Source organism: Mediterraneibacter hominis (genome assembly GCF_014287475.1).
GTDB lineage: Bacteria > Bacillota > Clostridia > Lachnospirales > Lachnospiraceae > Mediterraneibacter > Mediterraneibacter hominis.
In genome coordinates, this window is record NZ_JACOPF010000004.1 from 173015 (window position 1) to 287425 (window position 114411).

Below are 114411 nucleotides of genomic sequence, written 5' to 3' on the forward strand. Positions count from 1 at the left end.
CCCGAGGCTTGCATCTGGAGGTTGTACGCCGATTCCCAGATAGCTCATCCCCGCTTCTGCCAGAACCGCATTATTAAATCCGATAGTAAGCGACGACAAAAGCGCCGGCAAAATATTGGGAAGTATATGCACAAATAAAATTCGCCAGGCAGGTACACCAATCAATTTCGCACTGATGACATAATCCTCTTTTACGCACCGCATAAACTCTCCCCGTACAACCCTTGCAAAGCTGGGAATAAACGCGATTCCAAGCGCTGCCATCACCTTATATTTTCCAGGGCCTGAAATACTTATGATAACCAATGCCAGAAGAACACTTGGAAACGCCGCCAGTGCATCATTGATTCTCATAAGTCCTTCATCCAGCCAGCCGCCAAAATATCCGGTCAGTGCCCCGATTATAATTCCTGCTGTTCCTCCAATTACAATCGTCCCTGCCGCAACCACAAATGTACTGCCAGCTCCGGTCAGCACGCGGCTTAATACATCCCGCCCAAACTGATCTGTTCCAAACAGGTGCGCAAAGGAAGGCCCCTGTAACTTCAAGGTACCTGCCATTGCTTCCGGATCATAGGGAGCCCAGAAGAATCCCAGCACAATCAATACCGCCATAACACCTGTCACCGCGGCTCCTGCTGTAAAATAAAAAGAATCTGGTTTCTTATGTTTTCTCATATTTCAATCCTCTTGTCTAATTTACGGTACAACAAATCTACTACGGCATTTGTCACCAGAATCACAATCGCAATCAGCACAATCACTGCCTCTACAACAGGATAGTCTCTTTTCGATATAGAAGAGATCAGGGTTCTTCCAAGTCCTGGGATCCCAAACACCTGCTCTATCACAATACTGTTGGCAATCACATCCGCTATCATTACACCTAAAAAAGTAATCACCGGCAAAAATCCGTTTTTAAATACATGGACAAACAGGACTCTCCAAGGGCCATTTCCTCGGCTTTTGGCTGTGCGCACATAATCTTGCCCTAATTGATCTAACATGGAGCTTCTTAACATCTTCATTGTCATTGCCGCCTTTGGGAGCGCAATGGCAAGAGACGGCAATAGTAAGTATCCTAAAAAGCCCGCCAGGTTTTCTGTATAGGAAATATAGCCTCCCGGTGTAAAAAAATGAAAGACCAACCCGAACAAAACGGTCAGAAGCATACCGATAAAAAAAGGCGGCACTGACATGAGCACCTGATTCAGTGCCAGAAAAATTCTGTCCAACATATGGTTTTCATAGTAAACACACAAAACTCCCAACGGAATAGACAATAGGACAATAAACAAAAATGACATCACCGTCATAGTGACTGTGATCGGGATTTTGTCCGCGATCAGTTCCTTAACTGGAATCTGATACGAATAGGATGTTCCCATATCACCTGATACGAAATTTTTTACCCATTCCCCATAACGAACTGTCAGGGGGCGGTTCAGCCCCATCTCGTCACGCAGCGCTTCCACCTTTGCTTCCGTCGCTTCTGTGCCCAGAATCGTCCGAGCCGGATCCCCTGGTATAATCTCAAATGCCAGGAAAGCAAGGATACTGACAATTAATAATGCGATTATAAGACCTGTTATTTTTTTTATAATAAACTTCATGCTTTCCTCCAAAGGCTTTCTGCTTTTGCAGTTTCCTACTCAACCATATAAATCGTAGACATGTCCTGCACATACAAAGGATAAAACTCATATCCATCATATTTGTCACTGACTGCCACTAAGTTTGCAAGATCCTGAATATATACATTTGCGGCTTTCTCTGCAAGAATTCCTTCCAACTCTTTATATAATTCTGTCTGCTTTTCTTCATCCACTGTAGAGATTGCCTCTTTAAATATTTCGTCGTACTTCTCGTCTTTAAAATTGATAAAGTTTCCCTCTGCATCTGACACAAACCGTTCCAACATAGCTCGCGCGGACAGGTTAGAAGCATCCACTCCCACTACAGTAGACTGAAAATTGCGCCCTGCATAGACGTCCTCCAGCCAGGCTTCCCACTCGATCGGTTTAATTGTCACGTTCACTCCGATATTTTTCAGCTCCTCTGCTATCACCTGCGCCGTATCTACATGCGGCTGATCCGCCGAGCTTACCGTAATTTCTAAATCAAATCCATCTGGATACCCTGCTTCTTTTAGCAGTTCTTTCGCCTTCTCGTAGTCCTGCTCATAATAGTTTGTATAGGATTCGTCAAAATATTTCTTCAATCCCGGATACATGCTTGTCCCTACACGCACCCCTTTTCCATCCGCTATCATCGCCATAATCTCATCTGGATTGACGGCATAGCACAACGCCTGGCGCACCTTCTCATTATTTAACGGCTCTGCGTCATTATTCAGGTACAATGCCTGTACCAGGTTCATTGTGCCTTCCTCAATATGAAATCCTTTTGTAAGCTCGGCTGCCTGTGCAGATGTCAGACGCATATACATATCAATTGAGCCACCCTTTAAATTCGTGACTACCATATCTGCGTCTGCCACAATCTTAAATTCGACTTCATCCAGATGTGCCTTCTCTCCCCAATAGCTCTCATTTTTCTTTAAAACAATATTTTCCTGCGGGGAACGGGACTCAAATACAAACGGCCCTGTGCCCACCGGAGCTGTCTCCAGTTCTTCGTAACCTTCAGGAATAATTGCGGTCGTCATATAGGCAAGAAATTCCGTATTCGGCTCTGTCAGACGTATCTCTATTGTTTTCTCATCCAGGATATTGACGCTCTCAATAATAGAATACGCCGATACAAACGGTTCTCCGTCTGACGTATCGGCGCATCTGTCAATTGAATATTTTACATCTTCTGCCGTAACGTCCTTCCCATTATGGAACTGAACCCCATCACGCAAAGTAAAGGTATATACTTTTGCATCTTCTGAAATTTCATAACTGCTCGCTACGGCTTCTACTAAATTTCCATCCTTGTCTGGCTTCACCAGACCTTCATAAATGTTAAACAAAACCTCTTTTGTTCCTGCCGCAACTGCTTTGTGTGGGTCAAGACTGTCCAAATCCTGGGAAATACCAACACGGATACTCCCACCTTCGACCGGTTTTCCTGAAAGTTCATTTTCGGTTGCAGACGCTGTTTGATTCTTATCACCTGAACACCCGTTCAGTGCAACAGACAAAACAACTGTCAACACCAAAAGAATCGCTGTACCTCTTCTTTTCATGTCTGTCTCCTCCTTCAAATAACCTTCATTATTAAATTGTCGAACTCATTGTAAGGGATTTTTCTATATTTTGCAAGTGTTTCCTTTGCAAAAAGCAAAGGGATTGTGTATACTGAAGTCAGAATGAAAGTAACACCAGAAATAGCAAGAAAGGCAGGTTCTCATATGAAGTGTCCATATTGTGGTCATCCAGATACAAGAGTCATTGATTCCAGGCCGGCAGAAGATAAAAATTCTATCCGCAGGAGGCGTTCCTGCGATGAATGTGGCAAACGTTTTACCACATATGAAAAGGTAGAGACGATTCCCTTGATTGTAATAAAAAAGGACAACAATCGGGAACAATATAACCGTTCCAAAATTGAGCATGGTATTTTAAGCGCGTGCTATAAGCGCCCTGTCTCAGCGGTTGAGATCCAGAAGACAATCGACTCCGTTGAACTGGAGATCTTCAACCGAGAAGAAAAAGAAATTCCAAGCAGCCTCATCGGAGAGATTGTAATGGATAAATTAAAAGCGCTGGATCCTGTCGCTTATGTAAGATTTGCTTCTGTTTACCGAGAATTCAAGGACGTCAATACCTTTATGGATGAGCTGAAAAAATTTCTTCAATAGAAAAAATGTACTCTGTTAAAAAAGTGAGAGAAAGCGGAATACATTGTTCCGCTTTCTCTCACCCTATACTCTTTCTTGTATTTTGGACTGGATCCAGTCACAGATCTTGTCCGTATGCTTTACGGCAAGTTTTCTTTGTATTCCCCTGTTTTGCCATTTTGTCTTCAGATCTATATAAGCATAGTTAAAATGATTTTCTATAAATCCATGCAGAGCCTCTCTCTCATAACAGAATTCTACAGATACTCCCGACTTCCTAAGCAATTTTCCATAGCTTTTTCCACCTTGATTCAGATTATCTCTGCCACATAACAGCAAATATGTATCCGGCATACCTTCCAGCATTTCTACCTTCATTAACTCTGGTGATACCATCGGGTTTTTTAAATTCTGCTCTTCCGTATAATAATAGGCAAATGTGTCCATAAGCTTTCCTTTTACGGAGAGACGGATCCTCTGTCTTTCTTTCGACTTCCTATAGACATCCATATATGGATAATCCAGAATCTGACTTCCAATAGCATGTACACCACTTTGTTTGTCCATAAATGCAGCCCCTGCTGCCAGATTTGCCCCCGCACTGTGTCCCCATATAAGCACATGTCCCTGTTTCAGTCCATACTCCTTATATACGTGTTTCACACATGCAAAGACATCCTCTACACCTGTTGGATATTTATATTGCGGAGATCTCCGGTAGTCACACGCAACAACCGGAATTTTCAAGCTCTCATGGATATAGGCACATAAATCATCATCATCTCGGGCCGTATTATACATAAAACCGCCGCCATGTACTTCTACAATCACATAGTCCCTGCGAGTACTCTTCTTATCATAATATAAGGCCTCAAAGCTACACTCTCCTGGAAGTTCCCGGACTTCTCCAAGAAGCTTGCGCTGCCCTCTTTTCTGCATATACTCCTGGCTTTGAACAATCTGCTTCATCGTATAATACTTCATCACATTCTTCCTCTCCTGCCAATCTGCCGCGTAGTCTGCCGGACGATTATCTCTCCTTCGAAAATCTTTTTGGTTTTTTCTTTCGCACCCTTTCTTATCTGATCTATCAGCATTTCCGCTGCTATTTTCCCCATCTCTCTCGTAGGCTGGGCAATGGTAGTCAGCGCCGGACAAGTCAACTCTCCCAATGAAATATTGTCATACCCAATCACACTGATGTCTTCCGGCACATGTATCCCTGTATTGCACAGCGCAGTTACACAGCCAATCGCTAATAAATCTATCGCCGTCATAAGTGCATCCGGCCGTTCCCCTTTAAGAGACGCAAAATACGTTCCCGCCTGAATTCCTGCTTTCATATAATCCGTATTCTGTTCTGCCGGACACTGATAAACAAACTGAGGCAAATAGGGCAGGCCGCACTCTTTCAGCCCATCTTTAAACCCTTCAAAACGTGACTCTGTCGCCTGGATACTATCCATATTACGAATATATCCAATCTTTTTACAGCCCGTCTTTTTCAGAAAATGTACCCCTTGCATCGTAGATAAATATCCGTCCGTATATACGCAGGATACATTTTCTTTTTTCCCTATTACTTCATCCATGAAGATAATAGGAATCTCCTCTGAAATCTGCTTTAAATAACGCATCATAGCAGGTTTCACGCCGTATGTATTATATATAATACCATCTATATTGCGCTTCAGAAGTTCATTTATATATTCCTTTTCCGATATGGCGTTTCCTGTATTGCAGACCATTACCATATAGCCCTCACGCACAGCCGTATCTTCTACTCCGTTGAACATCTCTCCATAAAACATATTCGTATATTCTGGCACGAGAAAAGCAATTGTTTTCGTCTGCCCTGTCCGAATTCCTTTTGCAAAATAACTCGGCGAATACTGAAGCTGGGCGATTGCATCTTCCACCGCCCTTTTTGTCTCCGGCTTCACTCTGGGATCCCCATTTATCACTCTGGAAACTGTTGATTTAGAGACATGTGCTATTTTAGCCACATCAAAAATCGTTGCCATGCCGTTCCTCCGTTTTATTTACTATGGCTCTATTATAGCAGTCCCGCCACTTTTAATGCAATATATTTTACGGTCTATCAAAAGCCATACGTCCTGCCATGACGGATTATAAATATAATCTCCGGTAGACGAATAAACCAGGCTGTCCACTGCTTTTATATAGCTGCATATCTCTCCGTTTGTGGCATACCAAACGTCTGATTTTCCTGACGCTTTCCTTAAAAATTGTTCTATCATTCCCCATTGTTCATATGCGTCAAACTCATAAGCATGCCCCCACAAATAAAACAACATTAATGCATTATAATCCTCATTGCTTACTGGCTGTAAAAATTTCTCCAATAGTTCAAATACACATGTTTCTGTGTGATGACAGGTAGGATTCCATTCCAAGAAATCTTCAGGCAGGAAAAAGGAACCTGTACTTTGTATCGTCCTGGCATATGTGATTCCGCAATTTTTCGCAGCATCTTTTACTCTCTGATTGTATGTTCCAAATGGATATGCCATTCCTGTAACAGGCGTATGCGTTATTTCTTCTAATACCTTTCTGCAATGTGCTATTTCATATGCGGCCATACCCTCTGGAACTCTGGCAAGATCAGGATGGGTCATCGTATGTACGGCAATTTCTTGCCCTTCATATACACTGTGTATCTTTTCTTTTTCCCATTTATAATGACTGACGTCGATTCCTGGCTGTTTTAGCCAATCCCTATCTCCCATCAATCCTGCGTTTATATTGAATGTTCCTTTTACTTTATACTGATTCATCATGTCAATCAGTCTCTCATCCTGCGTTACGCCGTCATCATAACTCAATGTCAGCGCCTTTTTCTTTCCACCTGGAAATAATGGAATGTCCTGTCTCAACCTTAACATAAAATCTTTTTCCTTTACCTGCCAAACTTTTTTAATAAATATCTTTCCATTCATCAATATTAGAAGAATCGAATTTAAACGGAGGCCCAAGAATAACCTCTGTACCGCCATCTTCACATTTTGTAATTGTATAAGGACTATTTTCCATATCCCCAGCTTCAAAGGTCTCACCTTCGGCGCCGGTAATTTCACCTTTTACCAATGCAATAGACACATATGCGGATAATCTGCCTACATCTTCTGGATTCCACAGGAACATATAAGGACAGGAATGTTTATCGTCATCCCCAATATATTCTGACATTTCTGATGGAAGCCCCAGTCCTGTAAGTTTTACAGAAGATTTTTCATCCTGCAGTACCTTTGCCGCAGCACTGATGCCAACTGTCGTAGGAGAACAAATCACTTTCAAGTCAGGATATTTCTGAAGCAAAGCCTGCGTCTGATCTGTTGACTTTTGCGGCTCATCATCTCCATAAGCTACTTCTACCAGTTCCAGCTTTGCATACTTTTCATCTTTCATAATTTCTTCCATAGATGCGATCCATGCATTTTGATTCGCTGCCTGGCTGCTCGCTGATAAAATTGCAAACTGTCCTTCCCCTCCGGAAATATCTAATACGGCGTCTGCAAGGGCCTGTCCGATTTCTTCTGTCCCCGCCTGATTGACAAATGTCTGCCGCACCTCCGGTGCTACGTTAGAATCTAAAGAAGACACTTTAATCCCCGCATCCATCGCTTCTTCCAGAGCCGCTGACAGAGCATTTACATCATTACTTGCAATCGCAATAGAATCTACTTCCTGGGAAATCAAAGATTGAATAAGTGATACCTGTGCATCTGCTGTCGCTGCTTCGGGCGCTTTTACAATACATTCTCCCCCTTCAGCTTCGATCACTTTTTGGAAGCCTTCTGCTTCTTTCTCCGCATAGGGATTTCCTGCATTTCTTATAATAATCGCAAACTTTTTACCTGAGATGTCATCTACAGAAGTTGTCTCCTGGTCTGTTGTTACATCATCTTCTTTCTCTGTGCTGCTTCCGCATCCACCTAATAAAACAGCTGCCATAGACAGAGAAAGAAGCCCTGCCACTAATCTTTTTTTCATACTTTTTCTCCTTTCTTAAGGTAACGTTCCCTCAAATTTTATTATATTTTTCATAGCATATATTATTTTATATATGCTTTTTATGAGAACGTTCCCATTTATGATTCTGTTATATATTATCTTCATACTTTTTTCAAGTCTTTTTTTCTTACTTTTATATTTTTGACATTTTCACCAAATATGTTCTCACTTTTTTATACAATTTAACCGGTCTAAAATTTTTGCAAAAACTTCTCTTCTTGAATCTCCACAAGTATAATATCCGGCCCTATCTTTTTGATGCAGGAAAAAGGAATGACATACTCGCTGTCGGTTCCTAAAAAACCACAGATTTTTCCCGGCCCTGGAATGATAATCGCTTCTACGCAGCCATCACAGATATTCATCTCAATATCCACCACACACCCCAGTCTTTTACAATTACATATATTAATCACTTCTTTTTCCCTTAACTCACAGATTCTCATAGTACAGCATCTCCCCAGCCGGCAGCATATCCTTAATGTTATTGTATGCTACCTTTTTTCATATGGTTACTGTACATCTGATAAATTTCATACCGGATTTTTTATATTTCTTTTGTTTTCATTGTCTTTACATTGATTCCATTTACTTCAATATGATCATCTACGGCTATAACGAGACACTGTCTACCGTCTATCACCCTGGTTTCAATCAGATCCAAACGTTCTGGATTGACTTTAATAATTATATCCGGCGTCTCAATATTGAATTTCCTTGTTTCCGTGATATTTGCCGCCAGAAGCGATGCTTTCTCTCCCACATTCTCTTCAAAATTTCTTTCAAAATGTTCCATCTTTTCATTTGGAACTCCGCTTTTTTCAAAAATCTTCTTCATATCTGTTTTATCCAAGGTAAGCGGCTCTGGCTCTTCTTTGTGTTCCTCTATCATCTCATGCAGAGTCTCGTGAATGCTGCGTACAGTCTCATAGTCTCCGTCCTCCCCCAATGTGTCCTCGATAATCATCTGAAAGGTTTCTTTCTGTGTATCTGCAGACATAGGCATAGAGGCACCCAGAACATGCTCTATCATTTCCGGCTGTAAATCTTCTGATTTTTTCGTATAATACAGTACTCCATGAAGATCTGTGCTGCGGTCTGTAAAAGCGGGGAACAAAAACCCTTTATCCGGCATATCCACGACCCAGTCTCTAACTCTTTCTTCAATACGATTGTCCTGCGCATTATAAGAAAGTCCCGCTTTCGAAAGGGACACTGGGCAAATACTACACATTAAATATTCATATACTTCGTCGGACGCATCAAACATCTCTATTCCGTCTGAAGATTTTCCCGGTATGTCGTACATTGCATGAATCAGTATAATATAATAATTTTCTTCATATACGTAGCTTGCGATGACTTTATCATAAAACTCTTCTAAGAGCATATCATCTTCCAATTTGCTGTTCTTTAGTTTCAGCAAAAATTCCTGTGCCCCTCCCGGCATCTCCGCGTCTAACGGGAACGTCAAATCCAACATATTTTTTCCCATTGTTCCAGACATAGTCTTTTTAAATATGTCAAAATATTTAAAGGCTTCTTCTTCTGGAAGAGACAAAAATGCCTCCTTCGATTCCAGTTTTTTATTTTTTTCATGATCTACATAACATCCGCAGATTCTTGTAATAGCACAGTTTGCCGGTGTAAATTGTTTACGGATTTCCAGTACTTCTTTTTTATTCATATTCGTTTCCTTCCTTCGTAGTCATACTATGTTTCTGCAGTCTTTTCTCCACCTGCATCAACCCTCTCTCATATATTTCAATTTTTTTATCCAGCCTCTCCAGGGATGCCTGCATCTGTGCAATTCTTTCCTGAAGCTGATTCCTCTGTTCTATCAAAAGCTCTTTGCGCGCGTCGATGGTTGCATCTCCTTTCTGGAATAGGGCAACATATTCAATCAAAGCTTCAATCTGCACTCCTGCGGCCCGAAAACATTTCATCATTTCCACCCATCCTAAGGACACCTCATCATAGTCCCGGATCCCACTCTTATTTCGCGGAACCGGAGGAATCAGCCCGATTCTTTCATAGTACCTGAGTGTATCTGGTGATATATCATATTTTCTACTCACTTCCGCAATTGTCATTTTACTCTTCCTTTCTATCTCTGAACTCTATATCCATGCTTCCTGAACGAAATCCTTCCATATCTACTGTAATATAAGCAAATCCCAGCTTTTTTAGATATGTCACAATTTCTGTTCTTTTTTCCCACAGCTCTGACAGACCTGTCTGCTCTGTCTCGATTCTGACAAGACTGCCATGAACGCGCAGTCTTACCGTTTCAAGTCCCAGTGATTCCAAAAAATGTTCTCCTAGTTCTGCCTGCTCAATTTTTTCATATGTCAACCTTGTTCCGTACGGAAAGCGTGTGGCAAGGCAGGGCCTTGCCGGACGTGCTGCCACAGAGATTTCATACTCTTTTGCCAACTGTCTTACTTCTTTCTTCGTCATCCCGCATTCTGCCAAAGGGCTTATAATTCCAAGCTCTCTTATCGCCCGTATTCCTGGTCTGTATACATGCAGGTCATCTTCATTCGTCCCTTCCAAAATCCGTCTGGCTCCTGCCTCGGACGCTGTCTCTATGATTTTTTGAAACAAATACTTCTTACACAGATAGCACCTTTCCTTTGGATTGTTCGAAATTCCTGCCTCTTTAAGCTCATCTGTATAAATAATTTTGTGTACAGCCTTCATTTCCTTTGCTACCTGCACCGCCGTCTCCAAGTCCTCCGCCGGATGCAGTCTGGAATGTGCTGTGACAGCATAGACGGTCTGTCCTGTATCAGATGCAGCCTTACAGGCAAGCTTCAACAAAAGGCTGCTGTCCACGCCGCCGGAAAATGCAATGACCACACTCTCCTGCGCGTACGCATACATTCGCTCATGCAAAATCTTGCATTTTTCACGATAACTTTTCATTATATTCCCTCTCAATCAGCTGATACACTTCCTGATAAGATTTCCCGTGCTCCCTGCTTAAAGCAACCACACTCTCGTATTCCGGGTAAGCGCGGATATATTCTCCTGTATAACACATTTTTATCTTCGCCTTTCCAAGAGAAGTACGGATTGTCTGGATTTCCCTTTTGAGTACGGTACGCTCCATTTTCTGGCGCCGGATACCGATCGTTGTCGTCTCTGCGAAAATAATCTCTTCCATGCATGAAACGGCATCTTCCGTACAGATAACATTCAACTGATATGCCGGTCTGTTTTTCTTCATAAACACCGGAATATAATGTACATCCCTTGCCCCGGCTTCAAACAACCGTTCCATTACATAGCCGAGCGCTTCGCCTGTACAGTCGTCAATGTTTGTCTCCAATTTATAAATTATGTCCTTTTCCTCTTTCCCGTCCTCTTCCTCGATCAGCATAGCGCGCAATAGGCTTGGATGTGTATACTCTCTTTTTCCTGCTCCAATCCCTGTCTTTTTTACAATAAACCTGTCCGGCAGCTTTTCTGCTGTCCTTATAGCCGCCGCTATCGCTGCTCCGGTAGGGGTTACTAATTCCGCAGCCTGTTCCGTAATATGAAGAGGCAGGCTATATGCCTTTACTATCTCCGTCACTGCCGGCACCGGTACTGCCATTCTTCCATGCTGGCAGTGAATAAATCCGGTTCCCTCATAGAGTACAGGAATGATCGTATCCTCGACCCCCAGGTTATCCAGGCAGACTGCCGCCGCCACAACGTCCACAATCGAATCGACTGCTCCCACTTCGTGGAAATGTACATGTTCTTTATCTGTCCCGTGCGCCTTCGCTTCCGCTTCGGCAAGGACATCAAAAATACGCTCTGCCCTTCTCCTTGCCCCTTCTGTCATATCCGCCTGTTCTATAATTTCGAGTACTTCCTTCAAACCTCTATGCGCATGAGTATGCCCTTCCTGTTCATTTCCCGCATGTTTATGAGTATGAACTTTCTGTTCTCCATGTAGAAATCCCATATCATGGTCGTGGTTTTGATATTGTTCCTCCAAAAGCACCGCAAAGTCACAGGCGTCTATTCCTGCTTTCTTCACTCTGCGAATACAGACAGAGAACCCATCTACAGCAAGGCTGGACAGCGCTTTCTTCAAAACCTCTTCATCTGCGCCCAGATCCAAAAGCGCTGCTACTGTCATATCCCCGCTGATTCCTGCATAACATTCCAAATACAATTTTTGCTTCATCTTTTCACCCCCAGCCTGTTAATTTGCGTCGCGATATAGCCTGCTCCATATCCATTGTCAATGTTGACTACTGCAATTCCGTTTGCACAAGAATTAATCATCGTAAGAAGCGCCGAAAGTCCGTTTAAATTCGCGCCATATCCCACTGAAGTCGGCACTGCAATTACCGGCTTGTCCACCAGTCCTCCCAGGACACTTGCAAGCGCTCCCTCCATGCCTGCGACAGCAACTACACAGTTGGCGCTCTGTATAATATCCAACCTGGACATAAGACGGTGGATTCCACTGACACCCACATCATAAATCCGTTCTACATTGCTCCCAAAGTATTCTGCTGTCTGCGCCGCTTCCTCTGCAACCGGAATATCCGCCGTTCCCGCCGTACAGACTGCTATTTTTCCAACCCGTTTTTTCCCTTTTTTTTCTAATTTTAGGATGCGGGAAATCGCATCATACTCAATTTGAGGCAGCACTGTCCTTATCAGTTCATATTGTTCTTTCGAAGCGCGGGTTCCAAAAACCTCCCCCTCCTCCTCATATAATTTCTGATAAATATGCAGCAGGTGTTCATCTGCCTTTCCGCTGCAAAACACCACCTCCGCAAATCCGGATCGCAGCTTTCTGTGTACATCCAGCTTTGCATATCCCATCTCTTCAAAAGGCTCTCTGCGCAGATACTGTTCCGCTTCTTTTACTGACATTTCTCCTGTTTTAACCTGTTTTAAAATTTCCCGTACTTCCATATGCCGTCCTTTCTTTTTTACTATACCACCTGAAGTGGACTCTAAGTCAACCTCTACGGACTCCATTTTCCACTCGCGGCAATAAAAATCGTCACACAAAAGCTTTCCTCATTGTACTGGATACTCATCGTCCCTTTATACCGTTCTACTGCGGCGCGTACGTTTTCCAGCCCATACCCGTGAGACTCCTTCTGTTCCTTCGTTGTAAGAAATTTCCCCTTTCTTTCCTTTGTTTCCCCGATTTTTGTATTTGTTATTTCATAACTGAAATATCCATTCTCTGTACACCTTGCTTTTACAGAAATTTTCCGTTTTTCCTTGTTTTCTATCTTTTGACATGCCTCAACCGCGTTATCTAAAGTATTTGCCAAAATGGTACAGACATCCAAGCTGTCCACAAATAAAAGTGAATCTATATCAACCTGGTATTGACAATCAATACCTAATCTTGCTGCTTCTTCATACTTCGTATTCAAAACCGCATTCACAACACTGTCTTTACAGAAATTCCGTCCTTTCGTCTCAAACTGCCTGGACAGCTTCGCAAAGTATTCTTTTGCTTCTTCTGTTTTTCCTTCCTCTAAAAGTCCGGATACGACAAGAAAATGATTGTTCATATCATGTTTGAATTTACGTAGTTTCAGCTGGTTTTCTTCTAGTTGCCCGTAATAATCTCTCTGCAGCTTCAGATTTTTTCCTTCCATATCCGCACGGATACTCTTCGCCATATAAAATACAAGCCAGATACTGCCGATATTCGTAAGAATGCATGCCGTCATCCCAATCCACACTTTATATGTCTGCGCCGGTGTATAATACACGAAACTTATAACCGCACAAAGGGACGCCAGGCACACCATATCTAGCAGGTACCATGCTTTATTGTACAGCGTCCTTACAATCCCTTCTGCCCTGTTTTTCAAAATTTTCTGGAATCCATACCAAAATCCCAGTGGCAGCAGATTCATTAAGTTGGAAAGAATGATATTCAGTGTTTCATTCCCTGCTGTAACAGGTACAATCACCATATGTCCTATTATATCTACGACCAGAAAATTCACTGCAATGATAATGGGAAAGAACATCAAAATAATAGAAATTCTGACGAGCATCTTCTCTCGAAATCCAAGAACCAGCATAAGAAAAAACAAAGGCAGATTGAGCGTAATGTTCACTGGATCCTGCGGAAAAATCACGATTGTACAAACCATTGAGCCAAATATATAAGCGCTCAGCCTTAAGATTCTGTTCTCCTTCTGTTCTAAAAAACCGCCGATTACGCGGTAGAAAAAGTACCCTTCTATAAAATAAGAAATTGTACCGAATGTATTCCAAACTGTCTCTATCATACGAATCCTCTTGCACTTCTCTTTCTCGCTAACACATGCAAATTCATGCTCCTATTAAGCCTATCATATATAACGTTTATTTTGCAATACTTTACAAAATCTCTTCCAAACTTGACATTTCCCTGCATTTTTTTCTTCCCCTGTATTTTTTATAATAAATCTGACAAAACAAACAAGGAGGATTACTTATGCTTCAAGTCAATCATTTAAACAAAAGCTACCGGACAGGTAACAATATATATCCTGTATTAAAAGATGTTTCCTTTCATGTACAAAGAAAAGAGTTTGTCGCTGTCATGGGACCGTCCGGCAGCGGAAAAACAACACTTTTAAATTGTATTTCCTGCTTTATCCCACATGATGCCGGAGAGATTCTGCTGCATGGGAAGGATTTGTCCGGACTGCGTGAGGAAGCACTTGCTTCTATCCGCAATAAAAAACTAGGATTTGTTTTTCAAGATTTTATGCTGCTCGACGGACTCACTGTATTTGAAAATATCTGTCTTCCGCAGATCATTGCGAAGCTACCTGTCCCGCAGATGGAAGCAAAGGCACGACATCTCTGCAATTCTTTCGGTATAGAAAAAATCATGCAGAAATATCCCGCCGAAATATCTGGTGGAGAAAAGCAACGTACCGCTGTGGCAAGGGCGCTTATGAATCAGCCTTATATCATTCTTGCTGATGAGCCTACCGGAAATCTAGACAGCAAGTCCTGCCGCGCAGTAATCGATGCTTTCTTACAGGCAAAAGAAGAGATGGACGCAACTATCTTTATGGTAACCCATGACAGTTATGCCGCATCTTTCTGTGATCGGGTCATTGTCTTAAAGGACGGACAGGTATACAAAGAACTGCGCCGGACTTCTTCCCGTCAGGAATTTATGGACGAATTATTAAATGTATTGAAACTACTCGGAGGTGACAATGAAGATGACCTTGCATAAATTATTTTCCAAACTTCGCAGGCAGAACAAAGGACAATATCTCATGCTTGGTTTTTGTATTTTTCTGTCCGTACTTCTTCTTACTGCTTTTGCTTTGATGTATTTTAGCCCAACTGTCCAGGATTTCCTCCCAGAAGGCGGAGATACAAGAAAACTTGCTGTACTTCTAATTGGTGTTACAGCGGTAGGCTGTACTATTTTCACCTTATATGCATCCAGTTTATTTTTCCGCTTTAAAAGCCGGGAATATGGAATATTCCTCGCCCTTGGCACTTCTAAAAAACAGTTGAATCCTATTTTGTTTAGAGAGCTAGGGTACATTACTATTTTTTCGGCTATTACGGGGCTTGTACTCGCAATACCTGCTTCTTATTTTATCTGGAAGCTCTTTGAATTTTTCATTGTATCCACAGAGGAAATGCACTACCAGTTTGGTTTCCAGGGATTTTTATTCGGTATCTGCTTTTCTTTGATTCTGGCGCTGCTTCTATTTTTCTATGGAGCCCGCTTTGTCAAAAAAAGTAATATCATGGACATTTTGCGAACGCAGCACAAAACAGAGCTGGTGAAATTAATTCCATCCTGGACAGGGAAGCTTGGTATTTTTCTTACCGCTGCCGGGCTTTTTACTGCCATGGTAATCCCCTTCTTTTCTGCTCGTGTATGGAATCAGAAAATGCCTGCTTTTTTCAATGCCTTTTATCTCCTTGCGCTTGCCGGTATCTATCTTTTGATGCTTAGCATTGTCGCGCAGGGCAAAGCAGGCCGCCGGAAAGAAAAATACTACAAGAATCTGGTTTTTATCAGTATGATGCGGTTTAAAGCCAAATCAACAACCCGGAATATGTGTGTCATCACCTTGCTCTTATTCACCAGCCTGTTTGCTGCTTTTTACGGTATGTTGTACAGTGATACAAGCTCCTTAAAAAATTTAAACAACCAGCGGGCCTTTACCTTACATTTTCCAGCCAGAGAAAAGCAGGTTTCCTCCGACGATATACGTATGCTCGCCGACAAATACCAAATGGATTTGCAAAATTTTTCCAAAGCAGAGGTATCCAATCTGGTTATCTCATGGAAACACCGGGATATGTCGGATGATGGAAAATATTTTATGAAGGATACACCCGAAGGCAAACTTGCTTTATTCTTCCCTGTGTCTTTGTATCAAGAGATAACAGGACAGACTATAGATGTCTCGAAAGGAAGTTACAAAGTGATTATTTCTGGGAACAGCTCGTCTTTCTGGGAACCAGAGGACGGACTTTACGCAGCCTTCAATCCCAGTACAGAAACCTCGTATTCTCTTCAATACGCAGGTACTTTGGAATTTGATTCTCTGGCAAATATTTCTTCTCCATATACGTATGTCATTTCGGATGAAGATTATTCTATAATGACCGCTTCGCTCGACCGCGCATATAAAGAAACACTCTATACTTTTGATGTGGCCGATTATGAAGCCTCCTATCCCTTTGCAGAGGCTTTGGCGAAAGAATATATCTCTCATGCGACAGAGCTGTCAGATTATATGGGGCTTTACGATTTCTGGGAAGACAAGACGGCTTCTGAAAACAATGAAGAATACGGTTATGCAGGAAAGGGCAACATACCAGAACCAGATCGCCTTATGATGGCAGATTGGAAATATGCTCCGTCTTTCAACATACTGACTCAGCAAGATTTCTTACAGGGAATCTCGGTCTATGTCATGCTCTGCCTGTATATTTTTATCATTGCTCTGTCCGCTGTAACAATCATCGCATATGTAAGAAGTATTTCCGCCGCAGAAGATAATAAAGAGTTGTTCCAAAATCTGGAAAAGCTTGGTGGTTCCATAAACTACCGTAAAAGTATTTTGAGAAAACAGCTCGCCCGGCTCTTCCAATATCCGATTGCCGCCGGCTGCCTGCTTGCTATTTTTTATGCCCTTCTTATGTCTATTACCAACGATGGACAGATCGCTGCAAGTGAAATATATAATCTTCTGCGCCTGACTGCACTTTCACTTTTTTTAGCCGCTTTTCTCTATCTTATCTACAGAAAAGCTTTGAAAAAGGCATGCAAAATCGTTCACATTTGAACAGCATATACGAGAATGTGCTTTGCACATTCTCGCGCCAAAGCGCGGCTGTATCAACGAACATTTTTAGTTTTGCATCGCATTTAGTCCTTTTTCATACTTTCACCATATATTTCCCTCTATAATAAATCCACAAAAATCTTACATTTACTTGTTGACATGCTTCTTTTTTACATGCTATTATTAGTCCGTAAACGGACTATATGGAGGTATCTTTATGTATCATGTAAATAATCATGCACAACTCTATACAGAACTTTGGCGTGAAACAAATGCGCTTTATGAAAATTGGGCAAGAAAACACAGTCTGTCTTACTATGAACTCTTAGTTATATTAAGCCTGTCCGAAAAAGATGTGGTACATACACAAAAAAATATCTGCCGGCGCTGGCAGCTTCCAAAACAGACTGTAAATTCTATTTTAAAAAATTTTATTGAAAGAAGCTGGGTTGTTCTTATTTCTTCCGAAGAAGACAAGCGCAATAAAATCATTGTCCCTACAAAAAAAGGCAAGTCTGTCATAACCAAAACTTCCGCGCAACTGGCGCTGGATGAAAAGGCAGTCTGGAAATCTTTGGGGAAAGCACATGCAGATGCGCTGATTACAGGAATCACTTTATATAACCGCTTTTTTCAGGAGGTAGTAGACCGTGAAGATACGTAAAAACTTTTTCCGCTGCGTTATTCCTTCTATGCTTGCCTTTGCCCTATCTGGAGTCTATGCAATCGCAGATGGATTTTTCGTTGGCAACGCATTAGGGGACAATGCACTCGCCGCTCTAAACATGGCATTTCCTCTGACTGCATTTCTACAAGCAGTAGGAACTGGTATTGGAATGGGCGGCGCTATTTTGTATTCTATCTGCATGGGAAGCAGCAATACGGAAGAAAGCAGGCAATACTTTGGGATGTCCTCTCTTGCACTGGTTATTTTGGGCCTTTTATTGACCATATTATTTTTAATCGTTGCTCCTGCTGTACTCTGCATCTTCGGCGCCGCTGGCAAAATTCAAGTGCTCGGAGAAGAGTATCTTAAATACATCGCATTTGGAGCCCTATTTCAGGTTTTAGGTACTGGATTGGTTCCTTTTATCCGGAATATGGGCAGCTCCATCCTTGCAATGGCTGCTATGAGCATTGGCTTTATAACTAATATTTTCCTGGATTATCTCTTTGTATGGGTGCTTCCATGGGGTATGGTGGGAGCGGCTGTTGCAACCGATATTGGACAGGCAATGACCTTTTTCGTCTGCCTTGTCTTCTTTTTTGCAAAGAAAAAAAGGCCCTCTTTACATTTCAGAAAAAATGCCCTTTACATTTTCCTTCGTATCTGTAAAGTCGGACTTTCCCCCTTTGGACTTGCCTACTCCCCAAATATTACCCTGATTCTGGTTAATAAGAGTGCTGCTATATTCGGTGGAGCTGTCGCTGTAACTTGTTATGCACCGATCAGTTATATCTCCGCTGTCGCTATGCTTCTTCTGCAAGGCGTCAGCGATGGAAGCCAGCCTCTGCTAAGCCTTTCCTACGGCCGGAAAGAACTTTCCCAAGTCAAAATATTGAGGGGGCTCGCGTACCGTTTCGCATTTATTGTTTCTGTCATTTGTGTTATTTTCCTCTTCTTTATGCGCGGGCATGTAGCCTCTTTATTTGGCGCATCCACACAGATTACAGAAAAAGTCGCTTCCATTCTTCCTATTTTTATCACAGGGTATATATTTGTCAGTATATCCAAAGTTACAACAGCCTATTTCTATGCGACCGGCCAAAATTTGCCAGCATATATCTTGATTTACGGCGAACCTCTCTTTCTTCTTGCGCTGCTGCTATGTCTACCCCCTTTGTTCAGCATTACAGGAACATGGGCGGCAGTCCCGCTGTCGCAGATACTTGCCATGCTGATTAGCGTTACTTTCCTTATGCGGGAAAAATATGTAGGAAAATTATAAATTTAACGAAGCAACAAGCAGTGCAAAAAGAACAGGCAAACTCTGTGTCATGCTTGCATGTAAACAGAAGTTTGTCTGCTTCTTTTCATTCGGCGACTGCCGATAGCAAAGTGGAGCGTATGCCAAATTGAGCTGGCACTGCGGAAATTGACAAAAGGGACGTGTGAAAGAGAGGCTTTGCATCGTTCGTCAGGGCTTCGCCGAAATTCCTCACTCACGCAAGGCATCTCTTTCACACTCACACTTTCGCAGCTTACGTTTATAGTTCCAGACGGAAAAAATCGGCTTCACGTTGCTATTGCATTTCCAATCAGAAGTAGTATAGATGCTTCTAATTGGAGGGCTATAACAACATGAAGCCGTTCTCTTTTTTATGAATTTCAGTTAGGGCGCCACTTCCCTATAGATGAAGGAAAAACTTCTGACTGGAAATTTGTAGCAACGTGAAACCGGTTCTGTTCTGTCTGAAATTATAAACTTAAGCTGGCAAAAGTGTAAGCGCAAGAGGGCGTGTGTTGCAAAAGTGAGGAATTTCGGCGAAGCCCTGACGAACGTTGCAATACACACTCTCTTGCGCGGTTCATTTTCGTCGATTAAATTTATATTTTTCAGTTTTTAGTATCCTGTTTGCATTTTCAATTCGTTCTTTTGTCGGAGGTTCAATCCCTTTCAAAGGGTATTCCATCCCAAGCTCTTTCCACTTGAAAGCTCCCAATGTATGGTACGGAAGTACTTCTACTCTCTTTACATTGTCTAGTCTTTCGATAAATGCAGACAGTTTTTCCAGATATACGTCATCATCACTGCGCTCCGGTACAAGTACATGGCGTATCCATACTGGTTTCTCAATCTCAGAAAGATATTCTGCCATATCCAGGATATTTTTGTTTGTACAGCCTGTAAGCACTCTATGCTGCACATCGTCAATATGCTTTAGATCCAACAATACCAGATCGGTTACATCCATCAGCTTTTTAAACCTTCCAAAAAACGGTTCTTCTCTTGTAAATGGATTTCCACTTGTATCCAGGGTAGTGTGCACCCCTTCTGCCTTTGCCCTCTGAAATAACTCTGTCAGGAAGTCAATCTGCAGGAGAGGTTCTCCCCCGCTGACTGTAATTCCGCCTTCTTTTCCCCAGTATGTGCGGTATTTCAAGGCAGTTTTTAAAATTGTGTCCACTGTATAGAGCTCCCCATTTTTCATGTTCCATGTATCTGCATTATGACAGAACTGGCACCGCATGGCACAACCTGCGAAGAAGACGACAAAACGTACTCCAGGTCCATCTACCGATCCAAAACTTTCCAGCGAATGTACATATCCCTGTTCCATAATTACATTCTATCGTGGCATGTTCTGGAAATAACATCCAACTGCTGTTCACGTGTCAAATCAATAAACTTCACAGCATATCCTGATACACGGATTGTAAAGTTTGCATATTCTTCTTTCTCTGGGTGTTCCATTGCATCAATCAGTTTCTCTGTACCAAATACATTGACATTTAAGTGATGCGCTCCCTGATCAAAGTATCCATCCAGCACATGGAACAGATTATTCTTGCGTTCATCATCATCGTGTCCCAGCGCTCCAGGGCTTATTGTCTGTGTATTAGAGATTCCATCAAGTGCCTGCTCATACGGCAGCTTTGCAACAGAGTTTAAGGAAGCCAAAAGTCCGTTTTTCTCTGCTCCGTAAGATGGATTTGCCCCTGGTGCAAGAGGTTCTCCTGCTTTTCTTCCATCTGGAAGTGATCCTGTGGCTTTTCCATAAACGACATTGGAGGTAATGGTCAAAATGGATGTTGTAGGTTCAGAATTTCTGTATGTGTGGCATTTTTTCAATTTACTCATAAATGTTCTCAAAAGCCATACTGCGATCTCGTCTGCGCGGTCGTCGTCATTTCCGTATCTTGGGAAATCGCCTTCGGTCTCATAATCCACTGCAATTCCATCCTCATCGCGGATTACTTTTACTTTCGCATACTTGATTGCACTTAAGGAATCAACTACATGCGAGAATCCCGCAATACCTGTTGCAAATGTACGCCTTACGTCTGTATCGATCAACGCCATCTCCGCAGCTTCATAGTAATATTTATCATGCATATAATGAATCATGTTTAAAGTATCTACATACAGCTTTGACAACCATTCCATCATTGCATCATAACGCTCCATTACTTCATCGTAATCCAGATATTCAGAAGTAATTGGTCTGTATGCCGGCCCTACCTGTTCTCTTGTCTTTACATCTATCCCGCCGTTAATCGCATAAAGCAGGCATTTTGCAAGATTTGCACGCGCTCCGAAAAACTGAATCTCTTTTCCGGTCTGTGTCGCAGATACACAGCAGCATATAGAATAGTCATCTCCCCAAACCGGACGCATAACATCATCGTTTTCATACTGGATAGAACTTGTTTTTACAGAAATATACGCCGCATATTTCTTAAAGTTCTCCGGCAGATGGGAAGAATACAGAACTGTCAGGTTCGGCTCGGGAGACGGCCCCATATTTTCCAGTGTATGCAGGAAACGATAGTCATTCTTTGTTACCATATGGCGTCCATCCATTCCGATTCCTGCCATCTCCAGTGTTGCCCATACCGGATCTCCAGAGAACAGCTCATTGTAAGACGGAATTCGTGCAAATTTTACCATTCTGAATTTCATTACAATATGGTCGATCAATTCTTGTGCTTGTGTTTCTGTTAATATTCCTTTTTCCATATCTCTCTGGATATAAATATCAAGGAACGTAGAAATACGCCCAACGCTCATTGCAGCGCCGTTCTGGGTCTTGATTGCAGCAAGGTATCCAAAATACAGCCATTGTACTGCTTCCTTTGCGTTTTTGGCAGGCTGTGAAATATCAAATCCATATACCGCAGCCATCTCTTTCATGCCTTTCAGAGCACGAATCTGATCAGAAATTTCTTCACGAAGCCTGAAATCCGTCCCCTTCATTCCATGTCTTTCTGACTCTACAAAATCTGCTTCTTTCTGCTGAATCAGATAATCAATTCCATACAGAGCCACACGACGGTAGTCGCCTACAATACGGCCTCTTCCATAAGTGTCTGGCAGTCCTGTAATAATTTTATTATGACGCGCTTTTTTCATTTCTGGTGTATAAATATCAAATACACCCTGGTTATGCGTCTTATGATATTTTGTAAAAATGTCATGCAGTTCTTTGCTCGGTGTATATCCGTATGTGGTGCATGCCTGCTCTGCCATTTTGATGCCTCCGTACGGCATAAAAGCCCTTTTCAAAGGTTTGTCTGTCTGAAGTCCTACAACCTGTTCCAGGTCTTTCATCTCTTCATTGATATAACCAGGTCCGTATGCTGTAAGACCGGAAACAACTTCTGTCTCCATATCCAGAACGCCGCCCTTTGCTCTTTCTTCCTTTTGCAGTTTCTGCAATTCTCCCCAGAGCTTATCTGTCGCTTCTGTAGGATCTTCCAGGAATGATTCATCCCCTTCATACTGTGTATAATTATTCTGGATAAAATCTCGTACATTGACTTCTTCTTTCCAGAGTTTTCCACGAAATCCAGTCCACTGTTCAAACTGTGCCATTCTGCTAAAACCTCCTTATATAATCTTTCATTTCTTTCGTTTACGTCGCCTAGTATAACATTATGTTAAAAAAAAGACAACATGTATTTTGATAATCCTTCTCAAAAATGCCCTTGTATCTAATTTTATACAAGGGCATTTATATTTCTTCCTAATTTATATCTCGTCGGGCAAAACCTGCCAGCCTAAATAGACTAAATTACAGGATACGCTTTATTGCATCTCATTTTTGGTAATACTGTTCCCATTCTTCATCTGACAGCCTTGGAACATAATCTGGAATCTGATTTTCACCGGACGGCTCAATCTGGTTAGACAAATATAGAAAGGTGCCGTCCGCCCGGGGACATATCTGCACTTTATGCGTAAATGCCCTGTCTGTATTTTTCTTTTTCCACACTGCATCTACTGTCAGTGTCACTGTACCATCATCGTTTTCTTTACATTCCACTACTTCTGGATATGGAGTATCTGGATTGCCTCCAATGTCGTACTGCCCCCTCTGACGGTATCTATAACATCCATTTTCTATATCGTACCCTTCTTCCATACGAAGAATTTCTGTATCTACAGGAAGAAACGTCTGGATAACAGATTCAAATTCTCCTTCTGGAATGGCATATTCTTTAGTCCCCACTTTTGCGTCAAATATTTTTTCTTCTCCGTTTTTCATTTTATAAAATGGTTCAAACAAATCATATAGACAAAGCTGCCCCCGGTTTTCACTGCTCCAATCTGTAATAAACAGATTATTTCCTGCGTATCCTACTGGAAGCAAGCACTTTTTCGTCCACTGTCTTAAATTTTCATCCAATGGCTTTATCCGTATTGCAGTATGGCCGCTTGGCCCGTCAAAACCGGCGGGACGTTCCAATTCCAGGAACAAATACCCTTTCTCTGTATATTTCCACTCCTTTGCCGTATAAGAATCCACTTGTTCTGCACAGGGATTTCCTTCTTCATTCCAAGTCAGATTACTTCTGTCTACTTCCATTTTCCCTTCTTCACAGCTTAGGTCATAGCGCACAAACCCTCCATTATCTGCCACAATAAGAAGTGGGATCTCTGCCTTTTCTCCTTTTGATGCCTTCTCACAAAATTGCTCTGCACTTTTTTCATTTGTCATATTTATCTGATTTTCAGAATCTACGGCACAGTATCCTTCTGCTCCCAAAACAGAAAGAATGTTTTTCTGTGTTTCTTCTGTTCCCAATGTCTCCATTTGTTCTGCTTCTTCATATACATCTCTGTATTTTTCTGCCAGGCGTTCTGATTCTTTCAGTACATTACTGTCTTTCTCCACTTCTGCACCTTCCATATCGCCTTTCTTTGCAGGCGCACACCCTGTAAAAAAACATAACAGTATAATTGACAGAAACACGATACTTCGTCTTTTGAGCTTCATATTTTATCCTCCTGACTTTGTTTTTATAAACCTTACACTCATAGGTTTTAAATGTCAACTTCCTTTTTTCTTGCTATTTCTCTCTCAGATGTTTTACAATAATATAGTGTTGCTGCTTCTTCACCGACGCTGGCAGCTCTTCTATTTTTAGCTCTTAATTTTAGAAATCCGCCTGCATATTTTGTCGTATGCTATGTATTTTTTGTAGAATTGTGAGGTGTTATGTCGATTATGAAAATCAGAAAATCTACTATGAAGGATTTAGCTTCCATCCAGAAGCTCTATCAAAAAGCCAGACTGTTCATGGCAGAAAACGGGAATCCCTCTCAATGGGGTACTTCCTATCCGGAGCCGGAACTGATCCGGGCAGATATTCAGTCCCGCAGCAGTTTTGTATGCGAATCAGACGGAAAAATAGTCGCTGTCTTTTCTTACAAGATGGGGCCTGATGTTACTTATCAGCATATCTATGAAGGCGAATGGCTGAATTCTTCTCCTTATGGAGTCGTACACCGTATCACCTCCGATGGTACACGTAAGGGCGCCGCTTCCTTTTGTCTGGACTGGGCGTTTAAGCAGTGTGGAAATCTAAAAATAGATACACATAGAGATAACCTTATCATGCAGCACCTTCTGAAAAAAAACGACTTTGTCTACTGTGGAATTATCTATACAGACAATGGCTCCCAACGGCTTGCTTATCAAAAAGCCTAAATTTCTCGTAAAAGAAAAAAGAGAAGCGCGCCGCGATCTGATCTGCTCCCTTCCGGGGAGACAATCTGGCACGTTTCTCTTTTCTTTCACAATATATTAGCGTCGGTGTAATTCTTCCCTGTATATATCCTTGCGCCTTGCATTTAAAAGGGGCAGCTCTCTGCGCACCTTATCTGCATATTTTAAATCAATCTCATGTATCATATACCCTTCTTTTTCATCCATTTCACCGATAATATTCCCCCATGGAGAAACTAAAAGGCTGTGTCCCCACGAAACATATTCTGCACTTTCATCTCTGGCATCTGATGTTCCCACAACAAAACACTGATTATCCAAAGCTCTGCTGCGAAACAGAAGCTCCCAGTGTGCCGGCCCTGTCGTCATATTAAACGCTGCCGGCACAAAAATAACTCTTGCGCCTTGTTCTACCATCATCCTGCTTAATTCCGGGAAACGGAGATCGTAACAAATGCACAGTCCCATCTTTCCAAACTCTGTTTCAAAAACGGTACAGGAATCTCCTGCTGTCAGTGTATCTGATTCTTTAAAATACTGGCCGCCTTCTATGTCTATATCAAAAAGGTGGGCTTTCCTGTGTTTCGCTATCTGCTTTCCTTTCCGGTCAAATATATATGCAGTATTATAGATTCTGCCAGCTTCATCCTTCTCCGGCATAGAGCCCGCAGACAGATATACATGATATTGCTTTGCCAGAGCGCTGCAGATTTCCCAGCTTTCTGTCCCTTCTTTCTCCGCATAGTCTGGAAATTTCTGTGTCACATAGGGACAGTTAAACATTTCTCCCAAAGCAATCATATCCACCTGCTCTTGTTCTATCCGCTTCATGTAATCTTCCAGCTGCCTGAGATTCTTTTTCTTTTCTTCATACACATGCATCTGAAATTGTGCGATTTTCATAGTGGCTCTCCCTTTCCTACATATGTCGCTTTTCCTGCATTTTCCAATACACTTTTTCTGCTGTAATCGGCAGTTCTCGTTCTATTACTCCGACTGCATTCTGAATCGCATTTGAAATCGCCGGCGAGGGAGTGTTGATCACAATTTCTCCAATGGATTTTGCCCCGAACGGGCCTGTCGGCTCATAACTACTTTCAAACTCTACCCGAATGGTTCCGACATCCAGACGGCTTGGAATTTTGTATTGCATAAAGGAATTACTGTAGTTCTTTCCTTTTTCACTGTACACAACATCCTCATACAATGCCATGCCGATTCCCTGGGAAATTCCGCCTTCTACCTGAACGCGTGCCAAGTTTGGATTTACGACCGTTCCACAATCCACAACCGCCACATAATCAATCGGTTCTACAACGCCGGTTTCTTTGTCGATCTCTACCTCTGCCATACCAACCATAAACGGAGGCGGTGAAATAGGAGAAGAAAATGCTTCACTTGCCGACAGCGCCTCCTCATTGCTGCACATGACACGGTTTCCGATTTCTGCGCGTGTAATTGATTCTCCTGTTCCTAAATTTGTCACCTTTTGTCCGTCAAACTCTGCCTCTTCTACGGAACAGCCCAGGTACTGTGCTCCACGCGCACATATCTTCTGACGCAGCATTTCACATGTCTTTACAACCGCCATTCCCGTTACATAGGTTGTACTTGAGGCATAAGAACCACAATCATAGGGGGAAGAATCTGTGTCTACTCCGTGTACTATAATTTCCTGCATGTCACATTCCAGGCACTCTGCTGCCATCTGCGCCAGAATCGTGTCACATCCGGTTCCCATATCTGTCGCACCAATCATCAAGCTGTAAAACCCATCATCATTTACTTTGATTGCCACAGATGCTGTGTCTACCCCAGAGATTCCTGAACCCTGCATCGCCATGGCGACGCCTACGCCCCGCACTTTTCCATTGCCCATATCTCTGCACGGATATTTCTCCTTCCATCCAATCATCTCTTTCGCACGTGCCATGCACCTGTCCAGCGCACAGCTATTCGCTGTCTCTCCATAGTACGCTGGCATTTTCTGTCCTTCCCGCACCATATTCTTCTCACGCAATACAGTAGGATCCATGCCAAGCATCTCCGCCAGCTCATTCACCGCAGATTCCACAGCAAAGATTCCCTGTGTAGCACCATATCCCCTGTATGCCCCCGCAGACATAACATGCGTGTAGACAACATCATAAACGAAACGAAATGCCTCTGCTTTTCCATACAACGGTATAGATTTGTGTCCAGACAAGCCTACTGTCGTCGGTCCATGTTCTCCAAACGCACCTGTATTCGACAGCGTATATAAATCAATTCCCCTGATCGTCCCGTCTTTGTCTGCGCCCAGACGGACATGCATTTCCATCTCATGCCGCGGAGAGGACGCTGTCAGCGATTCTTCTCTTGTATAGACAATCTTCGCAGGTTTTCCCGTCTTCCATGTCACAAGCGCTGGATATACCTCTGATACAGATGTCTGCTTCGCACCGAATCCTCCGCCGATTCGTGGTTTTATCACACGTACTTTGGACTTCGGTATATCCAAAGCATTTGCGAGTATCCTCCGGATATGAAACGGAACCTGCGTAGAAGAGACGATATTGAGTCTTCCATAGGCATCCATATATGTATACGTGCGGAATGTCTCCATCATTGCTTGTTGATTTGCCTTTGTATGATACACCCGATCTACTACATAATCGCAGGATTTTAACACTGCTTCGATATTTCCTTCTGCACTCACCTCATGGGCGCACAGATTACGGGTGTTATCTGCCCCCACCGGACACAGACTCCTCCAGTTTTCTTCAGGATGTACTAGTATCGGGTTATCCTTTGCCTTCCGGAAATCCAAAACAGGCTCAAGCACTTCGTATTTTACCTTTACCAGCTTCATAGCCTTGACAACCGCTTCTTCGCTTGTCCCTGCCACGATAGCCACTGCATCCCCTACAAAGCGGACTCTCTCATCCAGAATCAACCGATCATAAGGGCTTGGCTCCGGATATGTCTGCCCTGCCATCGTAAATCGTTTGTCTGGACAGTCCTTATAAGTTAAAATACATTCAATTCCCTGTACTGCCAATGCCTGGTTTACATTTATCTCTTTGATCAAGGCATGTGCATGAGGACTTCTGATAACTTTTACAACCAGGCAGTCCGACGGTGCCAGATCATTCGTATATACCGCCTTTCCCGTCACCAACGCCTTATAATCTACCTTTCTTACCGGCTGGTTTACTGTTCTCATGCGCTCACCTCCATGCTGCTTTCCTTGTCCTCCAGCGTTTTTGCTGCCTGAGAGCTTTGCATATATTTCTGTATTGCGCGGAGCTGCCCCATATATCCGGTACATCTGCACAGATTGCCGGAAAGGTATTCTTTGATTTCGTCGACAGATGGATTTTTCAATTCCCGAAACATAGCCAGTACATTCATAATAAAGCCTGGCGAACAAAACCCACACTGCTCTGCCCCTTCATCTGCAAGAAAAGCGCCGAATGCGGCGGCCTCTTTTTCCACGCCTTCCAGTGTTGTAATCTCACATCCTTCTACTGACGCTGCAAGAACCGAACAAGAAAGCCGAGATTTTCCGTCTATCCAGACCGTACACAATCCGCAATTTGTCGTCTCACACCCACATTTTACACTGCGGCAGCCCAGATTTCTTAAAACATCCAGGAGAATTGTATCACCGCCCGCTTCCACCGTTACCTGCTTTCCATTCAATCTAAACTGTACTTCCATCTGTTAATCCTCCGATAAAACCGCACGCATTGCGCGCCGGATTAGTACTTCTGCCAAGTGCCTGCGGTAGGCGGCACTTCCCCTCATATTAGAACCATAATCAAATTCTTCCGCCGCCTGTCTGGCAAGCTGTTCCAGCTGTTCATCGTCTGCATCCTTTGGTACTTTCCATTGTTTTTCAAGCAGCGCTGCCTTCATCGGACGCGCCCCAATAGAAAAATACCAGGATTCCTGTCCATTTACGATACCAGTCACTACTGCACAGGCCAGAACTGGAAAATCTGTCTTTGTCTGTCTTACCGATTCATAGTGAAATTTTCTCTTGCTCTTTCTGATAATAATAGAAACCAGAATATCTTTGTCCTTTTTTCGGTTTACGAATTCTGAAAGCCGAATTGTTCCGCCGTCATATAGCTCTACAAAAGTATCCAGAGCAAGCAGCGCTGTCAACACATCTGAAAAGCCATACCTGCCATAAATGCTGCCTCCGACAGTCGCCTGATTGCGAAACTGTACTCCGACAATGTGACGGACAGCCTCCGCAATCCCCTCTCCGTACATTTCCTTTAATCCTTCACATTCTTCTAACTGGCGCAATGTACACATTGCCCCGATTCGAAACACGTGAGCTGTCTCCTCAATCTGATCCAGCCCCAGCCCTGACAAGTCTATAATTGTCTTTACTCTCGCATTTCCAAGACGCAGCCACATCATTCCCCCCATTATACGGCTGTTTCTGGCCTGGTTGAGCTCATATGCCTCCTCCAGAGTTTTCGGTTTTACATAATTACTAATAGTAAGCAAAACACTTCTCCTTTCCTCCTGTGGTCCCACATTATCCTGACAACGTTCCAATTTCATCAAAAAAGGTGCAAATGCAATCTCTGTCATTCGCACCTCGTAAGCGTAGTCATTCTAACACAGTTCTAAAAAAATGTCAAAATATTTCGCCTATTCATCTTTCTATTTCACTTTCAGATTTCCACTTCTTCTTTATAGGGGATAGAAGGAGCCGCGCCTTTCCTGGATACTGCGATTGCCGATGCCTTGGCGCATCGCAGCAGCGTATCCGGGATGGACTTTCCTTCTAAAAGCCCAGCCACAAAATATCCGGTAAAAGTATCTCCTGCGGCAGTCGTATCCACTGCCTTTACTTTGATAATCTCCTGTGCATAACGTTCCTCTTTGTACTGGTAAACAGAGCCGTCGCTCCCCAAAGTAAGGACAACCTGCGCTTCTGGATATGTTTTTTTCATACAGGAGAGAATCTTTTCTGGTTCCCTCTCCCCGGTCATCTGCTCTCCTTCCACCTCATTCATAAGAAAAATGGAAATTTTCGACATATCACAAACAGACAATGCATTGTCAAATGGAGAAGGATTTAAAATAATCGTCATTCCCTTCTCATATGCCCGGTCAATGATGACATCCAGCAGGTTAATTTCATTTTGCAAAAGAAGAATATCCCCTCTGTCAAAATCCGTCAGAACGGTATCGATAAACTCCTCTGTCATTTCCCGGTTTGTCCCGCCGTAGAGAAGGATGCAGTTTTGCGCTGTCTTATCCACCTGGATAATAGTGTGTCCACTCTTTCCCGGCAGCATACGGATATAGGAGGTATCCACATGGTTTTTACGGCACAAATCCAGAAATGCCTCTCCATCTTCTCCGATCTGCCCGGCATGATACACCGGTACCCCGGCCTTTGCCAGGGCAATAGACTGGTTTAATCCTTTTCCTCCAAAGAAACGCTCCATCCCCAGAGAAGCAAGCGTCTCACCGGCGCGCACCATATGCTCCACCTGGTAAACATAATCATAATTCAAAGAGCCAAAATTCAATACTTTCACCGTCTACATTCCTTTCTGTTTTACAAAACTAAACGCCTGCTTTTTGTACCGGTTAAGCTTTCTTATATCTCAAGCGCCACCTTTATCATATCATTAAAAGAGGTCTGTCTCTCCTGAGCAGTACATTTCTCCCCAGTCAACAGGTGGTCACTGACTGTCAGCATCGTCAATGCCTCTACATGATGTTTTGCTGCCAATGTATACAGTTCACATGTTTCCATATCCACCGCCGCAATCCCATAGGAGGCCAGCAGGCTGTTCTTCTGTTGTGCGTTGTCGTCATAAAACTTATCACTTGTGAAAATGTTACTCACAATGGCAGGCACTTTTTTCTCCATGGCGATCTCATATGCCCGCTTTAACAGACTAAAACTCGCTGTGGGAGCAAATGAAATACTTCCGAAGCGGTCTTTATTCATATTAGAGTCTGTGGTAGAGCCCATAGCAATGACAACGTCTTTTAAGTATACATCCTCGCGCAGACTTCCACAAGTCCCAACGCGAATAAATTTTTTTACTTTATATACTTCCATCAGTTCATTTGCATAAATGTGCATGGACGGCATCCCCATCCCTGTTCCCTGAACCGACACTTTTTCTCCCTTGTAAGTCCCCGTATATCCGAACATCCCTCGTACATCATTATAGCAGACTGCATTCTCAAGAAAATTCTCCGCGATAAATTTCGCGCGCAGCGGGTCTCCCGGAAGCAGTATCTTCTCCGCAATATCGCCGATCTCGGCGCGGTTGTGTGGTGTTCCCATCTTCCTTCCTCCTTCTTTAAAACAGTTCCGTCTGTTCTCGCTTATTGGGCAATACTGTCTGAAAGCAAACTTTCTATTTTCCTTCTAAATCTTTCGCTACCTGCTGTATGATTTTCTCAAACTCTCCCTCAAAAATTTTCATAGAACAGGAAAACATCAAATTGCAGGGATAGTTAAAATTCTCTACGTTGCTGCCTGTCTGCTCCCTGAACTCCCCTTCTGCTCCAAAGTTGGGAATCCGTTCAACAAGAGGGGATGTATCTTTCATATATCCATACAGCTTCTTACCAAGCTGGAAGCCCATGCCGCACTCGAATCCAACATCGTTATTGACCTCATATCCACGATAATCATTTAGATCTGCAATAATGACGTCACAGTTTCTCACATGCTGCTGGTAGTTGTCAAAGATATTGGAGGCCCAGGTATAGGGATTGTCCGTCTCTATCTTCTCCACTCCCGGCGCCTGATCCATCGGAGTTACCACATTCAGTCCATATTTTTTGCAGATTTCCTTCCTCTTTGCGAAAACATCTTCTGCATCATCACGATAACGTCCCACACCTGCCAGGTAGATAAGTGGCGCATCTTCTTTCTTTACTGTCCGAGTCTTGGAATAATCTACATAGTAGCCTCTGTCCGCTTTACGCTTGTACTCTTCCTCCACATCACGTACCATCATTTTCAGACAATCGTCAAAATCTCCTTCGATGATCTTCGTAGAACCAATAATGGACGGTGCAAACGGCAAAGCCAGATACATGCCCTTGTTCCCCAGTTCATCCTCCGCTTCTTTTCCATTCAAGAAAGCATTGACATTCTTTGTGGCAAAGCTCCTCTTATCTCTGGTGTATCCATAACACTTTGCTCCCTTGGCATATGCCATCCCAATCTCATAGACAGTGCCGCTGTCCGGCTCTGCACCCCTGTATGCCTCCAGATCAGCAATGATCGCCGTCGTATCCAGCATTACCTTTTCAAGATTTGCAAAGATACTGTCTGCCCGTTTCTGAAGGTCCGGGTTTTCCATATCCAACGGGTCACTGTTCGGCAAAGTCACCGAACAGCCAACTGCCTCTGCTCTTGCCTTCATCGCTCCCAACGCATCATAACCATAGGTGTAAAAGCACTCCGGACCGGCAATATAAATTGCTTCTTTCTCCATCATTTTATGCTGATATCTATACATTATCCACCTCTGTCTTTATTTTAGTACTAAGTCAAGCAACAATTTTAAAAATCTGCCACAGTCTGCTTTCTTCCCTACATTTACAAGCGGAAGCTGCTCCCATACAAAGTGATGTCTTCTGTCAATCACTGTCATACCAAGTGTCAAACCATCTTTCGTCTCCACACCCACATGAGCCTTTATCGTCTCCACAAGGGTCGGATCTATGGCATAGGCAACTGCCATACAGTCAATAACTGTGCAGTACGCACCGAACCCTCTGCCTCTTACAAAGTGGATGGCATTTGCCAGAAACGCCGCCTCTTTTTTGTCACTCTTTTCTAATTTCTGAATCTCTTCCTCTGTAAAATCTACATCAAAATACGTCGCTACATCCAGTCCCAGGGCCGTCAGCTTCACGCCAGATTCATATACTACCTTCGCCGCTTCCGGATCCACATACACGTTCCATTCACTCTGGGGGGTATCTCCTGTCGCATTCATAAATGCATAGTCATTGAGTCCAAACATACCGGAAATCGCGATGATTTCCGGTATCATCTCTTTGATTTCCGGAGCTTTACGCATTGCCATAGCAATATTGCTCATAGGTCCTGTTGCAATGAGGGTCACTTCCCCTGGATGTTGCTTCACCTCTTTAATAATGAAATCCACAGCATCCAAATCAGACAATGCCATCCTTGGCTCTGGGAGGTTTGCTTCCGCCTGCCCGTCCTTTCCATGCGTAAAAGGATCACCTGGTGAATTGCGTATAATAGGATTTGCCATTCCTCTGGCAACCGGTATCTCCGTCTTGTCTAAAAGCTCCAGTACCTTTCTTGCATTCTTCTGTGTCACATCAACCGGATAGTTTCCGTTTACTGCTGTAATTCCAAGTACATCCAACTCCGGAGATTTCACTGCCATGACAATCGCCATAGAGTCATCCATGCCCGGATCGCAGTCTAATATTATTTTCTTCATTTCCTTCGCCTCCTTTAGTCACTTTGTACCTTGACATAAAATTCCCGGTTCCTAGGTCCATCAAATTCCAGGAAGTAAATGTGCTGGGAGCCGCCCAGCAAAAGTTTTCCACCCGTTACGATAAAGCTTAAGGACACGCCAAACATCGCACATTTGATATGTCCTGCCGCATCCTGTGGAGTGTCGTGCTGGTGTTTGAAATCCACTCTAGTTGGCACCAGTCTGCGGATCTCATCATCCAAGTCTAGGAAACCGTCCGGATCCCATGGGGAAAATACCGTCATTCCCGCCGTCGAATGGGTATTGTACACGATACAGGTTCCTTCCTTTACTTTGCTCTCCTCCACAGTCTTAAGGACCTGCTCTGTAATGTCGTACACGTCATTATACCTGGTCTCTATTTTAAAATTCTTCAGCATCCTTCTACTCCTTTATTTCCTTAATCCAAGATAATCTCACTGTTGATGACTCCTGCGCCGCCTTGGGCGAAAGACCAGTCGCCTTCACAGCCTCTGCCATATTTCTCCCCGATAAGTTCTGAAATATAAGCAGCAATGAGGCATACCGGAGCAAAGTGTGTAAGCGGCATGAGAATCTGTGCCTCCGGTTTTGGCACTTTGATGTAAACAGCTTCCTCACTGTCAAAATCTAAAGCTCCCCCATCGGTAATAACCACCAGAGGACGATGCAGGACGTTCGCATATTTCACCAGTTCTTTAGAGCGACTATGAGCCGGGTTAGTAGTATTGGCAACCACAACCGTTCCCATATGCTTTGCATCTCTTGCAAAGAAGTTTAAGTGGAACCACTCTTCTGTGTTAATATGCATAACAAACTTTCCGGTCGCTTCCAAAATTTTCGCCTGTCCGAACCATGCAGTGGCATAGTCGAAGCCTCCGCCCACAAAATCATAACACGGAAAATCTTTCCATTTTTCTGCCACCTTGAAGCACACTTCATCCATCTCAGGAAGTAGTTTTTTTAGTTCTTCTCCCTGGCGTTTCATTTCTTCCCTGTACTGCATCGCTGTGTCCATAGTATAGTTCATCCGTACCTCTCCGAAACGAATGGCAAGCAGCAGAAGTGACATGACACTCACCATGTAACTCCTCGTTCCCGGCGCTCCCTCGAAAGGCGGGATATTCAGCTTCAATATTTTATCGGAGTTTTTCCCCAGTGGGGACTCTTCATTTCCTGTCACACCTAGTACAAAGCAGCCATACTTCCTGGCTCTCTGTACTGCCTCGGCTACCCGCGCCCCGGTTCCCGAGTTGCTGACTGCGATGACAAGAGGATTTCTGCAATCTACCCCCATGTGTCTCTTACAGTAATATCTTCCAAGCTCCAATGCAGTCACAACCTCTGTAGGAATTCCAGTCAGCATCTCAAAGGCATGCTTCGTCGCCATCGTCGCAGCATAGGAATCTCCGCATCCGGTCAGAACGATCCTCTGGATGTTAAAGATTTCTTGAAAGGAAAGAACCGTTCTTGTCTTTGGCTCCAAATCTTCATATTGTTCCTCTATCAGCCTTGGCAGGCTCATCACCTGTCTACTCATGGGATTACTCTTTTTCTCCATACATTTGCTCCTTTTCCATGTCGGGATACCAATAGCGTTTCCCCATATTCTTTTTTTGTTTATCCATTGCATTTAAGACTGCACAGCCTTCCAGTGCAATATCAATGGCAGAGCCATGTCCGCTTCCCGCCTGAAACCTTTCCCCAGTGCATAAGTTGTCTGCCACCGAGCAGACAGAGCCGCCTCTCCTTCCAAAAAGTGCGGAGAGTGTCACAATCGCCGCAGACTCCCTATCGCCGTTTAGGACGCCCGCCCGGTTATAAATACCTGCAAATTCTATATTCCACGGCTGTAAATATCCACCCACGCCAGGACGCCCTCCTCCGATAAAATCACTGTCCACCGACACAGTAAGCCCTACATGGTAAGATGCCTCTAGTTGTTCCGCTGCCTGCACCATAGCGCTCACTACTTCATAGCTGCTCACTGCCGGATACACTGCTGGAACATACGCTTTTGTCATTCCCTCTTCGCGCACCACACCACTAGAGATAACAATATCTCCAGGTTTCACTTCATCCCCGATTCCGCCGGATCCTCCTACCCTTAAAAAGGTATGCGCATCCGTATATTCCATATAATCATAGAGAAGAAGCTCCACCTCCGGAGAGCCACTGCCCCCACTTACCACGCTGATCTTTGCTCCTTTATACATCCCTGTATAGCTGGTAAACATCCCAGACTGCCCGATGAGTTCAGCATTTTCCAGCTTGTCCGCAATCATGCGTGCCGGATCTTTATCGTAGGCACATAAGGGATCCCGCACTGTTACCAATACAAAATCTCCCGCTTTCTCTGGGTCTATCTGTGTCATAGCAGGTTTCCCATCGATCACCAGGCCCCTCTCCGGCACATTCTGATAATATTCATATATTTCGTGCATTTTCTGAATAGATTTTTTTGCACGTATTTTATCACTCAGCATATCTTACACCTCAATTCCTGCTTTTCTACACGCTTCTCTGCGCATTTCTTCGGTTATCTCTTCCGGTACTCCATGCTGGGAGATACACATTGCCGCGGAGATACTTCCCATTTTTCCGCAGGTCTTCGGGCTGTATCCGTTCACTAACCCACACAGAACTCCGCCGGTGGAACTATTGCCTCCGCCTGTAGGATCTTCTACCTTTACATTCGGCATAGACCCTACTTCCACAATCTCATTCCTGGAAATCATAACTGCTCCCTTCGCACCCTGCCGCAGAAAAATCAATTCCAGTCCCCAACCTTTCAAACATTCAATGACTTTCTCGCGAGAATTTGTCCCAAACAGGTTTTTCGCCTCCGTTATATTGATAGAGAATGCATCCATCTGTTTCGCGATTTTTTCCACTTTTTCCAGGTTTTCTGGAAATGCAGCATCTGCTGCAATCTCCCATATCGCTTTGCCTTTATAACCTCTATGGGCTTTCAATGTCTCTGTCCAGAACAATTCATCTGTATTCTTAAAAATGTAGACGCCGTCGAACGCATCGAACACAGACTGCATTTCCTCCCCTGTAGTTTCCAGTTTCTGAAAATGAGCAAGTCCGTAACGAGGTGTTTCCTCTCGTTCGCCGTCCTCAAAATACTGAATCAATGTCCAAGGTGATTTTTCATCTTTTATCTTCATTCTATCCATGGAAATGTGGTTCTTTTCATACCATGCCCCGTGAATGGTGCGGTAGTCCTCTCCTACTCCAGTCACAATCTGCACATCATTCTCCCAGAGCCGAATCCCACACATAGCATAGATTCCAGCACCGCCAGGAACGATTCTTTCTCTGCCGTCTGGGAAATGAATCTCATCTGTCGCCACCGCGGATATTACTGCATACTTCATTATCTATCCTCCCTGCCTGCCACAATAAAGCTGTCGCAGGTCATAGTCCCGCCGGAAATCATAAAGCCTGCCCCGCCTTCTGTATACGTGTCATCTTTGACTTCCAGTATCGTCTCTCCGTTCACGTCCAGCCGCAGAATATTCTGATACGCGGAGAATTTTAGACGGTAGCCTTCGTCCTCCACGTAAGAGTAATCCACTTCGCCGAGCACCTTCTTCTCACGATCCTTCACCAGTATAATCTGTGCTTTCTTCCAGCCACCTAAAAGCGCGGCATAGAAGCGTCTATGTCCCACGCTCCTTAACACCATACCGCCTTCCTTGTGAAGGCTGAAATAGAGCTTCGACTCCACACTGTAATCTTTCCACTCTTTGCTTCCGATAGTGACTACACCATCATCCTCCACATTAGATACGCAGTACGTTCTCTTAAAGTCCGCTGCAAACTGTACTGCAGAGCTGGCAAATCCAGCCAACCACAATGGGTTGGTATTCCAAATGGAATTCATAAGCATTCCACGCTGTGCAAAATCTGTCGGAGCTCCGTTCCAGTCTATCTTATGCAGGATGACCGCGCCGTCAAATCGGGCGTCACTTAAAATCTGATACCCCAGTTTAAAAATAGACATTCCTTTTGTATCCGGTACCTGCCAGATGAACTCCTGTTTTTCCTTTCCTATCTGCCATTCTTCCCCGTATTTTACCTGTACCATATTGTCGATATCATAATATAGAATATACGGACGTACACGGATGTCCTTCCTGTCTTTACTCTTTTCTTCCAGGCTTATCTCGGTATGTACAACCTGTGAAGAATACAGTGTCGGAGATGCCACCGTAGAAAAATTCTGCGCCAGCTTGGAAAAATCGATAAAGACCTGAGTCGCCACATTGCCGGTCACTCCCTTTGCCACATGTACACATTCCACACGTAGTCCATTCTCTCCTGATATTTCATTCTCATTTAAAATCCGCACATCTGCCGCATCCAACGTGTGATATTCACACTTCAAAAAGCCCTGGGTGCTTCCCGGATATTCAAAGGTGTAGCGCTCTTTGGATGGTATATACTCCTCTCCTGCCATCTTCGCCGCTGTGAAAGCAATTTTCTTTGTCTCCAGTACCGCATCAGTTACAACAGAACCGCCATCAGATGTCACTACATACATGGAATCGGAAACCGGACCTCTAAAATCTGCTCCCGCGTTGATTCCCTCGATTCCCAGACGGATTCCATTAAGCGCGCCCACATTGCCTGCATTACAGTCTGTATCCCATGCCGCAGAAGATGCAATGGTAATAGACTTCTGGAAATCATCTCCGCCCAGGATAATAGATGCAATGACCATCACGTGGTTTGGTACCATATGGCAGCACCCCGGATATACTTCATATCCATATTTCGGATCCAGATAAGCGCGTACCTTTCGCCAGTCTTTTTCCTTCGAACAGATGTCCCGTACATCCGCAATAATTGTCTTTAACTCTTCGTTTTCTATGTAAGCAGACGCTTTATCGAGAAGGACATCTATATCTTTTTCTTCAAAAGCAAGTGCCTCCAGAGCTGCCAAATGGCATGCTGCATCCACTGCCAGCCCGTCATGACTGACACTGGCGGCCGCGCGTACTAGCTTCACTGCTGTCTTGGGGTCGTTGGGGCATGCCATCGCAATAGCATCTATGAATATCTGCGCGCCGATCTGCTCTGCCAGAGTCTTTCCATTGACTGCGATAGAACCACTCATAGGAGCCTCAATCCCATTTTTCAGATTCAAAAAAGCGGTATGTTCTGTAGAACGACCCAGACCTCCCCACCAGAGGATCGTCTTGTTCTCTATGATATAGTTAAGCCATGTCCTTCCAAATTCCTCCGCAGTAGTATCTTTCTTAAAGCCATTGTCCGCAATGGCACGGAAAAAGGCGAAAGTACCGGAAATATCATCATCCGCCACGATCAACGGTACTCCCACTTTGTCATGCACATAGTAGGAGACTTCTCCGAAAGTGTCCTGTATCTTCTGATAACTCCACCCCTCCACAGGTCTACCCAAATAGACGCCGAGGATTTTCCCTAGAACTCCCGCATAGATTTGATTTTCATACTGTTTTATACTCATTTCACACTCTCCTGTCAAAAAATCATACCCTAAAGGGCATACCGTAATACATTCCCTTCGGGAGGGCAGGCTTCGCCTGATAAGGTATATATATTCAGAGTCTTGTCACTGAGAATCCGTCACCTAGGATTGCACCGGAATCCACCACATACCCTGCCTGTCCGCACTGGTATGTACTGTCCTTCGCGCGAACAACCGGTACATCATCTACAAGGAGTTCCAGACAGTCCCCTTTTACTTTGAAGGTCAGTCTGTAAGTCTGATCTATCTGATAGTCATAGGGTATCTCTGCCAAAGTCTCCCGTTTCTCATTTTTCTGACGATAGATTCTGGCAACTCCTTCTGTGAATACCGCGCCGTAATACTGACGGTGTCCCTTTGCTCTGGCTACGAGTCCGGCAAGGCTTTGTTGTGAGAAAGTGATGACAGAAGACACCGCATAGTCGTCCCAGTCGCTAGTTCCCGTCGCCGCCACTCCGTTTGCATATTCATGGCAGATAGAGAAAGTTACAGTATAATCCGGATTAAAATGATCTGCCGAGGAGACAAAAGTCTTCAGCCATGCTGTGGTAGTCGTCCACGGAGTCAGAGTCGGTGTCATCTCCATAGAGCGTCCCATCTTATAGCAAATTGGTGCATTGCTCCAATCCAATGTTTTTAAAATAATACTTCCGTCTAAACGTTCTTCACTAGTCAGACAGATTCCCAGACGGTAAATAGCATGTCCCTTTGTGTCCGGCACTTCCCAGATAATTTCGTTCTCTCCGCGTTTCAGCGCCGTCTTTTCTCCATAGCACATGTCCAACTCATCCTTCTCGTCAAAATACTGAATAAAGAATCGGAAAACAGGATTTTTTTCCTCCTGTGCCTTTACAACCGCCTTCACCTCTTGCCCGCTGTAGAGAGTCGGGGAACAAAGCACATCAAAGTAGCTGGTTCCTTCCTTACCCTTGGGCTTTAAGTCGATAAAAGTATCTACACAACAAGAAGCGTGCACGCCCTTTCCTAGACCTGTATAGGAAATCCGGCATCCATATTCGCCGGTTGTCTCATAACTATTCTCAATACCAGAGAGTACCTGCTCCTCCACATTGCCGTCAAAAGGGACTACCCCCTGTACACTGCCTGGGTATTCAAAAGCATACCGTTCCTTAGGAATGGTGATTTCTTCCCCTTTCAGCGCCGCAGCGGCACGGACAATCTTTCTTGTCTCTAAGACCGCATCGGAAATAGTCTCCCCGCTGTCACTAGTCACCACATACAGCCTATCTGCCACAGGTTTCCGGATGTCCGCCCCTTTCTCAAACCCGTCGAGTCCCAGACGGATACCGTTTAAGCAGCCTACATTTCCAGAGTTACAATCCGTATCCCATCCGGCAGAGCAGGCAATCATACAAGATTTTGCAAAATCATCACCGCCCATGATGAATGACATAAGAAGAGTCAGGTGATTCGTCACCATAGGACAGTTTCCAGGATATTTGTCATATCCGTGCTCTTTAGCTATCCATGCTCTTACTTCCTGCCAGTCCTTCGCCTCTCTGCACCTTCTGCGTAGTTCTGCGACCAAATCTTTGAAAAATGTATTGTCTATATATTTCAGCCCCTCGTCCAGCAGACGATCCACGTCTTTTTCCTCAAAGGCTAAAGACTCCATGACTGCCAGATAAACTGCTGCATCGACAGCAAGCCCGTCGTGGCTGACACTGGCTGCCCTTCTCGCCATGTCAGCCGTTCTTTCAGGGTTATTTGGATTTACAAGCGCCCATGTATCAATAAAAATTTCTGAGCCAATCTGCTCTGACATACTTTTTCCATTTAACTTTTCGCTTCCACTTTCCGGCGCTTTGATACCATTTTTCAATCTTATGTATGCTGTATGCTCTGTACTCCTGCATAGACCGCCCCACCAGAGAATCGTCTCATTTTCCACAATATAATTGAGCCAGGCATTTCCAATCTCCTCCGCGGAAATATCCGGATCATATCCTGTGTCTTCCAGAGCACGGAAAAACGCGAAGGTACCAGAAATATCATCGTCCGGTACAATCAAAGGGGCTCCTGTCTTATGGTTCTTATAGTAGTAAATTTCACCGAAGGTATCCCGAATCTTTTCAAAGGTCCAGCCTTCCACCGGCCTTCCCAGATAAACACCAATGATCTTTCCAAGAACTCCGGCATAAATGCTATTTTGATACTGTTTAATACTCATGTCATCCTCCTTTTATTTTTCAGTCTTATTCTATACCTTGTCGGGCGAAGCCCGCCATCCCGAAGGGAATGTATTACGGTATGCCCTTTAGGGTATGCAGGACTCTGGATGTTCACATGACAATACCTGCATGTTGCACAAATCTCTATCCCTTTACCGCGCCGCTGACCATACCGTCTACAAAGTATCTCTGTGTACAGAGGAAGAATACAATAATTGGCCCAATCAAGGTAAACGCTGCCGCCATCATAATTCCCATGTCAGAGCCGTAGGACCCGTTCATGGCAAGGAAGCCTAATGTAGCGGTAAAGTTTTTCGCCCCTTGCAGGAAAGTCGAGGAAATCAGATATTCATTCCAAGATTGCAGTCCCACCAGAATTGCCACCGTAATGAGTCCAGGCGATACCACCGGACGCATAATATGCCAAATAACCTGCCGTGTCCCCGCCCCATCAATACGTGCCGACTCTTCTAACTCCCTCGGTACATTGAGGAAGTAAGTCCGCATAAGGAATACAGACAGGGGCATGTACAGAGCCGCCAAGATAACACTGGTCGCCGGTATATTTCCAATCAAGTTCAAATTCGCATATACGTAGTAGAGTGGGAACAAGAACAACTGAATCGGTACTGTCATCGCCATCATAAAATACATCAGAACTGCTCCACTCCCCTTGATACGTTTGCCGGAGAGTACATATCCCGCCAGACTCGCTGTAATCAGGATAATGATAACCGTACAGCCGGTCAGCTTGATACTGTTGATAAAACCCACAGAGAAGTTGCCGGTCTCCCACGCTGAAATGTAGTTTTCCAGATGGAGTACCACTGGAATAGAGAGGGGATTTGCCACAATCTCTGCGTTTTCTTTAAAGCTGTTGATAAATACCAGTGCAATCGGTGCAAGGCATATTACCGCCAGGATTAAGAGGACAATATGGATAATCAAATTTACACCGATTTTTTTCTTTTTCGAAGCCGCTGCCATTCTTCTTCCCTCCTATCTTCTTTCTTCTCTTCTGCTTATCCGCGCATAGATAAAAGACGCGATCAGTCCAAAGAAACTAATGAACAGTCCACATGCCGCTGCTTTTCCCACTTTCATAGAGCTAAACGCAAATGTATACGCGTAAGTTCCAAGCACTTCCGTCGCATGAGCAGGTCCGCCTCCGGTCATCAGCTTAATGTAATCGAAGGCCAGGAAAGAACCGATGGTAATCATGACAAACATCAGGCTCACCGTAGACATGATATTGGGCAGATAAATGTAACGGAAAAGCTGCCAGCCATTACATCCCTCTACTCTCGCCGCCTCCACCTGGTCTGTAGGAGTTTGCCGTAATGCCGCCAGATAGATGACAGTCAGGTAACTCCAGTAGTGCCATATATCTACCGCCGCACAGCCGTAAATAGCCGTCTTGACATTTGCAAGCGGAGAGCCAATATCCATTCCTAAGTTCCGAAGCACAGAAATCACGCCGGATACCGGACTAAAAATAACATTTAACCAGAGCATTGCGTTGACTGACGGAGCCAGCACATAGGGTATCAAAAATGCCACCTGATAAATACTTCTTGTCCTTCTTCTGGAAAGCAGCAGCATCGCTGCCAACATACCGATACAGACAGGTATCGTCAGAAAAAGGATTGTCCAGATGATATTGTTCGTAATTGCCTTATAAAAAATTTTATCGTGGAACAGTTCAATAAAATTCCGAAATCCAATAAAGTTAATTTCCGGAGATAATCCGTTCCAATCCGTAAACGAATATATAACCGTCATGATGCCCGGTACTAAAATGATGCACACACTGATGATGAGCGCCGGAGCTATCAGGACATAATTCCAATTAAATTTTTTCGTCTTCATTTCTTCTCCCATCTTTTCGTGAGTTCTGCTCTGTACAATAAAGAGGGCTGCTTTTGAGTCTCCTCTACAGCAGCCCTTTTGTGTATCTGGTTTACTTCATTGCAGGCGCCGGGATCGGTGGTACCAGTCCTTTTTCGAACTCTTCTGCAAATGCATCCTCCAGTGACTGTACATAGTCATCAACGGTCGTTGTGTCATACCATACTTCATCAATGTTGACAATTCTAGTCTGTGTATCCGCCGGGAAGAATACATTGTCGTAGTAACCGAAGTTGCCCTGGTTTACAGCGTCAGATACACTCTGGACAACAGATACGAACTCTGAAGACAGATACCCCATCTCGCTTGTATCAACTGCGGAAAGGTCTTTTAACGGAGTGCCCCAGTATCCCGGCCATGCTGCTGTCATCTCCTGCATGAATTCAGCATTCATCATCATGTCGATGATTTTCGCTGCCTCATCCTTATGAGATTGTTCTGCATTGGCATTGATAGAAAGTGTACATGCCGCTCCTAGTGTGTACGTTGTCTCCGGCACCTGCTCTGTGGCCGGGAACGGAATGAATGCAATGTTTTCTTCTTTGTCATCTGTGAAGTAGGAAGCTGCCCACTGGAACGCAATAGATGGTCCAATGAAGAACGGAGCTTTCTCTTCGGACAGAAGCTGCAAGGATTCACTGAAGTTTAAGTTCACATAGTCATCTCCGGCAAGATATCCTTTGTCCCACCAGTCTTTAGATTTCTGAATTGCCGCTTTTACATCGTCATTGACCCAGCTTTCTTCTCCTGTCAAAACTTTGTACATCGTTTCCGGTCCTGCAATGTGGGTCAGAAACAGAGAGCCATAATTTTCATTAACCGGCTGCCAGCCTTTATTTCCTGTAACAGAAGCGTACATCCCCTTTTCCAGAGCCTCATCCATAATAGCTTCCATCTCTTCAATCGTTGTTGGAACTTCCCATCCATTGTCCTCCAGTACCTTTTTGTTATAGAATACACCCATGGTGCTCACACCGTTTACCAAACTGTACAGATTACCATTTACTGTTCCAGATTCATAATACGGTTGTAGGATCTTGTCTTCCCATCCATATTGTTCGGAGTACGCATCTAAGTTCTCCAACTTTCCTGCCTCTACAAGGGGCATTACAAATGCCGGGCCAGATCCGTATACAATATCAGGCCCTTGATCTGCTGCCAGTGCAGTTGTCATGTCAGAGTCTACCGACGGACGGAACTCTACGACAAGTTGGTACTCATCCTGTGAGGCATTGTACTTGTCCACCAGGATTTCCTTCATCGCTTCCTGAGCATAAGGCTCTGCGCCCCAAAACCACATAGTAATCTCTTCTCTGCCTTCTAATTCTTCATCTGTCAGAACCGTGATATCTGCCCCTTCTGTCTCGCCTCCATCTTTTCCATCACTATCCTTGGACGTGGATACTTTGCATCCTGCCAGCATGGTCATTGCCATGGAAGCTACGAGAAACATCGCAATCAGTTTCTTTTTCATAAATTGCATTCCTCCTTTTTAATTTGATAAACATTTATCGTATGTTTATCACTATTCTTATTTATTAACCAAATTATAGTTTAATTTTTACCTTTTGTCAATTTCATTTTTATTTACACTCATTTATGTTTTAGATATTTTTTCTGTTTTTTATTTTATTTACCCTCTATTTTCTGTCAATTATAGTTTTATTTAATATACAATCCAAATTGTTCGTATGATAAAAACAGGTAAATTTTATTTTCTGTACAATCTGCATAAAAATAGCTCGTGCTTTTTTGCTATTTCAACCGTAATGCAATCGCACAAATACGGTATACTCTATACTCTCCACAGGCTAACATGATTTTTTATTTAATAAAAATGCGCATGGCTGCCAGCATTGAAATCTCCGTACAACCATGCGCACTTTCTTATTTTTTAAATATTTTTGTCCTTCACAGACTCTCCTTCTATTAGTGATGGAGTAAAGTAATTTGTTTTGATGCCGTCCCCTTCTCCATTCTCCACCTTCTTTATGAGAACCTCCGCTGCTTTCCTTCCCATCTGTTCTCCCGGCTGACAGATACAAGTAAGCCTCGGATTCAGCTTCTTTGCCTCCTCTTCATTGGCGAAACCGACCAGCGAAATGTCTCTGCCTATCTGTCTCCCCTGCTGCTGTGCAAAAGCGTAGACACCTGCCGCAAGTGTTCTCCCACATGCCACGAAAGCAGATACCCCTTTCTCCATCAGACAGCAGGCTCCCTCAAATCCGCCTTCCTCTGTATATTCACTATAATATACAAGCGATTCCTCAAACGGTACGCCCTTTAGCATCAGTCCCTCTCGGTAGCCCTCCACTCGTTTCCTTGTATTATAGATTCCCCTTTTGCCGGCCAGGATTCCGATTTTCTTATGTCCCATGGCAAACAGGTGATCCACTGCCATAGTTCCTCCCTGCTTATTATCCGCTGTGACAAAATCGCAGAACACATTGTAAATCGCCTTATCCAACAGTACAAAGGAAAGTCCTGAGCTTTTGAGTTTCTCACCCAGGAGGATATTATTATCCCCTGTATTCATATCCAACGGAGGTATAACAATAAGTCCCGCCGCTCCTAATTCTGCGGCAATTCCGATTTGCTCTGCACACTTCTTAGAAAAATTCCGGCAGCACATGTAAAAGGTATAGTACCCATATATAGATGCGTACTCCTCTATCCCTCGTATGCATTCCTCCGTCAGTTCATTGTTTAAATCAGAATAAATAACCCCCAGCACCTTTCCTCCTGCTGCCGCCTGTATTCTGCGTTTCCTCTTTTTCATTTCGTAGCCCAGTTCATCAGCCACATCAAATATCTTCTGCTTTGTCTCATCAGAAATCCTGCACTCTTTATTGTTCAAAACTAATGAGACGCTTGCGGCAGATACGCCGGCCCGTTCTGCCACATCCCGTATCGTTATTCCCACACTGTCACCTCTTTCCCAAAAATGCAAATACTGCCCTGGCATTCTCCTCATGGGGCATGTTTGCTGTCAGCGCTGCTTTTGCTTCTTCTATCCCTGCATCAGCCTCCATGCCCGGGATATCCCCTTCCACACTTTGTATCTCGTCTAAATATCCTGCCGCCTCGTAGAACTCAATCTGATCTTCTCTTCCAATCACAATATCAATAGTCCCTGAGCGCAGCCATGTTGTGGCAATCGCTTCATTTGCCGGCACATCAAAGTCAATAGACTGGATATGAATTTCTTCCCCTTTTCCTACTTCTATCATAGCCGAAAGTTCATGCTCCAATGCCGATGTATCCATGACAGGTTTTAAGACAAGGACAGAAACCGCATCTTTCTTGTTTTTAACAAACATGATATTTACAAAATATCCCACGATTATCAGAGTAATCAAAACACTTACAATCACAGCAATATGACGTCTGATAAACTTTATCACTTTCCAGTCAGACATATCTCTCAAATACCTTTCCCAGCAAAAATGAATTCACATACGCAGTGAGCGCAAAACCGATAATTGCATACACCGGTACTCCATACACTGTAGGCATACCGCCCGCAAACATTACAAAAACAAAAATCAGGTTTGCTGCCGTCACCGGTATCGTGTAGAAGATTCTCGTCATAGAGATGATGAGGGCATTTTTAAAAATATTAGGCAGTGTATTCTCAAACTTTGCCATAAGTGGGAACACATAAGATAATACCATTGCCACGAAAAGCCCCGCCGCCAATACCGCTGTGGTGAGCACAAATCCCATTTCCGATTTCATACTCGCCAGAATGCTGAAATCCATATAAAACAGCAGCACCATTAAAGCACAAAGCCCCCACGCTGCTGTTGCCTTTTTTAAATTTTCTTTAAAATATCGGGCATAACTCCTCACAATGTAGGATTCCTCATTTTTGCACATTTTAAGGGTCACACTGTACAGCGCTGTACACGCCGTTCCTATAGTAAAGATGGGAATACAACTTATGCAAAACAGGACATTTAAGATAATCAAATCCACTGTTTTCGTGAGGACACGATAGACGAATCCGTCCTGTCCCAGAATATTTTTCATGGTCTTGTGCTCCTCCTCTATGCCTCCAAAAAACACATCTTATTTACATCAAACATCCCCGCCTCGGTCAGTCGTATCTCAGGAATGACTGTCAGCGCCATAAATGACAGGGTCGTAAAAGGATCCACTCCTTCACTGATCCCCATTGCACGCGCCTTTTCTACCATCTTTGAGGTTTTTTCCTGAACAACCTTCGCCGGCTCTACACTCATGAGCCCACCCAGTGTCAAAGGCAGCTCATCTACAATCTTCCCGCCGGATGTAATGACATATCCGCCCTGCATCTTTTCCAGTTCACGCACTGCACAGAGAATATCCTCGTCATTGTCCCCTGCTGCTATGATATTGTGAGAATCATGGGAAACCGTAGTCGCCACTGCCCCGCCTCGGATGCCATAGCCTTTCATAGGGCAGACTCCTACTTTTCCATTTCTGCCATGACGTTCCACCACCACCAGTTTACTGTATTTTCCATCAGGCTGAAACACGCCCTCTTTCCCAGGGATTTCCTCTTTTAAATGTCGGGTCAAAAGCTGGTGCGGCACGAGCTCCAGCACATCATTTTTCTCTTTCTTTTCCAGATACAGGGACTTCAGACTCAAATCCCTGATTTTCACCGTTTCTAATAGAGACTTATTTTGTAGTTCATAAGTAAAAGACTCAAGCCACTTATCAGTGACAACATTTCCTCCCTTGATAACAAGGTCTGGCTCTGCCTTCTCCAGATCCTCAAGTACAACCATATCTGCTGCGTATCCAGCAGCCACCGCTCCCATATCCTTCAATCTGTAAGCAACCGCCGCATACCAGGATGCCATTTTATATGCCTGTATGATCGGTGTTCCCACTGCCACTGCTTTGCGAATACAGGCATTGATGTGTCCTTCTTTTTCAATGTCCTCCAGATGCTTATCATCCGTACAAAACATACAGTTTCCCAGAGATACCCCAGCTTCTGCAAACCCCTTCATCAATGTCTCTACATTTCTCGCACCGCTTCCTTCCCGCACCAGTATTTTAAGCCCTGCACGCAGTTTTTCCAATCCTTCCTCTGCGGTCGCGCACTCATGCTCATCCATGACGCCAGAAACGCGGTATGCCTGCACTTCTTTGCCCTGGATGCCAGGTGCATGTCCATCTATCGCCATATCCTCAAAAGCATCCAGCTTTCGCAGCGTCTCCTCATGTCCATTCAGTACATCCACAAATCGCATCATCTCTCCCAAGCCCAGAATTCTCGGGTGCCTTTTATAAGGCAACATATCCTCCGCCAAAATCTTTCCCGCGCCGTTGATATCTACATCTGTCGCAGGAACTGAGGATGGAATCATGACATAGGTATCCACCGGAGAACGTTCGGAAGCGTCCAAAATATACTCAAGCCCACTCATTCCGCAAACATTGACAATCTCATGGGGATCTGCCACGATAGCAGTAGTCCCCTTACGCACAATAAATCTGGCAAATTCCAGTGGTGTTACCATAGAAGATTCAATATGGACGTGGGCATCAATGAACCCCGGTACAATGTATTTCCCTGTGCAGTCTATTTCCCTTACACCCTCATAACTTCCCACTCCGGCTATGACGCCGTCTGCAACCGCCACGTCTCCATCGATAAATTCCTCTGTAAAAACATTGAGTACTTTTGCGTTTTTCAGCACCAGGTCAGCAGGAGTCTCTCCTTTTGCGACCTGTATTCTTCTCTTTCTCATAGCAGTTCCTCCGCCTTCTATTCCACCATCCGATTGATAAACTTTCCATTTTTTTATCATAGTTTATCACATCCGACATCTTCTGTAAAGCATAGATATAACGCAGGCTGTATGAGAAGGTCATTCTTTATATTTCACATGCCGGTAAATCACCATTGCCAGCTTGAATATAATTGCCTGATCAAATATCCTGATATCCAGTCCGGTCAGCCTTTTTATCTTCTCAAGCCTGTACATCAGTGTGTTTCTATGGATAAAAAGCTGTCTCGCTGTTTCTGACACATTCAGATCATTGGAGAAGAAGCATTTTACTGTCTCCAGCGTCTCTTCTTCAAGAGACGCAAAGCTCCCTTTTATAAACACCTCGTTTAAATACCGTTCGCACAAAGGAAGCGGAAGCTGATAAACCAGGCGGTTAATCCCCAGATGATTATAATGGAGAACCGTTGTTCCATCTTCAAACAAATACAAAAGTTCCAGCACATACAGAGATTCTTTATAAGATTCTGTCAACTGCCGTATATCTGTCACAATACTTCCAATACCAACCACAGGTAAAACACCAAAGAGTTCTTCTGCCTTTTTCTGGAAATATACTCCCATATTTTCTAAATCTTCCCTCGAAGTATTAGAACGTACCTCTGCTATAATAATTACATCTGTTTCTGTCATAGATAAAATCTCATACTTTCCAGGTCTGTCCATTGCCATAAACAGATGATTTAGTTCCCACTGCGCATCTACATGTTCAAATCGCAGAAGAAATACTGCTCTTGGCTTCAGCAGATGAATTTTCAGCATATTCGCGCGCACATTCACATCCTCTGACAAAATATTTTCCAGGAATAAGTTTTTATAAAATAAATGCCGGTTATATTTCTCTTCAAAATAGGACTTCATACCGGTAAAACAAACCGACAAAATGGTCGCATAATCTTTTGCCTCTTTGTCAATTCCCTCTACAAAAACCGCAAACTTCACCAAGCTATTCTCATAAAAAATCCGATAGGTATTTTTCCCTGCAATGAACCCGTCGTTTTCTTCATTTGTCCGCGACATAAGATTGAATGTATTTTTCTGTCCAATCAGTTCCTGATTGCTGCATGAAATAATCTCCCTGTTGTCTATTACACCAAAGGTTCTCGAGATACTGTTCTGTAACTGATATACATATCCCTGAAAGAATCTGTCTGCCATTTTCACACCGCCTTTAATTATTTAAATTTTACCTTTTCATAGCATTTGATTTCCCATTTTACCCCCCCCCCGGTATATAGGGCATACTGGAATATTATACCATTTTCCGGGTATAAATCCAATATAAAAAGGAGGAGTTCAAGAGCAAAACAGGCAGGAAGTTCACACTTCCTGCCTGCACTTTACTGCCTATTCAATATATCCTCTCTCTGCAAGATATTCTTCGCTTGCACCGGCTGCCATCCACCATTTTTTCTTATTTTTTCTGAAGGAAAGATAAATCAGAAGGAATACTGCGACTACAAGGATAACACCAATAATACGCATTGCTCCCTCTGCGGAAAATGCTTTGTACACAAGATAGAGCACCGGGTTTGTTCCAACGGTCCATGCTGCGATTCCCAGTCCCTGTGAAAACGCATTTGCCACTGAATCCATCTGAGACGCTACGCCGGCTGATTCTGCCGCTTTTGTAAACGCCGCGCATACATCAGAGTTCAAAACATTGGCGATATTAAACCAGATCGTTCCTGATATAATCGTCATCAAAATATCGCCTCTGAATACACAAATTAAACCTGCTGTCATAAATGCCATCGCCGGAATATCTGCCAGCATAAGGATTTTATTTCCCGGCATAATCAAGGATGTAAAGAATACGATCGGAATCAAAATCAATGCCGCCGCCATATTATCTCCATTTCCAAAGAAAACAGCCGGATCCATTGCTACATGAAAATATTTGCGATTTGACTTTCCAGTCTGTGCCCTTGCCTGCATAGACTGGCTCAGTGGAATTAAGCCTTTTACAAACAATCCAGATACAGACGGATAGATGACCATAACACCCGCGATTGTAATCGCTGTAGTCAGAATTCCCGACCATGTAGAAGCCTCTGTAAGCCCCGTCAAGGAACCTAAAATTGTGATCAGGATTCCGACAATCAGTCCTATAATCAGAGGTTCTCCCCAGAATCCAAATCTGTTTTGCAGACTTTCTGCGCTGACCGGCTTTGTCTTGATTTTTAGTTTCATTACAATCCATCTGACAATCATGGCAAAAGGAGCTCCGCCTGACGGGACACTTGTTAATGTCAGGTTGTCATATCCATTGAATTCCTGAAGAGACGGTGCGATAATATCCGCAATCAAAAGGACAACCAGGTTGCACATCACTGCCGCCGCAACGCCGAGTGCAAAACTTCCTGTCGTGAACTGCACGATCACTGCCCAGAATACAAACTGGTAATAATTCCATATGTCTGTCGGCTGGAACGTATCTACTAATTTCAATCCGAACAAAAGCAGATTCAGACCGAGTCCAAGTACCAGATAAATATAACCTAATGTATTGGAATACACAACGACAGACGCACCCTGCCATCCGATATCAATATACGGAAGGGAAATGCCCACAGTATCGGCCATCGCCGTCACATAAGGCGTAATCGCATTCATCAGTATTCCAAGAACTGCGTTGAAAAGTGTCAGTCCCACCGCCATATAGATAGCACCCTGGAAAGATTTTTTTACCCCAACCCTCATACACATACTGATGATGAAGATGATAATCGGCACAATGATTGTACTGCCGAAAATACCCATCACATTGTTGACGGCATTACCTATATCTATTAATATCTGCATATGCTGCTACCTCCTATCTCATTTCTCTTAACTATTTTCTCTGCTATGTATTTATTCCGCCATAATCCTTTTCACCTCTGCCAACAGTTCCTCTGTAAACTTATCTGCCCCTACCCCTGTGAACAGCGGCAGTCCCAGCATAACCGGAGCGCCGGCCTTATTCTGCGCATTGGTTTTTCCTGTCACAACAATCAAGTCATACCCTTCCAGGTTTGGCACTTCTGTAATTTTATGCGGAGATATAGAAAACGGAATTTTTTCTTTCTTTAAAATTTCCTTTATCTTATCTGTCACCACTGTGGTTGTAAAAATTCCCCCTCCGCACGCCACAGCCATATTAATTTTTGCTTTCATATTCAAGTCCTCCTTCATTTTTATGATTCATTTCGCATCAGTCTGTCACCAGATACTCATCCAGAAGTCCTTTCATCTGGTTCATCAATTCTTCTGCATCTGTCACATTTTTCAGTTTCTCGAGTGTTTCTTCATCCTGGAATATCGTGCTGAATTTTTTCAGCACTGCCGTCTGATAGCTCGGATCCGTAATTCCAAACAGAAATACAAGCAGTGCCTCCACTGTCTCGTCCGGATCGCCCATACAACGGAAAGAAACCGGATTTTTTAATACCGCCATTGAAAAAAAGGATTTCAGACACCCGTCATGTATATGTGGGATCGCTATCGGAACAGCGGTGGGAAGTCCGGTCGGATATTCCTTTTCTCTTGCCAGGACCGCCGTGATAAATTCTTCCTCTATCAAGCCATTCTCCATTGCTTTTCCGGCGAGCAGACGAATCACTTCCTCCGCGTTTCCTGCGGTTACGTCTGTCAGTATCATTGTCTGATTCGTATACAATCCTATCGCTTCCATCTGCTCCTCCTTTAATCTTCTCCAAATTTTGTCTGAATCAGAGCGACAAGATCTTCCACCGCCGCCTGTTCATCCTCGCCCTCTGCGCTGATTTCAACCGTTGTTCCTTTGCACAGCCCCTGTGCAATCAGCATGACAATCGATTTTGCATTTGCCTTACAGCTTCCTTCCTCATCCATATTCTGGATGGTTATTTTACTACTGTAATTTTTCGCCAGATTTACAAAATCTGAAGCCGGACGGGCATGCAGCCCAGTCTCATTTTCTATCATTACTTTTTTTGCATACATAGTTTTTCACTCCTTTTCGTGCCTTACTCCAAAAACTCACTATTCAGATAATTTTCTACCTGAACGGCTGTCGATAACTCCAGCACCGTCCGGGACATCCTCTGTGCTTTGCAGATATTAAGCTGAGAAATCATTTTCTTCACTGACGCTACTGAGGATGCATTCATGCTGAATTTCCGGATGCCAAGCCCTGCCAAAAGCGCAACGGCCTGTGGATTTCCGCCCATCTCACCGCACACGCTCACAGGTTTCCCTTGTTTCTTAAATTCCTCTACAATCTGCTTAATCAGTCGGAACATTGCCGGATGAAAACTCTGGTAATACTTCGCCACGCTGGGATTCAACCGATCTACCGCCATTAGATACTGGCACAGGTCGTTTGTTCCAATACTTGCAAAATCCACTTCAGATGCCGCAATGTCAGCCATCAAAGCGATAGACGGAATCTCCACCATAATTCCTACTTTGACATCTCTGCCATAGGGTACTTTCTCTTCTTCTAATTCACTGCGCACCTCCCGTATGATCTCTTTTGCGAAGCGAATATCTCCGATACTCCCTACCATTGGAAACATAATCCAAATATTTCCGTAGTATCCTGCTCTTAGAATTGCACGAAGCTGTGTTTTAAAAATTGGTTTCATCTCAAAGCAAAGCCTTAGAGCGCGCAATCCAAGAAACGGATTATCCTCCTGCGGCAGCTCTAAATAATCCAGTTTTTTATCTCCGCCGATGTCCAGTGTCCGGATTACAACGGGTCTTTCCTTATACACCTCTGCAATTTTCTTATATACTTGAAACTGTTCCTCCTCTGTCGGCAGCTTTTGTTTGCTCATATAGAGAAATTCTGTGCGAAACAGTCCCACGCCGTCTGTATACTGCTCCAGTTCCAGCTCGCTCTTGTCGGCGGAGCCAATATTTAAGCATACATCTATCTTGGTTCCGTCTACAGTAACCGGATTTACAGCGAGGTATTGCTTCATATCGCTCATTTTTCTCAAGTGTACGTCCCGCATTACCTGATATTGCTTTTCCTGATCCTGCGTCAGATTTGTAAGTACTTTCCCCGCATGTGCATCTACAGCAATTTTTTGTCCATTTTCCGTATTTGCAAGAATATCCGGCACTCCTAATACTGCCGGTATCCCATAATTTCGTGCAAGAATTGCCATGTGTGATGTATAACCGCCTATCTCTGTTACAATGGCAAGTACATGTTCCTTTTTCATTGCCGCCGTATCAGAGGGAAGTAAATCGTGCGCAACCACAATCACATCACCCGGAAGCGACGCTAAGGAATTATCCTCCACGCCTAGCAGCAGTCTGATAATCCTTAGGCTTACATCCTTTAAATCTGCTGCTCTTTCCCGGATCAACGCATCCTTTGCCTTTGAAATAATTTCGATATATCTTTCATAGACTGTCTTGACCGCACACTCCGGCGCAAGCAGATTTTCCCGGATTTCGTCTTCTATTTCCTGCCCCATCTCTTCGTCCCGGACAATGTCGATATGCGCCTGGAAGATTTTTTTCTGTTCCTCGTCCAAGTCCGTATCCTGCGTCAAAGCTTGTAATTCTTCTTCTGCCTTCTTTAGCACATCCTGATATGCACGGATATTCTCTTCTATTTTTTCTTTATTGATGAATGTTTCTTCTACTTTCAGTCCTCCGGGTCTATACTGGAATACACTTCCTATCGCCGCCCCTTCTGAGACTGCCGTTCCCTCGTAAATCATTCCACCACCTCTTTTTCATCAGTGCACTTCCACCTGCACTGTATCCTTACATAAATGTTTCAATCGCAAATGCTACCCCGCTTTTATTATTAGACAATGTCACCTTATCCGCACAGCTTTTTACATTTTCCATCGCGTCCTGCATTGCTACGCCTAAGCCTGCATATAGGAGCATATTTTTGTCATTTTCACCGTCTCCTATTGCCATGATTTCTTCTTTTTTGATTCCGTAATAGTCAGCAATCCATTTCAGCGCTCTGCCTTTATCACTTCCTCCGATTTCAAGGGAAAAATCATACGCCAGTTGTGCGCTGACACTTCCTTTAAAAGATGCTTCCATCCAATCCTTTATCTGACAAATTCTTTCTGGTTCATCCAACACCAGAATTTTTCCCAGAGGTTTTCCATTATAACATTCTTCTATGTCCTCCGTGAAGATTACTTTCTGATTCATGCACCGTTCGAAAATACTTAAGTATCCATTCTGCAGCTTCGAATATACCTTATCCCCCTGGTAGATCAGGGGATCGAAGCCGTACTCTCTGCAATAAGAAAAAATTTTTCTACAATTTTCTTCAGAAATCAATTCTTCTCTCAGAACCTTCTTTCCCGTACAGTCTAAAACCAGACTTCCATTCTGTGTCGCCACAGCGTCCTTTAGTTCGAGCTGCTTTATAATTTCTTCTAGCGCCGGATAGCCTCTGCCGGAAAACAAGATTACTTTTACGCCTTCTTTTTGAACTTTCCTAATCGCTTCTATATTCTTTTTGGATAATCTGTGTTCGTCATCCAGAAGTGTTCCGTCCACATCCACTGCCAACAATTTATACTTCACAGATTTATTCCTCCTGCATACTGCTTTTTTTCTTCCGCATGTGCCGTTTCTATCATCTGTTTCAACCGTAAAAACATTTCCATGTCTGCCGCTTTTATCATGCCCATCACATGACCTGGTTTCTTTTGTTCATCATGGTAATCTGAACCGGCAGTCTGGAATAATCCATATTTCTCTGCAAGCTGTTTAAAATACACTTCTTTTTCTACAGAATGATAAGGTGTGTACACCTCCATTCCTTGAAGGCCACATTCCAGCATACGCGGTATCTTAGGCTCATCTTTCTTGGTAAACCACTCTCCGGGATGTGCAAGCACAGACACTCCTTTTGCTTCTCTTATGGCGCGTATTCCCGTATAAATATCTACAATATATTCTGGAACATAGCACTTTCTTCCTGCCACCAGATAATCCTTTATGAAACGGATATACGGTCTGTCAGATTTACTCCCGCCCTGTCGGTATATAGAAAGCTTTGGATTGCCGGCATTGCGTGTGTCATTGAGTATTGCATTTGCAAAATTCGTAATAACCGGTGGATGCGGATAAGCCAGCCTTTCTACTTCTTCCATGTCTACATAGAATCCCTCTTTTTCCAGATTCTCTTTTATCTTCGGGAGAATATCGATACGGGACTTTTGTATCTTTTCAATTAGTTCCAAAAGGCTATGCTTTCCCTTGGTATCTATTCCATATCCTAGAATATGTACCATCCTGTTTTCATCAATGCAGGAGAGCTCCAGCGCCGGAATTGTCAAAATTCCGGTGCGCCGTGCTTCCTCCTCTGCTTCGCCGGCAGCCTCATATGTATCATGATCTGCAATCACAATTGCCTGCATTTTATTTTCTTTCGCCTGCCTAAAAAGCTCCTGTACACTGAATGTCCCGTCACTGGAATATCCGCTGTGCATATGTAAATCCACCGTTTTTCTTTTCATAGCTTCCTACTTCTTCAAATCAAACAAATCCTGATGAACGCCAATTCCCCAAAGGTCAAGCGCTACCTTCAATGGCTCGCAATCTTTTGCCGCTTCCTCAAGCGGAATTCCCTCCGCAGTAGCATCTGCCGCTTTGATTAAGCTTTCTACTCCTGCCGCTGCTCCCATTGGATGTGCGTGCATTGCCGCACCTGCCGAGATAGAGAAGTCCATTCCAAGATCGTTTGCAACATTTGGAATCAGTCCCTGGTACACGCCTGCTGCCGGCCCTGGGAAGGTACGCTTCATGCCGCGGAAATCCGTCAGCAGAGACTGTGCGATACGGATATAACGCTCTCTTTGAATATTGACTTTTCCGTATGCACATGGATAAATCACAATGTCCGCCCCACTCATACGCATAAATTTTCCAAGTACAAGATGACTGGAAATGCCTGAATAATGTGACTCATACATTGCTCCTGCAAATGCCGGATGCGCCAGAATTGGAAGATCCACCTCGTCATTCTCTGCAATCATCTGCATTGCCGGCCAGCCCACTGTCAGAGTATTGATCATAAGCGCCGGGATTCCAAGCTCTTTACACATTTTTGCCTTGTCTAACATTCTGTCCGGTCTGTCAGTAATATTCGGAGAATACAGCACACGTTTTCCTGTCTTTTCGTATACATCTTTTAGAATCTCTGCTGCAATTTTTGCTCTTGCCTTTACTGTGCAGTAGTCCGTATCACTAAACAGCTCGTCGTCCTTGATCCAATCGATTCCCGCCATTGCAAGCTCACGGATCAGTTTTCCTGCATTTTCCGGTGTCGCCCCTGTACACGGCTTAATCATGCTGACAATAAACGGTCTTTTCGGAACACCTGTAATTTCACGCAGTCCCTCCACACCAAATCTCGGACCTTTAAATCCGTCTGTAAATACTTTCGGGAAATCAATGTCAATCAGTTTTAACTTTCCTGACATAGAAATATTTCCGATTACAGAAGTCAGTACCTGCGGAAGATTTGCTCCCATGTTCTCAAATGGGAATGCAATCTGGAATACTGCCATACGTTCCTTGCCTTCTGCCTCCGGCATACTGAACTCATAGCATGGAATTTCGTGCACCGCAATGACTTTTCCGCCGTGACGTCTTCTTACTTCCGGTGTCTCCAGCGGAACCGGCGCCCATGTTCCCGTTGTCTGTTCAATCGCCATAGAGCCCACCAGATTTAGTAAATCGGAGGTATACCCCTGGCAAAAGTATGTACAGATTATATACTTCTCTTTGTCAATCGATTCTGGTAACTTAAAAATGTTCTCATCATATTTCATTGTAATGTCCTCCTTGTATTATGAAATATATTTATTTTACCTTTCATGAGGTGGTCACCCTCATGCCTGCCGCTGTTATCTGCATATGTATTCCAGCAGTGTCATTACATTTTCCTTCTCCGCGCAGTTTAATCCTGCCGCTTCGCACGCGCATGGAGTAACAATTACGTCCTGATCCATTCCGCTTAAATCTGCCATTCTGCGCCCTGCTATTGCCAGTAGATTTTCTGGCTCTGCAAGTCCAAGTCCTCCGGCAATCCCCGAATCTGTCACATCATACCCGCTGCGCTTCGGTAAAAGAAGCTCTGCTTCTGGTAAAATCTCACTATAATTTACCTTTCTCGCAGGATACAATCTCTGTATCACTCCACTTTCGTGAAGCATAACTTTTTCTGTCCCAGAGAAGCTTAACTTATTTTCTGCCAGAAATTCATCCAGAAACTTTATCTTCTCTGCCATCTCAGGAAACTGAATCAGCAGAGCGTCCAGCACATAGCTGTCATCTGTTATAACACTATCATATTTAGCAAGTCCTTCTTTTATTCCAGCCGCATATGTATTCGCTGCCTCTGTCTGGGCAAGCGCAAGAAGCAGGTACCCGCAGTCTTTATATTTATTTGTACAGTACACGCTCTTTCCTGCTTTTTTGCAGACAGAAGCCGCCTGTTCTGCTGTCTTTTGGGCATTTGGAGCTGCGGGACTAATCAGAAAAAGCATCTCTGCATTCTCGTCCCCCACGCTGTATTCTTTATACTGTGCATAGACACTTTCTTCTTTTAAGACAGCATCTACAAACGCTTTATATTTCTCCGGCACTTTATCTCCCGCAATAATTTCCCCACGTACATAGCGCATCACCTCCGCAACGGGAGTGTCGTCGATACTCCGCGTATCTGACTCATATCCATCCGTCGCCATAAAAGCTTCCTTCGCCACATACTGCATGTCAAAACGGGTACCCATGGCTGTAAAAACTGCCCCCATACCAGTAGAGGTGTCTACTCCCAGGATACGGCTGACCGGAGCAAAATCTGCAATGATGTCACTTGTCAGACAATTGGATGTCCTGTAATACAATTTCGAAAATTCTTGTGTTGCCATTGCCTTTCCCCCATTTCTTTATATTTTTGCAGCAGCATTTTTACCGGCAAGGTAAGCAGATGCAGCAGCAATTCCCGCTCCGCTTCTCTCGCTTGCGGAGTTATGTCCTGCAAGGACGTCTCCGCATGCAAAAACGCGCCCATTATATTTTTTGTCTTCAACAGACATATCTGCCTTTACCTGTACGCCCATTCTCATAAAATCCTGACCGGCAGGGTGTACTGCATCTCTGTCAAGCTGATCGGTTGTCACTTTTCCAAGATGCTGCTCTAAAAGTTCAATCCATACGTCTGTATGTCTGGCTTTGATTCCGCCTCCTACAAATCCGCCTGTTGCCAGGACAACCGCCGGAACCTCGAACGTTTCCCTCTTTCCCGGATGATACTGATCGGTCAGCCCGATTACACACTCTACTTTTACTCCATTTTCTGCCGCCTCCAGCTTCTTTGCAGAAACCCCGCGAAGGAGCTTTGCCCCTTTTTTTTCGAGTCCACGATACACAGCACGTGTAAAACGATACCCGGCTACTGAATTGCCAAGCGCTGCCACTTCTGCCACTTTACATCCGCATGCTTCTTTTAATTCTGCCAGAAGCTCATTATAGGTTAAGTATCCAAGAACCGGTGGGAACAAGATTTTATCAAAGGAATATCTGTTATTCATACAGAATGTCTGAATCAAAGAAACCAATTCTTTTTTTCCTTCCTTTGTATCCAGATAATCCGCAAGCTCTCCATCACTTATTTTTCTTCTGTCTCCCCAGCCTTTTATCTGAATCTCCGTAGAAAAATAGTCTGCCTTTCCTCCCAGCTTTTTCTGATACTGCTGATAGGACATTGCCGCCGCCTGTGCGTTAAATGCCACATTTCCTTTTACACCTACAACCAGGACTCTCTCTTTTTCTCCTGGAACAACCGCCCCTTCATACATAGTGGAAGGCACATATGCATTGACAGAAAACGTTCCCAGCATATTTGGCACCCAGACATTCTTTCCATCAAATCCTTTCAGTATGTATTCTCCTGCTTCTGCCAGAGAAAGCAATGCCTCGACTCCTGTTTCAAGTTCTCCTTTACACTTGGAATAGGTGTGGCCCGGATATTTTTCAAGGAGCTTTTCCACTCCTTCTCTATAGTCGTCACAGATAACCGGATGTTCTCCCGGCACAACTCCCATAATATCCAGAGTCCCCGCGGAAATTTCACTGCTTCCTCCATTTGGAAAAACCATTGCCACACTTTTTCCAGCATTTAAAACCGCATCCGCAGCTACGCAGGCCGCAGTTCCACCGCCTATTACAAGCACATCATTCTTATTTGCATCCATGATTTGCCCTCCTTATTCTAAACTTAATACGTCATAACTGCCCATGCCTACATACATTTCCTGCATAAGCTCTGACAATGGAAGCTGGTCACCGTACTGTGCCGCAAAATAAATACCTTTCCACCGTTCCTGCACGTATCCAAGCACGCACTCTTCCGCTTCTGCCGGCGTCATATCAAGCGCCTGCTGCGCGATTCCGCCTGCTTTATAAATAGAAAAGGTTCCCTGTTCCTGCCCCATTCCGATTCGTGTACGGCGGCGCAGATCTTTAAAGTTTTCTACATCCTCTTCTTTGAAGGAATAGCAAACTTCCGATCCTATCATCTGTACCGCATCATCAATGACATATGCCTGATCCGGATATTTCTCTAATATCGTCTTTGCAAACTCTCCGTAGCGTGCCGTAAATTTGTGTGCCGCATAGCGGGGAATATGATATTTCTCGTGGATTTCCTGCGCTTCTTTTTCTGCTTCTTCCTTCGTCGTAGCGCCGTAGATCAGTTCCTTGTCGGAGGTACATGGAAGCACTTTTCCTACCAGTTTTTCACACGCCATATCTACCGCTACCTCTGCCATCAGACGCGCTGTCGCATATTTTCCTCCGGTGATCGTAATCATACCGGATACGCCTTCCATCTCTTCATGATCTAAAAGGAACATTCCACGGCTGATATTTCGCCCTGTTTCTTCTCCTGTCGTATAGAGTGGACGTACACCTGTACAGAATCTAAGCATTCTTGCCTCTCTTAAGTCTGGAATAATCTCTGCTACAGAATCCTCCATGATTTTGATTTCATCCATGCCTGGATCCGCATCATCCGGATCGTCCACATCTACAGAGGAGGTTCCAAGAAGCGCTGTATTCTGGAATCCCTGGCTTACCAGACCGTCTCCGTCTGCCGGAGTCCGCAGGATTCCGATCAACGTTTTCGTCGGACGCATACTGTAAATTCCTGTAGATCCTTTATTCGGTTTCATTGGAATTGCGAAGCCTGCCATTTCTGTAATCTGTGAGCACCATGGCCCTGCCGCATTTATAATCAGTTTTGCGTATACTTCATAAATATTATTTTCTGTCTTATCTAGTACTCTCAATCCCACAACCCGTTTTCCATCCATCAGCGCTCCGATCACTTCATGATGTGTGCGGATCTGCGCACCTTTTTTCTTGGCATCATATGCCTGCGCGATACACAGCCTAAACGGATCAAAGCCTGTATCAATCGTCCGGAGTGCAAAACGGATATCTTTTGTTAAAAGTGGTTCCTCACTGGTTGCTTCCTCCACTGAAATAATTTCATATGGAAGTCCAATATCATCCGCATTTTTCATCCACTTTTGTGCAAACTCCATCTGTTCATCTGTTTTTGCCACCCAGATTGCATCTGTCGGGTCAACTACCTGCGGCACAATTTTCCGGTACACTTGATTTTCCTGCAGACACTCCCGCGCCGTCTGGATGTCAGAAACTACATAACGGGAACCGCCATGTAAAGCAGAATGGCATCCGCCTGAAGTTCCGGCAGCTAAGTCATCTCGCTCCAGAAGCAGGGAATTCTTAAAACCGCGCAGTACCAAATCGCGTATTACACCGGTTCCAGTGGTTCCGCCGCCGATAACTACCACATCAAAATTTTCTCGCATAAATCGAGCCTCACTTCCTATAATATTTTTCAAGCCGGCTTAAATTGTTTCTATAATATCACCGTTGTTTTGCACAATCAAATCTTCATATTTTCATATTTTTTCGTCTTTTTTGCGCAAAAATATACATACCGCCCTAAATTGATATATATATTTTAAGGCAGTATGTATACTTTCTCCTTCCACTTTATAAAAATTATCAAAAAACTTTTACATAGTGCTTTATTCTGTACCCCTGATTTTCTATCCAAAAATTTCCTATTTTTTCCATCTTATTTTTTCGATTGTAAACAGTACAAAGTGGACAAGCCCACTTCAACTCCCCTGCCCCTCAATCTTGAGGAGCTTGTACACTTTGCGCGCAGTGTGCATCCCTGGAGGGTTTTATTGTATAGGGAATGAAGTTTCCTATACATAAAAAATGGAGTAAACCTTGTTCCTTGTCACAGGCAAAGTTTACTCCTCTCTTCCTTTCGCTCTATTCTCCCATCACTTTTACACAGATTTTCTTCTTACGTCTCCCATTAAAATCTGCATAAAATATCTCTTCCCAATTTCCCAAATCCAGATGTCCCTCTGTCACAGATACCACTTCACTGCGGCCCATGATATTTCTTTTTAAATGTGCCGGAGCGTCTTTCTCACTTTTATTATGACGGTAGTAAGGAACTTTATAAGCTGGTACAAGCGCCTCCAAAAATTCCAGTGTATCTTGTATAAGTCCTTCCTCATCATCATTGATAAAGATAGAAGATGTCGTATGCTGCGGAGATATGATAATGATTCCCTCTTTAATACCACTCTCCTCCAGAATCATTTCCACATGGTTTGTAATATTTTTCATTGTCTCTTTTTCGTCGAATTTGAATTCCAGATACTTACGATATGATACCAACTATTATGTCCTCCTTCACCTGTTTTACGTAATTATAGCATTAAATAAAAGCATTACACAATTCCTTTTCTCTTCACTGTCAGCTGCTTTTCCCATACCGCAGCGTCTTATATACTGTCACCGCTATTTCTCCTAACGCAGTTATGCAGATAAGGACTAAAAACAGATTCGACAAAAATTCTAAATTCCACTTTAATAAAAACTGAAATCCTCTGTCCTCTGCTGTAAGTTGATACATCGTTTTTACTTTCTCCGGAAATTCCGGATTCCAAAACGGCAATACCTTTAACAAAATTACAGCAAAGAGAATCTGAAGCGTATTAGCAATCAGATTACTAATCATAACGATTTGGCAATACCTGCCCACCACTAACCTTATCACTTCATCCGTCAGACTGATAAACAGACTCAGCAGAAATACCGGAAGAATCAGCTCCCACTTTTCCAGATTAAATATACTGACATATTGTAATTCCTCCCCTTTCACAGAATAGGCGCTAAACAGCTGCGGTGCAAACGCAAGGAGTGCGCTAAAAAGGACAAGAAATACAATTCCTGCAATGCTGTCCCCACGACTAATCCTCGCTTTTTTTACAGGAATCGGGCTTAATTTTTCCGGACTCCATTTCTTTTTCTCATTTATCTCCACGCGTATCTTTCTGCGCTGCAGCACCGCAAAAATAAGCGTTACAGCTCCCACCGCCGCAATTCCTGCCAAAATCAGGTTTCCCGTCAGTTTTCCGAACAATTCTACATATATGCCCTCATGCAGCAATATTTCAATGATTCCAGACAGCAAAACAGACGACTCTACACAGATGAGCACAACCTTCATCACCCACAGATAATCATCATAGTATTCTGGCCCGATAATATACCCACTATCTTCTCTGTACTGTTTTGCAAAATCTTTCGGACTGCCCATTTTTAACAGTACTTCTTCCATTGGCCTCGTCTCGGACATATCTTCTATCAGCTCTCGCAGTTCCATTTCCATCTCTTTTCTCTGCCGCTTTGGAACCTTTCGTACCGCCTCATAAATATAACGTTCCATATACTCTCTTTCTGAATCTGTCATCTTGCATCCTCCCCAACCAGTCTTTCCATATTTTCAGTCAATTCCGTCCAGTGCTGTTTTAATGCTTTGTATATCTTGTCTCCTTGAATGGTACGTTTATAATATTTTCTTGGCTTTGAACCTTCCAGCTCCCACTGACTATTCAATAACCCTTGCTTCTCAAGCCTCCTTAGAAGCGGATATAATGTATTCGGATCAATCCCTACATTCTTTTCCTCCAGAGACTGCACAAGGGCATACCCATACTTCGCGTCTTTCAGCTGGCTTAATACACTTAGTATCAGAGTTCCTCTTCTCAGTTCAGATACCAGATTTGACAATGTCTCTTTTTCATCCTCCATATTGCATCCTCCTTACAATTATACAATACTGTATATCACACAGTATTGTCAAGAAAAAACAGTTCACACACTCTCATGTCAAAGAGAAGCCGTATCATCAGCTATTTTCCAACTGCACACAGTGCGTCTCCTTCGAAGATCTTGCCTTTGTTATATAGGATATGAAGTTTCCTAATATAGAAAAAGCAGTTTGAAATCATTATTTTCAAACTGCCCTCTTATCTGGCTTCTATTATTCTAATAGTCGGCAATCGCCGTTTCCCCTTTTTTTGCCTGTATACCGGTTTTGTACACCAGATTGTCAAATTTCTCTTCATTGGATATCACCATAATACAAATCGTGTTATATCCCTTCTCTATAATCTTTTTTGTTTCAAAGGAAAGCAGCTTTTGTCCCCGCCTCACAAGCTGCCCTGGCTTTACAAACAGTGTAAAGCCTTCTCCTTTCATATTGACCGTCTCTAATCCGGCATGCAGCAATATTTCCATTCCGTCTGCCGACTGTATGCCTACCGCATGTTTTGTATCCTCCATAACAACTGTCACTTCTGCATCGCAAGGTGCCACCAAGACCTCCTCTACAGGTTCTATTGCTACACCCCCGCCCATCACCTTTTGGGCAAATACAGGATCCGGAGTTTCTTCTATAGGGATGACCTTCCCCGAGATAAATGCAGACAGTATTTGCCCCTTCTCCTCTTCCTTTTCTTTTAATGGCATTTCTTTTTTCCTTAAAAATGAAAACATGTATGTCTACTCTCTTTCTAAATACAGCGATTTACAAAACCGCCAGAAATTTTTAGTTTTTCTTCCGCCTCTGTCCGTGTCACTCCAGTCAAGAGCATAACAACAGCCGTTTTAATAGAACCATCCGCACCTTTAAGCACTTCCTCCGCCTGTTTTTCCGAACACTGTGTACATTCCATAACAATCCTTTTTGCCCGATCTGCCAGCTTATAGTTCGTCGCTTTCATATCCACCATATAATTATTATACACCTTACCTATACCTACCATTGCTGTAGTAGATATCATATTCAGAATTAGCTTCTGACATGTGCCTGCCTTCAACCGAGTAGAGCCTGTGAGTACCTCTGGCCCTGCGTCCACCTCTATCGCCACATCAGCATATTGGGAAATAAGGGCATCGTGGTTGCATGCAAGACTCATACACCGCGCTTTCTTCTTTCTTGCCTCTTTTAATGCGCCGATACAGTAGGGCGTCCGGCCTGAAGCTGCAATAGCCAGCACTACATCCTCTTTTTTCAGACCGATGCCTCGAAGATCTTCCACCGCCAGTTCCTGCGAATCCTCCGCGCCCTCGACAGCGCGTACAAAAGCTCCCTCGCCTCCTGCCATAATTGCAATGACCTCATCTGTAGTAGAAAATGTCGGAACACATTCTACCGCATCCATAACTCCCATTCTTCCACTTGTACCCGCACCTACATAGATAAGCCTGCCGCCATTTTTAAGCGCACAGATGATTTCTTTGACTGCTCTTTCTATCTCTGGCAAAGCTTCCTTAACAGCCTGTACCGCCTTTTCATCCTCTTCATTCATCAGAGTCAGTAGTTCGCATATCTCCATCCTGTCCATCTGTCTAGATCGGGGATTACACACCTCAGTACTAAGCCTGCCTATTTGTTCCTTATCCATTCTACACGCCTCTCCTCATTTTTTATTCTTCTTGCTGCTCTTTTAATATATATGTCTCCCTTGTCTGAATGACTGCTTCTTCATAATGTCTGTTTAAATACGCTGTATATAAAATATCCACAACATTTAACTGTGCAATACGCGAAGACATTGCCCCGCTGCGCAGCAGTAGCTCCGACGCTGCCACATACAGATTAAAATCTGCTATCCTTCGTAGAGGCGAGTCTGCAAATCTCGTAATCGCAATCACCGATGCGCCCTTCTTCTTTGCCATCTTGGCACATTGGAGCATTTCTTTTGTAAGTCCCGAGTAACTTATAACGATCGCCACATCTTTAGATGTCATATTCTTCGCATAAAGTAGCTGTACATGCCAGTCATCATGGCTAAAGCATATCTTATCACTGCGCAGAAATTTCATATAGGCATCCTGTGCCACAAGCTGAGATGCACCAATACCAAAAAACCTGATGCTTTTGCTCTGTTCTAATAATACAGTGCACTGTTCCAGTACTTCTTCATCCATCAGTTTTCTTGTTTTTTCCAAGGAAACAATATTTCTGTAAGTAACCTTTGCAATTAGTTCTTCCTGCCTGTCTTCTTTTTCAATATCCAGACTCTTTTTACTATCGATTTCCTCCCGAATACTATTCTCGGCGATCAACGCTTTTTGGAATTCCTTGTACCCTGAAAATCCCGTCTTTTTACACAGACGCACAATAGTGGATGCGGACGTAAAAGAATGCTCCGCCAACTGATGGATGCTATAGGCAGAACATTCTTTTGGATGTTCCAATATAAACCGGACAACCGTCCGTTCCGCGCCACTTGCCTTTATTTCATATTCCTGAAATCTGACAAGAACACTTTTCATACTGCTTTACTCTTCCTCCAAATCTGTAAATCCCAATAATTTGCAGAACAAAAACCCTGCTACATAAGAGATTGCAACTGCAAGCAAATATTTCAGCGGACTCGTCGTAATAAGAGAAAGCTGTAAGCCTGACAATTCCGGAATCTTAGCAGCAACATGCATAATTGCCATCGCACTTCCACCTACCGCACCGCCTAAACAGGAAGAAATAAACGGTCTCCCAAGCGGTATTGTCACGCCCCACATAAGAGGTTCTCCAATCCCTAGCATGCCGACTGGCAGCGCGTTCTTGCAAACCTTTTTCAGTCGTTTGTTTTTGGTCTTTAATAATACATAGAGAGCTGCTCCAACCTGCCCTGCGCCTGCCATACACGTCACTGGGAGAAGATAAGTAACTCCGAAATCAGCGATAAGCTGCGCATTTACTGCAATAAGTCCATGATGCATTCCCGTCATAACTAATGGAAGATATACAAGTGTCGCCAGGCCCGCTAAAGCTGGAACATTATAAATAATATAATGCACGAAGTTGCCGACCGCATCAGATACAAATCCTGCCACAGGCTGGAATACGATTAACCCTAAAAACGTCATAATAAAAATTGTAAACAGAGGTGTCAGGAACGTGTCTAAAATTTCCGGCATTTTCTTCCGTATCATTCGTTCTAGCTTTGCACCGAGGGCCGCGACAATGAGAACGGAAATTACACCGCCGCGTCCTGCCGTACACTCGATACCAAGCACATGGACTCCCGTAATATCCGCTGCATTTAGCACAGACGCCAGCACAGCTCCTAGGATTGGAGAACCGCCAAATTCCCTCGCAGCATTGTATCCTACGATAATCGGCAGAATCGTAAATACAGAATATGCAATCGCAGATAAAATCTTTCCGAAATCTGCCTCCTTTAATTCTGGAAAGAATACATAACCCGCCTCATAGATAGCTACCATCAAACCGCAGGCAATAAATGCAGGCAAGATCGGAATAAATACATGTGCGACTTTTTTCAACGTCCGCTTAAAGGGAGTGTTATTCTTTTCTCTGTTCTCCTGTTTGCGAAGCTCTGCTTCATCTCCCTCTGTCGTTTTAATTCCTGTAATCTCCGACATTTGAGCAGCAAGCTTTGCACTTTTTCCAGGGCCTACGACCAGCTGCACATGATTTCCCTCTACATTCACACCTAAAATATCGTCTAATTTCTTTAATTTATCAATATCGCATTTCTTAACATCTTTTACAGTAATGCGTACCCGCGTCATACAATTCTCAATCGACAGCAAATTTTCTTTTGTTCCTAATTGTTCCACAATTACTGCTGCGTTTCCCTGAGCGCCCATAAAGTTTCCTCCTTTTTATTCACTCTTTTCCTTGTTCTTCTAATCAAAATTCTTTCTTATAAGAGACAAATGTCCGAAATACTTCTAAGCCATGCCTCTCATAGTATCTTCTCCCTGGCTCGTCCGTCGTAATAAAATACATCCTATATATACCCTTTTTACACATCTCATAGCACTGCAGTTCTAAAAGAATACCTCCGATACCTGCATTTCTTTCTGATTCTGCCACCCCTATAGGTCCGAAACGCATCGGATTGCCGTCGATTGCCCGCATACAAAAGCCACATATTTTCTCTTCCTTATCTAGTACAAGCAGGATCACGTCCTGCGCTGTTTCCTTCTGCATTGCAAGCAAAGCGTTACGTTTCCAGCCTCCTCCAAACTCCTCCTTCAAGAACTCCAGAAGCTCAAGACTGTAAGAATAGTTAAACTGAATAAATCGGTAGCCCTTTCTCTCGGCTTCCTCTTTCTTTTCTAATGTCTGATCTGATAGTCTGTATCCATGAAGATTTTTTCCCATTGAATAATGCTCTTCTCCAGGCATGTAACCCTGTTCTTCAAAAAAGCAAACCGCAGCTTTATAATTTCCTGTATCTATACCCGGGAAAAAGTAATTGGGAGAATATGCACCCAGTGTAATATTCCTGCACCCGGCTTTTTTCAATTCCTCCTCACATTCTGTCAGTAGCTTGCGTCCAATACCACGCCGCTGATATGCTTCATCTACAAAGAGCACGTTCACCCAGCCGCGTTCCGGCTCAAGCCCCCTCTCGAGATAGGGAAATTTCCTCTTCGTCCCATAAATAAACCCGACGAGTTTGCCATCCACCTCCGCAACTCGGCTGAAACGCACGTCAAAATTTTCGTCAAATATGGCCTGCCTGCGAAACTTTTTTACGTCAATCGCATCCACCGTACAAGTGCGGTTCCACAGATCGACAATCGCTTCCTCATCCTTTTGTGTATAGCGCCTTATGTTCATTTCCCTACTGTTCCACTCCTTCCATTGCTTTTGTCTGACCGGTCTTAATATGCCCATTATAACATCCAAAATACTTTTATCAATAAATTATATTTTTAATGAAATTAAATTTCACTCTTTGGATAAATCGCCCTATTTTTTTATAAACATCTGATTTTTTTGTACAAAACGCATAATTCCAAAAAAAAGACAATGGAATATTTTCATATCCCACTGTCTTATATTTTAAATAATTCACTTTGATGTTTGTCTTCTTTACTTCTGCCCATAATAAGCATTTGGCCCATGCTTTCTGTAATAATGCTTGTCCTGCAATTCCTGCGGCGCCGGTTTTACATCTGGATTTATCATTTCTGTCTGTGCCGCCATCTTTGCCACCTCTTCTAAAACAACCGCATTATGTACCGCCTCGTGTGCGTCCTTTCCCCAAGTAAACACTCCGTGATTCTTACACAAAACCGCTGGCATTGCCATATATTCTTTTTCTTTGAAATAATCTACGATTAAGACACCTGTGTTCTTTTCGTATGCTTCGTCTATTTCTTCCTTTGTCAGATTCCTTACACAGGGGATTTCTCCATACATATAATCTGCGTGTGTCGTTCCATAACATGGAATGCCTCTTCCTGCCTGCGCCCAGCTTGTACCCCAGGGCGAATGTGTATGCACGATTCCAGTCACTTTGGGCAGCCCTCTGTAAATTTCTAAATGCGTCGGGGTATCGGAGGACGGGTTGTATTCTCCCTCAATCTTATTTCCCTCCAAATCCATCACTACCATATCTTCCGGCTTTAATTTATCGTACTCTACTCCGCTTGGTTTAATTACAAAGTATCCTGTCTTTCTGTCAATCTCACTGACATTGCCCCATGTAAAGGTTACAAGCTGATATTTAGGCAAAAGCATATTCGCCTCATATACTTTCTGTTTTAATTCTTCCAGCATAATTTTTCTCTCCTTTTCTATCGCTCTTTGTATCCTTGTTTCTCTAAAACATTATTCCTGTCTGTCCAAAATGGCACGCATCTTTTGATTGGACTGCGCCAAATCCTGCCTCCAATTTTCTCCGCCCAGATACCAAAATTCTGTCACATACTTGCGGATTCCCATTTTCCACGCCTTGTCAATGATTTCTTCAAACGGCACATGCCCCTGTCCATACAGCAGGTCTCGGAAAATCCCTGGTTTTGTCTCTTTTAAATGCATCGCCGCCATATGTCCTCTTCCCGTTTCTATGTCATCTAATACATTTTTCCCATAAGAAACGGCTGCATTCATGATATTTCCGCAGTCCGGATAGACATTCAGATACGGCGACTTATTTGCCTTTACATATGCCATAGCCTTTTCGACCGTATTCATAAATTCTGTCTCCATCGTCTCAAATCCCATCACGATTCCAAGACTGGAAGCCATTTGTACCGCTTTTGTAAGATTTTCCGCAAAACGTTTTCTCGTTGCTTCACTGCCTTCCTCATAGTAAACATCATATCCCGCAAGCTGAATGACTCGGATCCCTAAGTCGTCCGCAAGCTCAAGCGCCTTCTCCATAATCTCCATACCGCGTCTGACTGTCTGCTCATCATTGCTTCCAAGGGGATATTTCCGGTGTCCGCTTAAGCACATCGTACGGACAGGAACCCCTACTTCATACATGGTCTTTACTAATTCCAAGCGTTCTTCTTTCGTCCAGTTCAGCCGCGCAAGTTTTTCATCCGTCTCGTCAATGCTGATTTCCACAAAATCATATCCTGCCTCTTTTGCTGCCTTAAGCTTCTCTTTCCACGTCAGAGCAGAAGGCATTGCCTTTTCATAAAGTCCTATCGTATACCTTTTCATAGACTGACACTCCATTCTCTCTTACTTACACCATCTTTTAAGTCTAACAGTGTCCAACATAAATATATACTTTTTTTCAAAATTCTTCAATTAATTCTTAAAATACTTCCATGCAGAATTGAGTCCATCAATAACCGCCCTGTACCGCTGATACTTCTTGGCATAAATCAGAGCATATTCTGCACGCGGATAAATTGTTTTGCTTATCTTTACGGTTCGTTCTATTGCAGTCTTATAATCCGGGTAAATTCCTGCTGCAATCCCCGCTGCCATCGCTGCTCCCTGTGCACCCAGTTCCTTATCTTCTATGACATCTATCGGAATCTGAAGAACATCCGCAAAGATCTGCACCCATACATCAGAATTTGCCGCCCCTCCTGACAGACGGATAGATTTCGGTTTTTCTCTGTTCACAAGAAGCTTCTGCACATGTGTATAGTGGGAAAACACAATGCCCTCATATACTGCCCGCAACATATACTGCTTGTTGTGGTAAGCTGTCAGTCCTACAAAGGTACCCTTAGCCAAAGGATCTTCATTAGAACCATTTAGGAACGGAAGAAATACAATATCACTGTCCGAAGGAGCGATCGCTTCTACCCATTTATTTGTAATATCATAGACAGATTTCCCGCTTTCTTTTGCTTCCGCTTTCTCATAGGACATTAAGTTTCGGATAAACCATTCCATATTTCCCGCAGAAGTAGGACTGCTCTCCTCCACCAGATAATACCCTGGTATACAGAACATAGAATTCAGTGCGACGGTTCCGTTTTTCACCGGACTCTTCCGTATAAATTCGTTGATGCTCCATGTTCCCGCCACCATGCACATCTGTTCCTCGTCCGACAAGCCTGAAGCAATTCCACAAGCGTTGACATCAAACATCCCTGCCGCTACAGGGATACCTTCCGGCAGACCTGTCTTTTCTGCCGCTTCTTTTGTCACATATCCACATATATCAGAGGAATATCTAAGCGGAGGCAGTTTATCGTACACGTCTTCCAGACCAAAATATCCCAGCAATTCCTTATCATAAGCCTGCGTTGTCAAATTCACAAAATTTGCTCCTGAAAAATCTGTATACTCTGCATATGCTTCTCCTGTCAGCATGTAACGGATATAATCTTTTACGGCAAAAATATATTTCGTATTGTCAAGCACCTCTGGTTTATTGTCCTTCAGCCAGGCGAGAATGCTGACTGGCTGGCACGCCAGAATATCCTGAAAGGATTTCTTATAAACCCTCTCTTTTGTCCCGTCTTTTTCCCACTTCTCTACATACTCCCAGGCGCGGGCATCCGTAGAAATGATCCCGTTATATGCAGGACGTCCATCTTTTCCAACCAGATACAGCCCCTTGCCGTGTCCGGAGAAAGATACGCCGGCGATGTCTGCCGGAGCGATACCACTTTTCTCAATCGCCGTACGCACCGCCTCTGCATTTACATTCCATAACTCGTCCATATTTCTCTCTGTATACCCCGACTTAGGAGTAAGTGTAACCGTCGGCACGCTTGCCACCGAAATCTGTGTGCCCTCCTCATCAAACAGCGCAGCTTTGGAAAAAGTTCCTCCGTTGTCGATTCCTATTAAATATCTCATATCTGCCTCCTTAGAAATTTTTCCTTTTTCCTATTGAAAAAGATAACTGTAAATATAAATCAAAAACAGTAATTCTGTTGACTTTCCGCCACTTAGCTTTTAAACTCTTAAGCTGACTGCCGGACTTTGAAACTATTATAACATGAAATCCGGAATGATACACAAAAGATTAAAATATCCCAAAGCCCTGCCTTTGGGCGGCATTTATATTTCTAAAGTGCCGGGAAAGGAACAAAAGTATGAAAAAATTTATTGAAGAATTCAAAGCATTCGCGCTGCGCGGCAACATGATGGATATGGCTGTCGGTGTTATTATCGGAGGTGCATTCTCCGGAATTGTAACGTCTCTTACTGACAATTTTATTAATCCTGTCTTAAACCTTGTAACCGGAGGGAAAGTATACTCTCTTCAGGATTGGGCTGGATTCGCTTCCGCATTCTTATCCTCACTTGTAAATTTCTTAATTATGGCGTTTGTCTTGTTCTGCCTTCTCAAAGCCATAAACAAATTAATGGCATTTGGAAAGAAACCAGAAGTGCCTGCTGCTCCAACTACAAAGGTATGTCCCTTCTGTAAAACAGAAATTGCACTAGAGGCAACAAGGTGTCCTCACTGCACTTCTACACTGGAGGAAGCAAAAGCCTAATTAAGTATAGGGAAACAAGAAGTCCAAAAGAACAAAGTGAGCAAGCCCACTTCAACTCCCCTGCCCCTCAATCTTGAGGGACTTGTCCACTTTGCGCGCCGCTGCAATACCGCAAAGCGGTAAAATTTCCTTATTGCGGCGTGTGCATACTGCCCGAAGGGCTTTTATATCATAGGGCAGTCCGAAGGACTTTCCTATGATATAAAAAATACGTCTTGTAAAAGAGGCTAGATATTATTTGCCTCTCATACAAGACGTATTTTATATTATTTTTGCTTCCACAGGATAGGTGCTTTTAAAATTCCAGTCTTTTTGAGCTGATATTCATAAGACCAACTGTCCAGGGTTGTTCTCCACGCATTTGGATCAAAATATATTTCCTGTTCATCACAGTCGTGAATCGCACCGAATGTATTGACGCGGTTTCCATAACTTATAATTTCTATAAGATGTTTTCCCGGAGATGTTGTCTCAAAAGCCGCCCTGTATGGAGCCTTGAAAATTTCTCCCACGTCTTTTCCATCTACTCTTACTTTTAGAAGCGGAGCGCGGAATTTTGAAACCTCCAGTATATAGCTGCCCTGTTCTAAATCTATCTCTGTCTTATAAACCGCGTTTCCGCCATAGAACGACATTCCCTGTTCTGTAAGACTGCCCCAGAAAAAGCTCTCTCTCTCTTTTTTAAGAACTGCACGGCTCCCTGTCACCTGAACCGAAAAATCTCCTAAAAGATACATGGATTCCAGATTGACCTTCCCTGTAAACTCTACCTCCAATTTCAATTCATGCAGCCCTTCTTTTAAGGCTGGAAGCGCTATCGTGTGAATACACGGATCTACGAAATATCCCGTTTCTTTCTTTGAGATTTCTTCTTTGTCCAGCCAAATTCGGGATTCCTTCAATGCCTCCAGCCCAAGCTGTATGTCTTTTACAGCGTCTTGGCAAAAAATCTCATATTGGAGCATAATTTTATATGGTTTTTCTTCCTTTTTCTGCGTCCATGGCTGTGCCAGAGCCGCCCTTCTAAGCGGCAGATGAAGCAGTGTGCGAAGCCGATTGTCCGCCCTTAGAATCTCCTCCGGCCCTTCTAATGTCTTCCCGTCAAAGCAGTACCGCGGCATATCCAGTACAAGAACATTCGGCTCTTCTCTTTCTATTTTTACCGGGCTGGCAAATAAGTCCTTTGCCTCCCAGTCTTTTCCTTCTGTCGTATAATAGTTTTTTTCCTTTCCGTTTTCAGAACCTCTGCAAATATCTCTGCCGGTGCTCGTTGTCGTTTCTGCTTCTTCTGCGGGCTCCAGATACAGCAGAAGACTGTCATGCTCAAAGAAACGGCGGTAAAGTACTGTCTTATCTTTGCAAACTTCTGCCTCTACTTCCCGTTTATCTCCAGTCATTGTGTCAAACTCCGTCACTTTCCAGCTTCCGGCAAGTTCTATTTTCACATCATCCGGCAAGATCAAGTCCGGATTGTCCTGCGCGCGCCCATTTGCAATAAACAACCAGCGTCCGTTTTCCTCCTGCCTCATCTGATACAGATATTTTTCTGTTCTCTCGCCGTTCCAATTCTTCTTGTGATTTGGCTTTTTCAAATGTTTTTCTCCATGAAAACGTATATCTAGCAGGCGATATGGTTCCAGCTCTGTAAGAAGCTCCAGTTTTGAAAATCCGATTTGCGTACAGCGTGAAGCAAATTCTTCTCCTGCTATACTTCTGCATGCATCAATGTACTGCGGTGCTTTTCCCATGAATACGATCTTTTTCCCTGCTTTTTTCATCTCCTCTAAGATAGAGAGCGTAGTCCCGCGCAGGGTCAGACAGCCTGGAACAACAATCGCGTCATATTCCATTTTCCCTACCTTGCGCCCATCCCATTCTTCCGGAAGGAGACTCTCTGATATATAGTCGAAATCCAGATTATTAAACAAAAGCCATTCCGTCACATCCGCAAATCTTCTGTCTAACTCCTGCCGCTTCTGTCCTGTCTGCTGGTTCGGTCCAAACAAAATCCAACAGGATTCCACCGGATGAATAACACCGATTTTCACAAGCGGTGTTCCTTTCCTAAGTGCTGTATTTACCCTTGCAAAATGTGTCTCGATTATCCCATACTCCTTATACCAGGGAGACTGAAAACCGATTGCCGCCGGATAATCTCTTTTTGCCTCTCCTCCCATGCTCATCCAGTTTAGATGATGTACGCGGTGTGTAATCCCCAGAGCCGCCTGCCAGTCCCCCTGAAGCTTATGCCTGCGAAAATCAAAGTCCCAGTTTGTAACACCATACAGCTCGCTTGCCACGCCTTCTTTTCCATACTGATGACACACACTTTCCGCCTGTTTCGCGGTCGTATACTCCCGCGCGTCACAGAGCATATCGATTCCCGGGAGAGAAAAGCCTCTTAAGCTTCTCATAACCTCTCCAAGCGCCTGTGTCTGAGATTGCAGTGTAGGTTCCTCCATCATATGTCCTGCAAGCCGGATCCCATTTTCTTTACACCAGTTCCCAACCTGATCGGAAAATGCTTCTGCAAACCTTTCTGTCACATGATCGTGATACCAGTAACGATATTTAGATACCTTTTCGTTTGGGAGCTCCCACAGAAGCTCTGGGATATGATCCAGCAGATCTTCGCCATAGGTTTTTTTATAGCTTTTGGCAAAATCATCAGTAAAAGGAAGCATCACCTCTTCTTTTGATTCTGCTGTCCCTAGAAATTTTTTTCTTCCAAACTGTGGTTCATCCGTAAAAACAGATGGAATCGTCTGCCCAAATTCTTCTCCGACTGCTTTTTTATATGCTTCATGTGTTACCTCTATAAAATACCGGATCGCCTCTGGATTTAAGGAATCTACATAAGACTGATTATTAAACCAGGGACTGTCATGTGCAATTTCTAAATATGCATACCATATTTTAGCGCCGGGACAAGCTTTTGCATTTTCATCACATCTCTCATAAGAAGCAAGTGTCCCGTCTGTATTCAATCTCACATAATATGCGGCAAGAAAACGGCCGTTTCCCTGCGGAGAGGAAGATGCCATAGAGTCCGCACTTCTATGATCGTATGTTTTTGTCCCTTTTTTATATGTGGTAATCAGTATATTTCTGCTGCGGTACTGCGGATGTACTGTCACTTTTCCCCCGCCATAGCCCGATGGCCACCGATCCTCGTCGTACAGACAGCTATACAAATCCTTCTCTTTCGCAATCTGCACCGCCTTTTTTATGCACTCCATATACTCTTTTCCCATATATTCTGTATCAAGTCCTACGCGGGTGTGCATATAAAATCCACCCATTCCCATTTCCTTAAACTGCTCTATCTGCTTTTCCAGGCAATCCGCATCCAGTTTTGTATTCCAGGACCAAAAAGGAGTTCCTCTAAATTCTTTTCCCGGATTTTTAAAGGTTTCTTCAAATTCCTGAAACATGCTTGTCTTTTTCATCTTTGTCTCTCCTTTATACAAGTAATGCCGTGCCTCTCTCCGGACACGGCATATTTTCTTAACCCTTTACAGCGCCTGCAGTAATGGAACGCACAAATGTTTTCTGTGCGAACAGATAAATAATGACAAATACCATCGCGCTGACAGTAAGTGCTGCAAATACCGGAGTATATCCGATCGTTGCAATCTTATCTCTGATAACGGCAATGCCGACAGACAGTGTGTATTTTGATGTATCGCTGATGGATACCAATGCCCACATATACTCGTTCCATGCATTCATTCCTCCCAGGATAGCCAGTGTCACCAGCATTGGTTTTACAAGGGGCACCATGATCTTCCATAGAATACGGAAAGTTCCGCAGCCATCAATTTTTGCAGATTCTATAATCTCATCTGGAATATTATCCATATATCCTTTGATCAGAATCAGTCCCAACGGCGCAAATCCCTGGTAATACGGGAATACAATCGCCGCAAGTGTATTCTGGATGCCTAAGTCTACCACCTGAAGATACATAGGAAGCAGGATAATCGGCGTTGGAATCAGCATGTTGATCAAGATCATATAATAAAAGAACTTCTTGAACTTCATTTTCAGCTTAGAAAATGCGTATCCGAGGCAGGTTACCAAAACCAAATCTACCACAAGGGTTGCCCCCGTATTGATCACTGTATTTTTTAAATACACAGCGAGATTCGCTTCCTCAAACGCCGTAATAAAATTATCAAAATTCAAGGAGGTAGGCAAAGACCAAATGCTCTGCAGGAACTGTCCTTCTGTCTTAAATGACTGGATAATTACCCAGAGCAGGGGATAAACGGAAATCAATGCCACCAGCAGCATAATGATAAAGGTAATGATCGAAGTTCCGCCTTGATCTTCGTTTCCTTTTTTCCTGTTCCATCTCTTGCTTATGCTTTTACTCATTGTTCTTTCCACCTGCCTTTTTTACCACTTGTAAAAGAATCGTAATTCCAATCATAACAACCATCATAATAATGGATGCCGCTGTAGCGGGACCGAATTTCTGCGACTGGAATGCGTTAGAATATACATAAGAAGTCAGCACATCTGACGCTCCTCCTGGTCCTCCCTGTGTCATTACCCATACCATATCGAATGCACGCAGGTCGTTCGTAACTGTTAGGATTCCCAATGTTACAAAGGTAGGAATCATATGTGGTATAATGATATAGCGCAGTCTCTGTAATTGAGAAGCTCCGTCCATCTCTGCCGCCTCTAGCTGGTCTTTCGGCAGAGTCATAATATTCGCATAGCAGATCAGCATGTTAAACGGTATCGTTCTCCATATCCAAGTCACGATAATAGCGGGAAGGGCGGTTCCTACCTGCGACAGCCACGGCTGGGCAAGATTGCCAAGACCGATCATTTCCAGGATCTGATTCAATGGCCCGATTGTCGGATCGTAGATAATTCTCCATATACATCCAATGACAACCATGGATATCAGATACGGAATAAACAATGCTGTGTTAAAAAACCGTTTCAGACGTATTCCTTTAAATAGTATGTATGCAAGAATAAACCCGATTGTAATGGAAAAAAGCAAATCACATGCAATCAGTTTAAATGTATTTCCAAACGCACGGTAGAACTGTTCATCCTGCAAAACTTTTACATAATTATCTAGTCCTACAAAATTTCTTAATTCTCCATATCCTTTATATTTATAGAGACTGATGCGGAATGCGTTTGCGAACGGAATAAACAGAAAAATAATCAATATGGCTATGGTAGGAAGAATTAATATATAAGCTGGTATGCTTTCTTTTAATTCCTGTAAAAGCCCTGCCTTTTTTTTCGTTTTCACCATGCTCCCTCCTTCTCTTTGCACTGCACTGTATTCTTTCTTACTTGATTTTTGACAGAAAAAGGGCGGCTAACTTCCTGATAAGCCGCCCCTGTCCTGCCTTTTCTTATTCTTTATCTTCCAGATAGGTATTGTATATATCCTGAAGCTCTGTAGTCATATCCTCCAAGCTCACCTGTCCAAGCAGATAATTTGGAATCAAGTCTTCCTGGAACGCTGTTTTGATTTCTGTTGATACAGTTACCGGCACAAATGTCTCTGGACAGAAGCCGTTTTCTGCCGCCGCGTTGTAACCTGCGAGAATTTCATCCAAAGCCGGATCGCGCTCTACATTTACGAGTCCGGAGCTGGAATATTTCAGTCCTTCATCTGTTGTAAAGTTTGTCTTAGATGTCAGATATTGTACCAGCTTCACTGCTGCGTCCGGGTTCTCTGTATCTGCACTTACAGCAAAAATATTACTTGCCCCGCCCAGTGTTCTTGAAGGCAGCCCGTCAATTCCCGGCAGTACATATGTGCCAAGCTCCATTGTATCCGGCGCATTGTCCATGATATATTCTAATTTGTCAGGAGCGATTAAAACCTGTGCCAGTTCTCCCTGAAGGAATAACTGTGCTGTAGTATCCAGATCGGATGTCATAAAGTTTTCTGGCAGGTACCCCTTGTCCCAAATCTCTTTATATGTCTCCAAGCCTTTTTGTACGGATTCAGACTGGAATGTCATTTCGCCATTTTCAAAGGATTTGCCTTCTTCTTCAATCTCATCGCGACAGAACTGATCCCAGAATAATCTTGGAAGCCAGTCGATACAAGTATTAGACTGTACAGACAGCGGTGTATATCCAGCCTCTTTGATTGCTTCACAATTTGCCATGAACGCATCCCATGTCTCTGGCACAGACAAGCCCAACTTTTCATACATTGCCTTGTCATACATTACCGCGACAGTTGTCATTGTAAATGGCACACCGTAATCGTAGGAGTCCATCTCTCCGCAGCCACTTTGTACGATAGACTGTAGGTTTTCAAGCAAAGCCGGCACATATGTATCTCTCCATGTCGCGTCGCCTTCATAGTTGTCCCCATCCAGATATTCAGAAATGTCAAGTAAAAGACCTTCATTAATCTGGTCACAGTAATATCCTGCCTGTGTCCAGAACACATCCGGCACTTCATTGGAAGAAGCCAGCGCTGCAAATTTTGCAGAATAGTTTCCAGAATCCACATAGTCAAAATCCACTTCAATGTCCGGATTTTCCTTCTCAAATGCCTCAATCATGTCCTCATCTACCAGTTCCATTGCAGATAAGAAACGAATTTTTGTTTTGCCGTCTTCTGTTTTTGAATCGCTTCCGCTTCCTGAGCCACAGCCGGCTAACAGTCCGCCGATCATAGTCGCTGCAAGCAATACAGAAATCACTTTCTTTTTCATGTTTTTCCTCTCCTTTTCTACTTACATCTTTTTTGATGGTCTTATTGTAACACAGGGTAAGTGGACTTTTTTTAGCACCTATGGTATACTTTTCTTAGATTTTTGGAAGGAGGTATATCTGTGAAATTACGACATAAATTATTTCTGATTCTATTATTCATGGCGCTCCTTCCCACGCTCTGCATCACTGCCGTTTCCTATTATCGCTACGAAAAGACCTCACAGCAGCAGATGAAGGAATATTCTGCCAATCTCTTTTCCAAAGCAGTACAGCAGGCAAATGCTTCCCTTGCAGAGCTGGAAAATGCGACAAATCTGTTTGCATCCTACTCCTCCGGTGACTATTCTCTGACACGGAACTTGCGTCCTTTCGCCGATATCGGCAAAATACCGGATGACTTGACTGTGTATAAAACCCAGCAGAACATCCGGTACTTATGCCAGAATATTATCAATGCCTATGATTTCATTTATGGCATTTATATCTTTACGCCCTCCGGTGTAAAATTCACTTACGAAAACACGCAAAACGATCGTTTGAATTATGGCTATACTCCGGAAGATTCCACATGGTATGAGCGGACTATGGAAAATTCCGGTCAGCTCTATATCAGTGAGATCGGTTCCCATGAAGATATATTTCAGGGCGGAACAGATAGTTTTTATATTTCCAAAAGTCTCTATGATATTTACGCCTCTGAAAATCTCGGTGTGCTTCTCATCAACTGTGACCCTGCAATTTTTGACTTAAGCTCACTGAACACGATTCCAGATGTTACCTCCATAACAATCGCGAATACAGAATACAAACAGCTCGTCTATTCTACACTGTCTCTTAAAAAAGAGGGCGGGCCTTCTTTCCAGGATATTGAAAAGAATGCTGCCTATAAGGCAGAATTATCCCCTGCTTCCCTGACGCTTTACACATCGGTAGATTACACGAAGCTCTACCGCGAATTCAACACTACAGGGATCCTTCTGCTTTCTATCAGTGTCGTCTTTATTTTTATCGGTATTGTACTTGCCCTTTACTTCTCGAGGACCGTCACAAAGCCGATCGAACATTTAAGCCGGAAAATGTCGAGGCAAAGCGGCACACACCTGTCCAGCAGTACTTTGTATCTGGATCGTACGGATGAAATCGGCGTTCTCTATAATGAATATAACTCTATGATCGAACAGCTGGACGATGCAATTAAGACAAACTATCAAAATAAGCTGATTTCTCTGGATGCACAGATGAAGTCCTTAGAAGCGCGGATCAATTCTCACTTCCTGTTCAATACGCTGGAGGCAATCAATAGTATCGCCAGCATAGAAGGAAGTGAACAAATTATGACAATGGCGATGTCTCTTGGCAATATGTTCCGCTATGCAATCAAAACACAAAGCGAACTGGTAACGCTTCAGGAGGAAATCGACCATGTAATGGACTACATCTCCATCCAGTCTATCCGATTCAGCCATCGTTTCCGTTTCTGTCTGCATATACCGGATTCGATGCGCCATTTAAAGGTGCTAAAATTGATCTTACAGCCGATTGTAGAAAATTCCTTTTCTCACGGTCTTAAGAACTGCCAGTTCGGACACCAGATTTATATATATGGATTTTTAAAGGACACCTATTTCCTTATCTATGTTGTAGATGACGGAAAAGGAATGACGCCCAGGCAGCTTTCCGAATTAAACAGCTCTCTTATGGAGGAACCAGAATTTAAAGAGCTTGGGCACCGTACAAACCAAAGTATCGGGTTGAAAAACATCAACACCCGAATCGAACTATACTACGGCAAAGGCTACGGACTTACTGCACAAAGTAAGCCAGACAAAGGAACTCTCATGCAGATAAAACTTCCTCTGCTGGACAAACCAATTCCCCCGCAGGAAAACGCATAGAGCGCGCTATTGATTACTCATAAAGGAGACAAACAAATGTATCGCTATATCATTGTAGACGACGAACCTTTAATCCGTCAGGGTACCATTAAAAAACTAGAGCCTCTCTCCGACAAGATCGCCTGTATCGGTGAGGCAGACAACGGAGCCCAGGCAATCGAACTCGTAGAAAGCCTGTCGCCCGATTTTATAATTTTAGATATGGAAATGCCCGTTATGGACGGTACTGTCCTGCTTGCTTATTTATCAGAAAATCATCCTGCCCTGCAGTTAATCGTCATCAGCGGCTATAAAAGCTTTGATTACATCAAGCATGCCATATCCGCAAACGTCATTGATTATATATTAAAGCCCTTTACAGGTGAGCAGATCCAGCAGACTGTACTTCAGGCACTTTCCCGTTTAGAAGCCTCCGAATCTATCAGTGCAAAGATTCGTCTGACCGAGGAGCAAAAGGAAATCGCCTGCTACGAACATGACAGTCAGCTTCTGCAAAATTTGATCCTGGGATATGCTGTTTCTGACACAGACATCAGTTCCCAAAAGCTTTCCTTCCTTACAAAATCAGCCTCCCTGTGTCTCGCAGTTGTATATGCGGCTGTTCCGCTTGCAGATTTCCATCTGCAACAGCATATAACAGACTTAGGTTTTTCTGAGATGGCAGTCTATCTGCCGCATCCGACAAATGTACAGCTTGGTTTTTTCATCCTTGCTCTGCCGAACGATACAGCTTTTTCTCCCCGGGCATTTTATACAAAATTCACACAGGAGATCATCTCCTATCTACACACATATAATGCGGTGTCCTACTGGGGAATCAGCAATACGATTTCCGCGCTTGACCAGTTGTACGCAGCGTATGAACATGCCTGTATCGCGCTTAATTCTATGCCGCTTACACAGAATTCCTCCCATTACTATCTCTGGCATACCGGTTTAGGAACAGATATACAAGAAGTACAATGGGAGAAAAAGGAAGAGTTTCTCTTCCGCATTGAGGCAGGCATGACAAAGGAAGTATGCAGTCTTCTCTCCTCTTTAAAAGACTATTATCAAAATACAGATGGGCTCTCCCTTGCAGATGTTAAATATCATTATCATCAGCTTACGCAGGACTGTCTTATGATTTTAAAGCAGTATCTCAATCAGAGTACGCCTTCCCAGAGCATGCAGAATATTGTGAAGGAAATGTTTACAATTGAAGAACTCCACCAATATTATAAACAATTTTTCAGCAACCTGTCTGAAATGCTCAAGCCACAGAGTGTATATGCCGTCGAGGACACGATTCAGAGAGTGAAGATCTATATACAACGCAACTACCAGAAAAATCTGACGATTGAGTTTCTCGCCTCTCTGTTTTATATGAACAGCAGTTACTTAAGTCACCTATTTCGTAAAACGACCGGAGAAAAATTCGCACAGTATGTAAATTCTGTACGCATCGAAAAAGCCAAGCACCTGCTTGCCACCACAGACCGCAAGCTGTATCAGATTGCCAAGGCGGTAGGATACGATAACAATAAATATTTCTTCCGAGTATTTAAAAAATGGGAAGGAATGACACCAGAACAATACCGTCAGTCTTTCCAGTGAAAAAATGCTTCCACTGTTTCTTCATACTTTTTACTGTCTGCCAGATAACTTCCGCAGTGAGCAGCTCCTCCCACCAGCAGGAGCTGTTTTTTTGCTCTGCAGGCTGTATAATTTTCTTCTGACATCTTATACGGCACAAAAGTATCTGCTGTTCCATGTACAAATAGAACCGGAACTTTACAGCGTTTCACTGCCTCTTTGGGAGAACACTCTTTTAAGTCATACCCTGCTTTTTTCCGAAACAGTCTGTTTAGAGAATACATCATCGGAAACTCTCTGATTTTCAGCCTCTGTTTTCCATAGTTTAGAATCATATCGTAGGCAGAAGAAAAACCGCAGTCCGCGATCACGCCTTTCACAAAATGAGGAAGCCGTTCTCCTGAAGCCATCAATACAGTGGCCGCCCCCATAGATACTCCATATAGATACACCGGAATATCTATACTCTCGTTTCTGTCTATCCATTTCAGCCATTCCAGACAATCCTTGCGCTCCTGTATCCCAAATCCCATATAGCTTCCTTCACTTCTTCCCTGCGCTCTCTGGTCTGTGATAAGAATACTACATCCTGCATCATACAACCACCTCAATACGGCTCCGAAGTCATGCTGCCAGGAGCCTCTCCAGCCATGAAAAAGCACGATCATTCTTTTAGGCTCCGCCGGCTTCATCAGCTGTCCTTTCAGATGTAAACCGTCAAAGCTGATAATTTCCACCTCGTTGCAGCGCTGTTTCCTTGCCCACTGTATCCCTTCTATAATTTCGGGAGCCCAACGATTCTTCTCCTCTGTCTGAGTCTGAAAAATATAAGATTTCCGCCCTGCTGCCATATTAAAAAATATACGTACCGCCGCCATATATGCCCCGGTAACACCTAATACACTTGCAAATAGCTTTTTCCTTATGTTTTTCATTTTCAATCTTTCACTTCCTTTTTTATGCTGTCCATACCCTCTCTTTACAAGAGCATACACGGTCGATAAAGAGCAAATTTTGCGTCCTGCTACGTTACTTTCAATCAGCGTACCACTCGGTACGCTTCGTTCAAGTGCCTTGCAGGGCACAAAATTTATCTCTTTTCGACTCTGTGACCTCAACCATGAAGATTTTCGTGATTTGCAAGGCAGACGAGTGAGGCGTACTGGACGTACGCCGATTGAGGATAACGCCGCAAATCACGAAAATATCATGGATTGAGGCGTGTGTGTCCTTGTAAAGAGAGGGTACTGCTAGTATAACAAAAACGATTTGCTACAGACAGCTCATTTTCTCTTTCAAACTTCTTTTATGGATTCCCCATGCAAATTTCTTTTCAGCCGTTGACATTCTCTTCTGTCAGTGTTATCATTTTTTTACATATAGAAACGTAGATAGAGGTTGCATTTTTCATCAGTAGGATGCCGGATGTTTCAGGGACAGAAGAAGACATTCAAAAGGGAAAGATGCCGAAAGACTAGGCTGCCTGACATTTTAGTCTTGGGCATGGCGTGAAAAACGACATGACTGTCATCGCAGGATGGAGGGCTATCTGATTTATACAGCTTGTGTATATGTTAGAACGGCGCATCTTGCCGTTTCTTTTTATATTCACCACATTTAAGGAGGAAGAAAGAATGGCAATTTTTAAAGGCGCAGGCGTGGCGATTGTCACCCCGATGAAAGAAAACCTGGAAATCAATTATGACAAACTGGACGAACTTTTGGAGGAACAGATTGCAGAGGGAACAGATTCTATTATTATCTGCGGTACAACCGGTGAATCCGCCACTATGACGGAGGAGGAACATGTCAAGGCAGTACGTTTTACTGTAGAGCGTGTCAACCACCGTATTCCAGTCATCGCGGGAACCGGCTCTAATTCTACGGCAACCGCCGTTGAATTGTCGAAAGAAGCGCAAAAGGATGGGGCAGACGGAATTCTCGTTGTCACTCCTTACTATAATAAAGCGACACAAAACGGTCTCATTGCACACTATACAGCAATTGCAGACGCAGTCGATATTCCGCTGATTATGTACAATGTGCCAAGTCGTACCGGATGTGCACTACAGCCGCAGACAATCGCACATCTTGTAAAAAATGTGCCCAATATCGTCGGTGTAAAAGAAGCTTCCGGAGATATAGGCAATGTGGCAAAAATCATGCATCTCTGCGACGGAAATATTGATTTATATTCCGGCAATGACGATCAGGTTGTACCACTCCTCTCTTTAGGAGGTATCGGTGTTATCTCCGTACTGTCCAACGTGGCTCCCAGATATGTACACGATATGGTATATAAGTATTTGGAAGGAGATGTGGCAGGTAGCTGCAAAATGCAGTTAGATGCAATTCCTCTTTGCAGCGCACTGTTCTGTGAGGTCAACCCGATACCGGTAAAAGCAGCGATGAATCTGCAGGGCAAACATGTCGGATCCTTGCGCGCTCCATTGACAGAAATCGAACCGGCACACAGGGAACTGCTCGAAAAAGCAATGAAAAAATTTGGCTGCCTGTGATAAAAAGTCTACTAGAAGGAAACTGTTAGAAAGTAGATAGGCTTAAGAATAGACTGCCGCGAAATAATAGATACTTTTCGCAGCAGTCTATTTTATCTAAATAACCCTTTTATAAAGAATTGGTTCATCATATCCAAAAGTCTTCTTCCCTTTTACCTCCATACTCTCGCTCACCTCTAAATATTCTTTAGAAAATCGTTCAAACAAAGTGAATTTCAGTACAGGAGAAAACATGCTGGTGCTTCCACCTTCCCATACACCGTCTTTTTCAATATATAATGCCGGGGTAAATTTTTCGGATACTTTTAAATCCTTATAATCTATCGTTTTGAGCGCTTTATAGGTAAACGTATTTTTGTCATAGCCATCAGGTAATTCATAAGACGTCAATTTGATTCCCTTTTCTTCTTCGGTAAATAAAAATAAATGCGGTGCAGCATGTGTGTTCCCATTTTCTGTATAATAACTTTCTTCAATCATAAAAATTCCTTGGAAATCATTCGGTAAATTTCTAATTTTATCATTACAAATTGTATTTATATGTTCAGCATAGGGAAAATCCAACTTATTTTGTTTCATTCTTTCAAACTGTTCAGCATTATTAAAGTTCCCTGTTAATATGTCCATGAAATCATCCAGTCTGTTCATTTTTCTTCCTACCTTTCATTTTATTAAAAAATCGTCTTGCTAATCCTGTTACGGAACTAATAGTCGTTATTCGGATTTCTCATCAAGTTCGTCCACTCTATGTCAATGTTCGCTGTTGTTATGTCCTTATAATTTACTATATCTTCTTCATTTTTGACATATTCTTTATTTCGAGATATTGTTTCTTCGTATATCAGTTTCATATTCCGGATTGGAAGTATCTTCTTTTCACAACAAGCGCCTCACTTCCAATTATGCATTTCTAAAAAAATTCCAATTCCCAATCTCCTATATTTCTGAAAAATAGATATAATAAATGAAGGAGCAGCAATTTTTTACCACTCCTATTTTCCTGTTTTCTCTATTTCTTCTTTCCATAGAAAATCAGTCCTACCACCCCAGGGCCTGCATGTGTTCCGATACTCGGACTAACGTCATTTATTACAATATTTTTAAATCCGATCTGGCGAACCATTTCAGCGACATCTTCTGCCTCCTTTATGCAGTCTCCATGTACAATTGCCACCATCCGTTCTTCCCCGTAGTTCTCCTTATCCAGAGCCGCCTCCATCCTGGACACCAGTGTTTTTAAGGACTTTTTTCTTCCTCTGACTGTTCCTGCTGCAAGCAGCTCTCCTGTGCTTGTTACCGTCAAAATCGGTTTGATATTGACAAGACTTCCGACTACTGCCGTTGTCTTTGATACTCTTCCGCCTCTCTGAAGGTGATGTAAATCATCTACCGTAAATAATACATTTACATGCTCCCTTTCCTCTATCAGAATATCATAAACTTCTTCCAGACTCTTTCCTGCCTGTTTAAGCTCTATAGCTCGGTAAACCGAAACCCCTTCGCCAAGAGAAGCATTCAGGGAATCAAAAACTAAAATTTTTCTCTCTGGGTATTTTTCCAGCAGTTCTTCCGCAACCATACGCACATTGTTACAGCTTCCACTTAATGCGCTGGAAAACGCGATATGTAAAATATCCCTTCCTTCTTTTAATACTGTTTCGAACTTTTCCTGTATCACGGCTGGATTATTTGCCATTGATTTTGGCAGTTCTCCCTTTCGCATCGTTTCATAAAATTCTGACGGCTCCATATTCAGCTCGTCCCCATACACCGTTTCTCCAAAAGCATAGTACTGCGGAATTACCGGAATTTCATGTTCTTTAATAAATTCAGGCCTTACATCCGAATTCGAATCTGTCGTAATTGTATATGCAGGCATTTTTCTTCCCCCTTCTACAATAATTTTTACTTAATGTGAACATTATAACATTGTCCGACTCCACCGTAAACCAATTTCTATTTTTACAGAATTTCTTAATGAATTTTAATCTTATCTTTACGCTGCTGACACATATTCTTCACATTTTCGCGTTATATTACAATCTAAACAAAGCGAACAGCTTTTTTACATATATTCCTTTTATTCTGCCGGGTACTTATATCCCGGCTTTTATGTTTTCTACGAAATCATCCGTCAATCTTGGAGGAATTAGGGTTTCTTTTTGTTACATTTTCCTTCATAATAGTTTTATAAATATCTTACAAACTATCCTTGCAGACCATTATGAAGAGATGCTTTATATTTTACATCCCCGTATCTCTGTTATTGAGAATGTTGAAAAGATGATTCACTGCGGTGGCCCTTCTTTCGGCGGCGCAATGTACCACTGTCCCCACTGCAGAGAGAATGGAAGTTCGCTCCCTTTCGCTGCCACAGCCGCTTTTGCCCCTTTAAAGTGTACTAAATGTGGCAAAATCATGCTCCTCCTTGAAATTTACTACAACCATCATCCTGTATCTCTGCAAGAATTATACGAAAAAGCAATGCAAAAGCACCTACCCCGTTCTCCTGCTAAAAGTAAATTTCTTTTATCTCCTCTTCATTCGTGATACAATCAGAATATCAAGTATGAAAGGGAGACAGCATTCCCATGAAGCCCATACATGAGCGATAGTGACCTTCTGGATATGGACTATTTTTTCTCCTTTTCTAAAAGGGAGAACTTTCCTATGCTATAAAAATACCGCTAATAAGAGCCCCAACCGCACCTTATTCCCGGCTATCCCTTACAAGGGATTCGTTAATTTGCCTTTTCCTGCTGGCTCGCCCGTAAACGGGTCTATAAATTCTTTTAAACTTAACTGGTCATATGCTATGTCGTCTTGTAGTTAATTTTTTATATACTCTTCTATTTTCTTTACATTTTCCCGACCATATCGACATAATATCCACGACACCAGAATTTTCTATTCCCATACTTATATTTCAAATTTGCATGCCTGTCAAATATCATCAGCGAACTTTTTCCCTTTAAGAATCCCATAAACGCTGACACACTTTGTTTGGCGGAATTCTCACCAGCATATAAATATGGTCTGTGCAGCATTCTGCTTCTATATTGGGGGTGCAAATACGACACTATTCTCAATCACACAGACTTATATGAATACAAACACGGGAAGATGTTAATGCATTTACACTTTTGCTTCGAAGGTGTTCCTACAGAAAAAACTCCTGCGGCAATGCTGAAATACTACCGGCAGCGAAAGGGTCTAACCACACGGCAGTTAGCCGAAAGTATAGGAGTTGTACCAGCAACAGTGTTAATGTATGAGCGTGAACAATTCCCGATACCATATCAAACAGCCGTTGCTATGGCTGAAGTCCTTGAAATTGATAGAAATCTGCTCTTCGATGAGTTTGCTCAATTTATGGATTATCCTTACAGTGATAGACTTCGTGAAGTCAGAAAAGCACACAGATTAAATCAAGCAACTTTTGCTGAAAAAGCAGGTATTAGTTTGAGCATCTATTCTAAGTGGGAGGGCGGTTCACGACAACCGTCAAGAAAGATGTATGAGCAATTGGTAACCACATATCCTGAAATAAACATATGAAAATGCAGCGTATCTGTGATATAGCAGGTACGCTGTATTTTTTATCGGCACATTGGTGTTATTACTTGGCTTTCTGTAAAATAAAAGTACACTAAAACACAGGAGGAAAATACTATGGAAAAGTCATTATTTGAACAAATGGGCGGTACTTATACGCAAGTTGGAGATTATCTACTGCCAAGTCTCATTTTGCCCGAACAACAAGATCAATCGATCGGAGTATGGGGACAGCGACACGCAAGATATTTAAAACAGCACCATAAAATTATTTATATGAACCTGTTGACAAGCGGAAAACTAAACAACTATCTTGTCGATATTGATAACCAAGCTGAAAATTTGTTTCTTCAGCTCGTAAAGCAACTGGCAGAAAGCGAAGACATAACAGAAGAACTTAAAGCGAAAGATCAGATGGAATGGGTTGCGCAAATGAACAATGTTTGCAACAGAGCAAGAGAAATTGTAAATTCTAAATTGATTTTTATATAGTTAAATCCGCTACCAGTTAAAATGTGGTAGCGGATTTTGTGTTATACTAAGCCGAAATATTTTTCAAAAAAGTCTTTTAGCTTATCAATGACAGTTTGTTTTTTCAAAGCCCTATTTGAACCACCTGAAAATCTTGAAATTGGCGGTAATATTTTATCAAGATCTGTTCCAGTGGTTTTTATTCCACCATCTCTGAAAGAGTTTTCTATAAATTTTTGAGCTTCATCGTGTTTTAGTTTTTCATCTTTGATAATTGCTTCTAAGTCCTGTTCTTTTTGCTTCTTAACAAAGTCTTTCCAGTCCTTTTCAACATCTGTTTTTACTGTCATTTGGGCAACAAACCCCTCAATTAAAGCTTTTTTGCTGCGCAGCTCAACACTTGCATCTATTGATTTATTAATATTAGCAAGAATCGTTTTATCCTCGCAGTTTGATTCGTGATATTTGGCAACGAGCATCAGGATATAATCTATATTGACCTCGACCTGCTTAATAAGTTCAATTTCAAAGACAATGTCATCGTTGATTCGTTCTTTTTCAATGTCGCTTTTTTTAGCATAATCTTGATATAAGTCAATATAAATGCTTTGATAATCCTGTAAATCTCTAACGGATACAGAACTGTCACTTTCAAAATCATCGAAACACCTTAAAATATTTCTCAATTTCAAAATGCGACCAAACAGTTTGATGAATTCTTTTTCGTTATCCTCGCCAATGATTTGACTGCTTATCGGAAATTCATTTACCAGTCTGGCTACAAGCTCGTTATAACCTTCAATATGTTTTCCGTGCTCATCTTCATAGCCATTCATATACTCATTGTAAGTTTTTAGAATAACCATACCTCTTGCGTTTTTATCCCCAAAAAGTGCTAAGGCATTATTAGTGGCTGTTTCAAGGTTCCTAAAACAAACAATGTTTCCAAATGTTTTAACTGAGTTCAAAATACGATTGGTACGGGAAAACGCTTGTATCAAACCATGATCTTTTAAATTCTTATCTACCCATAAGGTATTAAGAGTAGTAGCGTCAAATCCCGTTAGAAACATATTGACTACGATCAGCAAATCAATCTCACGATTTTTCATTCTCAATGATACATCTTTATAATAGTTGGGAAATTTATCGGCAGATGTATCATAGCTAACATTAAACAGCTTATTATAATCATCAATCGCACTGTCAAGAAAATCCCGTGAAGTCTGATCAAGACCGCTTGTGTCAAAATTCTCATCTTGCAAGATATCATCCGGATCTTCTTCGTTTGGATTAAAACTGAATATCGTAGCAATATTTAATTTATGACCTGTTTCCTCCATTTGCTTTTTAAATTCATTGTAGTATGCAATCGCTGCCGGAATAGATGCGACTGCAAAAATCGAATTAAAACCATTTACTTTTGCAGTTGTTTTTTGCTCTGATACAGTATTATTCTTGGACTTCGCCATTTTTTCTACATTCGTAATCACTTTATGGTCATAATAGGAACGGCTTTGATTGCGATAAGTTTTCTGCTCAAAATGTTCAAGAATGTATTGTGTAATCTCAGATACTCTTTTAGGGTCAAGCAAAGCTTTTTCACGGTCAATTGCCTTTACTTGCTTATCGTATAAAAGCTCAGGGTTTTTGATCGTGTTGATATAATCAATTCTAAAAGGCAATACATTACCATCATGGATAGCATCAACAATGGTGTATGCGTGCAGTGGTCTTACTTTATTTCCGTTTTCATCCGGTTCACCACCGAAAACCTGTGCTGTGGTACGCATATTCGGAGCGTTGGAACTGTTCGAGTTTATTGCAAAAATAGGGGTGCCTGTAAACCCAAAAATATGATAATTCTTAAAGTGCTTTGTAATTGACTTGTGCATATCTCCAAACTGAGAACGATGGCATTCATCGAAAATCATAACAATATGTTTTTTATAAACTTCATGTTCTTTGTTCTTGGATATAAATTTATCTAACTTTTGAATGGTTGTGATGATAATTCTTGCATTATCATCTTCCATTTGTTTTTGCAGAATTTTAGTAGAGGTGTTGCTGTTGGCAGCACCTTTTTCAAATCTATCGTATTCTTTCATTGTTTGATAGTCAAGATCTTTTCTATCGACAACAAACAATACTTTATCAATAAAATTCAATCCTTGAGCAAGCTGTGCAGTTTTAAAGCTGGTTAAAGTCTTGCCGCTTCCGGTGGTATGCCAAATGTAACCGCCTGCCTCTTTTCTGCCGGTTTTTTTGAGATTGGTAGAAACGATAATGCGGTTTAGAATTTTTTCAGTTGCCGCAATCTGATAAGGACGCATTACCAACAATAAATCCTCTGAGGTAAATACACAGTAACGAGTCAAAATATTAAGCAGGGTATGTTTTGCAAAAAAGGTTTTTGTAAAGTCCACAAGGTCCGGGATGGTACGGTTTTTCTCATCTGCCCAATAACTTGTAAATTCAAAGCTATTAGAAGTCTTTTTCTTTTTTGCGGCGTTTTTTTCTGCATTATCTTTGATATGCTGAAATCTTGTTGTATTAGAATAATACTTTGTATGCGTACCATTGGAGATTACAAACAGCTGTACATACTGATACAATCCGCTGCCTGCCCAAAAGCTGTCACGCTGATATCGATTGATTTGGTTAAACGCTTCTCGAATTGCGTTCCCTCGCTTTTTAAGCTCAATATGCACCAATGGCAATCCGTTTACCAAAATCGTCACATCATAGCGAGTATCATGCTTTCCGCCGTCTTCTTCATACTGGTTTATTACCTGTAAATGATTGTTATGAATGTTGGTTTTGTCGATCAGCTTGATATTTTTTACATAACCGTTATCAAGGGTAAGGTTTTGCAGATAATCTTCCTGTATTTTGCGGGTTTTCTCTACAATTCCATCATTACCGTTTGAAATAACACTGTTGTAAAAGTCGTTCCACTCTTTATCGAAAAAGGTGTAGTTATTCAGTTTTTCAAGCTGTGTACGGAGGTTGTCAATTAAGTCCTGTTCGCTTTTTATAGTAATGTATTCGTAGCCCTGACTGACAAGGCGATTTATAAAATCCCGTTCAAGCGCCGCTTCGCTTTGATAGTCGGTGCTTTTTCTTTTTTCGGGTGTGTACTCAGCCACCACCGTACTTTCAGTAGAGCTTGCCACAATTTCAAAGCTATTCATTTTCCGCCGCCTCCTTTTTCTTAAAAGTTAAGAGTTTATCTCGGTAATATTCATATTGCTTTTGTCTTGTTTCAATTTCTAAAGATAAATCATCATACAAGAAGTTAAAATATTTTTCAAAACAGTCAAGATGATTAACTATTTTTTCCTGAATATCAATTGGTGGTAATGTAAGTTCAAATTCTTTCAGCCATCCAGTATTTAAATTTACTTTTGCAGCACCAAAAACTTTTTTTCTAACTTGAGACCAAAATAAATCTGTATTCATCCAATGTTTTAAATATCTATTAGATACAATATTTTTATTTTTTATTCTTAAAAAGCCTAAACTTACAAATATGCATAACTTCTCATCGGTGTCAATAATAACAGGATGCCCTAAATTTGATCCAACTCTTGTAAAAAGTATATCTCCTCGTTTTGGTTTTGCATTTGATGTTGCTTTCGCATAATCTATTTCTGAAATATACTTAACATTTTCAAGATCAAGAAAATCTTTTGATGTGTTTTGTGCAGAAATAAATTTAACACCTGAATTCGTATATTTAGGTGTAGCAGTTAAACCTAAATATATGTCACATATTTCTTTTAATTTAATTTTTTTGCAATCATATTCTTCTATAAAATTTAGTAATGACTCAGAATAATACTCATACTGATGTTTTCTCGCAGTGAGTTCCGCAGTAAGTTCCGCAGTGAGTTTTGCAGTGAGTTCCGTAAATTTATCCAATATACGAACAATCTCCTCTTGTACCGGTAACGGAGGAAGAGGGATTGTTACTTTTTCCATCTTCTTTTTAGAAACATTGAATCTTGTAACACCACTGGCTGTCCTTTTTATCTGCTTTCTAATCTCACTTGAACGGAAAACATATTTAGAGAACTCTGGCAGCATAAGCTTTTTATCATAAAATCTAAATCCAAAACAAAAGCTATTCAAATATAATTTTTCATCTGTTATTGATGTTAAAACCGATGACATACCACATTCTTCGGGAGTTTCCGAAGAACCTGTAAATAAAACATCTCCATATTGTATAGTGTTTTGATTTTCGTTTTCTCCGATTTTTACTTTATCAGCAACATCTATTTTTAAAGACAGATTTGAAAATACATTCATATATGTAATCAATTTCGCATTCCCATTGCTGAAATCGTCTTTTGATTTTCCACTAAGCCCACTATAAAATTCTCCCAATTCTCCAAGTGCTTTATATTCTGCACCCTCTGGGCAAAGTTCAGTGATAAGTTGTTCTAGTTTATTCATTTTTATCACCGCCTTCAGACAATCCCAACGCTTGCTGGGCACTTTGAAATTCCTCTTTACTCTTTATGTTTTCGATAATCCCTGTAACAAGACGATAAAATGCACTGAATTTTTCCAATGCAATTTCCTCATCGTATTCACCATGCACTACATCGCTAAGCTTGCCAAATAACTTATAACCATTATTTGAAAATTCAACTGGAATTATAGCACATTTTTCATCCACTTCTGTCAAAAGGTCTTTAAAAATTTTTCTTTGTTCTTTGTTTTTCTTATTAACAAATGTGGTGGCAATTCCAGAAGCTTTAGCTACTTCACTTGTCACCTGTTCAAAAACTTTGCGCAAATATATTATAGCCCCAGCTCCAAAACCTTCTCGTGATGCTCTCATTGCTTTTTCAAGCAAGTCAGTATATATACCGAATGAATTTTCTCGTAATTCACTTACATTTTTTGAAAGCTTTTCAGTTCTCTTTAAAATTTTTACTTTTGGTTCTTCGGTAAACATATCCTTAACTTCAAGTAAAAACCAAACTTGAATTTCAGTTTTACATACAGGGCATTGCAAGAAAGCGTCAATACTAATAAGATTTTCATTAATAATAAGCGTATGCAATCTATCTGGAGACATAAATGTTCTCGAATCTTCACACTTTTTACAATAAAAATTTAATGCGATTCTACCGGCATCAATTTCTACAAAATCACCATTCTGTAAACCGATCATATCTTCATCATCTTGGGTCTCATACTCAGAATAAAAGTATTTTTTTATGTCAACAAATGGTAGCGTAGCAACATATGACCCAATTGGTTTTTTGTTTAACACTTTAGTCGCTAAATTCATTTAGTTCACCTCGATTTCAGCTATAATCGCATCAATTTCGGCACGCAATGTATTTTCACGCTGAACAATTTCAGATATTTGCTGGTTAAGGACAGCTATATCAATAACTTCTCTTGTATCCTCACTTTCTACATAAGTTGACACAGAAAGATTGTAATCTGCTTTTTCAATATCTTCCTGTTTAACAAGAGCAGTAAAATGCTTTTCCGTCTTTCGGTTGATATAAGCGTTTAATATATTCTGAATGTTATTAGGCTCGTTGCTTGATGTTCCATCCCCCAATTTATTGCTGTTGGTAGACTTGACAAATTCCTTTGAAGCGTCAATAAACAGAGTTTGGTTGTCGACTTTGGATCTTTTGAGAACCATAATGCAAGTCGCAATGCTCGTTCCGTAAAAAAGATTATCGGGCAGCTGAATGATACATTCGATATAGTTGTTATCGATCAGGTATTTTCTAATTTTCTGTTCTGTGCCTCCACGATACATAATACCGGGGAAACAAACAATAGCTGCTGTTCCGTCTGTAGCAAGCCAGCTAAGACAATGCATAATAAAAGCAAAGTCCGCTTTTGATTTAGGAGCCAATACACCGGCAGGAGAAAAGCGAGGATCGTTTATCAGTGTTCCGTTGTCAGAGCCTTCCCATTTAATGGAATAAGGTGGATTTGAAACGATGGCTTCAAACGGTTCTTCATCCCAATGTTTAGGATCAGTCAAAGTGTCACCGTGTTCAATGCTAAATTTATCGTAACCTATGTCGTGCAGGAACATATTGATACGGCAAAGGTTATAAGTTGTAATGTTGATTTCCTGACCAAAGAATCCATTACGGACATTGTCTTTACCGAGAATTTTTGCAAACTTCAAAAGTAATGAGCCACTTCCCACAGCAGGATCGTATACTTTATTTACTTCTGTTTTCATTTTACCGTTATTATCAAGAAGTGAAATTTTTGTCAGAAGCTCAGATACCTCTTGTGGGGTGAAAAATTCACCGCCACTTTTGCCGGCATTAGAAGCATACATTCCCATCAGATACTCATAAGTGTCCCCAAACGCATCAATGGAATTATCTTGATAATTACCAAGATCCATATCTCCGATAACAGTAATTAATCTTTTAAGCCTTTTGTTTCTCTTAATAACTGTTGGTCCGAGCTTATTGCTGTTCACATCTATATCGTCAAACAAACCTTTGAAGTTTTCTTCGCTTGGACTGCCGATAGCAGAGGCTTCAATGTTTTTAAAGTTCGTTTGCAATATTTCGTTCAAATTCTCATCCAAATCAGCAATTTCTACTTCTTTGCCGTCCTTTTCCGCTTGAGCCTTTGCGTCTTTATCAGCCTTTTTTATTCTGTTTAATAAATTCCCAAACAATTCGCTAGGTAAAATAAAGAAGCCTTTTTCTTGCACCATATCATCTTTAACACTTAAAGCTTCTTCATCGCTGATTTTCGCATAATCAAAATCAGTATTTCCTGCATCCCATTCGCCTTTGTTGAGATAAGTTGTAAGGTTTTCAGATATATATCTATAGAACAGCATACCTAAAACATATTGTTTAAAATCCCAACCATCGACACTTCCTCTAAGTTCATTTGCAAGCGCCCATATTGTACGGTAAAGTTCTGTTCTTTCTTGTTCTCTTTTATTATCGCTCATTTTTGTATTCTCCGTTCTTCAATAATTTTTCGTAATCTATACCATTTCTCAATTCTCTGCACAAATCTTTATTTTCTAAGGTTTTTGCAATATCAGCAGGTACTTCATTTCGTTCTTGTGCAGCTAAATCAAAAAACAACGCTATTTCTTCAGGCTTTGGTTTCAACAACCGAAGCATTGCAATTTGTCTATCAGGAGGAGGTGGATTAACTTTACCGCTTAAAATATCATAAAAGTAAGGCTTCTTTATGCCAAGTGCGGTGTAAAACTTGACATTTGATAAATTTGCCTCTTTTATCATTTGCGCAAGCAAATTACAGAATTTCATAGAATCATCAACAATCAAGTAATCACCACCATTTCAAAATTAGTATGTAAGTTTACATACTAACATACTATCATATTTTAAAGCAAATGTCAATTTAAAGACCTTTTAATATAGCTTTTGCTCCAACTTTATTGAGTTCCTTTGCAAAAAAGCTTATAATTCAGGAACAAAATAAGATTTCTATGTCGTTTAAAATAGAGAGCATACTCTCTGGAAAGGAGGTAAAAACATGCCGATATTATTAAAAAGAAAAAACGGCGAAATCACGTCGTTTCGCAATGCAGAATATATTTCTGCGTTCTATTTCATCCCCAAAAGCATTTTGGATAAGTGCGGAGAAGAAATAAACAGGATTCCAAGAAATCCAAGAAAATTGCTTCAAGATCGTCGTGCTATAGAAATAGTAGAAAGTGATTTGTTTAAGCTGGTAATAATCGACGCTTATGCCTTTATGGTATGGCCTTTTATGGGGCTTGGTGCAAAAAGGGAAATTTATTCAGGATATGAGCCGTCTTGGAGATATGCACACGCAGCTTCTATTTGGATTAAAGGAATGGAAGATGAAGGAGTTATCCCTAAGTCACAGGAGATATTAAAAAGCAGCAATACAGACGAAGACCTCGGATATATATCCGAAGAAGAAATCTCAGTAACATTCACTTGGCTCATTCCTAAAATAATGGCAAAGCACAATATGAATAAGATCATTGCTGTGGCGGCTGAATATCGCTGCTTTGAAGATTTTGATTACCGAAAGAGCCGACAAAAAATTGATTTTTACCGCAAGTGGTATCATACTCGTGCAAAAATATCCGTTGAATCTCTTGATGAAATAAAAGAAAAGTATGCAGAGAATACATACGGAATGGAGTGGGATATTCCTGATGACAATGTTAATGTTGAGAGTATGGTTTTAGAGCCGATTGCAGTCAGCAAATTTTTAGACACGCTTTCTGAAACAGATCGGAAAATACTCACAATGCGAATGGATGATGTTACACTCGAAAAAATCGCAGAAGAATTAGGTTTCAAAACTCACAGTGCTATTCACAAAAGAATCCGAAAGATTGGCTTGGCTTACGAAAAGTTCAGCGGTGAAGATTTGGGATTCAGTCAAAAGAAAATCATCTGACAGCACCTATTGATTATGAAAAATCGATAGGTGTTATTTTTTCGCCAAAAAACAGAAAAGGAGGACTTTATGACGCAGTACCATCCGATAAAATCGGAACAAATCAAAATTAAGAACACCCTATGTATGCAGTGCGGACACCGAAGTTGTTTGATAATAACCGACGGTATCTGTCCTGCGCTTTCGGGACGTAAGCAAAAAACCATTAAAATCAAGGAGGACAATCACAATGAAAAAGTATAAAGAAACCTATATTATCGGTATCGACCACGGTTATGGAAATATGAAAACGGCAAACTGCTGTTTTCAGGCAGGCGTTACCGTCTATGACAAAGAACCGATTTTTAAAGACAACCTGCTTGTTTGGAATAACAGGTATTACCTTATCGGCGCAGAGCATAAGGAGTTTTCAGCAGATAAAATGCTGGATGATGATTATTATGTTCTGACGCTTGCGGCAATCGCACGGGAGATGAATATTGCTAAAATCTATTCTGCTGATGTATTGATTGCCGCCGGGCTTCCGCTGACTTGGGTAAGCGAACAGCGAGAAGAATTTAAAAGATATTTACTGAAGCACGAAACAGTTGGCTTTAATTTCAAATGCAAGGATTATCATATCCGCATTGTCGGTGCAGATGTTTACCCACAGGGATTCGCCGCTGTCGTCAACAATTTATCCGATTTTTCAGGTGTAAATATGCTCTGCGATATCGGCAACGGCACGATGAATATTATGTTCGTCAATGACAGGAAGCCGAATCCCCGCCTCTGTTTTACCGAGAAATTCGGAACACACCAATGTATGCTTCAAATCCGTGAAAATCTGATGAGAGTTCATCACACAGAACCGCCCGAAGAAATGATTACCCGTGTGCTTCGTTTCGGTACAGCAGATATTGACGGTGAATATCTGAAAACCATTACCGATACTGCGAAAGAGTATGTGGAAGGTATTTTCCGCAGACTCCGGGAACACGGTTATGATTCAAGACTGATGAAACTTTATATAATCGGTGGTGGAGGCTGTCTTATCCGTAACTTTGCCGAATATGACGAAAGCCGTGTTACCGTCAACGATGATATTTGCGCTACTGCTAAAGGTTATGAACGAATGCTGGAAATGAAACTGATTAAAAGCGGCGGTGCATTATGAGTATCAAGCGAATGAGCCTGCGGTTTAACTTGGATAACGAAGCTGACCGCAAGGCTTGGGAGCATTTGAAAAATATAACGGATTCAAAGAACAAAACAGTTATTGCTACCGTAAATCAGTTTTATGAGCCTCACACAGAAATTACAGAGACTATTAAGGAAACCATTCGAGAGTGCTTGCAGAATTTTTCTGCGATAAAGACGGAAACAGAGCAATCTCCCGAACTGCTAACTGAAGATGAAAATCTGTTATTAGATTCCCTCGATGATTTTCTCGGAGACGGACGGCATTAAAATGATGCCGCTTTTTTATTCTCTGACACACCTGCGGCATCATTTTGGCATTAAACAAAATTAAGGAGGATTTTTATTATGAGAGCTTATTCATCATTAAGACAACTTGAAGAAAAAGGTATTTATGTTGATGAATACCTGACCAATGAGCGTGAAGGCGTGTTTATTGCACGGCTTGACTGCAAGCGTTGGGGCAAGAACCGAAATATTCTTGCATACTTCACTTTTGAAGACGGCAGTAAAGTTATGGCTTCCGCTTGGCAGAACACCGGGTATCTCGGTATTCCCGAGATTGAAGAAGGAGCAATGCTAACGCTGACTTTTGAGAGAGCAAAAAACGGCATTTCCTATTTGAGAAAGGTTGAAAGAAACGAGGGAGAGTAATCGTGTCTCATACTGTAACAAGCAGGGAACTTGTACGGCAAGTTCCAACTCAAAATCGACTGTTTAGCCGATTTACTCTTTAGGGACTGCCGCCCCTAACACCCCATTTTGAAAGGACTGATAAATCTATGAACAGAAATCCAAAAGAAAAACTTGCCCGCATAGAGATACGAGTAAAACCAAAAGATAAGGACAAAATCAAACGACTTGCCGAAAAATGCAATTTATCTATTAGTGAATATCTGCTACAAAGGGCATTGGGTTACGCACCGAGAACGGAGCAGCCTGATGTCTTTTTTGATTTCTACAACAAATTGTGCGAGCTATGCAACACAGCAGGATTTACGCCCGAAACAGAAAACAAACTTCTTGTGCTGATTGATGAAATTCATTCGGAACTTCTATTGCTTGAAAAGGAAACCATAACACAAATTAAAAACGGAATTGAGGTGAGCGACGAATGGCGACCACCGGATTCTGGCCTGTCAAAAACAGGCTGAAAGAAGTAATTGAATATGCCCGTAACCCTGACAAAACCACTGATAAAAAATTCTTGGATGAGGATTTATATGCGGCACTCCGTTATGTTGAGAATGATAAAAAGACGGATCAAACGATGTATGTTTCGGATATCAACTGTCCGAAGCAAAAAGCATACGAATATATGATGGCTACTAAGCGTCGTTACGGCAAACTCGGTGGGAATGTTGCCTATCACGGTTATCAGAGTTTTGTAAGCGGCGAGGTTACTCCCGAAGAAACACATCAAATCGGACTGGAAACGGCAAGGCGTATGTGGGGCAAGGATTATGAGATAGCCGTCACCACCCATCTGAACACAGATAATCTTCACAATCATATTGTGGTAAATTCGGTATCTTTTCGCACCGGTCGGAAATTTGAGAACCATATTTCCGACCATTACAACCTAAGAGAGATTTCCGACGCAGTTTGCTTAGAACGAGGGAAAAGCGTATTGCAGCCGAGTAAATTCCCAGTTAATCGAAAGAAAGACTATTGGATACACAAAAGCGGCGGTTTAACTCACCGAGATATTTTAAAACGGGATATTGACGAAACTATCTCTAATACAACCAACTGGAAAATCTTTGATTTATACCTGAAAAATCTCGGCTACAGCTATGCAAGAAACTCTCTGATGAAGACAGCGAATACTTTGTAAAACTGCTAAATCAGAAAGCTTCGGATATTTTTAAGAATGCTCAGAATGAACAGGAACTAATCGAACTGAAGAAAAAGAAAGTACAGCTTGAAACGGCGATTTCAAATCAGGTGAAAAATCTGCGGGAAGCAGACGAAAACTTAAAACGGTTTATTCAAGACGATGTAAAGGGACTGACGGACGAGCTTTCTGAAACGGAAAAACTGTTACAAAAATTAGAGGACAGCAGGCAAAGTCAGATGTATGCTGTCAGAGATATTGAAGAAATAAAAGAACGGCTGCTCTCCTTTGAGAAATACGCAAAGGACGCACAGCCGGATGTGTTAGTAACGCTGATACAATCCTTTGTGGAGCGTATCTATATCGTTGATGAAAACGACGAGCGTTACTGCCATATCTTTATTAAAGGTTACACCAAAGAGGACTATGATGAGTTCTTCCGGGCAACCGGTTACATATCTGGTGCGGGAGAAACAGGTACTATCACATCCAAATTGCCTTTGTGTGATTCAGATGAGTGTTGCAAATACAATGTGATATTTACATTCCCAAGTTGTGTTCTATTTCACATCAGACATGAAAAAACCGCCCTATTTCGGCGGTTTCTAACAGGGGATGAGAGAATCGAACCCTGTGGGGAACTCTCACAATCCCCGAAAATACGGCATTTCTTCAAATTCCGTTTGACTACATGTGACTACATTTTGACTACATGAACGTAAAATAACAATCAGAAAGGAGAAATCGTTCAGCATGGTATCATTCTGATAAATACTTCTATTACTCATCAAAAAATATTATCATCTGGATAATGCGTCATAATATCTTCAATGTTACAATTCAAAATATTACACAATTTATCTATGGTGTTTACTTCTACATTTCGATTATGTCTCAGTCTGTTTAGTTGGGAACGATTCATATGATAACGAGTATACAAATCATATTGAGTAATTCCCTTAGACTTCATTGTTTCCCACAACTTGTCATATTTTATCATTTCACGCTTTTCCGCTTTCTTACAAATTTCTGTTGCTATGTAATTATTATTAGCGTAAAATTGTTTTAATAATAGTGTTCGTATACGAACACTGTAAGAGGTGGAAATATTGAAAAAACGCTTTATTACGGTATTTGTATTCATTGGTATTTTTACCACTTTGATTTACTTACAATATGGACGTGATGTTAAGGTGGAATCAAGTGTTCTGAATTGCTCCAGTGAATTTTATGAGCAAAGATTGACTATCATAGCGAATAAACTCTTTGTTTCAAATAAAGAAAAGTTTGCTGAAGAAATAATAGAACGATGTACAGATAACACTTTTCGTGAGGTACGTTTTTCGTATGACATAACAGGATATCCAAATAGAATATGTATTTCTGTTTATCCAAATGAATTAAGTCGAAAACTTGGGGATAATCATTTTACAATTTTATATCAAGCAGGCACAGAAAATAATTACGTCTACAATGTTAAAGACCGCCCAGAAATGTTCAAAATCAAGATTGAAACTGAATGACAATATTGTATCAGAATGATATAATATTACCATGAAAATAGTCGGAAAAATTGGAATTTGCAAGGAGGATTGAAATTATGGATAAGTTAAAAAAGAATATGATTTTTTATATTGTATTGCTTGCAGATTTTTATGTTATTCCGTGTCTTATAAAAGACACAGGGAGCGGAATGATTGTTATGTTAATGATTGTTCCTTTGGTATGCTTAGTAACGTCTATTTTTTATGGAATTAGAAACGGTTTTCGCTTTTTGTATATTTTGATTGTACTTATTATGCTTATTCCATCTATATTTATTTTTTATAACTATACGGCGTGGGTTTATGTAGTTGCGTATACAGTTATTGCGTTACTAGGTAATTTAATAGCATTACCATTTAGAAAAAAATAAATTCGAGGTATGAGCATGAAAAGGATATATTTAATATTGGGTATTATATTCACAATAATAACCTTGATAGGTGTAGGATATGTTTTACTTAATCATGGAGAAGTAAAAGCAGGCTATGGTTGTGTCCCTATGGTTTTTGCAATAATTTTTATAGTAATGTATAGGATGAAGAAATAGACCATTTCCGGTTTATAGAAAGTGGTAAAAATGAATTTATGGAGGAGCAGAAAATGAGAATAAATTTCCGAACGCAAATAATTGCTACTATGATTTTGGTTATTGTAGGGTTTATAAGTTCTTTATGGTTCAATAAGGATATATATTATAATCTTGCGTGGGCCTTTACAGGTCTTGTCTTTTTCATTAACCCTGTATATCCACAAAATATAGTTCGTTTAGAACGGAAAGATGCAGAAAAGGGAATACGAATAGCAGGAATGATTTTGGTTTTTATTGGATTAACAAATGGATTTGGTATATAAATCCCAGTCTGTTTAACTGAGAAAGAAATAGAAAAATCAGAATTTTGCGAAGGAGGAGATTCAATGAAAAAAATCGGTTTAGGTATTGCGATACTACTTTTTGCTATCATAATCTCTCTTTGTTCATCAGGAATGGGGCTACTTGCTATCGGAATTGGGAGTGTAGGATTGATTTTTTCGATTATAGGATTTATGGAAAACAAGTAATAAAACAAATCCCAGTTTGTCGATATCCAGTGAGGTAAAGGAACAAGGCGAAGCCGATACGCCGTAGGGCAGTCCTTTACGGAACGGACACAGCCAATACCACCATGATACATAAGAGGACTTGAAAGGTCACAAACCTTGCAAGTCCTCTTGTTTACTCTATGGGTTATTTTTGGTCGGATTGCATTTTCCGATAGACCGCTTCTTTCGCAGCTTCTCGGAGAAAGTTATCCTGTCTGGTATATGTCAGATGTTCATTCTGGATATAAGCGTCTGTTTCGCAATCATATTCGTAGGGGATAACCTGTGCTGTTCCCTGTTTTTCATCAATTCCATAGACAATCACCTTAGAATCTCTCAATGCCAGTCCGAGTGTCAGAAAGCCGGAAGTGAAATAATTATTGCTGTGTGGAACAGCTATGTTTTCCAGTGCATGAAAGAAGTCTGTTACTTCTTCTGTCTGACCATTCTCAAAAGCCGGGATGATATGTAAGGTGTTGTTTGCCTTATCTGCATATGCCCGGCAGACCAGAACGGAAGAATCAGCCTGTTGTATGATACCGTCAAAATAATCACCGGAGTATGCGGTCGGCTGATAGAAAATGGCGGTTTCTTTTGTTGTAAGGTTATGATAAGTCAGAAAGCCGTTCACAAGCCGGACAATCTCGATATCATCCCCGTAGGTAAAGCCTTTCTGCTCTAAAAGAGTATAGAAAGTTTTTGTAAATTCTTCCGGCAGTTCAATTCCCAGTTTTTCTGTGATAAGCATATCTACATATTCTTTGAATGAACCATACAGAAGTTCATTCAGCGTCATATTCCCCAACGTGGCAATCTGTTTCAATCGTTTCTCATTGGGGAGATTCACTCCCTTTTCCCAACTGTTTACAGAGCCTTTCGGGGCATTATCTATGATTTCCCCAAACTTCTGCATACTGTAACCGTATTTCTTGCGTATCTGTAAAATCCGTTTTCCTACTGCTTCTTTATTTACAAACATATGCACACCTCGTTTCTGTTTTCATCATAACACAAGATAAGGATAAATGTAAGGGTAAAATTATAATAAGTTATAAAAAGATATAGTTAAGTGGTTGAAATACAAAAACAAAAAGTAAGGATAAAAGTAAAATAATTGTTGACAAGAGGAAAAAACAGGTCTATGATGAGGTTAAGGGGTAAGGAGAAAAGTAATGAAATAAATATAGATGTGGATATGAAAAGGACTTGTCACACTTACCGGACACTCATTCACCATGATTTCAAAAAAGGAGAAATGCAGTATGCAGATTACATTGACAAAAGAACAGGTCAGAGAAGCGTTCGGGGAACTCCGTTACATGGGAGCAGACTACTGCTACAAGTATGATAAGGAAACCCGGAAGAAAACTGAGGAAGTGGAAGCATTGAAACTTCACCTTGGAAGCATGAAACTTGGAAACAGCGTAGATATCCGTCTGGAAGCAACGGAACTTCCCAAGGTAGAGCCTTATACTGTGGTAGAACTGGAAGAACCGTTATATGCCCCTTATGTGCAGAGGGGAAACTTCCCGGTATTAGTGGACAGAATCACCTGTAAGGGTATCCGCACTGTTGCCGGAAAAGGAAACGTGTAAAGGCTGTTCCCGGACATTCTCTGCGGACTGCTCCGTACAGCGTGAAAGGAGCAAAGGGAGCAGAGGAAGTTCCGGGAACGTGGCGAAAGCCACGGCAGACTAGGAAAGGCAGGGATAATAATAACGGAAATAATGAAAATTTCAGAACCCCCCTATACTAACAGGGGGGTAACTCGTCAGAAAGAAGATTTGACAGCACTGATTGACTGGTGTCAGATTACCGTCAAAGGTGTGGACGTATTCACGATTATAGAAGATATCCTGCGGATTCCATTGAGTTTTATGGAACTGCATGGTAAGGAAAAAGGAATTGCCGGACACGAACTGATAGCAAGATTTGACAATATCAAGATTCTGAAACCGACAGGAAATGCACAGTATGAGGGATTCCAGATTCTTATGAGTGGTTCGGGGTGCAGGAATTATGAAAATTTTCTTTTACTGAACAGGGAAACATGGTTTGACTTTCTGGAAAGAGTTTGCAGATACCCGGTGAATTTTCCACGGATAGACTTGGCAATCGACGATAGAAAGCCTTACCTGTCTATCCCGGAATTGATTCGGCTGAAAAATGAGGGGCTGATATCCAGTCAGTTGCGTGACACATCAGAGAACCGTTCCGATAAGCTGAAAGAAGATGAAATAGAAGCACAGGGGAAAACGCTCTATCTCGGCAGTAAACACAGTGATTTTCGGATTACATTCTATGAAAAGGGATATGAACAGGCAGAAAAGTTCGGAAAAGAACTCAACCCGGACTGGAACAGATATGAACTCCGATTCCGGCACAAAAAAGCGGGCAGATTAGTAGAAGAACTTCTGAAAGACAGGGATGTGGCACGGATTGCATTGTCCGTATTAAACGAGAAAGTACGTTTCTTACAGAAGCCGGAAAACAATATGATTACAAGGAAACGGCTCTATCCTACTTATCCCCCGTGGGAAGAACTCATGCAGGATGTAGGGAAGATAAAGCTGACCATGAATCCAGAGAAAAAAACTCTGGAACGGACATGGCGGTGGCTGAACGTAGCAGTTTCGCCCTCATTAAAACTAATGGATAAAATTGGGAAACTGGATAACAGAGATTACATCCGGCAGTTAGTAGAACGGGGGCAGATGAACGAAGAACAACAACGGATATATGAGGACTATAAAAAATCTTTCCTTTTGAGGGAAGAAGAAAGGAGAATTTTTGATAGTGAGTATTAGTGTCTAACATAAACGTATTAGATTATGAAATATAGAATTGTAAATAAATGAATATGGATTTTAGAAAAGATGAAATATAAAGTAAAAAGAGATTAGAACGATACCCTTATCACATCAGTACACTTTATGACAAAAGCAACCGTTTACGATGATTCTGAACTGTTGAATTATGCAGTCCAGACAGGTATAATCTCTTTAGATACCATGCTGAATGATATGGCAATTATGGAAAGAAAAGAAATACTTGCACAGCATGTTTATTCAATAACAACTACAACTGATAAATCGGGAAAAGAAATTTTTTCTACCTATTTACCCAACCCGGACGGTACTCGGCTTTTCAGACGAAGAAATTCTCTTGAGGAATTGGAAAATGTCATTGTAGATTTTTATAAGGCATTACAAGAAGAAATCTACATTGAAAACGTGTTCTATGAATGGATTGACCGGAAACTGGATTTTGGAGAAATACAAAAAGCGTCTTATGACCGTTATGTAAATGACTACAAAAGATTTTTTCATTATACAAATATTCCAATCTCCAAAAAGAAGTTTAAAAATATCAATGAGGATGACTTAGAAATCTTTATTAAAACTACCATTCGTGATTTAGGACTGACTAGAAAAGCCTATGCCGGACTTCGTACATTGATTAGAGGTATTTTTAAATATGGCAAGAAGAAAAAATATACTTCTATCAGCATAACAGAATTTTTCGGAGACTTGGAACTTCCCAATAATCTCTTTAAAAGAAGAATTGTCGATAAGCAAAAAGAAGTATTCATGGAAAATGAAATCCCTCTTGTAATCAATTATTTGAAGCGTAACCCGGATATTTATAACCTTGGAATATTGCTTGCTTTTCAGACAGGGTTACGAGTAGGGGAATTAAGTACCTTAAAAGCAGGAGATTTTTCTGGACGTATTATTAAAATCAGACGTACGGAAGATAAATACCGGGATGAAAATGACAAGTGGGTTGTAGCTGTGAAAGAACATGCGAAAACAGATGCCGGAAACCGTGATTTGATTATTCCTACAACTGCAACAGAAACGATAAATCAAATACTGGCATTAAACCATAACGGAACATATTTATTTGAACGTAATGGTAAACGTATCAGAGGAAATACGTTCAATAAGCGTTTATCCCAAATATGCAAAAAGTTAAATATCCCTCACAGAACAATGCACAAAATACGAAAGACCTATGGCACTACATTGATTGACAGCAACGTGGACGAGGGATTTATCACAGAACAAATGGGACACAGCGACATCAGCACAACAAAAAAGTTATATTATTTCAGCAACAAAACAACGAAAAATAAAGAAAAGCAGATTGAAAATGCTATCTCATTTTAGGAATGATTCCTGTTTGACTACATGCTTGACTACATAGGAATTTTTCAGAAAATGAAAAACGCCGGAATCCTTGAAAATTCAAGGTTTCCGGCACTTCTTGGAACAGGGGATGAGAGAATCGAACTCCCACCAAAGGTTTTGGAGACCCCTATCATACCATTTGACCAATCCCCTACTTTATATGAGACTGATTCATCAGTCACTTGATTATTATACTTTGCCTGCCTTTGGTTGTCAAGCAATTTTGTAAATTTCTCCTGCATAGTTCCATGTACTTGTTCCTGACAATGAACACTTTTATTTATGCTCTTAAACTATACCTCCAAATTGAATGTTTTACAGCGAAATCTATATCAATAAATATAGAATATAATCCTCTTACTTCTTTTATTTAATAGAATAGATACCCTCTCTTTTCAACTCTGAGACCTCAACCATGAAGATTTTCGTGCTTTGTAAGGCAGATGATTGAGGATAATACCACAAATCACGAAAATATCATAGATTGAGGCGTGTGTCCTTGTAAAGATAGGGTAACCTCAGAACAATTATCTTTGAACCACGGTTATCTATAAGTATGGTTATTTACTTATAATGTCATATATACTTTATATACTCTAAAAACAAGGATTGTAATTCGTTATTCTGTTGCTAATTCTTTTTCTGAAATAAGTGCCGAGTCCAATATCTGCATATCTTTATCCTGTATTTCATATCCTTTCTCTTCTGTCTTGACAACATGAAGAGTTACTTTTTCTGCTTCTCCATACTTTAATCCTCCATCACACGCCGATTTTAAAACTTCATAATAAATCTGATACACATCATTTTGCATTTGTTCGTCCGTTGGTATCTCTGCACCTCCCATTACATTATTAGAAATTTGCTCTGCATAATCTTTTGCCTTTTCCTGAAAAGTATCATATGTATCATCAAACAGCGTAATAGGTTTCACCATCACCTCAACTGTATAGTTCCCATCTTCATCTTTTACGCCTTCTCCAACCGTATAACTTACTTTCTTCGCAATATTTTCAAAAAGTTCCCTGTACTTACCTGACAGTTCATCCGGCAACTCCAGTGAATCAAATTCTTCCATAGTTACATTTAAATTATTCTCAAAAATCTGCTTTGCCTCTTTCTCTGATGTATCTGTTAATTCCACATACTCTTGTATTTCATTTTTATAAGATACATCTAAAACCGCTTTTACATAGGCGCTCGCATCAAAACGATTTATGTAGAAATAGTATCCCGCTGCTATTGCAACTGCTAAAATAAGCACCAATGCGATAATCCCATACTGTTTCTTTTTTTTCATTTCTTATCCTCCTTTTTTCTCTGGGCTTGCCACAGTTTAGCATATCTTACAGGAAAAAAAAGAAGAATTCTGTCGGCGCGTATTTATATTTTTTATTCATTTATTAAAACTGATGCTCATTAAATTTGAATGTTATATCTGGAATTTCCGTAGGTTCTCCTATAATAAAGTCTTTTATATAGTTATTTTTCAACAAATCACTGGAGCTGTTTTTTCATTTCTATACAAAACAGGAGCTATTGCTCTGACAGGCTACTCTTCTGCCTTTGCAACAGCTCCTTCGTTGGCTGATCTGCACCTCCGATCAGATATACATGATCACCTTTGGTTTTTCATACAAATCCACTTCATGTTCGCGGATTGCACAGACATGAATTACTTCCCGTACAGTTCGCTTTAGCTTCTATTTCAAGCCTAATTTTTCTTTTAACTCATTGCAGATGTCATATGCGCTATATTCCATTTTAATGGAATAATCATCTGTTTCCGGATGTATTGGCCACCATACCTGCCCTAAAAATGGATTGTACTTCGCCTGTGTACCGTATGTCCATGCCTCCTTGAGACATTCTGGGGCCCAGTGTCCTCCCTGTACAACTGCATTTACACTCATTTCAAATTCATAGCCCTCTGCACTCTTCCATTTGATCGGTGTGTAAATATCCTTCACTTCTTCCGCAAGACACTCTCCGCCTCTGAATTTTGCAATTCCCTGTAAATCTTCCAGCGTCAGTTCTTCCAGGGTCTTGGATTCGTCATAGCCATGATCCAGGAAAGTCTCTTCTTCACTTGGGTGATACAATTTGTATTCATCCCAATCTGGAATATTCTCGAACTGCTCTCTGGAACCATAAAATGCCTTGATCCAATCTTCTTCGTTGTTCTCAATCATCCAATATGTTCCCATTCGTTTATGTCCAATCTGCTTGTTATTCTCAAACATCTGCTCTGCTGTTGGGAACCTCGATGCAATCATTGGATTTCTCGCCATCCTGCGCATTTCTTCACGCACACCCTCCCAGTACTCTTCTGCCGGGATGCAGCGGAAATGAAGAATATCATCCAGTGCTTTGGAGTCCGTATAATACTGACCGTGGAAGTTGTATTTCGCCAGATATTTCGAATCATGCACATCCTTAAATCTAATCTTGAATGCTCCCAGATTAATATCCATCAGTTCCCAGGCCGTCAGCCGGTAGCCTTCTCCACTGCTCAGGTTATAGGCCTTACGCCAGAAACTTTCCGGGACCCAGTCCTCACAAAGATTAGCCATGCAGATTCCAGATTCGATAGATGTAGCCCACTCCAATACATTGTTTGGCGACTGATGTGTAATAATAGGCAGATTTCCTGCCGCTGCGTTTGACGGATGCTGTCCGGTCTGCCGAATACTTACCCAGTGTTTTAAGCCACTGTCGAACACAGCCATTTCTGAAAATACTTTACTCAATGCATAATAATCAAAGAATGATGGACAAATCGGATCACCCACACGTCCAAACTGGATTGGATCCAGCCGGTGTCCGGTCATGGCAACCGTTCCTACATAGGCAAAATGTACTTTATCCGGATCAGGCTGTTCTTTAATTGCTTTTATGATATTCAGTGTAGAACCAATATTGGTATACAAAGTCTCTTTTGGATAATCATCTGCCATCGGAGACACCATCGCCCCAATATGCAGCACATAATCAGATCCTGTTATACATTTGAGCATAGTATCATAATCCGTCATATCTCCCCAGACAATTTCCAATGCCGGGCAGGCATATTTTTTCATCAATTCTCTATTCTTCTTTGAATCCCGCACAATTGCACGCACTTTAAACCTGGAAGACCGGGCAAGCAGCTGTTTTAATGTCTCTTGTCCCATTGTTCCTGAAGCGCCGGTCAAAAATACCGTCTTTTTCGGTTTGAGCGCATCTCTTCTAACCTCTTCCTTATCAAATGTCAGCGCCACATCAAACGCTTCTCTGACGGCATTCAATGCCCGTCTTGCACCATACGCATCTCCTACACAGAAATAAGCAACGCCGCTTTCTCGACAGGCTTCTTCCAGTTCCTTACCGCACCTTGACTTGGATCCAATTGCAATCACTGCATGATCACAGTCAAACGTCAGTGTCTCTCCTGCCTTTTCTGCAATTACCTTACCGTCCTGAATTTCTTTAACAGTGGCTTCACAAACAGGAACAATGCCTGCCGCATATACATTTTCCAGTACACACGCCTTTCTGACACTTCCCAAATCTGCCGCAATTTCCGGAAGCATTTCAAGAATTGTAACTTTACATCCTCTGGCTGCTGCAAATTCAGCCGCTTCCGTTCCTACAAGCCCACCGCCAATAACAACGACCTTTCCGCTGATTTCTCTTGTTCCGGCGAGGACATCATGCGCGTTTGTCACACATGCCAGTTCTTTTCCCGGAATATCTGGAATCAGTGGTTCTGCTCCAATCGCATTGATAAATGTATGTGGCTTCATCTCTCTGATAGTTTCGGCTGTAACCTTTGTATTCAGGCGGATGTCTACCCCGAGTTTCTCTGCCTGTCTTGCCATTAGAAGAACGGCGGCTTCCATCTCTTTCTTACGCGGAGCCTTACCTGCCAATACGAACTGACCGCCAAGTGAATCTCCCGCCTCCATTAAGATTGGATTATGCCCTCTTTTTTTAAGTGTGATCGCCGCTTTCAAACCAGCTATGCCGCCGCCAGCGATCAGAACGGTCTCCGGTTTATCGGTCTGAATAATTTCGCACTCTTTCTCACGTCCGATTGCCGGATTTAACATACATGTAACATGCGGTGTGTCCATATTTTCAAATCCATCATAGCACCCTTGATCACAGCCAATACAATATGTAATCTCGTCTAATTTTCCCGCCTTTACTTTATTTAAGAATTCAGGATCAGCGTACTGTGCCCTGCACATAACAACCATATCTACTTTATCTTCTGCAAGTGCCTTTTCTGCAATATCCGGCGTATTAATTCTTCCGACACCAATCGTAAGCATTCCGGTTCCTTTGCGGATTTTTGCCGCATTGTCAATATTAAATCCCTGCGGTGTATCAATAGATGGTACTTCATATTTAATTCCCGCAGAAATAAAATTCCCTCTTGAAACATCCAACACGTCCACACCTGCATCTTTAGCCCAATTACAAAAAGTAATGGTATCTTCAATGGTCATTCCATTTTCCAAATAGTCATCATGAGCATCAATACGCATAAACAGCGGCATCTCATCTCTCAGGTTTGCACGGATGGCACGAATACATTCTAATGGAAATTTCGCACGGTTCTCCAAACTACCGCCATATTCGTCTGTTCTATGATTCATTCCGCCACTTAAGAAAGAATGAGGCAGATAATTATGTGCACAATGAAACTCTACTGCATCAAACCCACATTCGCTCGCTCTTTTTGCAGCTCTGCCGAAGCACTCCACAACTTCTTTAATCTGTTCACGATTGATTCCCGGCAATGTCATTTCAGCGCTCACTGGCATATCCGAAGAAACAAGTATCTGTGCCGTTTTATCACTACCGACAGCAAGTCCCCCCTGCCATAGCTGAATAGCTGCCTTACCTCCTGCCTCGTGAATCGCATCTACCAGTTTCTTCAATCCGGGCATATATATATCTTCTGAAATTGATAAAAAGTTCCTTGGAGCACTGGGGGTATGTACACTAGACACCTCCACAATGTTTAGTCCGCTGCCGCCCTTAGCCCTAGCTACATGATAATCAATTAATTGATCTGTCACAAAACTCCCCTGCTTTCCAGAAAATTTTGTTCCTGCGGCAGAATAAACAACTCTGTTTTTCATTTCCATTCCACGAATCTTTATAGGCTCAAACATTTTTTCATACATGAAAATCCCTCCTTTTAACTTGAGCTTACCGTTTTTTTCAGTATAGCCTATACACATAGTGTACTGTCAATATTTTGTATAAACCAATTATTTTCAAATATATCGTTTATATTTCCCATAATTTCTAATATTTCTCTCTTTTTTACTTTCAAAACCTTACATTAAGGTGTATACTTTATTTATGAAAATTCAAGAAGTAAGCCAGAAAACTGGTATGAAAAAAAGAACAATACATTTTTATATCAAAGAGGATTTACTGACTCCATCAATCAACAAAGAGAATGGATATTATGACTTTCATGAAGAGGATATTCAACAACTGATTCTAATCAGCAAATTTCGCAATGCCGGCTTTCCTATTTCTACGATTCGTTCCATTATGAAGGAACCTGCAACAGCCTCTTATTACCTGAGCCATTATCTGTCTACATTGAGGAAGCAGAAAGAATATCTTGAAAAGACAATAGAAAGCATCAACTACGTCATTAATACTCTTCCTCTGCAAATACATCTGGACACTTTATATCAAGCTATGCTCAAAGCACAGATTCCAGCCGCAGTCAATAAGGAGGAACTGCGAAGCACCCCTAAGGATTCCAGTGTGCTGAACCGATACTTATGGAGCCCTTTTATCCCAGATGACCTCCAAAATGATTTTCAGGAGTTTTTATGGGCCAAAATCAATCTTCTCGTATCAGAAAGCGACAACACCGACTATGAGACACTTTCCAGATATCTGGATTCCCTCCAGCCTAAAGAACTAGAAGAGCTTTACAAAGGACAGAGAATTCACTTTGCTTATGTGGTATCATTAGATGATAAGGGATGTCACAGCTATGTAGAAACTTTAAAGCAATCTATCTCTCAAAATCTAAAAAAACCACAACTCGTAAATCACTGGAAACGTAATTATCATTCTTTCTATCTGCCTTCCATGCGTATTTATGATTCTTCAAAAGAGCAAAGTATCATTTCACAGATTTCTCCGTTTTTTGCAAAATACAGGGAGAACATCCATAAAGTCTGTACCTATTTATATGAAGATCTGCAAAATCAAGATACCGCATTATTAGAGCAAATGTATCATATCCTAGGAGATTTCCTGGACTTAGAATGTTGCCATCACGCGGCTTTAGAAGCTTTTTCTAGTCTTCGTTTAGAAAAATAGCGGGATAATCTTTTATTGACTATCCCGCTATGTCTATAATACTGACTATTTACAGCGCACAAAAGCTTCTTTCTACAAAAAAAGAACCGAAGTATTCATCCACTTCAGCTCTCTCATTCCACTATACCTTCAAAACTACATATAAAAGAAATCATCATCCAACCTATCACCTGCTTGGTTATGCCCTCGACCTATTAGTAACAGTCAGCTCCATGTGTTGCCACACTTCCACCTCTGCCCTATCTACCTC

The 114411-nt window shown here is 42.1% G+C and carries 104 protein-coding genes, 1 tRNA gene, 2 pseudogenes and 1 riboswitch (1 of these 108 running past the window's edge); of the genes and pseudogenes, 28 read left to right on the top strand and 79 right to left on the bottom strand.

The window, feature by feature from the left end; all coding sequences use genetic code 11:
- The 3 genes in view from H8S37_RS15325 to H8S37_RS15335 are tightly spaced (at most 35 nt apart) and all read right to left on the bottom strand, a layout consistent with a single transcriptional unit that may run on beyond the window.
- Window positions 1-678, bottom strand: partial view of an ABC transporter permease gene (locus H8S37_RS15325; protein WP_186876942.1) — the 5' portion only. The gene continues 141 nt to the left of window position 1, outside the view; 678 of the gene's 819 nt are visible here — the first part of the coding sequence; it begins with the start codon at window positions 676-678; its stop codon lies off the left edge, out of view.
- Window positions 675-1613: an ABC transporter permease gene (locus H8S37_RS15330; RefSeq protein ID WP_186876943.1), complete on the bottom strand. Its 939-nt coding sequence runs from the start codon at window positions 1611-1613 to the stop codon at window positions 675-677. Before H8S37_RS15330 ends, H8S37_RS15325 begins: the two co-directional genes overlap by 4 nt.
- A gap of 35 nt (window positions 1614-1648) precedes the next feature.
- Window positions 1649-3193 (bottom strand): ABC transporter substrate-binding protein, encoded by a 1545-nt coding sequence (locus H8S37_RS15335; protein ID WP_186876944.1) that lies wholly within the window; start codon window positions 3191-3193, stop codon window positions 1649-1651.
- A gap of 165 nt (window positions 3194-3358) precedes the next feature.
- On the opposite strand from H8S37_RS15335, the gene nrdR reads away from it, so the two are divergent.
- A complete protein-coding gene (nrdR, locus tag H8S37_RS15340) occupies window positions 3359-3808 on the top strand; it encodes a transcriptional regulator NrdR (protein ID WP_186876945.1) in 450 nt (149 codons plus the stop codon).
- Window positions 3809-3871: 63 nt separating this feature from the next.
- Here the strand turns inward: nrdR and H8S37_RS15345 are convergent, their stop codons facing one another.
- The 11 genes from H8S37_RS15345 to H8S37_RS15395 form a co-directional block, all read right to left on the bottom strand.
- Window positions 3872-4771, bottom strand: a complete 900-nt coding sequence (locus H8S37_RS15345) for an alpha/beta hydrolase fold domain-containing protein (RefSeq protein WP_243207224.1) — start codon at window positions 4769-4771, stop codon at window positions 3872-3874.
- On the bottom strand, window positions 4771-5811 hold the full coding sequence (locus H8S37_RS15350) for a LacI family DNA-binding transcriptional regulator (protein WP_186876947.1): 1041 nt from the start codon (window positions 5809-5811) through the stop codon (window positions 4771-4773). The genes H8S37_RS15345 and H8S37_RS15350 overlap by 1 nt, the downstream gene beginning before the upstream one ends.
- Window positions 5812-5832: 21 nt before the next feature.
- Complete coding sequence (locus tag H8S37_RS15355) at window positions 5833-6693, bottom strand: polysaccharide deacetylase family protein (protein WP_186876948.1); 861 nt, start codon at window positions 6691-6693, stop codon at window positions 5833-5835.
- 31 nt (window positions 6694-6724) lie between these two features.
- The gene (locus H8S37_RS15360; protein ID WP_186876949.1) at window positions 6725-7801 is read right to left on the bottom strand and encodes a rhamnose ABC transporter substrate-binding protein; all 1077 of its coding nucleotides are present in this window, start codon (window positions 7799-7801) and stop codon (window positions 6725-6727) included.
- Window positions 7802-8013: 212 nt separating this feature from the next.
- Complete coding sequence (locus tag H8S37_RS15365) at window positions 8014-8268, bottom strand: PRC-barrel domain-containing protein (RefSeq protein WP_186876950.1); 255 nt, start codon at window positions 8266-8268, stop codon at window positions 8014-8016.
- A 101-nt stretch (window positions 8269-8369) separates the two neighbouring features.
- The gene (locus H8S37_RS15370) at window positions 8370-9509 is read right to left on the bottom strand and encodes a DUF4317 domain-containing protein (RefSeq protein WP_186876951.1); all 1140 of its coding nucleotides are present in this window, start codon (window positions 9507-9509) and stop codon (window positions 8370-8372) included.
- Complete coding sequence (locus H8S37_RS15375) at window positions 9502-9915, bottom strand: MerR family transcriptional regulator (RefSeq protein ID WP_186876952.1); 414 nt, start codon at window positions 9913-9915, stop codon at window positions 9502-9504. Before H8S37_RS15375 ends, H8S37_RS15370 begins: the two co-directional genes overlap by 8 nt.
- A 1-nt stretch (window position 9916) precedes the next feature.
- The gene (larE, locus tag H8S37_RS15380) at window positions 9917-10750 is read right to left on the bottom strand and encodes an ATP-dependent sacrificial sulfur transferase LarE (protein ID WP_186876953.1); all 834 of its coding nucleotides are present in this window, start codon (window positions 10748-10750) and stop codon (window positions 9917-9919) included.
- Window positions 10734-12005 (bottom strand): nickel pincer cofactor biosynthesis protein LarC, encoded by a 1272-nt coding sequence (gene larC / locus H8S37_RS15385; protein ID WP_186876954.1) that lies wholly within the window; start codon window positions 12003-12005, stop codon window positions 10734-10736. The genes larE and larC overlap by 17 nt, the downstream gene beginning before the upstream one ends.
- Entirely contained in the window at window positions 12002-12748 is a 747-nt protein-coding gene (gene larB / locus H8S37_RS15390) for a nickel pincer cofactor biosynthesis protein LarB (protein WP_186876955.1), read from the bottom strand. The genes larC and larB overlap by 4 nt, the downstream gene beginning before the upstream one ends.
- A 53-nt stretch (window positions 12749-12801) precedes the next feature.
- Window positions 12802-14097, bottom strand: coding sequence for a sensor histidine kinase (locus H8S37_RS15395; protein ID WP_186876956.1), 1296 nt, complete (start codon window positions 14095-14097; stop codon window positions 12802-12804).
- A 188-nt stretch (window positions 14098-14285) separates the two neighbouring features.
- On the opposite strand from H8S37_RS15395, the gene H8S37_RS15400 reads away from it, so the two are divergent.
- From H8S37_RS15400 to H8S37_RS15415, 4 genes are all read left to right on the top strand, one after another.
- A complete protein-coding gene (locus H8S37_RS15400; protein ID WP_186876957.1) occupies window positions 14286-15044 on the top strand; it encodes an ABC transporter ATP-binding protein in 759 nt (252 codons plus the stop codon).
- Window positions 15025-17127 carry an FtsX-like permease family protein gene (locus H8S37_RS15405; RefSeq protein WP_243207219.1) on the top strand — a complete coding sequence of 701 codons (2103 nt, stop codon included), beginning with the start codon at window positions 15025-15027 and terminating at the stop codon, window positions 17125-17127. Before H8S37_RS15400 ends, H8S37_RS15405 begins: the two co-directional genes overlap by 20 nt.
- A 217-nt stretch (window positions 17128-17344) precedes the next feature.
- Complete coding sequence (locus H8S37_RS15410) at window positions 17345-17791, top strand: MarR family winged helix-turn-helix transcriptional regulator (RefSeq protein WP_186876958.1); 447 nt, start codon at window positions 17345-17347, stop codon at window positions 17789-17791.
- Window positions 17778-19076: an MATE family efflux transporter gene (locus tag H8S37_RS15415; RefSeq protein ID WP_186876959.1), complete on the top strand. Its 1299-nt coding sequence runs from the start codon at window positions 17778-17780 to the stop codon at window positions 19074-19076. Before H8S37_RS15410 ends, H8S37_RS15415 begins: the two co-directional genes overlap by 14 nt.
- A gap of 580 nt (window positions 19077-19656) precedes the next feature.
- Here the strand turns inward: H8S37_RS15415 and pflA are convergent.
- The 3 genes from pflA to H8S37_RS15430 form a co-directional block, all read right to left on the bottom strand.
- Window positions 19657-20409 (bottom strand): pyruvate formate-lyase-activating protein, encoded by a 753-nt coding sequence (gene pflA, locus H8S37_RS15420; protein ID WP_186876960.1) that lies wholly within the window; start codon window positions 20407-20409, stop codon window positions 19657-19659.
- 2 nt (window positions 20410-20411) lie between these two features.
- A complete protein-coding gene (gene pflB, locus H8S37_RS15425; RefSeq protein WP_186876961.1) occupies window positions 20412-22664 on the bottom strand; it encodes a formate C-acetyltransferase in 2253 nt (750 codons plus the stop codon).
- A gap of 223 nt (window positions 22665-22887) precedes the next feature.
- Window positions 22888-24069, bottom strand: a complete 1182-nt coding sequence (locus H8S37_RS15430) for a DUF6070 family protein (protein ID WP_186876962.1) — start codon at window positions 24067-24069, stop codon at window positions 22888-22890.
- 231 nt (window positions 24070-24300) lie between these two features.
- Between H8S37_RS15430 and H8S37_RS15435 the strand changes: the two genes are divergently transcribed.
- Window positions 24301-24783, top strand: a complete 483-nt coding sequence (locus H8S37_RS15435; protein ID WP_186876963.1) for a GNAT family N-acetyltransferase — start codon at window positions 24301-24303, stop codon at window positions 24781-24783.
- Window positions 24784-24879: 96 nt separating this feature from the next.
- Here H8S37_RS15435 and H8S37_RS15440 read toward each other — a convergent pair whose 3' ends face one another.
- The 44 genes from H8S37_RS15440 to H8S37_RS15655 form a co-directional block, all read right to left on the bottom strand.
- Window positions 24880-25704, bottom strand: a complete 825-nt coding sequence (locus tag H8S37_RS15440; RefSeq protein WP_186876964.1) for a carbon-nitrogen hydrolase family protein — start codon at window positions 25702-25704, stop codon at window positions 24880-24882.
- 16 nt (window positions 25705-25720) lie between these two features.
- A complete protein-coding gene (locus tag H8S37_RS15445; protein WP_186876965.1) occupies window positions 25721-28006 on the bottom strand; it encodes a xanthine dehydrogenase family protein molybdopterin-binding subunit in 2286 nt (761 codons plus the stop codon).
- Entirely contained in the window at window positions 28003-28503 is a 501-nt protein-coding gene (locus tag H8S37_RS15450) for a (2Fe-2S)-binding protein (protein ID WP_186876966.1), read from the bottom strand. Before H8S37_RS15450 ends, H8S37_RS15445 begins: the two co-directional genes overlap by 4 nt.
- A 3-nt stretch (window positions 28504-28506) precedes the next feature.
- Window positions 28507-29307, bottom strand: a complete 801-nt coding sequence (locus H8S37_RS15455) for an FAD binding domain-containing protein (RefSeq protein ID WP_186877042.1) — start codon at window positions 29305-29307, stop codon at window positions 28507-28509.
- A 170-nt stretch (window positions 29308-29477) separates the two neighbouring features.
- Window positions 29478-30353, bottom strand: coding sequence for a ribokinase (locus tag H8S37_RS15460; protein WP_186876967.1), 876 nt, complete (start codon window positions 30351-30353; stop codon window positions 29478-29480).
- Between the two features lie 62 nt (window positions 30354-30415).
- Window positions 30416-31117 (bottom strand): purine-nucleoside phosphorylase, encoded by a 702-nt coding sequence (deoD, locus tag H8S37_RS15465; RefSeq protein WP_186876968.1) that lies wholly within the window; start codon window positions 31115-31117, stop codon window positions 30416-30418.
- A 73-nt stretch (window positions 31118-31190) separates the two neighbouring features.
- Window positions 31191-32306, bottom strand: coding sequence for a nucleoside 2-deoxyribosyltransferase (locus H8S37_RS15470; RefSeq protein WP_186876969.1), 1116 nt, complete (start codon window positions 32304-32306; stop codon window positions 31191-31193).
- Between the two features lie 15 nt (window positions 32307-32321).
- Window positions 32322-33269 carry a nucleoside hydrolase gene (locus tag H8S37_RS15475; protein WP_186876970.1) on the bottom strand — a complete coding sequence of 316 codons (948 nt, stop codon included), beginning with the start codon at window positions 33267-33269 and terminating at the stop codon, window positions 32322-32324.
- Window positions 33270-33283: 14 nt separating this feature from the next.
- Window positions 33284-33688 (bottom strand): secondary thiamine-phosphate synthase enzyme YjbQ, encoded by a 405-nt coding sequence (locus H8S37_RS15480; RefSeq protein ID WP_186876971.1) that lies wholly within the window; start codon window positions 33686-33688, stop codon window positions 33284-33286.
- Between the two features lie 20 nt (window positions 33689-33708).
- Window positions 33709-34848 carry an SIS domain-containing protein gene (locus H8S37_RS15485; protein WP_186876972.1) on the bottom strand — a complete coding sequence of 380 codons (1140 nt, stop codon included), beginning with the start codon at window positions 34846-34848 and terminating at the stop codon, window positions 33709-33711.
- Window positions 34832-35773: a nucleoside phosphorylase gene (locus H8S37_RS15490; protein WP_186876973.1), complete on the bottom strand. Its 942-nt coding sequence runs from the start codon at window positions 35771-35773 to the stop codon at window positions 34832-34834. Before H8S37_RS15490 ends, H8S37_RS15485 begins: the two co-directional genes overlap by 17 nt.
- 3 nt (window positions 35774-35776) lie before the next feature.
- Window positions 35777-36670, bottom strand: a complete 894-nt coding sequence (locus H8S37_RS15495; protein WP_186876974.1) for a carbohydrate kinase family protein — start codon at window positions 36668-36670, stop codon at window positions 35777-35779.
- The gene (locus tag H8S37_RS15500; RefSeq protein ID WP_186876975.1) at window positions 36670-38787 is read right to left on the bottom strand and encodes an ADP-ribosylglycohydrolase family protein; all 2118 of its coding nucleotides are present in this window, start codon (window positions 38785-38787) and stop codon (window positions 36670-36672) included. Before H8S37_RS15500 ends, H8S37_RS15495 begins: the two co-directional genes overlap by 1 nt.
- 94 nt (window positions 38788-38881) lie before the next feature.
- Entirely contained in the window at window positions 38882-40999 is a 2118-nt protein-coding gene (locus H8S37_RS15505) for an ADP-ribosylglycohydrolase family protein (RefSeq protein WP_186876976.1), read from the bottom strand.
- Between the two features lie 145 nt (window positions 41000-41144).
- Window positions 41145-41987, bottom strand: a complete 843-nt coding sequence (locus tag H8S37_RS15510; protein WP_186876977.1) for a carbohydrate ABC transporter permease — start codon at window positions 41985-41987, stop codon at window positions 41145-41147.
- Window positions 41988-41999: 12 nt separating this feature from the next.
- Window positions 42000-42869, bottom strand: coding sequence for a carbohydrate ABC transporter permease (locus tag H8S37_RS15515; protein ID WP_186876978.1), 870 nt, complete (start codon window positions 42867-42869; stop codon window positions 42000-42002).
- A 91-nt stretch (window positions 42870-42960) separates the two neighbouring features.
- Window positions 42961-44382, bottom strand: coding sequence for an ABC transporter substrate-binding protein (locus H8S37_RS15520; RefSeq protein ID WP_186876979.1), 1422 nt, complete (start codon window positions 44380-44382; stop codon window positions 42961-42963).
- A gap of 420 nt (window positions 44383-44802) precedes the next feature.
- The gene (locus H8S37_RS15525; protein WP_186876980.1) at window positions 44803-45831 is read right to left on the bottom strand and encodes a LacI family DNA-binding transcriptional regulator; all 1029 of its coding nucleotides are present in this window, start codon (window positions 45829-45831) and stop codon (window positions 44803-44805) included.
- A gap of 4 nt (window positions 45832-45835) precedes the next feature.
- Window positions 45836-46327 (bottom strand): hypothetical protein, encoded by a 492-nt coding sequence (locus H8S37_RS15530; RefSeq protein ID WP_186876981.1) that lies wholly within the window; start codon window positions 46325-46327, stop codon window positions 45836-45838.
- Window positions 46320-46940, bottom strand: a complete 621-nt coding sequence (locus H8S37_RS15535) for a YesL family protein (protein ID WP_186876982.1) — start codon at window positions 46938-46940, stop codon at window positions 46320-46322. The genes H8S37_RS15530 and H8S37_RS15535 overlap by 8 nt, the downstream gene beginning before the upstream one ends.
- Before the next feature lie 17 nt (window positions 46941-46957).
- Window positions 46958-48715, bottom strand: a complete 1758-nt coding sequence (gene ade / locus H8S37_RS15540) for an adenine deaminase (protein ID WP_330605024.1) — start codon at window positions 48713-48715, stop codon at window positions 46958-46960.
- 60 nt (window positions 48716-48775) lie between these two features.
- The gene (locus tag H8S37_RS15545) at window positions 48776-49852 is read right to left on the bottom strand and encodes a PucR family transcriptional regulator (protein WP_186876983.1); all 1077 of its coding nucleotides are present in this window, start codon (window positions 49850-49852) and stop codon (window positions 48776-48778) included.
- Window positions 49853-50041: 189 nt separating this feature from the next.
- On the bottom strand, window positions 50042-51499 hold the full coding sequence (locus H8S37_RS15550; RefSeq protein ID WP_186876984.1) for a PTS transporter subunit IIC: 1458 nt from the start codon (window positions 51497-51499) through the stop codon (window positions 50042-50044).
- Window positions 51500-51550: 51 nt separating this feature from the next.
- Entirely contained in the window at window positions 51551-51853 is a 303-nt protein-coding gene (locus H8S37_RS15555; RefSeq protein WP_186876985.1) for a PTS sugar transporter subunit IIB, read from the bottom strand.
- Window positions 51854-51890: 37 nt separating this feature from the next.
- A complete protein-coding gene (locus H8S37_RS15560; RefSeq protein ID WP_186876986.1) occupies window positions 51891-52370 on the bottom strand; it encodes a PTS sugar transporter subunit IIA in 480 nt (159 codons plus the stop codon).
- Window positions 52371-52381: 11 nt separating this feature from the next.
- Complete coding sequence (locus H8S37_RS15565) at window positions 52382-52660, bottom strand: HPr family phosphocarrier protein (RefSeq protein ID WP_186876987.1); 279 nt, start codon at window positions 52658-52660, stop codon at window positions 52382-52384.
- A 23-nt stretch (window positions 52661-52683) separates the two neighbouring features.
- Complete coding sequence (gene ptsP / locus H8S37_RS15570) at window positions 52684-54396, bottom strand: phosphoenolpyruvate--protein phosphotransferase (RefSeq protein WP_186876988.1); 1713 nt, start codon at window positions 54394-54396, stop codon at window positions 52684-52686.
- 46 nt (window positions 54397-54442) lie between these two features.
- Complete coding sequence (locus H8S37_RS15575; protein ID WP_186876989.1) at window positions 54443-55231, bottom strand: Cof-type HAD-IIB family hydrolase; 789 nt, start codon at window positions 55229-55231, stop codon at window positions 54443-54445.
- Entirely contained in the window at window positions 55228-56169 is a 942-nt protein-coding gene (locus tag H8S37_RS15580) for a PHP domain-containing protein (RefSeq protein ID WP_186876990.1), read from the bottom strand. The genes H8S37_RS15575 and H8S37_RS15580 overlap by 4 nt, the downstream gene beginning before the upstream one ends.
- Window positions 56170-56175: 6 nt before the next feature.
- A complete protein-coding gene (locus tag H8S37_RS15585; protein WP_186876991.1) occupies window positions 56176-57486 on the bottom strand; it encodes a RuBisCO large subunit C-terminal-like domain-containing protein in 1311 nt (436 codons plus the stop codon).
- Between the two features lie 75 nt (window positions 57487-57561).
- Window positions 57562-58587 carry a (Fe-S)-binding protein gene (locus H8S37_RS15590; RefSeq protein ID WP_186876992.1) on the bottom strand — a complete coding sequence of 342 codons (1026 nt, stop codon included), beginning with the start codon at window positions 58585-58587 and terminating at the stop codon, window positions 57562-57564.
- An 18-nt stretch (window positions 58588-58605) separates the two neighbouring features.
- Entirely contained in the window at window positions 58606-59913 is a 1308-nt protein-coding gene (locus H8S37_RS15595) for an FAD-binding protein (protein ID WP_186876993.1), read from the bottom strand.
- Window positions 59914-59925: 12 nt separating this feature from the next.
- The gene (locus tag H8S37_RS15600; protein ID WP_186876994.1) at window positions 59926-61557 is read right to left on the bottom strand and encodes an FAD-dependent oxidoreductase; all 1632 of its coding nucleotides are present in this window, start codon (window positions 61555-61557) and stop codon (window positions 59926-59928) included.
- 478 nt (window positions 61558-62035) lie between these two features.
- Window positions 62036-62452: a secondary thiamine-phosphate synthase enzyme YjbQ gene (locus H8S37_RS15605; RefSeq protein ID WP_186876995.1), complete on the bottom strand. Its 417-nt coding sequence runs from the start codon at window positions 62450-62452 to the stop codon at window positions 62036-62038.
- A 79-nt stretch (window positions 62453-62531) separates the two neighbouring features.
- The gene (locus tag H8S37_RS15610; RefSeq protein WP_186876996.1) at window positions 62532-63530 is read right to left on the bottom strand and encodes an HAAS signaling domain-containing protein; all 999 of its coding nucleotides are present in this window, start codon (window positions 63528-63530) and stop codon (window positions 62532-62534) included.
- Window positions 63527-63871, bottom strand: coding sequence for a PadR family transcriptional regulator (locus H8S37_RS15615; protein WP_186876997.1), 345 nt, complete (start codon window positions 63869-63871; stop codon window positions 63527-63529). The genes H8S37_RS15610 and H8S37_RS15615 overlap by 4 nt, the downstream gene beginning before the upstream one ends.
- 237 nt (window positions 63872-64108) lie before the next feature.
- Window positions 64109-64591 carry a PTS sugar transporter subunit IIA gene (locus H8S37_RS15620; protein WP_243207220.1) on the bottom strand — a complete coding sequence of 161 codons (483 nt, stop codon included), beginning with the start codon at window positions 64589-64591 and terminating at the stop codon, window positions 64109-64111.
- Between the two features lie 44 nt (window positions 64592-64635).
- Window positions 64636-65529 (bottom strand): N-acetylmuramic acid 6-phosphate etherase, encoded by an 894-nt coding sequence (gene murQ, locus H8S37_RS15625; protein WP_186876999.1) that lies wholly within the window; start codon window positions 65527-65529, stop codon window positions 64636-64638.
- A 22-nt stretch (window positions 65530-65551) separates the two neighbouring features.
- Window positions 65552-66403: a MurR/RpiR family transcriptional regulator gene (locus H8S37_RS15630; RefSeq protein ID WP_186877000.1), complete on the bottom strand. Its 852-nt coding sequence runs from the start codon at window positions 66401-66403 to the stop codon at window positions 65552-65554.
- Between the two features lie 6 nt (window positions 66404-66409).
- Window positions 66410-67744, bottom strand: coding sequence for a PTS transporter subunit EIIC (locus H8S37_RS15635; RefSeq protein ID WP_186877001.1), 1335 nt, complete (start codon window positions 67742-67744; stop codon window positions 66410-66412).
- Window positions 67745-67787: 43 nt separating this feature from the next.
- Window positions 67788-68783, bottom strand: a complete 996-nt coding sequence (locus H8S37_RS15640) for a GNAT family N-acetyltransferase (protein ID WP_243207221.1) — start codon at window positions 68781-68783, stop codon at window positions 67788-67790.
- A gap of 198 nt (window positions 68784-68981) precedes the next feature.
- The gene (locus tag H8S37_RS15645) at window positions 68982-69671 is read right to left on the bottom strand and encodes an L-ribulose-5-phosphate 4-epimerase (RefSeq protein ID WP_279287379.1); all 690 of its coding nucleotides are present in this window, start codon (window positions 69669-69671) and stop codon (window positions 68982-68984) included.
- Between the two features lie 51 nt (window positions 69672-69722).
- On the bottom strand, window positions 69723-70565 hold the full coding sequence (locus H8S37_RS15650) for an L-ribulose-5-phosphate 3-epimerase (RefSeq protein WP_186877002.1): 843 nt from the start codon (window positions 70563-70565) through the stop codon (window positions 69723-69725).
- Window positions 70566-70655: 90 nt separating this feature from the next.
- A complete protein-coding gene (locus H8S37_RS15655) occupies window positions 70656-72170 on the bottom strand; it encodes an FGGY-family carbohydrate kinase (RefSeq protein WP_186877003.1) in 1515 nt (504 codons plus the stop codon).
- Between the two features lie 239 nt (window positions 72171-72409).
- Here H8S37_RS15655 and mscL point away from each other — a divergent pair, with 239 nt between their 5' ends.
- On the top strand, window positions 72410-72817 hold the full coding sequence (gene mscL, locus H8S37_RS15660; protein ID WP_186877004.1) for a large conductance mechanosensitive channel protein MscL: 408 nt from the start codon (window positions 72410-72412) through the stop codon (window positions 72815-72817).
- 266 nt (window positions 72818-73083) lie between these two features.
- Here the strand turns inward: mscL and H8S37_RS15665 are convergent, their stop codons facing one another.
- The 4 genes from H8S37_RS15665 to H8S37_RS15680 form a co-directional block, all read right to left on the bottom strand.
- Entirely contained in the window at window positions 73084-76266 is a 3183-nt protein-coding gene (locus tag H8S37_RS15665; RefSeq protein WP_186877005.1) for a glycosyl hydrolase family 2 protein, read from the bottom strand.
- Window positions 76267-76324: 58 nt separating this feature from the next.
- Complete coding sequence (locus tag H8S37_RS15670) at window positions 76325-77197, bottom strand: carbohydrate ABC transporter permease (RefSeq protein WP_186877006.1); 873 nt, start codon at window positions 77195-77197, stop codon at window positions 76325-76327.
- Window positions 77190-78104, bottom strand: coding sequence for a carbohydrate ABC transporter permease (locus tag H8S37_RS15675; RefSeq protein WP_186877007.1), 915 nt, complete (start codon window positions 78102-78104; stop codon window positions 77190-77192). The genes H8S37_RS15670 and H8S37_RS15675 overlap by 8 nt, the downstream gene beginning before the upstream one ends.
- A 103-nt stretch (window positions 78105-78207) precedes the next feature.
- Complete coding sequence (locus tag H8S37_RS15680; protein WP_186877008.1) at window positions 78208-79533, bottom strand: ABC transporter substrate-binding protein; 1326 nt, start codon at window positions 79531-79533, stop codon at window positions 78208-78210.
- A 120-nt stretch (window positions 79534-79653) separates the two neighbouring features.
- Between H8S37_RS15680 and H8S37_RS17555 the strand changes: the two genes are divergently transcribed.
- Both H8S37_RS17555 and H8S37_RS15690 read left to right on the top strand, forming a co-directional pair.
- Entirely contained in the window at window positions 79654-81429 is a 1776-nt protein-coding gene (locus H8S37_RS17555) for a sensor histidine kinase (protein WP_186877009.1), read from the top strand.
- Window positions 81430-81465: 36 nt separating this feature from the next.
- On the top strand, window positions 81466-83025 hold the full coding sequence (locus H8S37_RS15690) for a response regulator (protein ID WP_186877010.1): 1560 nt from the start codon (window positions 81466-81468) through the stop codon (window positions 83023-83025).
- Here the strand turns inward: H8S37_RS15690 and H8S37_RS15695 are convergent.
- Window positions 83010-84089: an alpha/beta hydrolase gene (locus H8S37_RS15695; RefSeq protein ID WP_330605025.1), complete on the bottom strand. Its 1080-nt coding sequence runs from the start codon at window positions 84087-84089 to the stop codon at window positions 83010-83012. The genes H8S37_RS15690 and H8S37_RS15695 overlap by 16 nt on opposite strands.
- Before the next feature lie 299 nt (window positions 84090-84388).
- Window positions 84389-84560: riboswitch (Lysine riboswitch) on the top strand.
- A 78-nt stretch (window positions 84561-84638) separates the two neighbouring features.
- Here H8S37_RS15695 and dapA point away from each other — a divergent pair.
- Entirely contained in the window at window positions 84639-85523 is an 885-nt protein-coding gene (dapA, locus tag H8S37_RS15700) for a 4-hydroxy-tetrahydrodipicolinate synthase (protein ID WP_186877011.1), read from the top strand.
- A gap of 96 nt (window positions 85524-85619) precedes the next feature.
- Here the strand turns inward: dapA and H8S37_RS15705 are convergent, their stop codons facing one another.
- Both H8S37_RS15705 and H8S37_RS15710 read right to left on the bottom strand, forming a co-directional pair.
- A complete protein-coding gene (locus H8S37_RS15705) occupies window positions 85620-86171 on the bottom strand; it encodes a hypothetical protein (protein WP_186877012.1) in 552 nt (183 codons plus the stop codon).
- A 361-nt stretch (window positions 86172-86532) separates the two neighbouring features.
- Entirely contained in the window at window positions 86533-87402 is an 870-nt protein-coding gene (locus H8S37_RS15710; protein WP_186877013.1) for a DegV family protein, read from the bottom strand.
- Window positions 87403-87713: 311 nt separating this feature from the next.
- Here H8S37_RS15710 and H8S37_RS17775 point away from each other — a divergent pair.
- Window positions 87714-87913: pseudogene (locus tag H8S37_RS17775) on the top strand (transposase zinc-binding domain-containing protein); the annotation flags it as partial.
- A 337-nt stretch (window positions 87914-88250) separates the two neighbouring features.
- Here H8S37_RS17775 and tnpA read toward each other — a convergent pair.
- Window positions 88251-88581 (bottom strand): annotated as a pseudogene (gene tnpA, locus H8S37_RS15720) (IS200/IS605 family transposase); the annotation flags it as partial.
- Window positions 88582-88646: 65 nt separating this feature from the next.
- Between tnpA and H8S37_RS15725 the strand changes: the two are divergent.
- Window positions 88647-89081, top strand: a complete 435-nt coding sequence (locus H8S37_RS15725; protein WP_207723973.1) for a helix-turn-helix transcriptional regulator — start codon at window positions 88647-88649, stop codon at window positions 89079-89081.
- 114 nt (window positions 89082-89195) lie between these two features.
- Window positions 89196-89570: a TnpV protein gene (locus H8S37_RS15730; RefSeq protein WP_186877015.1), complete on the top strand. Its 375-nt coding sequence runs from the start codon at window positions 89196-89198 to the stop codon at window positions 89568-89570.
- Between the two features lie 41 nt (window positions 89571-89611).
- Here the strand turns inward: H8S37_RS15730 and H8S37_RS15735 are convergent, their stop codons facing one another.
- The 5 genes from H8S37_RS15735 to H8S37_RS15755 are packed head-to-tail and all read right to left on the bottom strand — an operon-like array spanning window position 89612 to window position 96868.
- Window positions 89612-92743 carry a type I restriction endonuclease subunit R gene (locus H8S37_RS15735; RefSeq protein WP_186877016.1) on the bottom strand — a complete coding sequence of 1044 codons (3132 nt, stop codon included), beginning with the start codon at window positions 92741-92743 and terminating at the stop codon, window positions 89612-89614.
- On the bottom strand, window positions 92736-94010 hold the full coding sequence (locus tag H8S37_RS15740; protein ID WP_186877017.1) for a restriction endonuclease subunit S: 1275 nt from the start codon (window positions 94008-94010) through the stop codon (window positions 92736-92738). Before H8S37_RS15740 ends, H8S37_RS15735 begins: the two co-directional genes overlap by 8 nt.
- Window positions 94003-94857: a hypothetical protein gene (locus H8S37_RS15745; protein WP_186877018.1), complete on the bottom strand. Its 855-nt coding sequence runs from the start codon at window positions 94855-94857 to the stop codon at window positions 94003-94005. Before H8S37_RS15745 ends, H8S37_RS15740 begins: the two co-directional genes overlap by 8 nt.
- Window positions 94858-96522 (bottom strand): type I restriction-modification system subunit M, encoded by a 1665-nt coding sequence (locus tag H8S37_RS15750; RefSeq protein ID WP_186877019.1) that lies wholly within the window; start codon window positions 96520-96522, stop codon window positions 94858-94860.
- Complete coding sequence (locus H8S37_RS15755; protein ID WP_186877020.1) at window positions 96512-96868, bottom strand: HipA domain-containing protein; 357 nt, start codon at window positions 96866-96868, stop codon at window positions 96512-96514. The genes H8S37_RS15750 and H8S37_RS15755 overlap by 11 nt, the downstream gene beginning before the upstream one ends.
- 211 nt (window positions 96869-97079) lie before the next feature.
- Here H8S37_RS15755 and H8S37_RS17335 point away from each other — a divergent pair, with 211 nt between their 5' ends.
- From H8S37_RS17335 to H8S37_RS15790, 7 genes are all read left to right on the top strand, one after another.
- Complete coding sequence (locus tag H8S37_RS17335; protein ID WP_243207222.1) at window positions 97080-97982, top strand: RNA polymerase sigma factor; 903 nt, start codon at window positions 97080-97082, stop codon at window positions 97980-97982.
- 229 nt (window positions 97983-98211) lie between these two features.
- Entirely contained in the window at window positions 98212-99138 is a 927-nt protein-coding gene (locus tag H8S37_RS15765; RefSeq protein WP_186877021.1) for a ParM/StbA family protein, read from the top strand.
- Window positions 99135-99431, top strand: coding sequence for a hypothetical protein (locus tag H8S37_RS15770; protein WP_186877022.1), 297 nt, complete (start codon window positions 99135-99137; stop codon window positions 99429-99431). The genes H8S37_RS15765 and H8S37_RS15770 overlap by 4 nt, the downstream gene beginning before the upstream one ends.
- A gap of 78 nt (window positions 99432-99509) precedes the next feature.
- Window positions 99510-99815 carry a hypothetical protein gene (locus H8S37_RS15775; protein WP_186877023.1) on the top strand — a complete coding sequence of 102 codons (306 nt, stop codon included), beginning with the start codon at window positions 99510-99512 and terminating at the stop codon, window positions 99813-99815.
- Between the two features lie 128 nt (window positions 99816-99943).
- Complete coding sequence (locus H8S37_RS15780; RefSeq protein ID WP_186877024.1) at window positions 99944-100315, top strand: plasmid mobilization protein; 372 nt, start codon at window positions 99944-99946, stop codon at window positions 100313-100315.
- On the top strand, window positions 100276-100998 hold the full coding sequence (locus H8S37_RS15785) for a relaxase/mobilization nuclease domain-containing protein (RefSeq protein ID WP_186877025.1): 723 nt from the start codon (window positions 100276-100278) through the stop codon (window positions 100996-100998). The genes H8S37_RS15780 and H8S37_RS15785 overlap by 40 nt, the downstream gene beginning before the upstream one ends.
- A gap of 110 nt (window positions 100999-101108) precedes the next feature.
- Window positions 101109-101714 carry a hypothetical protein gene (locus H8S37_RS15790; RefSeq protein ID WP_186877026.1) on the top strand — a complete coding sequence of 202 codons (606 nt, stop codon included), beginning with the start codon at window positions 101109-101111 and terminating at the stop codon, window positions 101712-101714.
- A 71-nt stretch (window positions 101715-101785) separates the two neighbouring features.
- On the opposite strand, the gene H8S37_RS17780 is transcribed toward H8S37_RS15790, so the two are convergent.
- Window positions 101786-102142, bottom strand: coding sequence for a helix-turn-helix transcriptional regulator (locus tag H8S37_RS17780; RefSeq protein ID WP_330605027.1), 357 nt, complete (start codon window positions 102140-102142; stop codon window positions 101786-101788).
- Between H8S37_RS17780 and H8S37_RS15800 the strand changes: the two genes are divergently transcribed.
- The 4 genes from H8S37_RS15800 to H8S37_RS15815 all read left to right on the top strand — a co-directional run bounded on the left by H8S37_RS15800 (window position 102108) and on the right by H8S37_RS15815 (window position 103602).
- A complete protein-coding gene (locus tag H8S37_RS15800; protein WP_132088329.1) occupies window positions 102108-102521 on the top strand; it encodes a hypothetical protein in 414 nt (137 codons plus the stop codon). The two genes, H8S37_RS17780 and H8S37_RS15800, sit on opposite strands and share 35 nt — an antisense overlap.
- A gap of 77 nt (window positions 102522-102598) precedes the next feature.
- Window positions 102599-102913: a hypothetical protein gene (locus H8S37_RS15805; RefSeq protein WP_005335418.1), complete on the top strand. Its 315-nt coding sequence runs from the start codon at window positions 102599-102601 to the stop codon at window positions 102911-102913.
- Between the two features lie 230 nt (window positions 102914-103143).
- Window positions 103144-103395, top strand: coding sequence for a hypothetical protein (locus H8S37_RS15810; RefSeq protein WP_243207223.1), 252 nt, complete (start codon window positions 103144-103146; stop codon window positions 103393-103395).
- Window positions 103396-103458: 63 nt separating this feature from the next.
- On the top strand, window positions 103459-103602 hold the full coding sequence (locus H8S37_RS15815) for a hypothetical protein (protein WP_005335410.1): 144 nt from the start codon (window positions 103459-103461) through the stop codon (window positions 103600-103602).
- A 166-nt stretch (window positions 103603-103768) separates the two neighbouring features.
- Here the strand turns inward: H8S37_RS15815 and H8S37_RS15820 are convergent, their stop codons facing one another.
- Window positions 103769-104602, bottom strand: a complete 834-nt coding sequence (locus tag H8S37_RS15820) for a helix-turn-helix domain-containing protein (RefSeq protein ID WP_186877029.1) — start codon at window positions 104600-104602, stop codon at window positions 103769-103771.
- Window positions 104603-104885: 283 nt separating this feature from the next.
- On the opposite strand from H8S37_RS15820, the gene H8S37_RS15825 reads away from it, so the two are divergent.
- The 3 genes from H8S37_RS15825 to H8S37_RS15835 all read left to right on the top strand — a co-directional run bounded on the left by H8S37_RS15825 (window position 104886) and on the right by H8S37_RS15835 (window position 107795).
- A complete protein-coding gene (locus H8S37_RS15825) occupies window positions 104886-105218 on the top strand; it encodes a hypothetical protein (protein WP_040015648.1) in 333 nt (110 codons plus the stop codon).
- A 132-nt stretch (window positions 105219-105350) separates the two neighbouring features.
- The gene (locus H8S37_RS15830; protein WP_186877030.1) at window positions 105351-106430 is read left to right on the top strand and encodes a replication initiation factor domain-containing protein; all 1080 of its coding nucleotides are present in this window, start codon (window positions 105351-105353) and stop codon (window positions 106428-106430) included.
- A 126-nt stretch (window positions 106431-106556) separates the two neighbouring features.
- Window positions 106557-107795 carry a tyrosine-type recombinase/integrase gene (locus H8S37_RS15835; RefSeq protein ID WP_005335404.1) on the top strand — a complete coding sequence of 413 codons (1239 nt, stop codon included), beginning with the start codon at window positions 106557-106559 and terminating at the stop codon, window positions 107793-107795.
- A 103-nt stretch (window positions 107796-107898) separates the two neighbouring features.
- Here the strand turns inward: H8S37_RS15835 and H8S37_RS15840 are convergent.
- The 3 genes from H8S37_RS15840 to baiCD form a co-directional block, all read right to left on the bottom strand.
- Window positions 107899-107969, bottom strand: a tRNA-Trp gene (locus H8S37_RS15840).
- A 466-nt stretch (window positions 107970-108435) separates the two neighbouring features.
- A complete protein-coding gene (locus H8S37_RS15845; protein ID WP_186877031.1) occupies window positions 108436-109116 on the bottom strand; it encodes a hypothetical protein in 681 nt (226 codons plus the stop codon).
- 403 nt (window positions 109117-109519) lie between these two features.
- The gene (gene baiCD / locus H8S37_RS15850) at window positions 109520-112993 is read right to left on the bottom strand and encodes a bile acid Fe-S flavoenzyme BaiCD (RefSeq protein ID WP_186877032.1); all 3474 of its coding nucleotides are present in this window, start codon (window positions 112991-112993) and stop codon (window positions 109520-109522) included.
- Between the two features lie 181 nt (window positions 112994-113174).
- Here baiCD and H8S37_RS15855 point away from each other — a divergent pair, with 181 nt between their 5' ends.
- On the top strand, window positions 113175-114161 hold the full coding sequence (locus H8S37_RS15855) for a MerR family transcriptional regulator (protein ID WP_186877033.1): 987 nt from the start codon (window positions 113175-113177) through the stop codon (window positions 114159-114161).
- The last annotated feature ends 250 nt before the right edge of the window (window positions 114162-114411 follow it).

What these genes read in the sequence shown, in the direction of transcription:
- H8S37_RS15330 (WP_186876943.1), bottom strand. Translation starts at nt 1,613, where the DNA reads ATGAAGTTTATTATAAAAAAAATAACAGGTCTTATAATCGCATTATTA.
- H8S37_RS15335 (WP_186876944.1), bottom strand. Translation starts at nt 3,193, where the DNA reads ATGAAAAGAAGAGGTACAGCGATTCTTTTGGTGTTGACAGTTGTTTTG.
- nrdR (WP_186876945.1), top strand. Translation starts at nt 3,359, where the DNA reads ATGAAGTGTCCATATTGTGGTCATCCAGATACAAGAGTCATTGATTCC.
- H8S37_RS15345 (WP_243207224.1), bottom strand. Translation starts at nt 4,771, where the DNA reads ATGAAGTATTATACGATGAAGCAGATTGTTCAAAGCCAGGAGTATATG.
- H8S37_RS15350 (WP_186876947.1), bottom strand. Translation starts at nt 5,811, where the DNA reads ATGGCAACGATTTTTGATGTGGCTAAAATAGCACATGTCTCTAAATCA.
- H8S37_RS15355 (WP_186876948.1), bottom strand. Translation starts at nt 6,693, where the DNA reads ATGTTAAGGTTGAGACAGGACATTCCATTATTTCCAGGTGGAAAGAAA.
- H8S37_RS15360 (WP_186876949.1), bottom strand. Translation starts at nt 7,801, where the DNA reads ATGAAAAAAAGATTAGTGGCAGGGCTTCTTTCTCTGTCTATGGCAGCT.
- H8S37_RS15365 (WP_186876950.1), bottom strand. Translation starts at nt 8,268, where the DNA reads ATGAGAATCTGTGAGTTAAGGGAAAAAGAAGTGATTAATATATGTAAT.
- H8S37_RS15370 (WP_186876951.1), bottom strand. Translation starts at nt 9,509, where the DNA reads ATGAATAAAAAAGAAGTACTGGAAATCCGTAAACAATTTACACCGGCA.
- H8S37_RS15375 (WP_186876952.1), bottom strand. Translation starts at nt 9,915, where the DNA reads ATGACAATTGCGGAAGTGAGTAGAAAATATGATATATCACCAGATACA.
- larE (WP_186876953.1), bottom strand. Translation starts at nt 10,750, where the DNA reads ATGAAAAGTTATCGTGAAAAATGCAAGATTTTGCATGAGCGAATGTAT.
- larC (WP_186876954.1), bottom strand. Translation starts at nt 12,005, where the DNA reads ATGAAGCAAAAATTGTATTTGGAATGTTATGCAGGAATCAGCGGGGAT.
- larB (WP_186876955.1), bottom strand. Translation starts at nt 12,748, where the DNA reads ATGGAAGTACGGGAAATTTTAAAACAGGTTAAAACAGGAGAAATGTCA.
- H8S37_RS15395 (WP_186876956.1), bottom strand. Translation starts at nt 14,097, where the DNA reads ATGATAGAGACAGTTTGGAATACATTCGGTACAATTTCTTATTTTATA.
- H8S37_RS15400 (WP_186876957.1), top strand. Translation starts at nt 14,286, where the DNA reads ATGCTTCAAGTCAATCATTTAAACAAAAGCTACCGGACAGGTAACAAT.
- H8S37_RS15405 (WP_243207219.1), top strand. Translation starts at nt 15,025, where the DNA reads ATGAAGATGACCTTGCATAAATTATTTTCCAAACTTCGCAGGCAGAAC.
- H8S37_RS15410 (WP_186876958.1), top strand. Translation starts at nt 17,345, where the DNA reads ATGTATCATGTAAATAATCATGCACAACTCTATACAGAACTTTGGCGT.
- pflA (WP_186876960.1), bottom strand. Translation starts at nt 20,409, where the DNA reads ATGGAACAGGGATATGTACATTCGCTGGAAAGTTTTGGATCGGTAGAT.
- pflB (WP_186876961.1), bottom strand. Translation starts at nt 22,664, where the DNA reads ATGGCACAGTTTGAACAGTGGACTGGATTTCGTGGAAAACTCTGGAAA.
- H8S37_RS15430 (WP_186876962.1), bottom strand. Translation starts at nt 24,069, where the DNA reads ATGAAGCTCAAAAGACGAAGTATCGTGTTTCTGTCAATTATACTGTTA.
- H8S37_RS15435 (WP_186876963.1), top strand. Translation starts at nt 24,301, where the DNA reads ATGAAAATCAGAAAATCTACTATGAAGGATTTAGCTTCCATCCAGAAG.
- H8S37_RS15440 (WP_186876964.1), bottom strand. Translation starts at nt 25,704, where the DNA reads ATGAAAATCGCACAATTTCAGATGCATGTGTATGAAGAAAAGAAAAAG.
- H8S37_RS15445 (WP_186876965.1), bottom strand. Translation starts at nt 28,006, where the DNA reads ATGAGAACAGTAAACCAGCCGGTAAGAAAGGTAGATTATAAGGCGTTG.
- H8S37_RS15450 (WP_186876966.1), bottom strand. Translation starts at nt 28,503, where the DNA reads ATGGAAGTACAGTTTAGATTGAATGGAAAGCAGGTAACGGTGGAAGCG.
- deoD (WP_186876968.1), bottom strand. Translation starts at nt 31,117, where the DNA reads ATGGGAACACCACACAACCGCGCCGAGATCGGCGATATTGCGGAGAAG.
- H8S37_RS15470 (WP_186876969.1), bottom strand. Translation starts at nt 32,306, where the DNA reads ATGTATAGATATCAGCATAAAATGATGGAGAAAGAAGCAATTTATATT.
- H8S37_RS15475 (WP_186876970.1), bottom strand. Translation starts at nt 33,269, where the DNA reads ATGAAGAAAATAATATTAGACTGCGATCCGGGCATGGATGACTCTATG.
- H8S37_RS15480 (WP_186876971.1), bottom strand. Translation starts at nt 33,688, where the DNA reads ATGCTGAAGAATTTTAAAATAGAGACCAGGTATAATGACGTGTACGAC.
- H8S37_RS15485 (WP_186876972.1), bottom strand. Translation starts at nt 34,848, where the DNA reads ATGGAGAAAAAGAGTAATCCCATGAGTAGACAGGTGATGAGCCTGCCA.
- H8S37_RS15490 (WP_186876973.1), bottom strand. Translation starts at nt 35,773, where the DNA reads ATGCTGAGTGATAAAATACGTGCAAAAAAATCTATTCAGAAAATGCAC.
- H8S37_RS15495 (WP_186876974.1), bottom strand. Translation starts at nt 36,670, where the DNA reads ATGAAGTATGCAGTAATATCCGCGGTGGCGACAGATGAGATTCATTTC.
- H8S37_RS15500 (WP_186876975.1), bottom strand. Translation starts at nt 38,787, where the DNA reads ATGAGTATAAAACAGTATGAAAATCAAATCTATGCGGGAGTTCTAGGG.
- H8S37_RS15505 (WP_186876976.1), bottom strand. Translation starts at nt 40,999, where the DNA reads ATGAGTATTAAACAGTATCAAAATAGCATTTATGCCGGAGTTCTTGGA.
- H8S37_RS15510 (WP_186876977.1), bottom strand. Translation starts at nt 41,987, where the DNA reads ATGGCAGCGGCTTCGAAAAAGAAAAAAATCGGTGTAAATTTGATTATC.
- H8S37_RS15515 (WP_186876978.1), bottom strand. Translation starts at nt 42,869, where the DNA reads ATGAAGACGAAAAAATTTAATTGGAATTATGTCCTGATAGCTCCGGCG.
- H8S37_RS15520 (WP_186876979.1), bottom strand. Translation starts at nt 44,382, where the DNA reads ATGAAAAAGAAACTGATTGCGATGTTTCTCGTAGCTTCCATGGCAATG.
- H8S37_RS15530 (WP_186876981.1), bottom strand. Translation starts at nt 46,327, where the DNA reads ATGTCTGACTGGAAAGTGATAAAGTTTATCAGACGTCATATTGCTGTG.
- H8S37_RS15535 (WP_186876982.1), bottom strand. Translation starts at nt 46,940, where the DNA reads ATGAAAAATATTCTGGGACAGGACGGATTCGTCTATCGTGTCCTCACG.
- ade (WP_330605024.1), bottom strand. Translation starts at nt 48,715, where the DNA reads ATGATAAAAAAATGGAAAGTTTATCAATCGGATGGTGGAATAGAAGGC.
- H8S37_RS15545 (WP_186876983.1), bottom strand. Translation starts at nt 49,852, where the DNA reads ATGGCAGACAGATTCTTTCAGGGATATGTATATCAGTTACAGAACAGT.
- H8S37_RS15550 (WP_186876984.1), bottom strand. Translation starts at nt 51,499, where the DNA reads ATGCAGATATTAATAGATATAGGTAATGCCGTCAACAATGTGATGGGT.
- H8S37_RS15555 (WP_186876985.1), bottom strand. Translation starts at nt 51,853, where the DNA reads ATGAAAGCAAAAATTAATATGGCTGTGGCGTGCGGAGGGGGAATTTTT.
- H8S37_RS15560 (WP_186876986.1), bottom strand. Translation starts at nt 52,370, where the DNA reads ATGGAAGCGATAGGATTGTATACGAATCAGACAATGATACTGACAGAC.
- H8S37_RS15565 (WP_186876987.1), bottom strand. Translation starts at nt 52,660, where the DNA reads ATGTATGCAAAAAAAGTAATGATAGAAAATGAGACTGGGCTGCATGCC.
- ptsP (WP_186876988.1), bottom strand. Translation starts at nt 54,396, where the DNA reads ATGATTTACGAGGGAACGGCAGTCTCAGAAGGGGCGGCGATAGGAAGT.
- H8S37_RS15580 (WP_186876990.1), bottom strand. Translation starts at nt 56,169, where the DNA reads ATGAAAAGAAAAACGGTGGATTTACATATGCACAGCGGATATTCCAGT.
- H8S37_RS15585 (WP_186876991.1), bottom strand. Translation starts at nt 57,486, where the DNA reads ATGAAATATGATGAGAACATTTTTAAGTTACCAGAATCGATTGACAAA.
- H8S37_RS15590 (WP_186876992.1), bottom strand. Translation starts at nt 58,587, where the DNA reads ATGGCAACACAAGAATTTTCGAAATTGTATTACAGGACATCCAATTGT.
- H8S37_RS15595 (WP_186876993.1), bottom strand. Translation starts at nt 59,913, where the DNA reads ATGGATGCAAATAAGAATGATGTGCTTGTAATAGGCGGTGGAACTGCG.
- H8S37_RS15600 (WP_186876994.1), bottom strand. Translation starts at nt 61,557, where the DNA reads ATGCGAGAAAATTTTGATGTGGTAGTTATCGGCGGCGGAACCACTGGA.
- H8S37_RS15610 (WP_186876996.1), bottom strand. Translation starts at nt 63,530, where the DNA reads ATGACAGATTCAGAAAGAGAGTATATGGAACGTTATATTTATGAGGCG.
- H8S37_RS15615 (WP_186876997.1), bottom strand. Translation starts at nt 63,871, where the DNA reads ATGGAGGATGAAAAAGAGACATTGTCAAATCTGGTATCTGAACTGAGA.
- H8S37_RS15620 (WP_243207220.1), bottom strand. Translation starts at nt 64,591, where the DNA reads ATGCCATTAAAAGAAAAGGAAGAGGAGAAGGGGCAAATACTGTCTGCA.
- murQ (WP_186876999.1), bottom strand. Translation starts at nt 65,529, where the DNA reads ATGGATAAGGAACAAATAGGCAGGCTTAGTACTGAGGTGTGTAATCCC.
- H8S37_RS15630 (WP_186877000.1), bottom strand. Translation starts at nt 66,403, where the DNA reads ATGAAAAGTGTTCTTGTCAGATTTCAGGAATATGAAATAAAGGCAAGT.
- H8S37_RS15635 (WP_186877001.1), bottom strand. Translation starts at nt 67,744, where the DNA reads ATGGGCGCTCAGGGAAACGCAGCAGTAATTGTGGAACAATTAGGAACA.
- H8S37_RS15640 (WP_243207221.1), bottom strand. Translation starts at nt 68,783, where the DNA reads ATGGGCATATTAAGACCGGTCAGACAAAAGCAATGGAAGGAGTGGAAC.
- H8S37_RS15645 (WP_279287379.1), bottom strand. Translation starts at nt 69,671, where the DNA reads ATGCTGGAAGAATTAAAACAGAAAGTATATGAGGCGAATATGCTTTTG.
- H8S37_RS15650 (WP_186877002.1), bottom strand. Translation starts at nt 70,565, where the DNA reads ATGAAAAGGTATACGATAGGACTTTATGAAAAGGCAATGCCTTCTGCT.
- H8S37_RS15655 (WP_186877003.1), bottom strand. Translation starts at nt 72,170, where the DNA reads ATGAGATATTTAATAGGAATCGACAACGGAGGAACTTTTTCCAAAGCT.
- mscL (WP_186877004.1), top strand. Translation starts at nt 72,410, where the DNA reads ATGAAAAAATTTATTGAAGAATTCAAAGCATTCGCGCTGCGCGGCAAC.
- H8S37_RS15665 (WP_186877005.1), bottom strand. Translation starts at nt 76,266, where the DNA reads ATGAAAAAGACAAGCATGTTTCAGGAATTTGAAGAAACCTTTAAAAAT.
- H8S37_RS15670 (WP_186877006.1), bottom strand. Translation starts at nt 77,197, where the DNA reads ATGAGTAAAAGCATAAGCAAGAGATGGAACAGGAAAAAAGGAAACGAA.
- H8S37_RS15675 (WP_186877007.1), bottom strand. Translation starts at nt 78,104, where the DNA reads ATGGTGAAAACGAAAAAAAAGGCAGGGCTTTTACAGGAATTAAAAGAA.
- H8S37_RS15680 (WP_186877008.1), bottom strand. Translation starts at nt 79,533, where the DNA reads ATGAAAAAGAAAGTGATTTCTGTATTGCTTGCAGCGACTATGATCGGC.
- H8S37_RS15690 (WP_186877010.1), top strand. Translation starts at nt 81,466, where the DNA reads ATGTATCGCTATATCATTGTAGACGACGAACCTTTAATCCGTCAGGGT.
- dapA (WP_186877011.1), top strand. Translation starts at nt 84,639, where the DNA reads ATGGCAATTTTTAAAGGCGCAGGCGTGGCGATTGTCACCCCGATGAAA.
- H8S37_RS15705 (WP_186877012.1), bottom strand. Translation starts at nt 86,171, where the DNA reads ATGAACAGACTGGATGATTTCATGGACATATTAACAGGGAACTTTAAT.
- H8S37_RS15710 (WP_186877013.1), bottom strand. Translation starts at nt 87,402, where the DNA reads ATGCCTGCATATACAATTACGACAGATTCGAATTCGGATGTAAGGCCT.
- H8S37_RS15725 (WP_207723973.1), top strand. Translation starts at nt 88,647, where the DNA reads ATGTTAATGCATTTACACTTTTGCTTCGAAGGTGTTCCTACAGAAAAA.
- H8S37_RS15730 (WP_186877015.1), top strand. Translation starts at nt 89,196, where the DNA reads ATGGAAAAGTCATTATTTGAACAAATGGGCGGTACTTATACGCAAGTT.
- H8S37_RS15735 (WP_186877016.1), bottom strand. Translation starts at nt 92,743, where the DNA reads ATGAATAGCTTTGAAATTGTGGCAAGCTCTACTGAAAGTACGGTGGTG.
- H8S37_RS15740 (WP_186877017.1), bottom strand. Translation starts at nt 94,010, where the DNA reads ATGAATAAACTAGAACAACTTATCACTGAACTTTGCCCAGAGGGTGCA.
- H8S37_RS15745 (WP_186877018.1), bottom strand. Translation starts at nt 94,857, where the DNA reads ATGAATTTAGCGACTAAAGTGTTAAACAAAAAACCAATTGGGTCATAT.
- H8S37_RS15750 (WP_186877019.1), bottom strand. Translation starts at nt 96,522, where the DNA reads ATGAGCGATAATAAAAGAGAACAAGAAAGAACAGAACTTTACCGTACA.
- H8S37_RS17335 (WP_243207222.1), top strand. Translation starts at nt 97,080, where the DNA reads ATGCCGATATTATTAAAAAGAAAAAACGGCGAAATCACGTCGTTTCGC.
- H8S37_RS15765 (WP_186877021.1), top strand. Translation starts at nt 98,212, where the DNA reads ATGAAAAAGTATAAAGAAACCTATATTATCGGTATCGACCACGGTTAT.
- H8S37_RS15770 (WP_186877022.1), top strand. Translation starts at nt 99,135, where the DNA reads ATGAGTATCAAGCGAATGAGCCTGCGGTTTAACTTGGATAACGAAGCT.
- H8S37_RS15775 (WP_186877023.1), top strand. Translation starts at nt 99,510, where the DNA reads ATGAGAGCTTATTCATCATTAAGACAACTTGAAGAAAAAGGTATTTAT.
- H8S37_RS15780 (WP_186877024.1), top strand. Translation starts at nt 99,944, where the DNA reads ATGAACAGAAATCCAAAAGAAAAACTTGCCCGCATAGAGATACGAGTA.
- H8S37_RS15785 (WP_186877025.1), top strand. Translation starts at nt 100,276, where the DNA reads ATGGCGACCACCGGATTCTGGCCTGTCAAAAACAGGCTGAAAGAAGTA.
- H8S37_RS17780 (WP_330605027.1), bottom strand. Translation starts at nt 102,142, where the DNA reads ATGAATACAAATACCGTAATAAAGCGTTTTTTCAATATTTCCACCTCT.
- H8S37_RS15805 (WP_005335418.1), top strand. Translation starts at nt 102,599, where the DNA reads ATGGATAAGTTAAAAAAGAATATGATTTTTTATATTGTATTGCTTGCA.
- H8S37_RS15810 (WP_243207223.1), top strand. Translation starts at nt 103,144, where the DNA reads ATGAGAATAAATTTCCGAACGCAAATAATTGCTACTATGATTTTGGTT.
- H8S37_RS15815 (WP_005335410.1), top strand. Translation starts at nt 103,459, where the DNA reads ATGAAAAAAATCGGTTTAGGTATTGCGATACTACTTTTTGCTATCATA.
- H8S37_RS15820 (WP_186877029.1), bottom strand. Translation starts at nt 104,602, where the DNA reads ATGTTTGTAAATAAAGAAGCAGTAGGAAAACGGATTTTACAGATACGC.
- H8S37_RS15825 (WP_040015648.1), top strand. Translation starts at nt 104,886, where the DNA reads ATGCAGATTACATTGACAAAAGAACAGGTCAGAGAAGCGTTCGGGGAA.
- H8S37_RS15830 (WP_186877030.1), top strand. Translation starts at nt 105,351, where the DNA reads ATGAAAATTTCAGAACCCCCCTATACTAACAGGGGGGTAACTCGTCAG.
- H8S37_RS15835 (WP_005335404.1), top strand. Translation starts at nt 106,557, where the DNA reads ATGACAAAAGCAACCGTTTACGATGATTCTGAACTGTTGAATTATGCA.
- H8S37_RS15845 (WP_186877031.1), bottom strand. Translation starts at nt 109,116, where the DNA reads ATGAAAAAAAAGAAACAGTATGGGATTATCGCATTGGTGCTTATTTTA.
- baiCD (WP_186877032.1), bottom strand. Translation starts at nt 112,993, where the DNA reads ATGTATGAAAAAATGTTTGAGCCTATAAAGATTCGTGGAATGGAAATG.
- H8S37_RS15855 (WP_186877033.1), top strand. Translation starts at nt 113,175, where the DNA reads ATGAAAATTCAAGAAGTAAGCCAGAAAACTGGTATGAAAAAAAGAACA.